The organism is Brevibacillus fluminis (assembly GCF_052072235.1).
Lineage (GTDB): Bacteria > Bacillota > Bacilli > Brevibacillales > Brevibacillaceae > Brevibacillus_D > Brevibacillus_D fluminis_A.
Genome location: NZ_CM125436.1, coordinates 365884 through 481226, shown reverse-complemented (window position 1 = coordinate 481226; position 115343 = coordinate 365884). Strand labels below are relative to the sequence as shown.

The following is a 115343-nucleotide window of genomic DNA, read 5'->3' as shown; positions in this document are numbered from 1 at the left end:
CTGAGAGCGCCTTTGCCGGAATGTACAGTTGACCATTCACTAAAATCCCTTTATCCGCAATGGGTTTATTGTCCACGGTAAGCGCCACATTCTCTAGATCGCCAGTTTGTCCGTACGGGCTTACCCCCGCCGCAAATGCCGTTCCGATTAATCCAAGAGAGATCGCTGCAGTGGCAATCATCGTTTTTGCTTTCATCCGTAAAACTCCTTTCTCTCTTATTCGTTACTCCCAACCGCCTAGAAAAATGCCTTCTTTGGAAAACGAAGTTCTCACAAAGAAGGCGATTCTTCTTTTTTATTTCACTTCATATACAGGAGGGATCGTTTTCAGATACGCCATGACGCGGGCCATCAAAATCGCAGCATCGCTGCGGATGATGGTCGCATTCGGCTCGAATACATACCCTTTTTTCGGATCGGTTACATCAACCGGTGAACCGCTGATCAGCTTAAGCTTGGCAATCGCGAGAATCGATGGTTTCGCGTACTCATCGGTGATCAAATTGTAATCTTTGAACAGCTTGGACAAGTCTTTCGTTACTTTTACTTGCGAAGTATCGAGCTTCAGCTTCAAAGCACGAGCCAAAATGACTGCAGCTTCAGCACGTGTGACTTTTCCTTGCGGGTTGAAGATGCGCGGGTCTGTTCCCCGGACGATCCCCAGCTTGGCGGCCGTCTCGATGTGGCGGTAATCATAGAGCGATGTCGCCGTATAATCCGTCAACACATCGTCAAACGAAGGCTTTGAGATGTTTTCCACGAGCGGCAATTGCAGTGCCCGAACCACCATCGCTGCGAACTCGCCGCGTGTGGTGTCGAGGTCAGGAGCAAACTCAACAGAGCTCTTCGAGAGGATAACCCCTTTGGAGAACATCGCCTCGATGTGGTTACGCGCATAGCTGTGATGTACAACATCAGCGAACGAGTCATTCAGCTTGGCTACGACATAGTAACCGAATTTGTCAAACGGCACTTTTATCGTTTTCTTGCCAGTGTTTACAACGCCGCCGAGGTTTTCCCAATAATAACGTTTCGGGTCGTAACGCATGACGGTCAAGTTATTGGCAGCGTCCGGCACGATGTTGGCGTCATAGGCCAGTTCCAGCGAACCGCGATTGTTCGGTACTACCATTCTGTTTTTCGGTACGCCATCAAAATTGTACAGCTTCGGCTCTACTTTGACTGCATCTGGCATGATTGGCAGCATGCCGTACGTGTAAGGGTCATATTCATCCGAACTCGGATCATCGGCCATACCTGCATCGATCCAGTACACCTGGCTCGCTTTGATGAAATGGCTGTCAAACGAGTTTTTGAACTGGCGTCCCAAATCTTTGATCGTATCGTCAAAGTTTTTCGGACGATCTACCAGATAGTCAAAACGGTCAACGACGCCATCCTCACTGTTGGCTACAGCATATAAGATGTTGTGTCCTTTGAACACTTGGCCTTTCAAGTTTTCCGGCACGTTAAAGTCATTGCGGATCAAGTACGTATTTTTCGGGAAGGTGAGCGTCAGCTTGCCGTCAAATACTTTGCCTGCCTTGTCCATCGGAGACATGTACTGCGCACCTGGTATATAAGATGGCGCATAGAACACGTCGATGGAGTCCGTTACCGTGTCTTTGCCACGTGTAATCGTGAACGTGATTTTATTGCTTTTGTTTGGTTTCAAATCCGTCACGATCGCGCGGAACGCATCGGTTGTGTCGGGACGGCCGTCAAGATCATCGTCAAATGTGCTGAGATGCTTCGCTTCCGTTTTGTTGACCACGACTTTTTCGGTGTTTTTCGACTCGATCACGACTTCCACATAGTTTTGGTTGACTGTAGTTTGCAGACCGGTCTTAACTGGGCGCAATACTTTGTAAGCTACGCCCGGCGCGCTTACTTCCAAACGGTACGTAGCTTTGGAACCACCGGTCAACCCGTTGTTGTAGACGGAAAAGGTGTAAACGACCTTGCTACCGTCGGTTGGGATTTGTTGCTTGGCGATCTCAAAAATAAAGTAATGCTTGTTGAAATCATAGTAGACATCAATGCCGCTTACATCGGTTTTCCCGCTGACCACAGGTGTCGATCCATTAAGCAGTGTATTTTTTTGCAGGTCCCACGTAATCGTATTAAACCCGTCCGGGCCTTCAACTGTCAAAATGTACTTTCCACTGCCGATTGAGCTGATGACACTTTGCGCATCGGAAACACTGTCACCGAGATCAATGAAGTTAAATGTACCAGCGATTTTCATCTCGGTTTCTTTCGTCGTAAACACGCCATCTTTACCCACGAATTTAGGGTCTGGCTTTCTTGTCGACGTATTGAACGGGTATACCCCATCCGTGTTCGCAACCGGAATCTCCGGATAGCTGTTGGAATAAAGGGTAACTGTGAATCTTTTTTCATAGACCAAATTGTTCTTGTCATACAGGAAAACTACCGTGTTTTGCCCGTCATGGAAATACTTTGAAACCGTCGCATTATAATCAGTAGCCCCTCCGTTATCAATGATAAAAGAGTTTGTACTTGAACCATTTTGCTTCAGATTGACATCCGAGTTATTAATGGTCAACGTAATGGCTTTCTTTTTCGTAACGGGGTCCTTTTTATAATCATTCAATGGATCAATTGTAATATTATCCAATTGTCCTGCGAGTGATTTTAAAATATCTTTGACCAGATAAGTTGTAACTGCAGATTGTTTGATTGCATACCCCTCAGTGTTGCTGGTCATGTTCGGGTTGTATTTAAACACCATCCCATCCGTTAACCCTGTGAATTTCAGCACAGGTCCAGCAGCAGCGTTAACCTTTACTTCTTGCCAAATGTTGTTGTTGTAGTACACTTTCAACGTTTGTGTACCATCAAAAGGCAAGGAGTTGATAGGAAGATCAATCGTGCCCGTACCATACACCGGAGTACCAAAGGTTACGTTTGCTTGATTCCCAAAAGAGTTGGTTGACACTACCTTTAAAGCACGTTTTCCAGCTACGTCGTTGGTCACATTCAATCTGAGCGTAAACGGTTTTTCATTAATAATCGTATTGTCGATCAAAGGAGTGTATGTTGTCGATACGCCCAGCGCATAGCTCAATGATGTGATAGCTGGTGCATTCGGATCAACGAACATGTAACCGAAATCTCTGACGGTCTGATCGTCATATTTGGCCGCTGCCCCCGTTTGATCGCTTTTGTAGGATTCAACCAGGTTCAACGCGCCAAGCTTTACATAGACTTGCTGATCTTGGGCAAAGAACTTGTCGGTATTTCCAGCAAAGCCTGCAACCGGAACGTTAAATTTAAAGATATAGTAGCTTGATGTTTCCGCTACTTTTGTATAGGTCGTTTTGGAATTGTCGATATCCTCTGTAACTGCAGGTGAAGCCGATTCGTTTCTCAGCGCGATCTTTACGATATTCGCAGGGTTATTGGGATCAAATGCTGGCCCTACTGGTAATCTTGCTTCAGGAGCGATGATAACGTACCCTTCAAGGGATGTTACCCCTTTTGCTGTACTACCTGAGCTATCGCTTCCTTTAATCGCAGGTTTCTGACTCAAGTCGAACTTTGTCGTCCCTGTCGTCGGATAGGTCATATTTACATCATAAAAGGTACCTGTGCCGTCAAAATAGACGATATCACGCTTAACTTCAATTGTTTGATTACTATTCTTCAACAAAAACGTTAACGTGTTCGCCCCTTTTTTCAAAGGCACTTTCCCTACGATAAAGTAAGCTTCGGAATCTTGGCTAACGGTACCGGAAGCAGACTCGGTACCGTTTTTAATAATGACGGATGTAACGTTCGGCGCGTTCCCCTCGATCGTAAAATACGAATCGCCAGAGGTAAAATCGCTAGTCACGATCGTTTTATCCGTCGGGTTGATCGTCATTTTTTTCCCGCCACCGGTAAACTGAAGATTGTACAGAAGCGGTGTGCTGATGTACGTGATCTCGTAAGTGTTGACGACTTCTGTCGTACCCTGTTTCCCCCGGAACGTGATAGTATTGTCGCCATCAAAAAGCTCGATATTCGCTACTGTGATCTTGGAGCCATCTTCTGAAACGGATACCCCCCTCGATGTCGGTGTCGTCTCCACATTGGCGGAAACATTTTTCACCGAGTAGGTTATACCAGATGAAGAAACCTGATTTAACGTCCCCGTCATGGTTATGTATTTGTAGTTCACCTTTGGCACAACATCTGGAAAAATGAAATTTTGCTGTTTGCTGTTGTTATCGCCAAAGGCGGCATTTGCTTGCAATGGAATTACTGGAACCATTGTCAGCATGAGCGCAAAAATCAAAAAAATCTGCGCAAGTTTTTTGTACACGCCATTCCCTCCTCTGAATCTTTCTGCGAATCTGCTAAAGCCATTTCTCTTTATTTTATATCGGCAGATTATGGGTTGATAATAATAGTTTCCACGTCGAAAAATGCAAGAAATGAGCAAATGGTCACGATTGACCTGAAATGCAACGAAAAAAGCAGCGCTATCGAAAACGCTGCTCCGGAAACCATTTTATATGGAATCAATCTTTCACTTAATAAAGCCTTACTCCGGCATAATCCCGGTATAATTCGACTGCGGCCGGATAATCCGGTTATTCGCCGCCTGCTCCAGCACATGCGCGCTCCAGCCTACCACGCGGCTGATTGCAAAGGTCGGGGTGAACAAGCTGTCCGGCAGCCCTACTGCACGCATGACGGCAGCAGCGAAAAATTCGACATTGGTGTTCAGCTTGCGGCCCGGTTTGTACTCTTCAAGCAGGCGCAGCGCCACTTGTTCGATATGTGTCGCCAGATCGAACCATGGGTCGTCTTTCGACAGCTCGGAGGCGACGACGCGCAGCGCAGCAGCACGCGGGTCGGTCGTTTTGTAGACGCGGTGGCCGAAGCCCATCAGCCGCTCGCCGTTTTCGAGCGCGCGGCGCAGCCATGGCTCGGCGTTTTCCTTGGTGCCGATCGCTTCCACCATTTCCGTCACTTCCGAAGGTGCTCCGCCGTGCAGCGGTCCTTTCAATGCCCCGATCGCGGCCGTGATCGCGGAAATGAGGTCGGAACGTGTCGACGATACGACGCGTGCCGCAAAGGTTGAAGCATTCATGCCGTGCTCCTGGGTCAAAATCAGGTATGCATCCAGCGCCCGCACATGCGCATGGCTCGGCTCCTTGCCCGTCAGCATATACAGGTAGTTGGCGGTGTGACGCAGCTCTTTATGCGGCGCAAGCGGTTCGCGGCCGGCGAGACGTGCAGCGCGGTACGCGACGATCGATGGCATCTTCGCTGTCAGCGAGATCACTTGCTCGATGGTCGGCGGCCAGTCGTTTCCGGTCAAACCGAGCAGGGAGACGCCGGAGCGAAGTACGCTCATCATATCGATATCGTGCGGAATACAGTCGATTGCTGTCTTGACGTACGCTGGCAGCTCGCGCGCGGCAATCAGCTTTTCCTCCAGCTCGCGGAGTTGTTCTTTATCCGGTAAGGCACCGTACCACAGCAGGTGCGCCACTTCTTCAAAGGTATGGTGAATAGCCAGGTCGCGGGCCCAATGATTTCGATATACCAAGTGGCCGTTGATGCCATCCACCAGGCTCAAGTCCGTCTCGGCCACAACAATTCCTTCCAGTCCGATTGCAATGATTTGTTCACTCATTGTCCTTCACCCCTTTATCTTTGAGTTTAGTATATCAAGTCGAAGGCTGATCGAAAAATAAAATAATATCCCACAATCGATTATAAATCGTAATCAATCATACAGGCGCCAGCGGCGGGTACAGCATCTGTAAAATTTCGACAAACCGTTCTGTCGCCACGGATACCGACTGCTTGGGCAAAACCAGATAAGACCCCGCTTTCGGCAGCTCGATCCCAGGCGTTTCCAACTCGATGAAGCGGTTTTCAAACAGCTCGCGAATGACTGCGGAACGCGGAAGGAAAGAGACGCCCAGCCCTTCTTCGATAAAGCGTTTGGTAATGTCGACATGCGAAACGACCATCGACCGCAGCGGTATCCCCCGCCTGCGCAAGAGCAAAAGCAGATCGTCCCAATACACGGGGTGATTGTGTGTAAGCAATCGTTTGGTGGAAAGCTCCTGCTCCCAATCCGGAAGCGGCGACTCCATATCTCCGCCATTATGCGGGACAGCGAACACGACCGGCTCATATTGGATCAAAAATGTGTCCAGCTGCAGCTCGCCCGGGATCATCCGGGACAAGCCGAGGTCGGCCTGGCCGGATTGCACCATCGGCCCGATTTCGATCGAATCGGCGATTTTGATGGAGATGTCCACGTCCGGAAATTGTCTCGTATACCGATGTACCAGATGCGGGAGCGAGGTGCGGGCGATGATCGGCGAGGCGACCAGCTGCAGCGTCTCGCGGTATCCCTGCCGCCAGGAGAGCAAATCGTCAAGCCCGTTGTGATACTGCTCCAGCATTCCTTTCGCATGGGGCAAAAAGCGCCTTCCGGCAGGCGTCAGCCGCACATACTTGCCGACGCGCATAAACAGCTGGATGCCGAGTTCACGCTCCAGCAGGCGAATGTGCTGGCTGACGGTCGGCTGGGCAATGAACAGCGCCTCCGCAGTCTGATGAAAATTCTCGTTCGCTGCCGCCACCACAAACGTTTGCAAGATCCGAAAATCGATCGCCCCTCACCTGTCCCTTCTCAGTTGAATCATCCGCTCCCACGCCGCATTGGCCTGATCCATGATGTCGCTTATAATCTCTGCGGCACCTTGCGTCTGGCGCAGCATCGCCACCCCTTGACCTGCCCAAAGCGACATGTATTCCGGCTTGTTCAGTCGTGCAGCGGCAGTACGAATTTCACGCGTCAGCGCATTTTGCACGGGATACGGCAGCGCTTGCAGCTTCTCCATTTGCGCCGATTCAATTAAACGGTTGTTTAACCCTCTTGCTGGTCGCCCGGAAAATGCCCGGGTCACGCGCGTATCGGTTTCCTTGGCATGCAACAGCATCTCCTGATAGGCGGGATGTGCGAGACTTTCCCGGCAAACGAGGAATCTTGTCCCGAGCTGGGCCGCATCTGCCCCGAGCGACAGTGCAGCGAGCAGACCGCGCCCGTCCATGATCCCGCCCGCTGCGATGATCGGCATGTCAGGCAGCGAATCAGCGACAAGCGAAACCAATGGCATCGTGCCGATGCACGCCCCATCGCCCTCGTTGCCAGGCTGGAACGTCCCTCTGTGCCCGCCCGCTTCTCCGCCCTGCGCCACGATCGCGTCCACCTTCTCCGCTTGCAGGATGCGCGCTTCTTCCAGTGTCGTCGCCATGCCAATCAGCTTCATTCCCGCTTGCTTCGCTGCCCTTCCGTATTTGCCAGGCGATTGGAATGCGCAGCTAAACACCGGTACCTGCTCTTCCACGATGACGGCAAAGCATTCGTCCAGATCCTCCTTGGATTGGGGAAGCTCTCCGTTCCAGGGCGAGAGCCCGACTTCATCGCGCATTTTGTTCAGCCAGTCTACCAAGTCACCGGATACTTCCGATGGAGCCGTTTCTTCAAAGAGGAGCAGATTGACGCCAAACGGCTTGTTTGTCAGCTGCTTGACCTCCCGGATGGATTGACGCAAGGCATCCGGCTTCACGTATGCCCCTGCCAACGTTCCGAGCCCGCCCGCTTCCGATACAGCCGCCACCAATTCGGGCGAAGTGATTCCCCCGGCCATCCCGGCCTGAACGATCGGCAGCTTGACCGAGAACACCTCACAAAACCGCGTTGCAAACATTCTGTCCACCTTCCCTTCCTAATTTTAACTATAGTGTTCCCGAACGGATGAAGCAATCGGTTGCAGACGTCTTTTTCGCTTTTTCGATCAAAAACGATTTTAGTAACAAAAAATTTTTTTGAAAAAAAGGATTTTGACTTCTTTTGTTAAAATTATCTAAAATTGCAGATCATTCGACGAATGGAATGAGTTGCAATCGACCAATTTTGTAAAAATCTTCAGGGGGGAAACGCGTTGAAAAAAACAATCAAAACCATTGCTGCAGCAGCACTCTCTTCAGGGTTACTTCTCAGCGGACTGCCGTACAACGTGTACGCATCTGAGCAAGCCGCGGCAAGCGATCTGGCGAAAGTGAATGAAATCACCAAAGCGCAAGCTGACATCAGTTCCAAGGTAAGCCGCTATTCCGAAAGCTTGGATACCGAGAGCGACGATACGGTCAGCGTCATCGTGCAATTGGAATCCGACCCGGTTGCCGTAGCGAAAAGCACCGCTGGCAAGAAAAGCTTCTCCGAGCGGGCTGTCGAATCGCAGCTCAAAAAAGAGCAATCATCCGTTATCAAGGCTGCCAAGAAGCTCGGGGTGAAACTCGATGTTGAGCAGCAATATTCCTATGTATTCAACGGCTTCGCGGTAAACATTGCTGCAAGCGACATTCCGGATCTGGCGAAAGTTCCAGGCGTAAAATATATTTTCTCCAACAATCATTACTACTCGATCCCTGAAGTCGAAAATGTCGATGAGCTGCCAGGCGGCAAATACGATGTCAACCCGCTTGCCCAAATCGGCGTACCTGAAATGTGGGCTGCCGGCTTGACGGGTAAAGGGCTGAAAGTCGGCGTCATCGATACCGGCGTTGACTATAACCACCCGGATTTGAAAGATGCTTTCAAAGGCGGATACGATTCGTTCGACAATGATAAAGATCCGTACGAGCAAGCACCGATTTCGCCTGAGGATGATCGCTTGCACCAAGGCTACGAAGGTTCTTCGCATGGTACGCACGTATCCGGCACCATCGTCGGTCGCGCCAAAAACCCAACGTCCGACGTGCAAGTTCGCGGTATTGCATATGAAGCTGACCTGTATGTATATCGCGTGCTCGGTCGAGGCGGAGGAAGCTCCGCGCAAGTGATCGACGGTATCGAAAAAGCGGTTCGCGATCATATGGACGTCATCAACTTGTCCCTCGGTTCCGATCTGGAGAAAAACTCCGATTCTGCCGACTCCATCGCGGTTAACAACGCGATGCTCGCAGGCACCATCACGGTTATCGCCAACGGTAACGCCGCTCGCGACAAAGAAGGACAGTTCTATTATACAGCTGGTTCGCCGGCAGGCGCTCTGCTGCCGATTACCGTAGGGGCTGTTTCCTCCCCTTCGACACAATTTGATTCAACCGCCACCTCTTCTTTCGGACAAACCTACTCGCTCCCGCTGATGAGCTGGAAAACCTTGCAGGAAGATTTCGCTTCCATTATCGGAACTGCGCCAGTACCTGTGGTATATGCAAACCTCGGTTCGGTAAGCGACTTCTCCACCGTAGACGTGAAAGGCAAGATCGCGCTCGTTTCCCGCGGCACGCTCGCTTTCGTCGATAAAATCAAAAATGCAAAAGATGCAGGCGCCATCGCCGTCATTATTTACAACGGTAACGACGTGAATGGCGACGGCCAAGCGGATGAGACCGTTCCAGGTCGGGAAGGCTATTGCACGTTCCTGGGCGACGCACTCGACGCGATCCCTACTTTCAATATGAAGGGAACCGATGGATGGGCACTGGCAAAAGAGCTGCGCGCCAATCCGGATAAAGCGAAATCGCTCACTTTCACGTTTGGCAAAGACTATCCGAAAACCCAGGACGAAGGCGACAAAATGGCTGACTTCAGCTCGCGCGGTCCGGCTTTTGACGGCAATTACAGCATCAAGCCAGACGTATCCGCACCTGGCGTTTCGATCCTTTCCAGCGTTCCTGCGTGGGGCAAGCTGATCGACGGCGCTTCGTACGACCAGGCTTATGGCCGCAAAAACGGTACAAGCATGGCTACGCCACACATCGCAGGTCTGTCCCTGCTGCTGAAGGAAGCACATCCGAACTGGACGCCATTTGATGTCAAAGCCGCTTTGGCCAACACATCCGTCCGCATCTCGGATGAAGAAAACACCGAGTACGACGTTTACTCCCAAGGCGCGGGCCGCGTAGACGGCGCTGCTGCAATGAAAACGCCGGCTGTTTTGCAAACGGTAGAAAAAATCAAGATCCTTGACAAAGACCTTACGCAAAAACCGGTTACCAACTACGGTGACAACTACAGCTTCGGTTTGATGAAAGCAGGCAGCAACGAAAAAACCGTAACGCTGCAGCTGAAAAACACATCCAAGCACGAGGTTTCCTACAAAGCGGAAGTCATTATGCATGACAGCGTGACGACCGATCCGTACGATCCGAAAGAAACGCCGGATACGGACAACATCAACGTAGACCTGTCCGAATCCACAATCTCCGCTGACGGCGGCGACGCAACACAATTTGAACTGTCCCTGGCGCCTTCCAAAGACGCAAAAGACGGCGTGTACGAAGGGGAAGTCCTGCTGAAGAGCGAGGACGGCAATCCAGACCTGCATCTGCCATTCGTCGTGCATGTTGGCGAGAAACGCGAGGATACCAAATTCGGCTTCGACCAGTTCAAACTGACCAACACGCTTATTTCGCCAAACAACGATGGCTACCACGACACGACAGAAGCAACCGCTCTCGTGCAGGCATCGGATATCAATGTGCTGAACCTGGAAGCTTGGTCGCTTGACGACACGTATATCGGTACGCTCGCTTCCTTGGTGAATACCGATGACAAAGGCAAGCCTACCTATGCACCGTTCGCTCCTGGTCTGGTTCGCTTCTCCAACCTCGATGGAACGTATGTAAACGGCAACATGGAAAGAAAAGCGCTTGATCCAGGCACGTACAAACTGCGCCTCGTCGGCCAAGTGGTTGATCCAAGCAAAGACGCGGGCGAAAACATCGTGAACGAATACGAAGTCTGGAACACATTCGGCATTTCCGAGGCGCCCGAGCGCGCTCTGCTGGAAAAAGTCGTGGACAAAGCAGCAGCCAGCTTCAAAGCCAAAGTCGTGAACACGACGGAAGTGGACAAGGCTGTCCTCGAACTGCCTGCCGATAACGATGATGTCACCTATGCGGTAACACGCAGCAGCAACACCCAGCTGATCGATAGAAACGGGGTACTGAAAGAAGTACCGAAAGAGAGCACAAGTGTAACGCTTACCGTTACGATCGCATCCGCTGTCGATGAATCCGTGACCAAATCCGTACGCGTGAAAGTAACGCTGGAACCGTAAAACCAAAACAGGGCTGCGCCAACTTTGGCGTAGCCCTGTTTCCTATGCACACAGCAAAAAGCAGACATCGGCCAGAGTAGGCGGCTCCCTCTCACCAGCGTCTGCTTTGTCGATTCCGTTTTGAAAATGCGCACGACTCCCCTTCTTTCTCTTTCCTTGCCTCATGGGCACACCGATTCTCCGTCTTTTCTCACGTTGAAAAAGACAATGCCGACAGCTGCATGTCTGTACGCGGAGAATCATGTGACCTTCCCGATGAGCGGATTCGTTTGATCAAGGCAGACGCACGTCTGTTTTTCAAAAAGCTTGCATTGCGGCGCAGCTCCAGCTTTGGCGATATTTCGTTTGGCTGCGGTGTACTGTGTGACGCGGCACGGGTCTGCGTATCAGCGATCTCCTCGCCAATAACCGGAACAGCGAGTGGAAGCAAGCTGTCGCTTTCTTCTCCTTTGGCGCGCTCATTCATCCCGGTTTCTTTCGCCTGGCACAGCGAATAGGCGAGCAGCATAACCAGGGCAACTGCCCCTGCGGCAATCGCATTCTTGATCTGTTCCCCTACAGAAATCAGTCCACGCGTTACGACCGCGACTTTACCCGCAACATCCGTATACACGAAGTCTTCCTTAGTACCAAAGCTGGCAAATACCCCTTCTGCGCCTTTGAGGCCGGTCACATGTGCAACATCTTCGTTGATGTTGGCGATCGCTTTTTTGGACTTCTGTGGCTTCAACGTATCCAATCCATTAGCGGATACAGCGTTGAAAGGCACTTTGCCAAAAACCAAAACAGAAGAAAAAGTGACGGAAACAGCTTTACGGAATGTTCTCATTGAAATCATCCTCCCATACGTTTTTGTTTTTTGATTCACACGCTTCCAAAATTTGTATGGGTAAAATTATTCTGGAACCCCCTGCTGTTTCCTCCTCTTTCCAGCCGAGAATCGTTAGACAAAAACCTGCTTCCTTCAACCCGCTGCTTCGGTTTTTGCCGATTTGGCGAGAATAGTGCGCAGCAACGCGTACTGTGCGACACCAGCTACCACTAACAGCGCGCTGAACACGGAAAATGCGGCATGGCCGCCATAATGCGTGAACAGAAGCCCGCCCATCGATGGCCCGATGGCTCGTGCGATTTGCCAGCTCATGCCATAGATCGAGAAATAGCGTCCCCTCATCTCTTGCGGCGCCATGCTGGAAACGACCTTTTGCATGTGGGGGCCAACGAGCATTTCGGCTAAGGTGAACAGTAGCTCGACCGCTACCAGCAAGCCAAAAAACGGAGCGAAGCCGTATCCTGCCGCGACGATCGCCAAGAGCATGTAAGAGATCAAAATGATTTTCATGGATGAGGCGTTTTGCGTCCAGCGAACAATCCACATCTGGAACAGAATCACGCTTGTGCCGTTAATCGACATCAGCGTGGCAAAAACCGTTTGATAATCCGCCGTCTGGTTGCGCAGATGCAACGGAAACACCGATTCCATTTGCGCGTAAAGCAGGCTGATCGGCACAGCCAGCACCGTAAACCAGAGGAGCGGGCGATGTTCGGACAACTCGAGCTTTGGCGGTTTTGCCTGAATGCCTGTCGCCTGATCCGTCACGACCGGCAGCGTCTCCGGCACATTGCGCCACAAAATGATGGCATAGGCGAGAAAAGCAGCCGAAGCGATGCCGAATACGAGCGTCGGATTTTGTTTGAAGACAAGCATGCCCAGCATCGGCCCGACAGCGGAGCCTACATTCAATGCCGTATGCAACAGCGCGAACACTTCCGCGCGCTTCTCTTCCGGCACCACATCGGTCACTTGCGCATTGGCCGCAGGGAAAAAGAGCGACATGCCCAATCCATTCATGATCGCCAATGCGGCGAACTGCCAGACCGATTCGGCAAAGCCCATTCCAGCCATCGAACAAGTCTGGATGATCAGCGCCGCCATCATCAGCGGCTTTCGCCCAAACCGGTCTGTCCAGCCACCTCCCCACAAACTGACCAGCATCCCGATGAATGGCTGCAGACCGATGACGATCATCGGCAGCAAAACCGATCCCCCGAGCTTGTCGTACAGATACAGGACCAGAAACGGGCGCAGCATGAAGCCTGTGACAGAAGTGAGCACGGTGCCGGTAAATCGCACCCAGATTGCCGTATCATAACGCTTGAATATTGCAGTAAGTTGATTCATGTTGGCTCACCCCCTCGGAAAAAAATTTTTGATTGCTTGCTTATTGTAGCAAAGGTCGCAATTTTGCGCCTCTTTCTTTTTGAAGTTGTCATCCTGAAAAAAATGGAGGAGATCCCGCGATCAGGCCCCTCCTCTTCTTGTCGACAGCTTTATGCTTTTCCGTTGGCGAGACGCTGCGTGAGCGTGACAAGCTCATCCACGATCAGCGACAGGCGCTCTTTCGCTTCGTAGCTCACCAGCTCGTTTTTGCCGTCAAAATGGTCAGGGTCCGCAACGAATTGCCCAGGCAGCGTCAAGCCATATACGCCGCGAACAACGGTGCGCAGGTTGTTGAGCGCATTGATTCCTCCTTTGCCGCCACCCGCTACCGCCGAGAGAGTTGCCGGTTTGTGCCGGAAATGCCGGGACCCGAGGAAGTCCAATGCGTTTTTCAATGCGCCGCTCATGCCTGAATGATACTCCGGCGTGCAGATGAAAAAGCCGTCCGCCTGTTCCGCTTGGACACGCAAGCGCTTCACCTCAGGCAACTCGTTTTGCTCATCATCGCCGTTGTAGATTGGCAAAAGATGCTGACCAGCATCGAATTTGAGAACCTCCACGCCTTTTTCCTGCAACGCTTTCTCGACCCATCTGATCAAGCCGCGTGTATTGGAATGCTTTGTCGCGCTGCCGCACATCACCATGATTTTCATCTGTAGTCCTCCTTAGCACTGCTTGATTCGTTTATATGGAAATTTTAACACAATTTATTATATATTACAAACAAAAATGTTTATTAAATGCATCATGAAAAAGCGGTCCGCCCTCACGGACCGTATGCTATCATGAAGAATACGATTTTTTAAGGAGGACATTGGTTTGGAGTTGTCTATGATTTTGTGGACCGGTTTTCTCCTCGGGATCAAGCACGCCATCGAGCCTGACCATGTGATCGCGGTCTCCACGATCGCAAGCCGCAGCAAAAACTTGTTCCGCTCATCGCTCGCCGGGGTTTTTTGGGGGATTGGACATACGGCCACCTTGTTTGTCGTCGGACTCATCCTTATTTTATTGAAGGGAAACATCCCGGAAAAATGGGCCCTATCGCTGGAATTCACCGTTGGCATCATGCTGGTTTACCTCGGGCTGACCAATATCGGAAAAGCTGCACGGGTGGTACAAAGCAAGCATGTCCAGCGAAAAAAAGAAATGCCCTATGTGAAATCCGTCTTGATCGGACTCGTTCATGGGCTGGCTGGCAGCGCTGCGATGGTTCTTCTCACCCTATCAACCGTGTCGACGGTGTGGGAAGGCGCGCTTTACATTTTGATTTTTGGTTTGGGAACCGTCTTGGGAATGCTCCTGTTTACGACCGTGATCGGCCTCCCTTTTGTGCTGACTCTGGCAAAGCTTCCGGTCAACCGGGCCTTACGTATGCTAACCGGCGCGATCAGCACTGCGTTCGGCTTTTTCTACATGTACAATCTCGGCATTACGGAAGGCTTGTTTCAGCTGTGGTGGAGCTAGAATCAGACTGATTTTTCCTGGGCGACGCGCCGGCGGACGGATGTTTTCCGGCCTTTGGCGACGGTCAGCACGATACATAAGGCGAGAATAACCGTTGTTATCGTGATCGTTTCTCCTAACAAGAGCCCGGACCAGATGATCGACAAAAATGGCTGTACGTATTGGATTTGACTGACTCTGGCTACGCCACCAAGCTCCATGCCGCGATACCACCACAGAAACCCGACAAATTGGCTGATGATGCTGACATAACCAAAGCTGAGCCAGCCCGCCAGCGGCACCTGCACCAAGTCGCTGGAACATACAAACGCCACAGGGATCAGCAGGAACGGCATGATCAAGACAAGCGCCCAGCTGATGACTTGCCAGCTGCCCATTTCAGCGGACAGCTTGCCTCCTTCGGCATAGCCGACAGCAGCCAAAAGCACAGCCCCGATCAAGGCGAGATCCGCCCAGTGCAACCCGTTGATCCCGTTGAGAAACGTAAAGCACAGGACGATCAGGCTCCCTGCGATGCTGGCGAGCCAGTAGCCAAGCGACGGCCTTTCCCCGACGCGAAAAACAGCGGCGCCCGCAGTAGCGAGGGGAAGCAGCGCGATGACGACCGCCCCGTGATTGGCTGGCAGTTGGTTCATTGCCCATGAGGTGAGCAGCGGAAAGCCGATGACGACACCGATCGCAACGATCGCCAAGCTTTTCAGCTGCGCTTTGGTCGGGAACCGCTCCCGCTTGATCAGCAGCACGATTCCTGCCAGAATGCCTGCGATTACCGCCCGCCCCAACCCCACAAATGTCGGATTCATGGTTTCTACCGCGATCCGCGTCATCGGCAATGTAAAGCTGAACGCCAAGACGCCGAAAAATCCATAAAGCAGTCCTGCCGATTCCCGCTTTGCTGCATCCATACACAAAACCCCTTTCACCACACACATTTGTTTCGGATGGAGGTTTTGTTTTTTAGAAAACCTGGCTACGCCATGCTTTCTGGCGGAGCCGTGGTTGCACTAGAAGCAAAAACCTCCCTTTCCATCCATTATAGAAAGGGAGGTTGATTTCACCTCAGCCAATTGGCGGTTAGTTTAGCCAGCCAATTCATTTTCTGTTTTGACCGGCATTCAACCTTTTGCCGTTGCCAATCCCCAGTCGAGCAACGCATTTCCTTCCAGGAAGCGTTCGCAATCAAGTGCAGCCATGCATCCTGACCCTGCCGCCGTGATGGCTTGCCGATAGTTGCGATCCTGCACATCGCCACACGCAAATACGCCTTCGACCGATGTCTTCGTCGAGCCTGGCGTGACTTTAATATAGCCTTGTTCGTCTGTCTCAACCTGTCCGTCGAGAAACGCTGTGTTGGGGCGGTGACCGATGGCGACGAAAATGCCGTCCGTCTCGATCACTTCTTCGGCGCCCGTTTCGTTATTCTTCACCTTGAGTGCCGTCACGCCTTTTTCGCCTGCAACCACTTCCACAGGCGCACGGTTTAAGCTCCAGCTGATTTTCGGATTTTCGCGGCAGCGTTCCTGCATGATTTTGGAGGCGCGCAGCTCGGAGCGGCGGTGGACCAGCTTGACCTCGGAGGCGAATTTGGTGAGGAAGTTGGCTTCCTCCATCGCCGAATCTCCGCCCCCTACCACAATGATCTTTTTGCCACGGAAAAAGAAGCCGTCACAGGTCGCGCAGGTGCTCACCCCGCGCCCAATGTTCTCCTTTTCGCCTGGTATTTCCAAAAGCTTGGCCGATGCGCCAGTGGAGAGAATCAGGGCTTCCGCCTGAATCTCTGCCGCTCCTTCCACCTTTATCGTAAAGGGGCGCTTGGATAAATCGACCTCAGTCACCCAGCCGGTCTGAAATTCGGCGCCAAACCGTTCGGCCTGCTTGCGCATGTTGGCCATCAGCTCCGGCCCCATGATCCCTTCGGGAAACCCGGGAAAATTCTCTACTTCTGTCGTCAGCGTCAATTGTCCCCCCGGTTCTGTGCCCTCGATGACCAGCGGCTTCATTTCAGCCCGGGCCAAATAAATGGCTGCCGTCAAACCGGCAGGCCCCGTCCCCAATACGACTACCTTGTGCATAGTATCCTCCTTTGCTATGTAGTAGCGGTGTGTTTTACATCATGCACTTCATCAAGCCAATGCTGATCAGCAAAAGCGGCGGCAACCACGTCAACCGCATCGCCCAGCCCAATCCCTGCACTCGTCTTCCGGCTGCAATGCCGATCGCCAGTATCGCCGCACTGGAAAATGCGACGCAAAACGCCACGATCAGCGGATGGTAGCCTAACAGCGACAAGCTGATCCCCGCTCCAAATGCATCAAGCGACAGCGCCATCCCCAGCATGACGGCTTCCCAGCCGCGAATATCGCCCGAACGGTCCGCGTCGGCCCGCTCCGGATCTCGCAAAATCTGGATGATCAGGCCAAACATGCGGATTTGGCGAATCGGCCCTTCCTGAATCTCCGGCTCTTTTTCTTCTTCTTCCTTGCCTCGCCAGATTTTCCACAGCGTCAACAATCCGATTATGATTAGCACCGCTGCCCCTATCAGTTTGCTCATCTCGGGACTCAACCATTGCGTCAGAGTACCGCCAAAAAGCATGACCGTGTAAACCACCGAGAATGAACAAAACGCGATCACCAACAGCGACGCGAAAGGAATCCGCATTTTGCGAAGCCCATAGGTTATTCCCACTCCCAGCCCATCCAAACTGATCGCGATGGAGACCAGGATCAGCGACAACAATCCACTCATGCCAAATCACCTCTAAGCTGACGTCGCTTTAGCGTATGCATCGGACAACAGAAGTGATTCCGCCTAGCACAAGCAATCAACGAAATTCGGCTTGGCCTTCTAGCGGACTGCCCGTCTGCATACACATGAAACATGAGATGAAATGTTGGAGGAGATCGCCCGTGTCCATGCACTCTACCCGCCAATGGCCCAAGCTGGCCGCGATGGAGACCGCTGCTCTTCTAGGCAGCGATCCCGCACAGGGTCTAACCCACAGGGAAGCGGAAAGCCGGATGAAAAAATACGGCCCCAATCAGTTGAAGGAAGCTAAGCAAGCCTCTCTGCTCTTAGTATTCCTCTCACAATTTAAAGATATGATGGTCGGAATCTTGATTGTCGCCACGATTATCTCCTTTTTCCTTGGAGAATATCTCGATGCGATCGCGATTCTCGCCATTATGTTTTTGAACGGGATTCTCGGCTTCATCCAGGAAGTCCGCGCTGAACGCTCCCTGCAAGCACTGAAAAGCCTCGCTTCCCCGATGTCGAAGGTCATTCGCGAAGGCAAGCAGCAAATTATCCCCGCTTCCCAGCTTGTTCCCGGTGACCTTGTTTTGATCGAAGCGGGCGACCGAGTGCCCGCAGATCTTCGCCTGATCCAGGCCAATCGGCTGGAAGTGGAGGAGTCGGCGCTGACGGGCGAGTCTGTCCCCGTGAGCAAAACCGACAAAAGCCTCGTGACCACAGCCTCTGCCGATCAAATCCCGCTCGGCGACCAACACAACATGGCCTTTATGGGGACACTCGTGTCAGGCGGTACCGGCAAAGGCGTGGTCGTGAAAACGGGGATGATTACGGAGATCGGCAAAATCGCCCACTTGATCAATGAAGCGGAGCAAAGCACAACACCGCTGCAGCATCGTCTGGAGCAAATGGGAAAAATCTTGATCGTCGTCGCTGTCTGCCTGACCGCCGTCGTGATTTGGGCAGGCGTAATGCACGGCCACGATCTCATGACAATGTTCCTCGCAGGTGTCAGTCTGGCAGTCGCTGCCATCCCTGAAGGTTTGCCCGCGATCGTGACCATCGCCTTGGCGCTCGGCGTTCAGCGGATGATCAAGCGAAATGCGCTCGTGCGCAAACTGCCGTCTGTCGAGACATTGGGCTGCGCCTCCGTGATCTGCTCCGATAAAACGGGGACGTTGACCCAAAACAAAATGACGGTCACCCAAGCAAACATCGGCGGGGTCCGCTATGATGTGACCGGCAACGGCTACGACCCAACCGGCCAGATCCTTATGGAAAACAAGCCGGTCGATCCAGGCAAAAATGAATCGCTCCGCCTGCTTTTGCATATCGCCGAGCGCTGCAACAACGCCCAGCTCGTGCGCGAAGAGCAAAAGCAGCGGAAATTGCTGGTGCTCGCCTCCTCCCAAGAGAGCTGGAGCATATTGGGCGACCCCACGGAAGGCGCGCTGCTTGTGCTGGCAGCGAAAGGTTTCGCCGGGATGAAGCGGCCTCAGGCCGGACAGGCAGCCCGCATCGATGAACTCCCCTTCGATTCGGACCGCAAAATGATGTCCGTGGTCGATTGCACGCCGGATAAAAAGCTGACACTTTACACGAAAGGCGCGACGGAAGCGCTGCTTGCGCGCTGCTCCAAAATTCATTGGAGAGGCGAGATACAGCCGCTGACGTCCCAGCTTCGCGAGCAAGTGCTGTTCCATGCCGAGCAAATGGCCAAGCAGGCGCTGCGGGTGCTCGGTTTCGCCTACAAACCGCTGCTTGGCTACAAACCGGGAATGGCCGCGCTTCAGTTGGAGAACGACCTGATTTTTGTCGGCATGGCCGGCATGATCGATCCTCCGCGAACAGAAGTGAAAGATGCCATTTACCAATGCCGTCAAGCCGGGATCAAAACCGTGATGATTACCGGCGACCACAAGATTACTGCCGAGGCGATCGGCAGGCAAATCGGGCTTTTGACACACGAAAGCGGGGTGCTGGAAGGCCGCGACTTGTCGCAAATGAGCGACGAAGAGCTTTGCCGTTCGGTGGAAAAAGCATCGGTATATGCGCGCGTCTCCCCCGAGCACAAGCTGCGCATCGTCCGGGCCTTGCAGCAAAACGGCCATGTCGTCGCCATGACCGGGGACGGCGTCAATGATGCGCCTGCCATCAAGCTGGCCGACATCGGAATCGCCATGGGCATTACCGGAACCGATGTTACCAAGGAAGCGTCCGACTTGGTTTTGCGCGACGACAACTTCTCGACGATCGTCTCCGCTGTGGAAGAAGGCCGCAACATTTACGACAACATCCGCAAATTCATCCGTTACCTGCTCGCGTCCAATGTTGGAGAAATTCTCGTGATGTTTTTCGCCATGCTGATGGGCTTGCCGCTGCCGCTCGTCCCTATCCAAATTCTTTGGGTGAACCTGGTGACGGACGGATTGCCCGCGATGGCCCTTGGTGTGGATACAGCCGAATCGAACATCATGGAGCAAAATCCGCGCAAGAAAACCGAGAACATTTTCGGCCGCGGGCTCGGTTGGAAAATCATCAGCCGGGGTTTTTTGATCGGTGCCATGACGCTCGCCGCCTTTTGGCTGACATTGCGTGAAAATCCCGACGATTTGGTGCACGCCCAAACCGTTTCCTTCGCCACGCTTGTTTTGGCACAGCTGATCCATGTGTTTGATTGCCGCAGCGAACGGTCCGTCTTCCACCGCAATCCCTTTGGCAACATGTATCTCATCTGGGCCGTGCTCTCCTCGCTCGTGCTTATGATCGGCGTGATTTACCTGAAACCGATGCAGGAGATTTTCACCACAACCGGCTTGTCGTTCCGCGATTGGGCCTTGGTCTTTGTCGCTGCCGGGGTTCCGACCTTTGTCGCCGGCATCGGCGGCGCGCTGAAAAAATAGGAAAAAAACCAAAAAACCCGCTGGTGCGTCGAACGCTACCCGCGGGTTTTTTGTACTCGCGCATTACAATACGCGAACTGCTGTGACGAAATGATCTTTCCACCATCCGCTCGCCATGTTGCTGTAGCGAACGCCGCCCGGCCCATACGTATGCAGCACTTTACCGTTTCCTGCATAAATACCGACATGACCGATGCGGTTGATTGAACCTTTTGCATATTTCATCGTCGCTTTGGTTGAAAAGAATACAATGTCACCTTTTTTCAGTTCACTGTATTTGACAACCTTGCCCTTTTGCTTACCGATTGTATATTGGGAACGTGCCCCACCTTTCCCCATGTTGATATGGGCGCCTTCTTTCATCGCCCACATGACGAACTCGGAGCAATCCATCGTTGATTTCGTTGAACGGCTAGATCCCCATACATAAGGAGTGCCCATATATTTGGATCCTGCTTTGATCACGTTGTTGGCTGTCGTGCTGGAATAGGCATATGCTTGTCCACCAGTCAAAAGAGAACTACACACAAGAACAGCCATAGCTGCGCTCATCATCCAGTTCCGCTTATTCATGTTTCTCATCCTCCTTAGATGTTGGTGTCTTGCGGTATAAATGACATGTTACAGCCGAAAACTAAGATTCTAACGAGAATTTCATGAGAATTTGATGAGAATTTACAGCTGATGGATGAGGTGTAAGGAGATGACATCCCTTGAAGGAAAAGGTCGCCTATTGCTTGTGGAAGACGAGCAAAACTTTGCTCGCTACCTGCAACTCGAATTAATAAACGAGGGGTATGAAATCGACCTGGAGCATAACGGCACCACTGGCTTGCAGCAGGCGCTCGATCAGCCGTACGATCTGATCCTGCTGGATGTGATGCTTCCCGGCCTATCCGGCACGGAGGTCTGCCGCCGCATCCGCGAGGTCAAGGATGTCCCGATCATCATGATTTCGGCGCGGAGCGAGGTGCCGGACAAAGTGGCGGGACTGGACAGCGGAGCGAATGATTATTTGACCAAGCCTTTTGCCATCGAGGAATTGTTTGCCCGCATTCGCGTCAATTTGCGCAAGCCCCAGTCTGAGGAAGTGGAATTGATCACGATGGATACGTTGACCATCGAGCCTCATTCCCGCCGAGTTTTCCGCGACGAAGAAGAGGTGTCCCTCACTCCCCGTGAGTTCGAGCTTTTGATCTATTTGGCGACGCACCCTGGACAAGCCTTATCCCGCGAGCAGCTGCTTTCGGCTGTATGGGGGTTTGATTTCATGGGAAACACCAACGTGGTCGACGTCTACATCCGCTATTTGCGCAACAAGATCGACTCCGACCATCCGGTCAAGCTCATCCATACCATCCGCGGTGTAGGCTATACGATGCGGGTGTAACGCAAACAAGAAAGGATGATGGCGATGACCTCCACGACCGGTGGTATCAGAAAGCTGCTCCGCCTTTCGCTTAAATGGCGTTTGACGCTACTCTTTGTTGCGGGCATGATGGTCCTTTTGATGATTCTCACTGCATTCATATACTGGAGCACTTCCAAGCTGGTCTACATACACGAGCAGCATTTGCTCGATCAAAAGGCTGAGGCCATCGCGGCTGACCTGAAAACACAGCTGACCGAGGACAAGTACCTGGACGCCAATTACGTGAAACAGCTGCTGACGAACTATGCAACCAAGCAGCAAGCGATCATTTTGCTCGATCACGAAGGAAAGCGCCTCGCCTCTGTCATCGGACCTGACTGGGTGACCGACCCGCTAAAAGGCCTCCCTGCCCAACTGATCGGAGAAGCGCCGATTTTACTGGACGGGGCTCACCCTCCACTGACGATCCGTGTCAAACAGGAAAACGAGCTGCTTGATCCGTACTTGCACATTTTGCTCTTGATGCTGGGCGTGGCCTCGATTGTGACGCTGGTCATCTCCAGCTTCGGGGGCTATTTTCTCGCACGGGTCGGGCTCTCTCCCCTCGATCGCCTGATTACCGATATCCGGAGAATCCGTCCCTCCCATCTCTCCACCCGCCTCCCCGCGCATGGCACGTCTGCCGAGATCAATGATTTGGTCCGCGCGTTCAACTCGCTGCTCGACCGCGTGGAGGAAGCCATGAAAAAGCAGCAGCAATTCATCGCGGACGCTTCCCATGAATTTCGCACGCCGCTCGCCATCATCGACGGCTATGTCAGGCTGCTGCATCGCTGGGGGAAAGAAAATCAGGCGATACGGGATGAAGCGCTCATCGCCATGGACCATGAATGTTCCCGTCTCTTTTCGTTGATCGACGACATGCTCTCGCTGGCCAAATTCCAGCACATGTCGCAGATCGGCGAAGACGACGGGAAAAAGATGCAGTCGATGGTCCCGCTGCTCAAGGAGATTCGCAATGTGTGGACGTCGACGTTTCCCAAGCATCTCCGCTTGTCCATCAATTGGACAGAGCCAATCGCCATGGCAATGGAACCGCCGAAGATCAGGCAGCTGTTGGATATTCTCCTGGACAATGCGCGCAAGTATACAGAAACGGGAGAAGTTACGTTGACGGCGACGACGGAACGAGGGTGGGTACATTTGCTTGTTGAGGATACGGGGATTGGCATCCCCGAGGAAGAAATGGAGAACGTATTCGAGCGGTTTTACCGTGTGGATAAATCACGCAATCGGCATCGCGGGGGCAGCGGACTCGGCTTGCCCATCGCCAAGTCGATTGTACAAGAATACGGAGGCCGAATTTCCATTCGACGCTCCGCATCAGGGGGGACGATTGTTCATGTCGAACTGCCTGTGTTGGCAAGGGATGCTGATTAATGGGCATCCCTCTTTTCGCTGCCCTGCAAATTGCCGCAGAGTACCAGATACTCGCGGACAGCCTCGCAGATCGTTGCGGCAATTTCTTTTTGCCCTTTTGGGGTGGTCAGGCGTTCCCGATCGGACTTATTGCTCAAAAAGCCCATTTCCACGATCACCGCAGGGCTTTCCGTACGATTGAGCAAGTAATAGGTCTTCCCTGTTCGCGGCGTCTCATTCGACTGATACAATCCATTCAATCGTTGCTGAAGAACATGGGCCAGCAAATAGCTTTGGCCCCGTTTTTGATACAAAATCACGGGACCTGACTCCCTCCGGTTATTGGCCCAATTGACATGAAGACTGATCAAAACTTGAGGGACGATTTCCACGGCCAATTCCTTGCGCTGGGCAAGATCGCGAATATGGCGGGAACGGCTGTGCAGCCATTCGTTGTCATCGCTGAGTGCATAATCGCCCGTCCGGTTGATCAATACGTTGTAGCCTCTCGCTTTCAGCATTTTATACACGTTCATGGCGATTTGCAGATTGATGTCTTTTTCTTCAATACTGCCGTAGGTCGTCCCGCTGTCGATGCCGCCATGCCCCACATCGATCATGATATCGATCGGCAAATGGAACCCGTCAGCATGTGCGTGCTGCATTGACCCGAGACAAACAACCATTGTTGCCAAGCCGGTAAGCATCATCTTGACACTGCGTTTCCATCGCTTCATCCGATTCCCTTCCTCTTGGCGGGGCATCTTCACGTTCCCCTTTGCATTCATTCACGTGATAGTGTGAATCGCTTTTAATCGGCTCATTCAATATCAGGCATCCAGTTTTTACTGTCCACCATCATGAAACGCGGACGGATGAGGTCGTTTTGTTTCCCTGCAGTTGCACATACTAAACGGCAGAGGTGATTCATCCAATGACCATGACTGCCAAAAAGCTGTGCGCGTCCCTGTTCTGCCTGACCTTGCTGCTGTTCGCCCCTGTCATGGTCGGCGCGAAGGAAGCGCCAAGCAGCATCATTACCGTAACCACATCGCCGGACTCCCCTTTTTGCACCACGTTGGAGATCAAGCAGCCTGCCTCGTTGGCAAAACGAATTTTGCGCAGCCGATCGGTTGCTGCAAAGGTGCAGCCCGAGCTTCCGCGTGCGCAACTTACAATCGGCGATCGGGAGTTTGTCTTCGACTCCTATTCCCAACTGTTTGAACCTGCACGTCAAACCCAACTCGTGCTGTCGAATGCCGTGCGCAAGCAGCTCGAGAAATGGGTCGATGTCGCAGAAAACGCGCATTACGGACAACCGCTCGATTGGGCAAAGGTCAAAGATGATTTTGCCCGGATGGATTTCGCGACTGTGACAGACCTTGAAACGGGCGAATCGTTTCATGTCCAGCGCCGGGCCGGAAGCAACCATGCTGACGTGCAGCCTCTGACAAGTGAGGATACCGCTACGATGAAGCGGGTTTACGATGGGAAATGGAGCTGGAAACGCCGGGCGATTCTGTTGACCATCGACGGTCATACATACGCCGCCTCCATGCACGGGATGCCTCATGGAGCAGGCGCAATTGCCGGAAATAACTTCCCTGGCCATTTTTGCATTCATTTTCAAGGAAGCTCCACCCATCGACGCAATGAGCCTGATCCTTCCCACAGCTTGATGATCCTGAAAGCGTCAGGAAAGCTGAAGCAGGAGCTGATGCAAGCGACGCCCATGCGCGTGGTCGATATATTCCTCACATCGCTGCATGAGCATGACCGCTCGACACAGCTGATGACCACGGCCAACGATTTTCAGATGCCGTTTCCACCCGATGAGCTGGAAACATTCAAACGGGAAAACGAAGAGTGGCAAAATCGCAACCCGGACCTTTTGGTCGCCACCATACCGGTAGAGCTTTCTTGCAAATGGGTCGGCAGACGCGAGCAAAAAACAACCTGGACGTTTCGGTTGGAACGCGTATCGCCAGGCAGCCGCTGGAAAATTACATGCATCAGCCTGGATGGAAAGTAATAGGGAGGTGTATGCGTTTGAAAAAGGGAATTTGCAGTCGACTGATCGTGAGCTGCGGACTTTTGGCGGTTGCCCTGCTTCCGTTTCACCAAGCCGCTCACGGCGAAACGCCTGTGCAAAAGCTGGCGATCGTGATCGATGATTTCGGCAACAATATGGATGGAACCAAGGAAATGCTTGACTTGCCCATCCCGCTTACGGTTGCGGTGATGCCGTTCATGCCTTCCACCAAGCAAGATGCCGAATTGGCACATACCAGACACCACGAGGTATTCGTCCATTTGCCAATGGAGCCTGTCAAAGGAAAGCGCAGCTGGTTAGGCCCGGGCGCGATTACGACGGATCTGTCCGATGCTGAAATCCGCAAGCGGGTACAGGCTGCGATCGACGATGTCCCCCATGCAATCGGCATCAACAACCACATGGGTTCAAAGGCGACTGCCGATGAACGGGTCATGCGCGTCGTCCTTACCGTCTGCAAGGAACGAGGGCTGATGTTTCTCGACAGCCGGACGACCCATAAAAGCGTAATTCCTGCCCTGGCAAAAGAAATGGGCGTCCCGTACATGATGAATCGGCTCTTTTTTGACGATGTTTATACCTATAACCATATTTCCAAGCAGATGGATCTGCTGTGCAACTATCTGAACAGCAATGACGAAAACTACATCGCAATCGGCCATGTGGGGCCGCCTGGCAAAAAGACAGCCGATGTGCTGCGCAAAAGCATTCCCCGCTTGAAACAACGTGCGGAGCTTGTGTTTGCCAGTCGACTCAGTGTGAAATAGCATGAAAAGACCGCACCTTTGTGTCGATTGGACACGTGGATGCGGTCTTTTTACATGAACTTGTTTTCCCGGTACCCTCCATTAATCAACCGTTTAAACGGGCGCTCGTATCGACTTCGTTGCCTTCTAAACGATTGCTTAACGTTTTGCGCCAGCTTGCGGACAGCTCCTCCACAGCCAACAGCTGTCTGATGCCCTCCTGATTTTTCTTGTCGTGATGCATGATCTGGTTGGCGAACGCCACGCTGAGTTTGGCCGGATGACGCTCGATGAGCACCGGGCGATCTTCTTTGGAAACATGACCTTCCTGGAGCACGCGGAAATAAAAGCCGGTGAACCCTACGTTTTGCACCTTCACCGGCATATCCGCGACGTCGTAACGCTTCGCGAGCTTATGACAAGGCTGGCGTGGCTGCGTCACCTGCACGACCGCCTCACCCAACTGGTACGTATCGCCGATGCATACGAGGTCTTCCGTCATCCCGGTCACCGTCAAATTTTCACCGAATGCCCCGTATGACATGGGCCTGTTCAGCTCCCGCTCCCAAAACGGATAATGCTCATGGGAATAGACACAGACGGCCTTGTCGACGCCCCCGTGAAATTTCAGGTCGGCTTGCCCGTCACCGGCGAAATTCAGCTTGGATAAAAAAACAGCTCCCTCGACAGGCTGCTTAAAAATGCCTGTCTCCAGCTCTTTCCCTTCATACGTCATCGTGGTGGGCTGCCCCACATTGATGGAAACGATCTCCATGGCGATCTTGACTCCCCTTCCTTACACCTTTGCATTCCAGTATATAGGAAATTATTGATCGAAAAAACCCCTCTACCTGGAGAAGGGGGTTCCAGCGCCAGCTCATAATTGGGAGTGCCCGCACCTTGGCAGATTACTCCGCAACTTTTTCCGCATTGTAGAATTATTTTCACAATACGGAATTATAGGTTATAATCTGGTTAAGAGAGATTTTTTCTTATCAATGACTTCACGTAACAATTTAATAGTTTACAATTTAGCTATATTTCTGTTACGCTCATTTCTAAAAGTTTGTTGCTTTTAGAAAGCCGTGAGTGCCTGACGTGTTAGGTCAAGCGAAGCGTTCATTCACGGTAAGTCGAAAACCCTATAGATTTTCTATACCCATTATAGAACGTACGTTTCTGTATTCGCAATAAAAACAACAATGTTTGCGAAAAGAGCCTTCTGTTAAATGAAAGTGGCGAGACCTCATTCATACTCATCCTCTGGGAAGGAGGCAGCACATGGTTCAATCGATAGACCGCGCCATGCAGATCGTGCAAGCCTTAATCTCGGATGAAACCAGGTTCCATTGGTCCATCTCTGATCTTGCCGAAAAAACAAAGCTGCCGATCAGCACCGTCCATCGCCTTATCAGCACATTGATTCAGCATGGGTTGGTCGAACAGGTGGCCGACACCAAACAATACAAAGCAGGGCATCTCTGGATGGAAATCGGGCTGCGGCTGCTGGAGAATGTCGATTACCGCGTTGTCGCTCGCCCCATTATGGAAGCGCTGGCAATGGAGGTAAAAGAGAGCACGTATCTCAATATTCCCCACGGCACAGACGCGATCATCATCGAGCGCGTCGATAGTCCGCTCAAGGTCAGGATCATCGACAATCTCGGCATACGGATTCCGCTCCACATTGGAGCCGGCAACAAAACGATTTTGGCCAACTTTGAAGAACGCGAAATGACCGCAACGATTGAAAAGCTGATTCCGGCTGAAGGGAAACGACTGGAGCTGTACAATCAGTTGCGTGATATTAAACAGCAAGGCTACGCCATCAGCTATGGTGAGCGAACGGAAGGCACTGCCTCCATCGCCGCTCCGATCATCGGCTATGGAAATAAAGTGGTCGGCGCTTTGAGCATCGGTGTACTCAGCTACCAGATCACGGACGAGCGGCTCGCCTACCTGATTGAAAAGGTGAAGGACGCAGCCCAGCTAATTTCACAAAAAATCGGCAAGACGCCGTAATTTTTTTATCCAACCAACGGAAACGTTTTTCACTATGTGGAAATATAAAAAAGAAGAGGTGCTCATCATGGCTTACAAATGGTCTACAAAAGAACAAATGACTGATCTGCTCTGCAATTTGGTTAGCATCCCAAGCATCACCGGTTCCGAAGCGGAAATCGCCTTCCCGCGCTATGTGGTCGAACAGCTGCAGTCGCTCCCCTATTTCCAGCAGCATCCTGAGCATCTCCACGCACATCCAACCGGAGATGGGCGTTATTTCGTCACCGCCTTGGTCAAAAACAAGCCGGAAACGAAAGACACGATCGTGCTGGTCAGCCATTTTGACGTGGTCGATGTGGAGGACTATGGAAATTGGAAGGAATTCGCTTTTGCACCGAAAAAATTGAGCGAGATGTTCCGCGCCAACAAAGCAGACATGCCGGCTGACGTCCAGGAAGATCTGGAAACAGGCGACTGGCTGTTTGGCCGCGGCACCATGGATATGAAATGCGGCCTCGCCCTGCATATGTCGCTGATCGAGGAAGCTTGTGACGGCGGCTTTGACGGCAACCTGCTGCTGCTCACCGTTCCTGATGAAGAAGTCAACTCCGTCGGGATGAAAGCGGCTGTGCCTTTGCTCCTGGAATGGGCGGAAAAATTCGACTTGAACTACAAAACCGTGCTTAACTCCGAGCCGATGTTCACCCGCTATCCGGGCGACCGCAATGCGTACATTTACAACGGCTCGATCGGCAAAGTCATGCCCGGTTTTCTCTGCTACGGAAAAGAAACCCACGTGGGCGAGCCGCTGGCAGGCTTGAACGGCAATTTCATGTCGTCCCACATCACGACGATGATGGAACTCAATACTGCGTTTTGCGAACGTGTCGAGAACGAGGTTACACCTCCGCCGACCAACCAAATTTTAAAAAGCTTGAAAAAAGACTACTCGGTGCAGATTCCACACCGGTCCGTCACGCTCTTTAACCTCTTTTTGTACGAATGGACGATGGAGGAAATCGTCACCGGGATGCGCCGCCTGGCTACGATGGCAGCCGAGCAAATCAAGGAATCGTATGCAGCCAATGCCGAGCGCTATGCCCAGCTCGATTCCTTTACGCCGACCGATATCAACGTGAATGTTTTTACGTACGATGAACTGCTGAAATACGCCTATGAAACATACGGCGAAGAGCATGTGGACCGCATCCGCCAAGACGTGCTGAACAATGCGGGTAAACAGGATGAGCGCGATGTCTCCATCAACCTGGTCGATGAACTCGCGATCCTTTGCAAAGAGCTGTCCCCGATGATCGTGCTGTTCTTTGCGCCGCCTTACTACCCTGCGGTCTGCTCGCGCCGCAATCCGCTGATTTCGTCCGTCGTGTCCGACATGATCGCGTATGCGAACGAGCAGCATGGCGTGGAGCTGAAAAAGCAAAACTATTTCGGCGGCATCTCCGACCTCAGCTATGTCGGCTTGCAGCATCCGGCTTCCACGTTGACGCCGCTCACCACCAACATGCCGCTGTGGAACCGCGGCTACAGCGTGCCGCTGGAAGCGCTCGAGCGCTTTGATGTGCCGGTCCTCAACCTGGGGCCAGTGGGCCGCGATGCGCACAAATGGACGGAGAGGCTGGATACCGACTTTGCTTTCGTGAAACTGCCGGATATGCTCCGGGTGTGCATCCGCAAATTGTTTACCGAGCAAGCTTCGGTTTCTTCCATTATATAAGCGAAAAACCCCTGCTTTCGGCGCGATGTCCGGAAAGCGGGGGTTTTTGTTACGTGGAGAGCGTATACGGGTGGGACTCTTACAGAAAACGGCTTTGCAGCAACGTTTGTGAGATGGCACATCATTACCATAGATACAAAACAACTCATTATCGTTAACCGTTACAGCGCTAAATCCAGATAATGATTGCGCAGCGCAAACTGGATCAATTCGCGCTTCGTCGTAATCTCCAGCTTTTGCATGATATTCGTCTTATGGTTTTCGACCGTCTTGACGCTGATCATCAGCTTGTCCGCCACTTCCTTGTTGGCATACCCGAGCGCGATCAAGCGGACGATCTCGGTCTCCCGATCGGTCAAGATGGAGCCCAGCACGCGGCTGCGCTGATTCGCGATGTTCGCCTGCTCTTGCTGTCCCATCCACTGCCTGATTTTTTCGTCGGCGATCGATGTCTTGTAAAAACGTTTGCCCTGGTGGACATTCCGGATCGCCTCAATCAGCAGCTCGCCGTGGCTGTTTTTCAAAATATAGCCGTATGCCCCGACCTGCACCGCCTGCTGAATATAAATCTCCTCGTCGAACATCGTCAAAATCACGATCCTGCTTTTCGGCTGCTGCTTATGGATTTCCCGGCTGGCGCGAAACCCGTCCAAACCGCCCGGCATCGACAAATCCATCAACACGACATCCGGCAATAGCTGCGCCGCCTTCAAGATCGCATCGTTGCCGTCATGGCTCTCGCCGATGATCTCCACATCGGGATAAGCCTGCAAAAGCATGCGAATTCCTTTACGTACCATCGTATGGTCATCAACCAATAGAACGCGGATCACTGTCAAATCCCTCCCGTTCCTGAACGGTCACGATAATTTCAGTTCCCTCCCCAGGTGCAGATCGGATGGTCAATTGGCCGTTCATTTGGCTCACCCGCTCCTCCATATGCTTCAAGCCCAAGCCTTCCTGAATCGCTTCGCGGGAAAAACCGACGCCTCGATCGCGAACGGCAAGCGTCAGCCCTTCGTCTTCCCAACGGAGGAAAACTTCGATTTCATCAGCCTTCGAATATTTCAGGGCATTGTGGAGCGCCTCCTGTGTCACCCGGTACAAATTGATTTCCAATAACGGCTTCAACCGCAGGCTGTCCATGTTTTGGACAAAGCGAATGTTGGACGCGTGCGTTTTGTTCAGATTGTGGATGAGATTGCTGATTGTCGGCACGAGGCCGAGTTGATCGAGACTGTGCGGCCGCAGTTGCAGCGAGTAAAGCTTCACGTCGTTGACGACCTTGTCGAGTTCGTGGACAATTTCGCCCATGTACGATTTGAATGCTTCATCGCGGTCGATCTGCGCCTGGATCGCCTGCAGCCCGACCGATATGGAATAAAGCGACTGTCCGACGCTGTCGTGCAGCTCTTGTGCCAGTCGCTTGTGCTCGTTTTCCTGCGCTTCCAGCGTCTTGTGCAGAAGCAGTTTGGAAATGCGCGCCTCTTCTTCTTTTTTCTTGACCGTCATGTCTTTTAGAACGAGCAGCACTTCCTGCTGATGCTGCTCCTCATTTTCGTACATGACCGCCGTGCTCATCTCGACATCGATGTAATGGCCCTCATACGTCGGCATGGACGATAAAAAATACGGGACTTCCCGCTTGGCCACCAGGTAACAGCGTTCCTCGCCCGGCGGGACCTCGCGCGTCTGGCAAAACGAGCAGTACGGTACCGCGCCGCCCAGCTGCCAACCCGTCAGCTTCTCTGCCGACGGGTTGATCGCCAAAATGGTGCGTTCCTTATCGAAGATGATAATGCCGTCCTGCAAATGGTCAAACACTTGCTTCAAATAATCTTTCTGCTGCATGTTCCGCACATCCTCAGTTGGCAAAGTGGTCCACCTCACAATAGCTTCTGGCTGAAGCCGCCGATCCCTGCCTTCTGTTTGCGCTTTTTTTACACCTGTGGCAGACCGGCTTTCGCCCACTGCAGGATGCCCCCGGTCAAATTCATGACCCGTTTGTGTCCATTCGCCTGCAGGATGCTGCAAGCCATTGCGGAGCGGGCGCCGGAGCGGCATTGTACCACGAGCGGTTTCTCCGCCGGGACCTCCGCGAGCCGTCTTGGCAGCGTCCCGAGCATAATATGGGTGGCACCGGGAATATGCCCTTCCTTCCATTCGCTCTGATTGCGCACGTCCAGCACGCAGACATCCCCGCTCTCCACTTGGGCGGCGATTTGGGCCGGGTCCACCTCTTCGTATGCCTCCAGCTGAACGTCTGCTTCCGCATAGCGGTCATACACCGTCAAATCGATGAAGCCGGGTACGTTGTCGATTCCTATCGCGCGCAAATCCCGCAGCATACCTGTCAGCTGCCCTGGCTCGCAGATCAGGTTCAGCGGCCGCTCGTAATCGACCAGCCAGCCGGCCCAGCTGGTAAACGATTTGTTATAGGGAATGTTGAACGTCCCTTCGATATGCCCTTTGGCATAGTGGCTACTCGCGCGCGTATCCAGAATGGCGGCACCGTTAGCAAGCAGCGTGGAAACCGTCTCGACTGTCGCCGCCAGCTGTTCTGTTTTCGGCAGATCGGCGAGCAACGCTGGTCCGTTTTTGTTGGCCAGTTTCATATATTTGAAATAGGCGGGCGGTTCAGGCTGACCGTCAAGCAGCGCAGCGACGAACGCTTCTTCCTCATCGATTGCAAGCGCCCAGTTGAACAGCTTCTCATAGCCGACCGTCGAGGAGGGAACTGCGCCCAGCGCCTTTCCGCACGCGCTGCCAGCGCCATGTGCCGGCCACACCTGCAAATAGTCGGGCAGCTCCTTGAAGCGTTTGAGCGACTGGAACATCTGGCGCGCCCCGCCGTCTGCCGAGCCTTTCACACCGACTGCTTTTTCCAGCAAATCCGGACGGCCCACATCGCCGACGAACACAAAGTCTCCGGTGAAAATCCCCATCGGTCGATCAGCGGCTCCGCCTTTATCCGTCAGCACGAGTGAAATGCTTTCCGGCGTATGCCCAGGCGTGTGCATCACCTCGAACCAGATGTTGCCGATCGCGAACCGGTCCCCATCCTTCAGCAACTGATGCGGCAGACCGGTCAGGTATTGATATTTCCATTCCTCGTCCCCTTCATCGGAGAGAAACAGCTTTGCTCCCTGACCGACAGCCAATTCCCGCGCCCCGGAGACGAAATCAGCATGAATGTGCGTTTCCGTCGCGGCGACAATCCGGACGCCCTCCGCTTTCGCAACCGCAAGATAAGGAGCGATGTCGCGGGATGGATCGATGACGATCGCCTCTCCCGTTTTTTGGCACCCGACCAAATAGGACGCATGCGCCAGTTTTTCATCGTAAAAATAACGCAACAGCATGGTAAAGCTTCCTCCTCTATGGTTTTTTCCTTTCAGCTACGACATCCAGAAGCGATTGCGTAAAACGCAGCCCGCTCTGGACCGTCGGGTCGCCCAGCATGCGCATGACGGCAAAGAGCGAAAACCGCTGTGTGCTCGTTTCTGCCCGCGCCTTTGCCTCTTTCAAGACGGAAATGCCTTCTTCCAGCGGCTGGGTGACGGGGGATGCTAGCTCCTTCACATCGCCGAGCAATTGATTCATCGATTGCTTATCCGATAGCACCGCTTCTGCCGTGTCGTACAGCTGCTCGAACACCGTGATCATCTTTACCAGCTTTGGCAGCTTTTCGATCAGCGTAATGAGGGCATCCAACGTTTCGTGATCGATATTCAATTTCGTCCACGCCTGATCGATCCGTTCTGCGACCGAGGAGAGCGTCGCCTTGTCGCCCGCTACGGCAGAAACAAGCTCGATCCCCCGCTCCGCCGTGCTCACCGCCGCTGCAATGCGCGGCAGCTTGCGAATCAGCTCGACCAGCGAATCCTGAACGGCCGGATCGGCAAGCTCCTGCAGCAATGCGGCATTCGTCCGTTCGGCCTCCGGCTTGGTTGCGTCGGGAAACGCTCCTTGTTGCTGTGCGATTTCCATATGCCTGCCTCCTTTCACTTGTGGCGGTTTTACATGAGCCCTTTCAGCATGCCGTCCCAATACATGATCGGAAGCGCTTCTTTTTTCAGCAGGTACATGCTCATCCGCTCTTGCGACTGATCGAACGGAAATGATTCCTGCGGCGTCAGGTTGTAATCGAATTCAGCCAATACAAGCTTGTTGTAGCCCGTAACCAGCGGGCATGACGTATACCCATCATATTCGGCTGCAAGCGGTTCGCCCTTCATCAGCGAAAGCAAATTCAGCGCGACGGTCGGTGCCTGCTTGCGGATCGCTGCACCTGTTTTGGAGGTAGGCAAATTGCTGCAATCGCCGATCCCGAACACATTGTCATAGCGTTTGTGCTGGAGCGTGAATTTGTCCACATCAACCCAGCCCCCCGCATCGGCCAATGCGCTTTTCGCGATGAAATCGGGCGCCTGCATCGGCGGCGTCACATGGATCATGTCGTATTTCAATGTTTCCAGCTCATTGGTATCCAGATGCTGAAACACCGCTTCTTTTGTCTCCGGCTTGATTTCGATCAGATTGCGCCGGTAGCGGGTATCGATCTGTTTGCGCACAATCACTTTCTCCAGCGTATCCGCGTATTTTTTCACCGCGAAAATGTTGGCGTTCGCCGAGCAGAACGTCACCTGCGATTTGCTGCGCACGCCTGACTTGCGGAAATAGTCGTCCGCCAAGTACATGATTTTTTGCGGCGCGCCGCCGCACTTCACCGGGGTATTCGGCTGGGTAAAAATCGCATGCCCCCCTGTAAACGAGCGAATGAATTCCCACGTGCTGTCGACGTATTGATAAGAGTAGTTGCTGCAAACGCCGTTTTTGCCGATGCTTTCCTTGAGTCCCTTGATCCGGTCCCAATCGATCTGGATGCCGGCGGCAACAACCAGATAGTCATAGCTGACCCTCGTCCCTTCGAGCGTTTGGAGCCACTTTTCTTCAGGCCAGAACAGCTCCACCGACTCCTGCAGCCAATCCACCCCGTCCGGGATCACGCTGGCTTGATCGCGTTCGGTAACTTCCTTCCTGGCTGCCCCTCCGCCCACTAGCGTCCAAAGCGGCTGATAATAATGCTTGGCGGCAGGATCAATAATGACGATCTGTCCGCGCAGCTTGCCCGCCCCGCGAATCAGCCGGGCCGCGACCGAGACCCCTGCGCTGCCTGCCCCCACGATGGCCACGGTGTAATGCATCTTATTTGCCATAAAAATCCCCTTTCGCTGGAGGTATGCCTGTGTTACTGATGTAGCCTTAGTGTACTGTAAGCGCTTTTTTGAAGCCCATAGGGGATTCCCCCTACTTTTGCAAAGAAAAAAAGGACCATCGGCACGATACCGACAGTCCATTATATTTCCTGTTTTTGATGCACATACTTCCGCACTTTGCGCACCGCAGTAGTCTGGCTGATGCCCAGATAGCGGGCCAGTTTGGGCGTGCTGTTGTATTGTGCAAACGCATTGCGGATGATGTGGGACTCGTACTCTTCCATCATCTGCTCCAGCGTCTTTCCTTCTTGGGCTCTCCATGATTTGATCCCGCTGCTTCGCATCGCTTCGGGCAGATCCTCCACGCCGATCTTTTTTCCCTCCGATGTGAGAATAAGCCGCTCGACCAAATTCTCCAGCTCGCGCACATTGCCTGGCCAGCGGTAGCGCAGCAGCTCTTCAATCGCCTGTTCGTCAAAGCTTTTATCCTTTTGATAGCGTGCATTGAACCGTATGGTAAAGGCGGTGATCATCGCATACACGTCCTGCGGCCGTTCGCGAAGGGGCGGGATGTGTATCGGGACCACGGACAGCCGGAAAAACAGGTCCTTGCGAAACGTCCCCGCATCCACCCGTTCCTTCAGGTCGACATTCGTTGCGGCGATCAGCCGAAAATCGACCTGAAGCGGCTTGGTGCCACCGATCCGATAAAAGCGTTTCTGTTGAATCAGCGTGAGGAGCTTCACCTGCAGGTTCAGCGGCAATTCCCCAATCTCATCGAGAAAGAGCGTGCCTCCCTCCGCTTCCTCCACCAAGCCTTTTTTCCCTTTCTGCTGAGCGCCGGAAAATGAACCTGGCTCGTATCCAAACAGCTCCGATTCCAATAGCGACTCCGGTATGCTGCCACAGTTGATTTCAACCAACGGCGCGTCTTTGCGGCTGCTATGCTCATGGGCGAACCGGGCGATTACGTTTTTTCCGACACCCGATTCTCCGGTCAGCAGGATCGTTACGTCAAAATCAGCGATTTTCTCAACCGCTTGCTTCACCTGCTTCATCGCCGAGCTGGAAGCGACCATGCCGTCCTCCAGATGTTTTTGCAGGCGCAGCTCATTCAGTTCATCTTGCACCTTTTTCATATCTTCTTCCATTTGGCTGACGTGTTCCTTCAGGTGGAGCAGCTCCGTCACGTCATAGGAATAGCTGACGACCCATTTGATTTCCCCGTTCTCGTCAAAAATCGGATTCGCCGTCACCAGCACTTTTGCGCCGGATTTCGTCTCCTGGATCAGCGTCTGCTTCTTCTTTTCCTTCAATACGATTTTGGTTATCGAAGGAGAGAAAATTTTGGCATCTTCCAGCTCATAAACGGACTTACCGATAATTTCTTCGCGCGGGATCAGATACAGCTTTTCTGACACCTTGTTGGCATAGACGACCACGCCGCGGCCATCCGTAATAATCATATCGTTATGAACGGCATCGAATACGTCTGCCCAGTCATGCATGAGCGATCCCATCACGGCCACCTCCACCTTACCGCCCTCATTCTTTTTATTATAGCATGCGCGCTGGAAGTCTTGGTTTCGCCTGCACACGATCAAAAAACGATAGAAGCCACTGGCATCTACCGTCGTATGGATGTTGGTTTATAATACTTTTTCAAAACAAATGAACGGATGCGGGCGCATTGGGAACCGTACCTCGCCGCGGCGCTGGTAGCCGTTGCGGTCGTATAACGATACGGCTGCCGCATTGTCCTTGTACGCATCAAGATGAATGCTGTCGTACTGATGCGCGCGGGCAAAACTCTCGCAAAAGGAGAGCATGTGCTTCCCAATCCCCCTGCCTTGCACATCCGGGCTGACGACCAGTCGATGGATGACAAGCGCTTGGTGATGCGTCCACGAGATTTGCTCGTACTCGCGCGGCGTCACCGTATTTAACGTGACTGCTGCGATAAACCGGCCAGCTTCAAGAATCCCGTATAGCTCCCCTTTTTTCACATCGTTTCGGATGAGGAACGAATTCGGGTAGAAAAAGTCCCATTGCTTGATGCCTTGGCTGCGCAGATGCTTTTTCGCCGCGGAAAACAGGGCGGGCAAGGACCCTGCGAGCGCCGGCGTCGCTTGAACGATTTCCATGGCAGATACCTCCTATTTGGCAATCCGTTTGAGGGAATAGCGGCGGAAATAGACGGTGAACAAAATCGCGGCCCCGATGAAGCCGTAGACGACGAAATTGGATACGGCCAAAAACTGCGTAACCGACAGATGATAGACCAAATACGAGCGCACAGCGGCTTCCCCGACGAGGGCCACTCCCCATACAAACGTCATGACGCGCAAAACAAAGCGGAAGTGGGCGTGCTGCCATTTCGCCGCGAATTCGGCAACGCGCTGCGGGTCGTTCCCTACGGTAAAACGGAGCGCGAAGTAATAAATGAGCGGGCGCGGAAATAAGAAGGAGCAGAAGAACAGCAAGCCAAGCGCGCCGGTGACAAACGACTCACGCAGCAAAATCAGCTGCTCGTTTCCCCCCATGAAAACTGCGGCCAGGCTCAAAATAAAGCCAAGCAGCATGAAGGAAGCAAAAACATCGATGCGGCGATAGCGAATCAGGCTGAACAAATTATCGACCAGCGGGATCGCAGCCGCGATTGATAAAGCGATGAAGCTGGATGTATAGCCCAGCAAAATTTGGTATACGGCAAGCGGAAGGGCGCCGTTGATCAGCAGCGTCATCACGATGCCACGGATGATTGTTTTCTTATTCATGGATTGAGGCACGTTCATTTGTGAACATCTCCTTTGATTGAACCGTTCTTTGATCTGGATTCAGCGTAACATACCGACGGTCGGTTTGTAAATAAGAAAAATGATTCCGTTGATCTAACAAGATTTTTCGACTGAGAATTCGGCGGACTTTGAAAAATAAAGAATAGACTGATCCATAAAAGAAAAAGCGGTGGTTTAAGACCCTGATAAAGTCTTAGACTACCGCTGTTGTTGTTCAACTAACGTCTCCCGTAAGCAACAATCAATCGGCTGCCTTGCTGTGTTCAAAACCGCAAACTGTGGCCGATTTTTTTGTTTGAAAGCTGGAAGAGGACATCACCGTTCAAAATTAAATTTGACCAAATAAAAGGATTGAATTCTATTGCGCGGTCAATATAATCGGGCCATCCGCAGTAATGGCGACCGTATGCTCGTACTGTGCGGAAAGCGAGCCGTCAACGGTTCTGGCGGTCCATCCGTCAGCATCAACCGTCATTAACGCTTTTCCGGCATTTAGCATCGGCTCGATCGTAAATACCATCCCTTCCTTCAAGCGGAACCCTTTGCCCGGTTTCCCGACGTGGGGATAACTAGGTTCCTCGTGCATCTCCCTTCCTACGCCATGACCAAGCAGATCGCGCACCACCGAGAATCCGTTTCGCTCGGCATGGGTTTGAACCGCGTGCATCACATCGCCGATCCGGTTTCCGACGACAGCTTTTTCGATACCAAGATATAAGCATTCCTTCGTTACCCGCATCAGATTACGAGCTTCTTCCGACACCTCGCCGACCGCGTAACACCAAGCTGAATCGCCGACCCAGCCATCCGCCTGTGCAACGATGTCGATTTTGACGATGTCGCCTTCCTTGAGCGGCTTCCGGCTCGGAAACCCATGCGCAATGACGTCGTTGACAGACGCACATGTCGCAAACGGATAGCCGTTGTAGCCGATCGTATAAGCCCTGGCGCCATTCTCCTTCAGGAACCTCACCGCGAACGACTCGATATCGAGCGTCGTGACACCCGGCCGGATCATACCTGCGATTGCTTGATGAAAAGCAGCGACAATTCGGCCGGCTTTTCTCATTTCTTCAATCTCTGCTCTCGATTTCAGGATGACCATTCCATTCATTTCTCCTTTGACTGTATGCCTGAAAAAATCATATCGACGATCCCTTCCACATCCATCTCGTTCCGGATATTGTGGTGGATATTCAATGCTATGCAGCCAACAAGCGAACCAAATATCAGATTAGCTGTTTTCTCCGGTGATTGGGAACCGATTCCTTCACGAATGATTTCCACAAACGGTGTATAGATCCGTTCCTGAAATTCGGCAGACAGCTTGATGAACCGGTTTCCCGGGAAGTGATGAAAATTATCGGCAACCGTTTTAAGCAAAATAAATACGGAAGGATCCTGGATGCACGCTTGCAGGAGCAGCCTGGAGAACGACTCAGCTTGCAGCAAACTGCTGCCGTCCCCCGTCAAAGCGGGCAGTACTGCCGTCTCCGTTCGATTCAGGGCATCCCACAGTAAATCTTCCAAAAGCATGTGCTTATTTTTGTAGTAATGATACACGGTTCCGTAGCCGAGCTCTGCCTTGACCGCAACATCGCGTATTTCCAATTGAATGCCCTTCTCCAAATATACTTCCGCAGCCGCTTGCATAATTTGGTTCATCCGCATCTCCCGGATCGCATCATTCTGTTCTTTGGTACGTGGTGACATGGCTCCTCCTTTTTTAGACCTGCAGTAATGTCAATGTAAAAATTAATATACATGATTTAGAAGTAAGGATCAAGTACTTCGATTCGATTTCCGCAGATCAAAAAGAGGCTTTCGACAGTGTACAGGCTGTCGGAAGTTGGGCGTGTTGCTGCTGGCTGAAAAAAACGAAAAAACTTGGCCACCAACAGCGCCAAGTTTTTCCCATCCTGCTTTTATGCTTCTTTTCGAATCGACACCCGATTGTCATGCAGCGTACTGCCCCAGCCCATATCGGTCAGCCGTTCGCTGGTCAAAAAGTTGATCGATTTCCCGTCAGGCGTATGCTTTGTCCACCATACCCCTTCGGCGACGGCGACGCCGGACGGCACGTCTTCGGTCAATTTGGCCCACAGCGTAAGTGAGCCGCGCTCGTTGTACGCCGTGATCCAGCCGTCCTCCTCGATGCCTTGCGCCAATGCGTCGATCGGGTTCACCTGCAGCGTCGGCCGCTGCTCCTGTTCGCGCAGCTTGTCGACCGCCCCAAACGATGTGTTCAGCGTGTAGTGCGCAGGTGGGGTCAGCAAATGAAGTGCCCCCTCCTCCTGCTCGACCTCGTGATAGGTCGGCACAGCGGGATACCCATCGCTGAGCATCTGCTCCGAATAAAATTCCAGCTTGCCTGACGGCGTCGCAAAACCATTGTCGAATACCGTGTCGAAATCGATCAGCTCCAGCGTCTCGCCTGCGAGGAATGCCGCACGCTTCGACGCGTCCGCTGCGATTGTCGGGAAGAGCGCGAGCGCCAGCTCCTCGTTGGATAATGTAAACACGTCCTCGGTAAAGCCCATGCGCTTCGCCAATTCGCTGTACAGCTCGCGGTTGCTGCGCGCCTCACCCAACGGCGCAATCACGGGCTCCACTTTTTGCATATAAGTGTGTCCATAGCTTTTGAACACGTCAAAATTTTCGAAAGATGTTGTAGCCGGCAAGACGATATCCGCGTATTTCGCCGTATCAGTCATGAACTGCTCATGCACGACCGTAAACAGATCTTCGCGGGTCAACCCTTTGCGGATCAGCTCAACGTCAGGCGCTGAGATCGCCGGATTGCCACCCGAGACGAAAAAGCAGTTGATCGGCGGATTTTGCACATGCAGCAGATTGGAGCCGACCCTCACGTTGTCGAGCACGCGCGTGCCTTCCGGAAGCAGATCAGGTCGAGCCAGTGCGTCCATATTGTTCGGGAACGCGTCCGACGTGAACATGATCGCGCCGCCGCCTTTCTTATGGTACGCGCCCACTAACCCAGGCAAGCATGCGATCGAACGAACGGACATGCCGCCGCGGCGGTTGCGGGAGAGGCCGATGCCGACGCGGATGAACGGAGCGCGCGCTTGTCCGTACATCCGGGCCAGCTTGCGCACATCGTCTGCACTCACGCCCGTAATCGCTTCCACTTTTTCAGGCGAATAGTCGGGAAGTGTCGCACACAGTTCCTCGAATCCATGCGTGAATTTTTCGATATAGGGGCGATCGATCAGCTCCTCGGCCACCAGCACATGCATGATGCCGAGTGCCAATGCGGCGTCCGTTCCCGGCTTGATCTGCACATACCAGTCTGCTTGCTTGGCCGTGCGGTTGCGGTACGGATCGATGACGATCATCTTGGCCCCGTTCTTCTTCGCTTGCTTGAAAAACGCGAGCATGTGCATGTTGCTCGACGCCATATTGCTGCCCCAGACAAGCATCAGATCCGTATGCGCTACCGACTCGGGACGGCTGCCCACCAGGCTTCCGACCGTATACAGCCATCCCTCGTTCGCAGCCGGCGAGCAGAGATCGCCACGCCCTTGGCTTGCGCCCAATTTATGAAAAAACGGAACATGCGCGTTCATCTGAATGACGCCCATATTGCCGCTTCCGTGAAAACAATAGACGGTTTCTCCCCCGTGACGCGCCGTTTCTTCGCGCAGGCGGCTTACGATCGTATCGAGCGCTTCCTCCCAGGTGATCCGCTCGAACTGACCGCTTCCTTTTGGGCCCGTACGCTTGAGCGGATACAGCAGGCGTTCGCTGGAATGGACACGTTCCGGATAGCGGAGGACTTTGGAGCATAGTGCGCCGCGCGTGAACGGATGGTCCGGGTCCCCTTTGGTCGTGACGACGCGCCCTGCTTCGTCTACGGTAGCAATGATCGAGCATGTATCGGGACAATCGTGCGGGCAAACGGTTTTCAACTGTTTCACATGACACTCTCCCTTCGAGCCATCAGTAGCTTATGGAAGAGATTATATCACGCCGGACTATCTTTTCGACCACAGTTCTTTGCGCGAAGTGGTTACGGAGGTAGCGCCCGCCTGAAGCGCGCGGTCGACGTCCTCCCGCGTCCGGATGAAACCGCCGGCGATGACCGGAATTTGCGTGCGGGCGATGATCTCCTCGATCAGGTGCGGAATGACGCCCGGCAGCACTTCCACGTAATCCGGCTTGGTTCTCTCCAATTGGGCCAGGCTGCTCTCCAGCGCCATCGTATCGATCAGAAACAACCGCTGGATGCAGACCAGTCCTTTTTTCTTCGCGGCCAGGATCACATTGTTGCGCGTGGTGATGATGCCTTCGGGCTTACCTTCCTGCGCGATGAATTCCATGGCATATTCATCCGATTTCAATCCGTCGATCAGATCGGCGTGAATCAGCAATTTTTTTCCGAACGCTCGGGCCCGGTTGCCCAGCGGTTTCACTTGGGCGACGTGAGCGTTAAGCAAAATGATCCGCTCATAGCAGCTTTCCAGCAGCTCATCGAATTCTTTCAGATTGCGTGCGGCCGGCAGGATGGTTTGTTCGATCTTATTTGTCAAAAGGGTCACTCCTACTGGAATGTTTTTGCCAAGTGGTACTCGCTTTCAAACGCAGTGATGTCACGCTCTTTTTTCGCCTGTGTCCAATGGAGCGCGCTCCCGAGTTCATCGGCCAGCTTCGGATAAAGGGGAGCCAGTGTATTCCGCTCAAAAAACAGTCTGCCCGAGCGGCGGATGAGAAAATCACTCAGCGACATGACCATCTCTTCGTTGATTCCATAGTGCAGCTCTGCGGACAACAAGGCTTCTTGCGGCGTTTTGCCCTGCGCCAGGAGTTCCAGGCAAGACGTTACTATTTGTTCGGTATTGGTCCCGTATTTTCCTACCAGTGCACGGACACTGTCCTCGCCGATGCCTGCGGCTTGCAGCCGCTGCGCCTGCGCTCTGATAAAGCCGGGGATCTGCGCCGCGTTCGAGAAGCCGCCGCCGGCCAGCACGATTTGATCGGTATGGCACGGACGGAAGGAACGGCCTTCCTCCTGCGCCAGCTGCCCTGCCACCACATCGACAATGCGCTCCGCCATTTTGCGGAAGCCCGTGAGCTTGCCCCCGGCGATCGTGATCAGCCCGCTTTTGGAATAAAAAATTTCATCCTTGCGCGACAGCTCAGACGGCGACTTGCCGTCCTCGTGAATCAGCGGGCGCAATCCTGCCCAGCTGGATGTAATGTCCTGCTCGGTCAGCTTGACGGAAGGGAACATGTCGTTGACAGCTTTGAGCAAATAATCGACGTCTTCCTGGCTGACTGTCGGACGCTCCAGCACGCCTTGGTAATTCGTATCGGTCGTTCCGATGTAGGTCGCGTTGTTGCGCGGAATCGCAAAGATCATCCGTCCGCCCGCAACGTCGAAATACACCGACTGCTTGAGCGGCAAGCGCTCATAAGGAACGACCAGATGCACGCCTTTTGTCAAATGCAGCCGCTTGCCAAACAGCGATTTGTCCTTGTCGCGCAGCCCGTCGACCCACGGGCCTGCTGCATTGACGATTTTTTTCGCATACAGCGCATGCTCGTTCCCCGTGACCAAATCGAGCACCTTGACGCCCACGACCTTGCCGTTTTCATAGAGAAAATCCGTCGCTTCCGCATAATTGACGCATTTGGCCCCGTGGGCGCGCGCCGTTTTCATCACCTCGATGGTCAAGCGCGCATCATCCGTGCGGTATTCATAGTAAAGGCCGCCGCCTTTGAGAATATCCCGGCGCAAGAGCGGTTCGCGTTCCTCCGTCTGCTTTTTGGACAGCATGATCCGGCGTTCTTTTCTCTCGACGCCCGCCAACAGGTCGTACACATAGAGCCCGATCGAGGTGGCAAGCTTGCCGTACGTGCCTTTTTCGACGATCGGCAGAATCATTTTTTCCGGAATGACGATGTGCGGCGCATTGCGGAACAAAATGGCCCGCTCCCTGCCGACCTCCTGCACCAGCTTGACATCGCCCTGCTTCAAATAGCGCAATCCTCCATGAATCAGCTTGGTCGAACGGCTGCTGGTACCTGCCCCGAAATCCTGTTTTTCCACCAATCCGACCGAAAGACCGCGCGAAGCCGCATCAAGGGCGATGCCCGCGCCCGTTACGCCTCCGCCGATGACCAGCAGATCGAGACGCTCGTTTTCCATCTCCTCCAAACAAACTTCGCGTTGAAATGATGACAATGTAGGTTGACTGTTCATGGTCCGATTCTTCCCTTCTTAGCCGGGAAAAACAAAAAACAGCCAATATTCAAAAGAAGCAACGCAATCGTGCATTTGCCCTTTTGATACTGGCTGTCTCCAACGTCTCCACAGCATAATTAACTTATCTATATTCTATTCCGGTTCCGTGCAAAAATCAATGCGCAGCCTTATATCCCATGGTGGCAATTACTGCTTGCTTCCAGCCTTCATACAGGCTTTGGCGTTTTTCCTCCGCCATCGCGGGCTCAAACGAGCGCTCCACCACTTTGTTGTGGATGATGTCTTCCTTGCCGCTCCAATATTCGACGGCGAGACCTGCGAGGTACGCTGCGCCCAGTGCGGTCGTTTCATTGACGCGCGGGCGCTCGACGACCGTCGCCAGGATGTCGGATTGGAACTGCATCAGGAAGTTGTTCGCGACCGCGCCGCCATCGACTGCCAGCTTCTGCAGCTTGATGCCGGAGTCGGCCTCCATCGCTTCCAGCACATCGCGCGTCTGATACGCCAGCGATTCCAGTGCGGCGCGAATCAAATGATCTTCCGTCGTGCCGCGTGTCAGGCCAAAAATCGCGCCGCGCGCTTCCATGTCCCAATACGGTGCGCCAAGACCGACGAAGGCCGGAACCATGTAAACGCCATCCGTTCCATCGACCGCTGTCGCATGCTTTTCCGAATCGGACGCCTTTGCCAGCAGCTTGAGGCCGTCGCGCAGCCATTGGATCGCCGCGCCCGCAACGAAAATGCTTCCCTCCAGCGCATACTCGACTTTGCCATCCACGCCCCATGCGATCGTAGTCAAGAGCCCGTTTTGCGATGCCACCGCTTGTTCACCTGTATTCATCAGCATGAAGCAGCCAGTGCCGTACGTGTTTTTCGCCGATCCTTCGGTAAAGCACGCCTGGCCGAACAGCGCCGCTTGCTGGTCGCCCGCGATACCCGCGATCGGGATGCCCACGCTGAACAATTTTTCATCGGTATACCCATAAATCTCGCTGGAAGGACGGACCGTCGGCAGCATGCTCGCAGGCACCTGCAGCATTTCCAGCAGCTCGCGGTCCCACTCCAGCGAATGAATGTTATACATCAAGGTGCGGGACGCATTGGAATAGTCGGTCACATGCACGCTGCCGCCCGTCAGCTTCCAGATCAGCCATGTGTCGATCGTTCCAAACAAGAGGTCGCCGTTCTCTGCTTTTTCCCGAGCGCCCTCCACATGATCGAGCATCCATTTGACTTTTGTTCCGGAGAAGTATGCGTCGATTAGCAATCCGGTTTTTGCACGAACCGTCTCTTCATAGCCCGCTTCCTTCAGCTGGTTGCAAATGTCGATCGACTGGCGGCTTTGCCACACGATGGCGTTGTGCACCGGCTTGCCTGTGTGCTTATCCCAAACGACTGTCGTTTCACGCTGGTTCGTAATCCCGATTCCGGCGATTTGCTCCGGCTTCACGTGATTGTCCAACAAAACCGCTTTCAAAACTTCCAACTGCGATTCCCAAATTTCCTCCGCATTGTGTTCGACCCAGCCTGGCTTCGGATAAATTTGCGTAAATTCTTTTTGGGCCACACCGATGATGGCGCCGGATTTATCGAACAGGATTGCACGGGAGCTTGTCGTTCCTTGGTCCAACGAAAGCATATATTTGTTTTCCATTTTCACAGTTCCTCCTTATAATAAGGAAATAGGTATCCTACACTTTTTCTCTGGCAGGGTTGTTATCCTGCTAATTTTTTTGTCTGTTCCACTTTCACGTTTTTGCTCATGTTTCCGACCACAATCCCAATCACCATGAACACGGCGAGGCCGATTACGCCTGCCAGCGAGTGGTCCACGAAGGACGCTTTGTAAAAGAACGCGCCGCTTACAGCGCCGATCACCGGTCCGACAACCGGAATCCACGCATAGCCCCAGTTGGAATCTCCTTTTCCGTGAATCGGCAGCAGTGCATGTGCCAAACGCGGCCCAAGGTCACGGGCCGGATTGATCGCATAGCCGGTTGTTCCGCCCAGCGACAAGCCGATCGCCACGATCAGGAAGCCGACGACGAACGGGTTCAGCCCTTCTGCAAATTTATTCGCGCCGATGGCAAGCAATCCCAAGACCAGAAAGAATGTACCAAGAATTTCACTAAACAGGTTGGCTACTGTATTTTTGATTGCAGGCCCGGTTGCGAATACCCCCAATTTCGCTCCAGCATCGCTCGTTTCTCTCCAATGCGGATAGTAAAACAGCCAGACAAACGTTGCGCCCATGAAAGCGCCGACAAATTGCGCCGCGATATAGCCCGGCACCTGTTCCCACGGAAACTGCCCGATGCACGCAAGCGCGATCGTGAGCGCCGGATTGAGATGCGCACCGCTGATGCTGCCTACCGCATATGCGCCGCATGCGACCGCGAGGCCCCAGCCAAGCGTAATGACGATCCATCCGCCATTTTGCGAGTACGCTTTTTTCAGGTTTTGCCCTGCGCAAACGCCCGCACCCAAAATAATCAGGATCATCGTACCAATCAATTCACCAACATAAGCAGACATGTCCCGTCCCCCTTTTTTTGCTGAAAAGCTGTTGTAACCGTTTTTTCTGAAGCGCTTACAATTTGTCTACTCCTTTCTGATTGTTTGGAGAGAAAACAAAAAAGCTAATACTCGCAAGGTGAACGGCATACGCATGCCCTCACTTGCAAATATTAGCTGATCTCCTAAATCTCCACAGCGCTATTAACTTATGTCCTACTATATAGTGACTGGTCAAAAGCTGTCAAGATGCAATGCTGAACTTTCAGGCAAATGAAAATAGCGAGTCGTTCGCCCCTGTGTGGAAGCTCGCCGCATCCGCTTTTTCCGATTAGCCGAGCGGTTGAAACGTCCGCTCCAGACGGCGCATTGCCTCTTCCAAGGTCGAACGCGGACAGGCGAAATTGATCCGTTGGAAGCCTGCTCCCTCTTCACCGAAGCCCGTACCGTCATTGAGGCCAAGCAGCGCCTCATGGATCATCAGCCGCTTGATCTCCGCAGGCGGGAGCCCCAGCCGGCGAAAATCCATCCAGCCGAGATAGGTCGCTTGCGGCACCCGCATCGTCACCTGTGGCAAGCGTTCTTGCAAAAATTGTCGAATATAGTCGGCGTTTCCTCGCAAATAAACGAGCAGCTGGTCCAGCCACTCATCTCCCCCCTGGTACGCTGCCGTCATCGCCTCGATACCGAACATGTTGATGAACTCCACGCCCGTTCGGGACATCGCCACCTGGAATTGGCGCAGCATGCGCGCATTGGGCGAAATGACAAACGACGAGAACAGTCCGGCCAGGTTGAACGTTTTGCTTGGCGCCACGAACGTTAGCGATTTGTCGGCAATCTCCGGGGACAGCGAATAAAACGGTGTATGACTGCCTTTTTCATAAACCAGGTCGGAATGAATCTCGTCGGAAACCACGATGATGTCGTGCTCCAGGCAGATTTCCGCCAATGTCAGCAGCTCGTCTTTTCGCCAGACACGCCCCACCGGATTGTGCGGGCTGCACAAGATCAACATGCGTGTCTTTTCGTCGATTTTTCGCTTGAGGTCATCAAAATCCATCTGATAGTCGCCATCGACTTCTATCAGCGGATTCTCTATCAATTGCCGCCCGCGGTTGCGCACCGCTTGGTAGAACGGTTGATAGACCGGTGTCTGCACAATCACTTTCTCATCGGGCTCCGTCAACGCATCGATGGCAAAATGCAGCCCCGGCACGATGCCCGGTACCGTCGCGAGCCATCCTTCCTTGACCTCCACGTCAAACCGTCGCTTCATCCAGCCGATCAACGCCTGGTTCAATTCCGCCGGCTTGCTCGGATAGCCGTAGATCGGATGCTGCGCGCGCTTTACCAGCGCCTCCGTCACACAGGGCGGACTGGCAAAATCCATATCGGCCACCCACAGCGGCAGCACGTCGCGATCCTCAAAAAAGCGGCGTCGGTCGTCCCACTTCAGGCTTCTGGTGCCATTGCGGTCAATCACATCATCAAACTGATACACGATTGCTCACTCCTTTTCGCCTGCTACATGCAATCAGAATAGCTGACCAAGTATGCAATTTCAATCAATTGGCTCTCGTTTTCGCATGTTTTTCTGTCATAATGAAAATTGCGATACAGCTTGGAAAGGGGTTGTTTGATCAATGGATGAAGAACGGCGGAGCGCAAAGCAAGGAATTGGCCTCTTAATCGCTTGCTACTCAGCATGGGGCTTGCTGCCGCTATACTGGAAGTTTCTCGCGAATATCCCTTCCGACCAAATTCTGGCCCATCGCATCTTTTGGTCGTTTTTGTTCGTGACGGTCCTGATTTTCGCGCAGGGTCGCTGGCCGGAGATTAAAGCGGTTTTTCGCAGCAAAAAAAATATATTGGCTCTTTTTCTTTGCTCCTTGTTTATCAGCAGCAACTGGTACATTTACATCTGGGCGGTCAACCACGGTCACATCGTGGAGACGAGTCTAGGCTACTACATCAATCCGCTGCTCAGCGTGGCACTAGGCATCATCGTCCTGCGCGAGCGGCTCACCTTCTGGCAAGTCGTCTCGTTCTCGCTGGCGGCGATCGGCGTGACCGTCCTGACAGTCGAGTACGGCAAGTTCCCGTGGATCGGCCTATCGCTGGCGACGACGTTTGCGGTATACGGTTTGGCGAAAAAACTGGTCAAAGTCGATTCGCTCACCGGGCTCACAATGGAAACGTTCATGGCGATGCCGTTTGCGCTCGCCTACATTTTGTACGTGGAAATCAACGGTACGGGGCTCGTCGGGAATATTTCCTGGCTCGAATTTTTCGTCCTGCTCTGTTCCGGAGTCGTCACGGCGCTGCCGCTGCTCTGGTTTGCCCGCGGCGCCAAAGCGGTCGCCATGTCGACGGTCGGCTTTTTTCAATATTTGTCCCCGACGATCCAGCTCTTTCTCGGCATCTTTGTCTATCATGAAACGTTCAGCTATGTGCATGCCATCAGCTTTTCGTTCATTTGGCTGGGCCTCTTGCTCTATACGCTGTCTTTTACCGGATTGCTCGGTTCGAAGCGAAAAACAGTCGCTGCGAAAGCACAAAAAACCCTGTAGGCATATCGCGATGCCACAGGGTTTTCTTTTATATCCTGCCTCTGCCCTGCTTTTGGGCAGGCCAAAGCCCTTCTTGCCCCATTTCCAGCTCCGCCATCTTCCGGTACAGGGTGCTGCGGGCGATCCCGAGCTCGCGCGCGAGCCGTTTTCCCTGACCTCCTCTGTGTCAGGGATTCGTTTTTTAGTTAAGATGAACTTCTCCAAGCTTTCGATGATGCATGTCTACTTTAAAATACTGGCGATAACATCGCTTTTCAACTCAATCCAATTGTCTTTTCCAGCAACATCAATCAGTGCAGGAATTTGTTTTTTATCAAACGTTTCAAGATTATACTTGTTATCCATCTCTACCTTTTTTGCGTACACAACACTTTTTTCTGTAGTGCGAACATACATAAATCGAGACTCCCACGGCTAAAGCCGCAAGCTGACACCTTTGGTATCAGTGGGATTCTTGGGTGGTAGTCGGAAGTGCATTTCTGCTATCCGTAGTTCCCCCAAGTTTAGGGCTGTCTCATCAGCCCGTCCTAAGACAGTGCATCTAGCATCTTAGGCTGACAGGCTGTTACCATCTGCCACAGGTTGACGCATGATAGTAATCAGCCCTAACAACAGACTTGTCTTTCAGTGCCTCAAATTTTAATAAATAAATGTCAGTTGCTAGATCTGGATTGATTCTTTTATCAGGATTTTCCTTTGTTAAAGTCGTAAATCGTTCTACTACTTCTTTTTCATTGTTTGAACTATTTATTAATTCAGGTTGGGCATTCTGAGTATCATCTCTATATTTCTGTATCCATACGTTTGACGGTTTGACTGCTGAGCTATCAGGTATCGTGCTGTTCGATTGAGTTGTGGTACCACATGCAGGTAGCATAAGAACAAGCAAAAAATAAAGCAAATTCTTCATCATGAACACCCTAAGTTTGGAATGTAACCTGCCCCACCTATCATGGTGCAGCCGGTTTTACTTGTGTGTCACAGCCCGCATTCCCTGCGCCGTACGCAAGCTGAACATCGCCAGCTTGACATGTTACTACCCAGTACGTATGATGACAGGTACATACTTCATGTGACTAACCAGTAACAAAATCATAAATGCACTGGCAAAGGAGACTTTTCACCATGTCTGAAAGCACGAAACTTCTTCGCGACATCAAGCGCTCCGTCCTCGATCTCTCCCCGATCGTCCAAGGCGGCACAGCAGCCGATTCATACCGCAACAGCCTCGATTTGGCCCAGCACGTCGAAAACTGGGGCTTTCACCGCTACTGGCTGGCGGAGCACCACAGCATGCCGAGCGTCGCCAGCTCCGCAACCTCGGTGCTTATCGGACATATCGCAGGCGGCACCAAGACGATGCGCGTCGGTTCAGGCGGCATCATGCTGCCGAACCATGCCCCGCTGGTCATCGCGGAGCAATTCGGCACGCTGGCCTCTCTCTATCCGGGACGCATCGATCTGGGGCTGGGCCGCGCGCCAGGCTCCGATCAGCGGACAATGCGTGCGCTGCGACGCGATTTGAGAAGCACGGGCGACGATTTCCCCGAGCTGTTGGAGGAGCTGCGCGACTATTTGCGTCCACGCTCGGAAGATGAGCCTGCAAAAGGCGTACGCGCGATCCCTGGCGAAGGGCTGGACATCCCGATCTGGCTGCTCGGCTCCAGCGATTTCAGCGCAAGGCTGGCCGGACAGCTCGGGCTGCCCTTCGCTTTCGCCGGCCATTTTTCGCCAAACTATATGCAAACCGCGATGCATACGTACCGTAATTCGTTCCGCCCATCCGAGGTGCTGAATGAGCCGTATGCCATGCTTGGGGTCAACGTGGTCGCCGCCGATACGGACGAGCGTGCCAACTATTTGGCCAGCTCCCTCTATTTGACGTTCCTTAACCTCATCCGGGGCGATTTGAAGCCGATTCAGCCGCCTGTCGACAACATCGAGGAGCTGTGGACCGATTTTGAAAAGCTGACGCTGAACGCGCAGCTGCGCTCGTCTGTTATCGGCAGCCCGGAAACGGTCAAAAAAGGGCTGCAATCATTGCTGGATGCAACACAAGCCGACGAATTTATGATAACCTCCAATATATATGACCACGCGGAACGCCTCCGCTCGTACGAAATCGTAGCGGACGTGTGGAATTCATAATCATCTGGAGTGAAGGCAATGACGACTAAAAAAAATCGTGTCCCCCGCGCCGAGGCACAGGAAATCATCCTGAATGCCGCCGACGAGCTTTTCTACCGGGAAGGCGTACACGCGGTGAGCGTCGATGCGATTGTGGAGCAGGCCGGACTCAACAAAATGAGCGTGTACCGCCAGTTTTCCTCGAAAACCGATCTGGTGCTGGCCTATCTGGAGCGAAAGCAGGCCGCCTTTCGCGACGAATGGGAAGCGAGCATGGCGAAGCATCCCGGTGAGCCCCGCCAGCAGCTCCTGCAGTTTTTTCGGGATCTGGCAGCGAAAGCGTCTGCGGAAGAGTTTCGCGGCTGCTGCTTTCTGAACGTCGCCGTCGAGTTCCCTGATAAAAATCATCCTGCACGCCAGCTGGTCTGCGCGCATCAAAAAGAGCTGTACGAGAAATTCGCCGAAATCGCCACCGCACTCGGGGCAACCAATCCGTGCGAGCTGGCGTACACGCTGATCTTGCTGATGGAAGGCACCTATGCCGACAGCCAAACGTACGGAACAGACAGCACCGCGATCACCCTGCTGCCTGCCATCGTGGAAAAGCTGATCGACTCCGCCAGCGTAGCCAATCAGTCTTGATGCATCAGCTATTCCCTCTGGCGTACGCAAAAAAAACAAGGAGCACCCGTCGGAAAAACACGCTTCCCGGGTGCTTTTTTCATTTATACGTTAAACCGGTACCCCGCACCCCAAATGGTTTCAATATACTGCGGGTTGGACGGATCGCTTTCGATTTTTTCGCGCAGCTTGCGGATGAAGACGGTCACGGTAGTCACATCGCCCATCGAGTCCATTCCCCAAATGCGTTCAAACAGATGCTCCTTGCTGAAAACGATGTTCGGATTGCTCGCCAGAAACACCAGCAAATCAAATTCCTTGGTCGTGAAGCTTCCTTCTTTCCCGTTCACGAACACCCTGCGTGACGCTTTGTCGATCGTGAGCCCGCGAATCGAGATTTCTTCCTTTTTCACCGTCTGTCCGCCGATCAGCCGCTCATAGCGAGCGAGATGCGCTTTCACCCGCGCCACCAGTTCACTTGGGCTAAACGGCTTGCTGATGTAATCATCCGCGCCCAAGCCAAGGCCGCGAATTTTGTCGATGTCTTCTTTTTTGGCCGATACCATCAGGATCGGGATGTCTTTTTTGCTGCGCACCTGCTTGCAGATCTCGAAGCCATCCACCTCTGGCAGCATGACGTCCAGAATCAACAGGTCGTAGTCATCGGCCAACGCCCTCTCCAAGCCGCTATTTCCCGTGTTTTCCAAATCGACGCGATAGCCGCTGATTTCCAGGTAATCGCGCTGCAGCTCCGCAATGCTTGCTTCATCTTCGACGATCAAAATTCTTTTCACGTATGGTCACCCCTCCGCTTTGCGCAATGTAAAGGAAATGCGAGTGCCGCGCTTCGGCCCGCTTTCGGCCCAGATGCGGCCGCCATGCTCTTCGATGATTTGCTTGGCGATTGCGAGACCCAACCCGCTTCCGCCGGTGCTCGTATTGCGCGACTGGTCGGCGCGGTAAAACCGTTCAAAAATGAAGGGAAGTGCCTCCGCGCTGATGCCTGGCCCGTCGTCGCCGATCTGCACCTGCACCATTTCTTGTTCATCCTGCACGGCAAGCGTGATCCTTCCATACTCGCGATCCATGTATTTCACGCTGTTCCCCACGATGTTGGTGATGACGCGCTTCAGCTTGTCGCGGTCCACCGTACACAACAGCGGGCTTTTTGCCGACGGCTGGAAAGTGACGGCGATGCCGCGCTTTTCAAGCTCCAGCTGCAGCTCCTCCGTGCAATCTTGCAAATACTCATTGAGATCAACCTGTTCAAAGGTAAACGGCAGCCGCTTCAAATCGAGCTTGGAGAACAAAAACAGCTCCTCGATCAGCTGGTCCATCGCCGTCGCCTTGCTTTCGATGATCGTCAAGTATTTGTCCAGCTTTTCCGGCGTGTTGGCGACGCCATCCTTGATGCCTTCGACATACCCTTTGATCGCGGTGATCGGCGTCTTCAGGTCATGCGAAATATTGGAGATCAGCTCCTTGCGATTCTCCTCGTACTGCAACTGCAGCTCGATCGATTCCTTCAGCTTTCCGCGCATCTCATCGAACGCCACGCTCAACGCTCCGATTTCATCCTTCGTTTGCGGCACCAGCTTGAAGCTGAGATTGCCTTCCTTGATCTGCTCGGTAGCCTGCTTCAGCGCGCCTAGCGGACGCAGGATGCTGCGCGATACCCAGTAGGTCAGCAAACCGTTGGTCAACGCCAGAGCGACCAGAAGCGAGATGAAAATCAGCGGGAAAAACCGGTGGGCCAGCTGCTGGAAGTGGCCGGAATTTTTCAGGACGAACACGCTCACCTGTTCCTTCCCGTTCACCAGCACATCTCGCTTCTGATACGTATACGAATCTTGGTTCAATGTCAGATCGTCATTTTTATGCATCATGGAGCTGCTTCCGTACCCGGGCAGCTGGGCGAGCAGTTCCGGGGAATTCAGCGTTGGCGACACATACGTAAATTCATTGCCGCTGCGAATGACAAGTCCGGATTTGATCGCATTCAGCTCCTGATCCCGATCGCGCAGAAACTGCTGATCCGCAAATGTTTGCGGCGCATACTTGGCGATCCCCACCAGCTCCGTCAAAATTTGTTCATCGCCGGCGACAACGCGCGAAAACGATTCATGATTGCCAAAATCGATCTGATAAAACTCTTTCGCGCTTTTGATATCGCCCAAAAAAGCGAGCACGATGAAAAAGACGGCCACGATGAAGAAAAAAATCGGCACCACCAGCATCGCGATATACGATAACAGCAATCTGACCCGGATTGACATGCGAATCCCTCGTTTACAGTTCTTTTTTCTCAAAGAGGTAATAGCCGCCCGAAACGAACAGCACCGCAGAAGAAAGCAAAATTACTGCGATCATCAGCAAGCGTCCAGCTGTAGCTGTTCCTCCCAGCCATAACGTGTACCAATCCGTATAGTTCGTGAACAACACCTTTCCGATGGCAGGCGACAGATAGGGGATGATTTTGGCTGTGCCATAAGCGAAAAGGCCAAAAACCAGCGCGCCGCCCACGCTGCGGAACAACTGTCCAACGCATGCTGCAGATGCGCCCAAGACGATCATCGGTACCGCTGCCAAGCTGTATGCGCCCAAAATCGGCAGCCACTCATCGATATTCCACTCATGCAGCAAAAACCCTCCAAAAAGAACGGAAGCAAGATACATCAGGGCAAGTCCTGCCATGATGAACAGGCTTTGCGCCGTCAATTTGGCCAAAAACACTTTCAGACGCGACACAGGGCGCAGCAAGGCCAGACGCAAGGAGCGGTCGCCCGCCTCGCCGACGAACAGATTGGCTGCGAACATCAATACGAATAAGGGCAGGCAAAACGATACATACAGCCAAAGCATCGTCATGGCAAAATTGGAACCGGCCATAATCTGAATCGCAGCGCTTGTTTTCACAAACGTGATGAGCAGCGCCGAACCCAGCGGCAGCAGGAGTGTCAGTGCCAAAAAAGCAACGGTCGTTTTTTGCGCCAGCATTTTCTGCGTTTCATTCACGACGCTTGCATACAGTTTTCCCATCGTCGTTACGCCCCCTTTGCCTGGTCGATCTGGGACAAATAAACATCCTCAAGAGTCTGCCCGTCGGCCAAAAGATCGCTGACGAGACCTTCTTTCACCATCACGCCGCCGTACATGATGCCGATCCGGTTGCACATGCGCTCCATCTCATAGATCGAATGGCTGGAAATGAGAAACGTGGTCTGCTCTTCTTGCGCCAACCGATTGACAATCAGGCGGAAATCGCGGATTCCTTCGATATCGAGACTCGTCGTCGGCTCATCAAGGATGACCAGGCGCGGTTTGGGCAACAGCGCCGCCGCCAATGCCGCCCGCTGCTTCATCCCGGAGGAAAAGCCTTTGACTTTTTCATGCTTGTGTATCGACAACCCGACCAACTCCAGAACTTCGTCGATCCGCTGCCGGGTGACTTCCGGATAATAGCGCGCCACGAGCTGCAGGTTTTGGTACGGTGTCAAATAATCGTGCGAGATGCCGGTTTCCACGATGCAGCCGACACGCTCCATCGCTTGCTCGAACTGCTCCGTGAGGCTATGGCCAAAAATCGCGATTTGACCCGCGTCTGCCCGGCACAAGCCGGTGATGCTCTTGATCAACGTCGTTTTGCCAGCCCCATTCGGGCCGAACAGGCCAAAAATATCCCCGCTGTAGACGGTAAACGACACGCGGTCAATGCCCCTGTCCGATCGGTACCGCTTGGTTACAGCTTTTACCTCCAAAACGGCTTCCATGCTGTTTTTCCCTCCCGTTCAACCGATGATGGAGGCGCAGATCGCCTTGCCGTGCGTACTGGCGATCTGCACTCCCCATTTTGTGGTCGTGCTTGTTAGCGTTTTTGGATCGTTTCGACTTTTTTCCCTGTCAAATCAATCGTATCTGCCTTTGTATCTCCAACGTTCGACAAATCCGTATGAACCGTCAGCACCATCTCATGGGAAGCACCGCTGTCGTCTTTACCCGAAACCGTGAGCGTTGCTTCTTGCTGGTCCACATAGTTGTCCTGCGTAATCTCCGCTTTCACGTCGACTTGCTTCACCACAATGTCTTGCGTCAGCTTGGGCAATTCCGGTTTCAAATCCTGTGCGAATTGCGGAGCATGGCGTTCCAGTTCGTCTTGGCCGCCATCGGTTGCCAGCTCATGATGGTTCGCTGCATGTTGCAAAACGACCGAGGCGAGCGCCTGAACGACCGGCGAAATTTGCTGTTGGGTCAGATGCAGGGAAACTTCTTGGCCGCCACCAGAAGCCTGTGTAACCTGGATGTCATTTTGCAGATTGGTCATCAGCGCATCGATGACTTTCTCCGCGCCCGGATGGGTTCCGTCATCATTGGCGTTATGATGCTGCTTCCACTGGTGCTGCTCGTTTGCATCCGGTTTGATCACTTTGTAGCTGTCGCTGTCATCCGTTTTCAGCACCACCTGATCGGCCTGGCGGTAAAATTGCACCGTGTGTGCAGCTCCGTTCGCCTTGATGTTCATGCTGCCGCTGCCGAGATTGGCAGCCTCCTCGTTTTTCACCTTTCCTTGCACGGCCAGCAGTTCTTTGCCGTTATCGGTCAGCGAGACGTTTACATCCGCTGTGATGCTTTTCGCAGCATGTGTTTGCTTGATTGCGGATTTATAGAGGTCGTAGCCTGAAGATGTATCTGCCATTACGGTGTAAGCGCTCGTGAGCAACACAATGCTGCTGATGCCAACTCCCAATCCTGCGGTCAACAATTTTCGATTTTTCATGGTGAAGCCTCCTTGTTTTTTGGTTGTTTTCTTGTTCTATGTCATCGTAACCGGCAGTCCTTATGAGTCTGTGAAGCAAATCTTACCGAAAGCTTAAGAGTGTCTAAAAGAAAAGTGTGTAAGGATTTTTGAAAGAAAGCGGAACGGAAGCCTTTACGATGCCTACCAGGCTCCACGACCCCCAGCAGGCATCGTAACAGCTTCCGTGGAGCTTTCTTTCAAAAATCCCTGCACTGTAGTCGGGGATAAATGAAAAAACCGCCCGGGAAATTCCCCTGACGGTTTCGTTTATTGCCTATTGCATTAAGAATAGCTTCCAATGATTTTACCAAGCTTGGCAGCGTCGACGTTGCTTCCGCTGACTATGGTGAGCACCTTTTTGCCTTTCAATTTCGGCAAGTGCCCGTGCAGCAGGGCAGCTATACCGACTGCGCCGGAGCCTTCGACCATGTAGTGGTGCTCTTTGGCCAGCCAGTACATCGCATGGGCGACCTGCTCCTCTTCGACGAGGATGAAGTCATCGACGATTTTCAGCGCCAAGTCCAGATTGCCTTGGGAGATGCCGCCGTGCAGGCCGTCGGCGAGCGAGTCGCTGTATTCGACATCGGCCAGCTTGCCTTCTTTGAACGAATAGTACCACGGCGGTGAGGCATGGGTCTGGATGCCGATCACCTCGATCGCCGGATTGAGCGCTTTCGCTGCGATTGCGACGCCGCAAATCAGGCCGCCGCCTCCCGCAGGAACAACAATCGCGTCGAAATCCGGTTCTTCCAGCAGCGCTTCTAATGCGACCGTTCCTTGTCCGGAAATGATCTCGTTATCCTCGAAGGCATGGACGAACGTTCTGCCTGTTTCCTCTGCCAGCTTGTACGCATGCGCCTCGGCTTCATCATAATTGTCGCCAAACACGACCAGCTCTGCCCCGTACCGCTGAATGCCGGCGCGCTTCGTCTCAGGGGCGGTTTTGGGCACGACGATCAGGGCGGACACGCCTTTTCGCTTCGCAGCATAGGCCACGCCTTGGGCATGGTTTCCCGCCGATGCGGTGATTACGCCGCGTGCAAGCTCCTCCTCCGTCAACGAAGCGATCTTGTTCGTCGCTCCCCGCAGCTTGAACGATCCGGTTTTCTGCAAATTCTCCAGCTTGAGCCACACATCTGCACCGACATGTTCGGACAAGACGGGAGACGGGAGCAGCGGTGTCTTCAGCACTTCGTGTTCAATTCGCTTTTTCGCTTGCAGTACGCTAAGCATGGAAACATTCAACATCTTTCGTACCTCCTGAAGCTATTTTTGGTCACAGCGGATCAGCCGAACCGCAGGACGAGCTGGATGAACAGCTCGATGGCGGACGGGATCACGTCTTCATCAATATCAAAGCGGGGATGATGATGCGGATAGGCACTCGCTTCTCCACCCATGCCGACGAAAATAAAGGCGCCGGGGCATTTCACCAAATAGTGGGCGAAATCTTCCGCAGCCAAAGTCGGCTCCATATCGGCTGCATAGACCGCATCGCCAAACGTTGCGCGGACCACCTCTTCCACATACCGGCTCTGTGTCCGATCATTGATCACTGCCGGCGTTCCCCAGTAATACTCCATCTGTCCGGTCGCGCCAAAGCTCACCGGAATTCCTTCCACGATCCGTTTCATCTGGTCATAAATGTGCTGGCGCGTCTCCACCGTCAGGCTGCGCGTCGTCCCGAGCATCACCGCTTCATTCGGGATGATGTTGAACGTGCTGCCCGCCTCGACCTTGCCGACCGTCACGACGGCCGACTGCAGCGGGCTCAGCGTGCGGCTGACGATCGATTGCAGCCCGCTTACGATCTGGCTGGCGATGAAAATCGGATCGACCGTCTCATGCGGCATCGCGCCATGCCCGCCTTTTCCTGCAATCGTAATCTTGAATTCGTCGCAAGCCCCCATCATCGGACCGTGGCATGTCCCGATCAACCCTTTTGCCAACGGTTGCCACAGATGGATGCCAAAGATCGCGTCGACGTTCTCCAGCACGCCCTGCTGAACCAGCGCTTCCGCCCCGCTCGGTTCCCGCTCTTCGGACGATTGGAAAAGGAAGACCACATTCGGCTTTACCTCGCTGCGATGCTCCGACAGCCACTTGGCTGTGGCGAGCAAAACGGCCGTATGTCCGTCATGTCCGCACGCATGGGCGATGCCGGGCACTTTGGAAAGATAGCTTTTGTCGCCCTCTTCCATCACAGGCAGCGCATCGATGTCCGCGCGCAGTGCGATGGTTTTGCTGCCGTCTGCCCCTTTGAGGTACCCGACGATGCTGGGTGCCTGATAATCCAAAATCTCGATGGACAGCTCTTCCAAATGCCGTTTGATATAAGCATGGGTCTGGTATTCCTCACCTGACAATTCAGGATGCTGGTGCAAGTAGCGGCGGTGGGCAATCGCCCACTCACCGAGTTCTGCGGAAATCATTTTTTGCATAGAGCAAGCCTCCCGTTAAAATGGCCCGTAACCGATCAGTTGAGCCACGATCACCGCAACCAATCCGATTGCGTACTGTGTCAAAATCAATGGCAAAATCCATTTGGCCCAGCGGCTCCACGGAATTCCCGCAATGGCGAGACCAGCCATGAAGTAACCCGATGTCGGGAAAATGATGTTGCCGATCCCGTCCGCCATGGAGAAACACAGCACGGCGGTCTGCCGCGTCACGCCTACCAGGTCGGCCAAAGGCGCCATGATCGGCATCGTCAATGCCGCTTGTCCGCTGCCGGAAGGAACGATCAAGTGAATCACGCTTTGCAGCACATACATGCCTACGACGGACAGCGATGGCGGCAAATGATGAATCGCCGAAGACGCATTATACAGAATCGTATCAATTACGTGACCATTCGTCAAAATCACGACAATCGCTCTCGCCACCCCGATGATCAACGCGCCGGAGATCAGCCCGGAAGCACCTTTCATGAAGGCGTTGACGGTTTCACCTGGCGAAAGCTTGCCAACGAACGCAATCACAACCGCAAGCAGCGTGAACAAACCGGCGATTTCGGTAATGAACCATTCAAATTTGACGACACCGTAAGCCAAAACAACGAAATTCAGCAAAAAACAGCCCAACACGATCTTGTGCCGCGTCTCCAGTTTCAAATCGGACGACTCGGCCTTGTCGTATTTGCCATCTGCAAAAAATCCGTACCCGCGATCGCGCTTCACCTTCATCGCATAACGGTAGACGAAAAATACCGAAACCAGATACATCACCACGAACAATACAATCCGGTAGCCCATTCCGGAAAAAGGAGGCAGCTGGGCAATCCCTTGCGCAATCCCCACTGTAAACGGATTCATGACGGCTGTTGTGAAACCGACGGAAGCCCCGATGAGCACGATCGCCGTGCCCGTTATCACGTCAAAGCCAAGTGCAATGGCGAGCGGAATCATGATGCCCAGATATGCCAGCGTTTCCTCCGCCATCCCCATCAAGGCTCCACCCATCGCAAAAAACAACATCATGATCGGGATCAGCCATTTTTCCTGGTTCGCCAGCTTGCGGGAAAGTGTTGAAATAAACGCCTCAATCGTGCCTGTTGCCGTGAGAATACCAAAAGTACCACCAATAATAAGGACGAAAAAGATAATGGACGATGCCTCTACCATTCCGGTATGAATGGAACCGATCAGTCCCATCAAGCTGACCGGGCTTGCTTCAATCGCTTTGTACGTGTCGGGCACGACGACGCTGCGTCCGTTCACATCTTGCCGCGTATACTCGCCCGCAGGAAGAACATACGTGGAAACCGCTGCGATCAAAAGCACAATCAAAAGCAGGACAAATACGTTGATCTCCCGGGCTTTCTTCTTTTGTGGTACGTTGACTGCGAGATTGGAATGACCCATATGCTGATGTAAGCCTCCTTTGTCGAAATCTTTGGTTTTTTTACATGGTAGCACACCCTCCTCTCCTCAACTAATTGAGATGTTCAATGGTAACTATTAAACATCTTAATTCCTTCACAGATAAAAAAGGACGACACTCTCCCAACGAGCATCGCCCTTCCCAATTGATATGTGTGTCAGCTGATTCCGCCTGCCTCTTGCCAGCCTTCGATGACCATTTCGGCGAATGAGCGGATCGTCGTCTCATCCGCCCGGTCTTTCAGATGGATCAAATACGTATCCAAACGCTGTTCGAGGCGGTACAGCGGCACCAATGCCCCCGATTCCAGCTCATTTTTGATCAAATTGGCGCTGATCAGCGCCACTCCCGTTTGGTTCAACACCGCGATCTTGATCGCTTCCTCGCTGCTGCTCTCAATCGCTGTAGCCGGATGATAATCGATTTCCGTGATCGATTGGTGGTTCAGGCCATCCAGATTGTAGCTCTCTTTATAAATAAACGGGTAATGCTCCATGATATAGGAGCGGTCGTGGCTTTCATAGATTTCCCGCGTCGTGACGACCACCAGCTCTTCTTTTTCCAAAAGTCGCGTTTCGATCTCCTGGCTGTCGCTATGCCCGGCGATGACGCCGATATCCGCTTCATTCGCCGTGATCATACGGACCACATCCGCGCTGTTGCAAGAGACGAGCTTCAGTTTGACCTGCGGATGATGGCTGACATAGGACCGGATCAACTGGGACAAATAGTGCGTCCAGTAATATTCCGGCGCAGCGACCACGAGCGTTCCGTAGGGGCCATCCAACAGCTTGATCGCCTTGTCCATCTCGGAAACGACCCCGAACAGCTTTTCGACGTGGTGTTTCATCATCTTCCCCGCAGGTGTCAGGAAAGTCTTCTTCCCCACCCGATTAAACAGAGCATGGCCGATCTCCCGCTCCAGCGTCTGTATTTGCAAGGTGATGGTAGGTTGTGTATATCCAAGCAGTTCGGCAGCTTTGGTCAAATTCAGCTGATCCGCAACGACCTGAAAGGTTTTTAACGTTCGAAGCTCCATCGGTCTCCCCCCAAACGCAGTTCGTCTCGTACGTTCTCAATGGTTACTATAAAATACGCTAATTTAATTATTAGTTTATTCTATGCTAAAGTCAAAGCCATAGAGTCACACCTATTCCGGCAAGGAGGAACCGCAATGTTTCCATTCAGAGTAATCGACCAAGCGAGCGTGCAACAACTGCTTGATATGAAAAATGTGATTGAACTGGTAGAACGCGCTTATACGTTAAAGGAACAAAACGAGGCTTCACTCTTCCCGATGGTGTTCCACGAATTCGCTCCCGGCAAAGCGGATATGGACATCAAATCGGGCCACCTGACCGGGGCCAACATTTTCGGCTTGAAGCTCGTTGGCTGGTATGGCGAGAACCCATCCAAAAACTTGCCTGCCCTGGTCGGCTTCGTCATGGTCCTCGACAGCAATACGGGCGTCCCGAAAGGCATGATGAGCGGCGAGCCTGTCACCCTGATGCGCACAGGCGCGGCCGGCGGAATCGGTGCCAAATATTTGGCCAGACCCGAATCGGAGCATTTGCTGCTGGTAGGCTCCGGCCATCTGGCTGCCTATGAAATCATGGCCACGCTGATGACGATGAAACATATCAAGAAAGTGACCGTCTACAATGCGAATTCGTATGAAAAAGCCGCCGCTTTCTGCGCAACGGTGAAACATCACTTGCAGGAAAAGTTCCTGGCTCCGTACAAGCACGACCAGGAGCTGTACAACACGCTGCTCGACCGCATCGATATTGAGTACGCGGCCACAGATGATATTCGCTCTACAACGGAGCAGGCAGACATCATCATCACGGCGACGCCGTCCCGCAAGCCGATCATCATGAAGGAATGGGTCAAGCCAGGCACACACTTCTCCTGCATCGGCGCCGACATGGAGGGCAAGCAGGAAATCGATGAGCATCTGTTTGCGTCTGCGCGTGTCTTCGTCGATGATGTAACCCAAGCGATCAACGTCGGAGAAACAAAAGTGGCGGTGAAAAAAGGGCTGCTGGCCAAAGAAGCGATCGTCGCCGAAATCGGCAGCGTCATTTTGGGCAAAACGCCGGGACGCCTGTCGGATCAGGACATCACGATTTACGACAGCACCGGCATTGCCTTGCAAGATTTGATCACGGCTGATTATGTTTTGGCAAAAGCCGAGGAAAAAGGGATCGGTACGGTCGCTACACTATAAACAAAACATTGTGACAAAGGGGGATTTTTGCAATGGATATCAAGTTGTTTGCAGTAGAAGATTGGATGAACAAGTATGAGATGAGCGCGGTTTACAATATCGCGGAAACATGCGTCGATTCGCTGACCGTCGAGGAATTGATTCGCATCGACGGCACCGATCCGGACGAGTTTTTCCGCTCGCTCGCCAAGAAAAAGCTGACGTATGGCCATATCGAAGGATCGCCGGAGTTCAAGTCGCTGGTCGCCAATCTGTATCAGTCCGTCGACCCGCATAACGTTCTGGTCATGAACGGCGGGATCGCTGCCAACTTTCTGGTGTTCTATTCCTTGGTGAAGCCGGGCGACCATGTCGTCGCTGTCCATCCGACCTACCAGCAAATTTATGAAGTGCCGCGCTCGTTTGGCGCAACGGTAGATTTGCTCCATTTGAAGCCGGAAAACGGCTATCTGCCTGATCCGGAAGAACTGCGCTCCCTGGTGAACGAAAACACCAAGCTGATCTGCATCAACAATCCGAACAACCCGTCCGGCGCCATCATCGAGCGTGAGCTGCTGGAACAGATCGTCGAGATTGCCCGCTCCTGCGGCGCCTACCTGCTGTGTGACGAGGTGTACCGCAATTTGCTTCAGGATGATGATCTGGTCGTTCCATCAGTGGCTGACCTGTACGAAAAAGGGATCAGCACGTCGAGCATGTCCAAAGCACTCTCCCTCGCCGGTCTGCGCCTGGGCTGGATCGCCGGCCCAAGCGATGTGATTGCCGAATGCATCAAGCACCGCGACTACAACACGATCAGCGTCGGCATGCTGGATGACATCCTTGCCGTTCATGCATTGAAAAACTATGACCGCATCATGAGCCGCAACCGCAAGATCATCAAGGACAACCTGTCGATTCTGGATGCATGGGTGGCGCAGGAGCCTTTGATCACGTATGTGAAGCCGCGCGCCGGAACGACGGCGATGCTCAAATACGATTTGCCTGTATCATCCGTCGCATTTTGCGAAGGCTTGCTGAACGAAACAGGCGCTTTCATGACGCCGGGGGCTTGCTTCGATCTGGAGGGCTGGGTACGGATCGGGTATGCGTGCGAGACCGAAATGCTGCGTCAAGGCTTGCAAAAAGTTTCTGCCTACATGCGCACGCTCGCCTGAATATGAGAGATTGTTGGCTGGGGAACCTTCCCCGGCCTTTTTTTCTTTAACGGGAAGTTGTATTCCCCAAGCTTCTATGCCATCATCGTAACTAGCAATTCTACCTGCATGAATGAGGAGAAATCGTTGTGAAGCCTCGCACGCTGCGCTCTCACCTGACCTGGATCATCGCGATCATCGCCCTGATCCCCATTGTGCTTTTGGGCAGCATCCAGGTCGTGCAAATTTATCAACTGTCACAAGAATATACCCGCAACCAGCTCGATTCCATGAAGCGGATGGCGGATGCCGTCGAAACCTACGTATTTTACCATCGCACAGCAGTCGAGACGATCGCCGCCGACATCGCTTCTACGCCCGATCGCGATCCCCGGCGCATCACCTCTCTGCTGCAGTCGGTGAATGGCCATTTCGCCGGGTTTACGACGCTGTATGCGACCGATCGCGAGGGCCGAACCATCGCCTACCATTCCAAGGCCCAGCAAGGCTTGATCCATGCTGACTTTCATGACCGCGACTATTTTCAACAGGTAGCTGCAACGCGCAGCCCAACCATTTCACCAGTCTTTTTGTCGCAAGAAAAGCCGGCGAAGCCGCTGATCACGATTGCGGTGCCGATCTTGTATACGAGCGGCCATTTCGCGGGTAGTGTCATCGGAACGCTCGATGTCAGCCAGGTTGTCAAGCTGGTCACCCAATACGATTACGGCCCGTCCGCCTATCCGGTGGTGCTGGACAACCGGGGCAAAGCGATCTACCACCCCGACGCCAGCATCCGCACCGTCATCCGTGACCTGTCCGACGAGGAAGTTGTCAAAGCCGCGCGTGAAAACGGACAAGGGCTGGGGACGTTCTATTCCGGCATCCGCAAGCAGGATGAATTGGTCGCCTATCACGTCATCCCCGATCTGGACTGGATCGTCTGGGTCAGCAAATCGACCTCGGCGGTGAACGCTGCCTTTTTCAAATCGCTTGAATCAAGCTCGCTGCTCATCGTGCTTACCCTTCTGGTCACGCTGGGCATCGGCGCTTTTCTCGCCAAACGCCACGCGGAGCTGGAGCAGCGCGTGGATCGGCTCAAAAACGACCTGATCTCACTGGCTTCCCACGAATTCAAAACGCCGATCACCAGCATCAAGGGAAGTGTGGAAACATTGCTGCGCCGCGATGCACAGTGGGACGAGGAGTTCAAACGGGAGCTTTTGGAAGGCGTCCATGAAGACATCGGCAGAATTCAGGAACTGATCGACGAATGGCTGGACATTTCCAAAATCGAGTCCGGCGTCCTGCATGTCTCCCTTGAACCGCTCAGGGTGCGACCGATCGTCGAGGAAGCGTGGCGACGCCTGCCAAAAGCACAGCAGGAGGCGGCCGTTTTTGAAGCGAACATCCCGCCGCACCTCCCCCTGATTCACGGGGACAAAAACCGGTTGGAGCAAGTGCTCGTCAATCTTTACACCAATGCGCTCCGCTATAATCAGCAGCAGCCGCACATTCGCGTGACCGCAACATGTGACGAACGGTTCGTACACATCCGTGTGGAGGACAACGGTATCGGCATTGCGGACGATCATCTCGACAAAATTTTTGACCGGTTTTACCGGGTGGATGTGACCGCAAGCCGTCTTACCGGCGGCACCGGCCTCGGTCTGGCGATCAGCAAAGGGATCATGGAAGCGCACCGCGGCCGGATTGCCGTGGAAAGCAAAGAGGGTACCGGCAGCGCCTTTACTTTATCCGTTCCTCTATACTCTTTACATGACGGTGATAATGATGAAGAAACCCAAAATTTTGATCGTGGATGATGAGCCTAAAATCATCCGCTTCATCTCGGCCAATCTCAAATCAATCGGCTTCGAGACCGCGTCCTGCACCAGCGGCTCGGAGGCGCTCGACCAGATCGACCTGTTTGACCCTGATCTCATCCTGCTCGACATCATGATGCCGGGCATGGACGGTTTCGAGGTATTGAAGCGGCTCCGCAGCTTTTCCAACGTGCCGGTCATCATCCTGACCGCCCGCAGCAATTCTACCGACAAAGTGCAAGGGCTTAACGAAGGGGCCGACGATTATTTGACGAAGCCGTTCGCGCTCGACGAGCTGTTCGCCCGCGTCCATGCCGTTCTGCGCCGCGCCGACAGCAGGCCGGTGAACCCGATCGGCATAAGCGAGCTGCAGAACGGCCCGCTGACGGTCAATCTCGGCCAGCGCCGGATTTGGCTGCATGATACGGAAATCAAATTCACGGATACGGAGTACAAGCTGTTCGTGCTTCTGCTGCAAAACGCCGGCAAGGTGATGACACATGAGCAATTGCTCAGCGACATTTGGGGCAGCGAGTATCGCGATGATGTCGAATATTTACGCGTCGCAATCGCCCGCGTCCGGCAAAAAATCAAACAGGTGGATCAGGAGAGCAATCTGATCGTGACCTATCCCGGCGTCGGGTATATGGTGCGGGAGTTGTGAAAACGACAAAAAGAACTGCCGGGGCAATGTCCCAGCAGTTCTTTTTTTACTGTCATCGCGTTTTATTTAAAAGCTAAATTCGGGTTTAAAAGCACCTTTATATGGTTCATGTTCAACAAATACCGTGATGTCCTTGCCGTCTCTGTCTTTACCTGTCCTTTTATACGTGAAGCGATTTTCATTAAGCTCGGTTAGTTCAAGAGCAGCGCCGTACTTCCGCTCGCCGATGGAAACATGGGCTCTGATTTTATTGCCGTGCACAATGTCGAAATAGCCATAGTCGCCACGGCTTTCGCCTGTTTGAAGATTGAAGAACTCATATTGATTCGTCATTTCATCAAATTTTGCCAGACTGATGAAATTCGTATTGTATGCTGTGACATCGTTGCCGTTTTCATCCACGACCTTCGTACCGTTCCAAAGGGTGCTGCCTAAAATTTTGTCTCCATCCACCTTGGTAACGATATCGCCTGTCGTCGCGTCGAGCTTCTTGTCCGGGTCCGTAAACGAAAGCTTTTCTCCTGTAAACGGTACATGTTCGACAAATACCTCTACGTTGTTGCCATTCGCATCTTTTCCCATTCTCTTATAGGTAAAAATGTCTTGATTGATTTCAATCATGTCAACGACAGCTTGATAGTTCATCGATTCCGAAATCAGGATTCTCTTCTTCCCGTCATTCGTGATAAAGAACGTTCCTTTATCGCCGCGGCTTTTTCCTGTTTTCGCATCAAAAAATTCATAGCGAGCCGTTTGTGCGTCATATTTCGCCAGTCCGATGAAGTTGGCATTTTCTTTTGTCAGGTCATGATGATCTTTGTCGTATACGCTTGTACCTTGCCAATCCGTGCTGCTGAGAATTTGGGCCATTTCCTGACCGGTTTGAGGCGCTTTTTGCGTACTTTTTGCGAGTTGCTGCGCCTGATAAACCAGTTGTGCAGCCTGGCCGCGTGTAGCCTGTTGTGATTTTTTTACGTTTCCGAGCACGTTTTGCAAGTCGGCTGGTGCCAGTTTGGCCGCTTTCGCCACGGCTGTGATCAATTCGTCGACGGTCACGTGCGCGTTCGGGTGAAAGCTGCCGTTCTGCGCTGCCAGCAGCCCGTTTTGCACCGCTGTCTGCGCATAGCTGTAATACCAATCGTTCTGCTTGACATCATGCAGACTTGCGGCTGGTTGCTTGGATTCGCTGCCAAGCGCAAGCACGATCATTTTCGCCAGCTCTGCCCGCTTGACCGGCTGATCCGGTTTGAATGCGCGATCGCTGTAGCCTGCCAATACGCTTTGCCGGGTGAGCGCCTGAACGGCCGTCTGGTAGCCTCCCGCCTGACCGAGATCCGCAAACGCCGCGTGGGCTTTTTCTGCCTGGACAGGTGCAACAGGGGCCAAGCTTATTGCCGCCATGATCGCGGCTACGCCGAGTACCGTATATCGTTTCGTCATGATCGATCCACTCGCTTTCGGGTTGGTTTATGCTGCTATCGTACCTTCCCGCGCATTGCAATCGAATAAAAAGCGAGTCGTCGGTATTACAAAAACATAACAATCAGGCTTTTCCCTGAAACAAGCCCGGCACTTCCGCGAACGGAACCGGCCTGCCCAGCAAATAGCCTTGCACGCAATCGCATTTCCATTTTTTCAGGCAGCGAAGCTGCTCGTCATTCTCAATCCCTTCTGCGATGACGGCCATTCCAAGCTGATGGACGAGCGTGATCAGCGCCTCCGTGATGGCGCTTCCCCCCGTTTCCTTGGCGATGTCCTGGATAAACATCTTGTCGATTTTCAGCGTGTGAAAGGGCAAGCGCTTCAAGTAGCTGAGCGAGGAATAGCCGGTGCCAAAATCGTCGAGCGACAGCTTGATGCCCCAGCCGCTCAATGTTTCCAGCAGCGGGATCGCGGAGTCGAACGATGTGATCGGCATGCTCTCCGTCAGCTCGATCTCTAATGAAGCAGGGGAGAGACCGGTCTCATGCAGCACCCCGGCTACCATTTCGGTAAAGCCGCCTGAGAGCAGCTGTACGGCTGAAATGTTGACGGACATGACGGATTTCGGAAAATAGAGGGCCTGAATTTGCTTGTTTTTCAAACACGCTTCCCGCAGCACCCATCTGCCGATCGGCACGATCAAGCCGGAATCCTCGGCAATCGGAATGAACTCGGCGGGCGAAATCGCCCCCATGACCGGATGTTTCCAGCGAACCAGCGCCTCGAATCCCCTGATGCGTCCCGTCGCCGTCTCAAACTGGGGCTGGTAATGCAGCTGCAGCTCATTGCGGTCAAGCGCATGGCGAAGTTCATTTTCAAGCATGTACTTCCGCTCGATCTCATGCTGCATGCTCTCCTGATACGGAAGATAGCGGTTTTTCCCTGCTTCCTTGGCTTGATGCATCGCCATGTTGGCTTTTTTCAGCAGCTCCTGGGCATTGCGGCCATCTTCCGGAAACCGGACGATTCCCATGCTCGCGGTCAAATAGATCGGAATGCTCCGGATGAAAAAGGGAGCGTCAAACAAGCTTTCCACTTTGCTCATGCGGTACGGGATGTCGAGCCGGTCCCCGATGTCGGCCAGAACCAGCAAAAATTCGTCACCGCTGAAACGCCCGATCGAGTCGTTCTCCCCCATGCTTTGCAAGAGCCGACTCCTTACCGCATCAAGCAGCTCGTCGCCGAACCGGTGCCCTCGCGTATCATTGATCCGTTGGAAATTGTCGATGCCCAGAAAAATAACCGCCAGTTGGGCATTGGACTGGGCGGCCTGTTCGATCAAATCATGCAGTTGGTCTTCCAGCCGTGCCCGATCGGGCAGACTGGTCAGCGGATTGTATGGATGAAGAGAGGTGCGCTCTCCTTTTGCTTCTCGTGGTGTCTTGGAAAAAAACAATCGGTATATCTCGTTGCCTACCAGAAACAATGCCGTCGCCAAGAATAAAAACTCGCCGATGAGCAAAACGATCTGAACTGCATTCACTCTCTTGTCGCCTCCAAAGATGGGCATTTCGTGCTTCTCTATTATGGAGCGAAGGAATTAGGAAAGTTATGGAACAAATTTTAGGAGTTTATGAAGTTTCCTAACATGAAACACATAGATTCGCTTGAGACTCCCACGGCTAAAGCCGCAAGCTGACACCTTTGGTATCAGTGGGATTCTTGGGTGGTAGTCGGACGTGCATTTCTGCTATCCGTAGTTCCCCCAAGTTTAGGGCTGTCTCATCAGCCCGTCCTAAGACAGTGCATCTAGCATCTTAGGCTGACAGACTGTTACCATCTGCCACAGGTTGACGCATGATATTGATAGCTCCAACCCGATCACGATGAGTTTTGAATCCGCATGAACATTCGTACCTTCTGTCTTTCGCTTTGTTCTTCTCTCTACAGGCTGGACAAGATTGAGAAGTGTAGGCAGGATTGACCTTCACAACCTGTATATCAGAAAGATTTGCTTTGTAGGAGATGAACTGCTGAAGCTGATAGAATGTCCAACTATGCAGATTCCTTGCGTTTTTACGGCTTGTTCTTGCCGTTTTGCGAATATTCTTTAGTCGCTCAAGCTTGATTATGGACACACCTTCCTGAATGGCTGTATTGACAATTTGACGACTTATCTTATGGTTTTGATCTTTCATCCAACGTTGTTCTTTGTTGCCAAGTTTGCGAATGGCAGACAACTTTTTGAGTTTCCCTAATTTACGTCTACGTTGTTGGTACTTTCTTCGTATGTACTTGTTCTGTCTGCCGTTTCCGAAGAATCGGGTTTTACCTGTAGAAGTGACAGCAACAGCAGGAACTTTCAAACCAAGATCAATACCCATGATGGTTTCGTTGGTTGTTACGCTTGTAGGCACTTCTACCGAAATTTGAGCGTACCATTTCCCTGCCTTTTCAATGATACGCATCAATCCAGATTTTCCTTTGCGTAACCATTCCCTATCTCGGCTCGTCATCGTCGCACAAAACGTTGTTTTCTTCGCCTTTCCATCTGCAACGATCGGGAAGGCAACTGTATTTTCGGATACCGTGTAGTTTTGATTGTTGACGAAATAGACAGGTTTTTTCAGAATAGGGCGAGTCCCCAACTTCTTGATTTTTCGGTATACACTCTTGGCATCACGAATGGCTTGATTACAGACGGCAGAGGGGAGTTGGGATTCTACATCTTTGGTTGTCACTTTCGGAAACACTCCAAGTTGTTCCGCCTGTTCACTCAGTTGGTTAACTACCCGAATATACTCTTTTCCTAATTGGCGTAGAACATCTGGATGATCAGGGAAAATTCGGATTTTTACAGTTAATGATTGCATGAGCTCACCCCCTTTTCTTTTGTTCTTCGACATAGCGTTGTACTGTTTCGCTTGATACGTTTCCTGCTGTACTTACGAAAAAAGAGCGTGTCCACAGACTCGGCAAATGAGCAAGATGCTTACATTCTTGCCTCAATATTCGAGATGACACTCCTTTCACTTTTGCCATTATGTCTGATGGAGAGTCAGTGGGAAGACAGTTCAGGAACAGATAGACATGATCCGGCATGACTTCCATTGCTACAATACGCCAGTCGTTCTCTTGGCATATCATCTCAAGTAGTTCCTTGAATCGAATTTCCACCTGTGTCACTAACACTTTTCTTCGATAACGAGGGCAAAAAACAAAATGATAGTTGATGAGAGATACTGTGGTAGCTGTACGTCTATATTCTTCCCATATGACGATTGTATTCGTACTGGAGTCAAACTGAAACAATAAATATAAAAAGAAAAAGAATCGCACTCGCACATGTGCTATGTGTTTGCCCTGCCCATCCCATGGAGGGATGTTCGGGCAAAGCCGTCTTTCATCCCACGATTGAAACCGTGGGCTTTCAGTCGGCAATTACTGTAAAAAAACCGCCTCCCTTTATAAAGGAAGCGGTTCTTGCTCTTACCCCATCACGAACTTGTAGCCTACACCCCAGACGGTGCGAATGTGCTTCGGCTCTTTCGGATTCTCTTCGATTTTTTTGCGCAAATTGGCGATATGCACATCAATCGCACGCTCCGTCACGAATGAGTCGAAGCCGCGCAGCTCATTGATCAGCTCTTCCCGGCTGAATACTTTGCCCGGATTCGTCAAAAACAGCCGCATCATTTCAAACTCGGAGAAGGTCGTCTCGACATAATAGCCGTCGACATAGATCGCGCGCCGTTCCATGTCCAGCACGATCGGTTCCTGCTTCTCGACAATGCTTGTCGCTGCAATGCCTTGCCTCGCGTTCTCCGCTGCCTGATTCAAATGCGTTCTGCGGATCATCGCCCCGATTTTGGCCGTCAGTTCCCGCATGCTGAACGGCTTGCACAAGAAGTCATCCGCCCCGGCCAGCAGCGCATCGACTCGTTCCGACACATCGGTCTTCATGGAAACCACCAGGATCGGCACGGGCGAAATCCGCCGCAGCTCGCTGCACAGCTCCATGCCCGACACATCGGGCAGCACCAGGTCGAGCAGCACCACATCCGGATTGAACTCCGGCAACAGCGCGAGCCCTTTTTTGCCGAGTTCCGCCCGCTTTGCCAAAAAACCCTCTTCGGTGAGATACATGGCGATCATGTCACCCATGATGGGATCGTCTTCTATGATTAGTACCCTATCCATCTATGACCACACCTTCCCACACGTTAAAAAAGTGTTAGGAGTATTTAATAGTTTCCACATACTTTTCCTCTATTATAGGCTACTATCCACAATTTGTTAAGAAAGTGTTAGACATTTCCCAACATTTTTATTGATTCGAACACCTTTTGCAGCTGCTGCTCCACCTGTTCGAGCTTGTCTGGCCATGTCGGGTCCGGTTGGTCGGGCAAGACGGCCAGCTCCAACTCACTGACCGCCGTGAATACGCCGTCTGCGGAAATGTTGCCTGACACCCCTTTGAGCGTGTGAGCCATCCTTCTCGCGGTTTTCCAATCCTGCTCGTCCATCTTCCGGCGGAATTCTTCGGCAAATCCTTGGTACTCGCGCTGAAACGTCTGCAGCGTATGGGCCAGTATCTGCACCTTGCCATCCAGCCTCTGCAGCGCCTGCCCCATGTTGATCGCCGGTCCTTTCTTCTTGTTTTTGATCCACTTTCCGATCGTCTCAAACATTTCATTCACATCGATCGGCTTGGTGATGATGTCGTTCATGCCCACGAGGTAGCAATTGTCGTGCTCTTTTTTGATCACGCTCGCTGTCATCGCGACGATCGGCAAATCGGCATAGCGCGGGTCTTTCCTGATTCGGGTCGTCGCTTCATAGCCGTCCATCTCCGGCATATGAATGTCCATCAAAATCAAATCAAAATCCATCAGCTCCAGCTGGTGAAGCGCTTCCTTGCCGCTCGCGGCCAACGTCACCGTATAGCCGAGGTAGCGCAGCAGCTCTTCCGCCACTTGCTGGTTGACGATATTGTCCTCGGCGAGCAAAATGTGCCCGCGTGTTTCTTTCGCAGCGTGCAGCGGATGCTCCACCACGGCGGCCGCAGCTGCAACCTCCCTCTCGGAGCTGCGGCGGTCGAGAACAGCCGTGATCGTCTGGATGACGCCATAGCGACTGATCGGCTTGACGATGACCGCATCCGGCCTGGCAGCGGCATCCATGCGCAGCAGCTCATCACGTCCGTAAGCCGTCGTCATCGCAATAGCGGCGCAGCCTGTGCCCTGAATCGTCTCCCGCAGCCGTGCCAGCGTGTCCGGCCCATACATGTCGGGAGCCTCCATGTCCAACAGGAGCAAGTCGTAGCCCGCAGGTTCCCGCTCCAGCAGCTGGAAGGCGGCCTGCCAGGAATTGACGCACGTTACTTTTTTAAAGGAGTACGTTTGCAGCATCTCATGCAGAGCCACGCGAACACGCCGGTTGTCCTCCACCACCATCACCCGCACATCCCGATAGGCGGCATTCGCCGCAACGGGTTTTTCGATGACCGGAGCTGCGATCGGGAACGCAAGCGTAAACTGAAATTTGCTCCCTTTCCCGCGTTCGCTCACAACCTCCAATTGGCCGCCCATCATCTCGATCAGATTGCGTGAGATGACCAAGCCTAGTCCGGTTCCGCCGTACTTGCGGCTGGTCGATCCATCTGCCTGGGTGAACGGCTCGAACAGCTTATCGAGCTGTTCCTGCGAGATGCCGATGCCGGTATCCTCGACGCTGAAACGGATCGTCACCGTCTCTTCTGTGGCGGCAATCCGCTCGATTTTGGCATCGATGCAGCCGTCTTCGGTAAATTTGATGGCATTGCTGCACAAGTTCATCAACACTTGCTCAAGCCGCAGCTGATCGCCAATCAGCCGATCAGGGATGTCCTCTTCCATATCGATGATGAACTCGATCTGTTTTTTGCCCAGAAAGACGCTCAATGTATCGGCCAATCGGCGGATAACTTCCTGAGGCCGGAACGGACTCTGCTCCAACTCCAGCTTGCCCGCCTCAATCTTGGAAAAATCGAGTATTTCGTTGATCGTGGAAAGCAGAGCCCGCGACGAAGCCATGATTTTTCCGTGGTAATCCATCTGGATATCGGTCAGCTTTGTTTTTTGCATGAGCTGGGTCAATCCGATGATGCCGTTGAGCGGGGTGCGAATCTCGTGGCTCATGCGGGCGAGGAAATGCGTTTTCGCCAAGTTGGCTTCTTCCGCCTCCTGCCTGGCTATGATCATCTCGCCCTGCACCCGTTTTTGCTCTTCAAACAGATGGCGCAAATTATCCGCCATCCGGTTCACCGAGACGGCCAAGGCGCTGATCTCGTCCTGATCCACAATCGGGATCGGTTTGACGTTGAGATCACCGCTCGCCACGCGTTCCGTCACTCTCAATATTTGCTGGATTCGCTTCAGAACGCTCTCAAAAAGGAGGTAAATCATTGTAGCCAGGAAGATGTCGCTTGCGAGAATCGAAAGCAGCGTAGTCAACAGCACATGTTGTAGCGGCTCTTCAAAATCGGCCAACGGCACAAGCAGCATCATGAACCAGTCGGTGTCCGGCACCTGTGCATACACTGCGATCTGCTGCAAGCCATGCAGCGTCACCTCGCGGAAGCCATTGCTCTTCTCCGCCATATCGGTCAGCACCGTTTGCAGCGCTCCATTTTCCTCCGACGAAAAATAGGTGAGGCTCCGGCTCGAATCGGCATGATGGATGATCCGGCCGTCGCGCTGCACCAGCATCACTTGATCGGAGCTGCCGATCTTGATATCCGTATACTCCATGAACACACTTCTGCCGTATAAGGTTTCGCTCAAAAATCCGATCATCCGGTTCTGGTCATCGTAAACCGGAGCGATGAGCGGAATAATCAGGCTGTACGGTTGAATCTGGCTGCGCGTCGGGTCCATCACCACGCTTTTGCCGCTTTGCGCAAGCCGCAAATAGGGATTTTGTCTCGACTCGAACGGAATCGTCTCGCCCGTCGTCAGCTTCACCAACCCGTTCATATCTGCAAAGCCGAATGAGCGGATGAGCGCGTTACCCGGGCGGTTTTTTTCCCGGATCAAATAAGCCAGCTTCTCCTGATCGGTTCCCGATCGGATCAAGTTCGTGTGGCTCATGACCGTCAGCTCAGCCAGCCTTGTCTTCAGCATGGAGGACAGGTCGTAGGCGCGGGAGGCGATTTTGGTCATGGCGTTGTACTCCAAGGATTCGACGATGCCCTTTTTCGCTTCGCGGTAATTGTACCAGCCGACGAATGATAGCGTGATGCTCGTAATGACCAATAAATTGACAATGGTCCGTAGACGAAGCGACTTTTTCATTTCGTTCCCCTTGGTCTTCGACATGTTTTCTTCCTTTATTGTAAAAGATTTCAGCAAAAGCAAAAAGACCGGTGCTTGGGCGATTTGCGCCTGCACCGATCTCTCTCGTACCGCTACTTATGTTAGTTTGCCGCTGCTTTGCCCAGAATGCTTCGCGCGATCCAGACGCCGGCCGCTCCCGCTTGCGCCAGGCCGCGGGTGATGCCCGCTCCGTCGCCGCCGCAGTACAAGCCGGCAATCTCCGTCTCGAACTCTTCGGTCAGCTTTGGGCGCGCCGAGTAAAATTTGGCCTCCACCCCGTAGAACAAGGTGTGCTCCGAGGCGATGCCCGGCGTGACTTTATCCAATGCTTCCATCATTTCAATCAGGCTTTTCATCGTGTTGTATGGCAGAACCAGTCCCAAATCGCCCGGCACAGCCTCTTTCAGCGTCGGCTCCAGGAAGCCTTCCCGAATCCGCCCCTCGGTCGAGCGTCTGCCACGAATGATATCGCCGTACTTCTGCACGATCACGCCGCCGCTCGACAAATCGTTCGCCCGCTTGCAAATCTCGCGCGCATACTCATTCGGCTTGTCGAACGGCTCGGTGAACTTGTGCGATACAAGCAGCGCGAAGTTGGTGTTGTTCGAGCCGAGCGCCGGGTCTTTGTACGAATGGCCGTTGGCCGCCATAATGCCGCTGTGGTTCTCTACCACGACGTGGCCGGACGGGTTGCTGCAAAACGTCCGCACGCGCGTCCCGACAGAGGTGTTGAAAATAAATTTGCCTTCATACAGATGCTCGTTGATCTCTTGCATCACCACGTCGGATGTTTCCACGCGGACGCCGACGTCGACCTGGTTGTTGTACATTTTCAAGCGGCGCTTCTTCAAAATGTCGGTCAGCCATGCGGAACCGTCACGGCCCGGCACGATCGCCACATAATCGCTATGATATTCCTCCCCGTTTTTCAGGACGACGCCTTTGACGACATGGCGACCGTCTTCCTTCACGGTGATCAAGTCTTCCACTTCCGTCTTGAACATCATGTCAATTCTGTTTTTCAAATATTCAAATATCGATTTCAAAATCTCCAAATTTTGCTCGGTGCCCAAGTGTCTGACCTGTGCCCGCAACAGCTTGAGCCCCGCCGCGAAACCGCGCTGCTCGATGCTCTTGATCGTGTCGGTCGTCGGATCGGTGATGGATGTCGTAGCCCCGTGCTGCAAATTGATGCTGTCCACATACTGAATCAGCTCCAGCACTTTTGAAGGCGACAAGTAATCGGTCATCCAGCCGCCGAACTCCGTCGTAATATTGAATTTTCCGTCGCTGTACGCGCCCGCCCCGCCAAATCCGCTCGTGATGGAACAGGCCGGCAAACAGCCTGCGAAATCTTTTTTGCCTGCCGGCGGCGGGCAAAGCTTGATCTTCTCCTCCAAAATCGGACAGCGGCGCGCATAGATGTCATGCCCTTTATCGATCAGCAATACTTTCAGTTCAGGTGAACGCAAAGTCAATTCATAGCTCAAAAAGATGCCTGCTGGTCCTGCTCCTACTACAATCACATCGTATTGGTTGCTCATTCTTTTTCCTCCCGATGACAAAAGTAACTAGTTGTTGAAAAATAAGGTAACGAACACAACAAAAAAACTCCTACCTACGGAATGATATACGTCAGGCATATCATTCGTAGTTAGGAATTTACGGTTCCTTGTAGAGACCCTCAGACCATATCTTGAGGATATACGAATCAGACAATGCTATTAACTTTTTCGACAATCGTATTCTATAGCATCCGATTATCGTCTGTCAACATCACATTTGCCATTTCATTCGTGTTTATCGTTTTCGGTATTGTGTTTCTTTGCTAATAGCTGCCATCAAATAAATAAAAACCGAATGTTTCACGCACAAAATGCGATCCGCACACGGTTTTATTTTTCAGTATCCTGCCAGAATTTTCATCGTTTTCAAGGCGGGCCGCTGTCCGCGAGTTTGCTGTCATCAAACATTTTGCTTCCCTGCACACTTGTTGACAACAGGATGTCCGCCATGAAATTCCCGAACAAAACATTCCCCATGGTGACAGTCGTTCGTTTTATTGGACGGTTACGTCATTCACCATCAGGTAGCCGATCGGGTTGAGCCAGAAGCCTTGGACATTTTTGCCCGCTGCCGCGATATGGTCGATGGTGCGGATCGGGATGACCGGCGCTTCTTTCAGCTCGATCTCCTGCAGCTTGGCGTAGATCGCATTGCGTTTTTCCGGATCTTGCTCTTTGCGTCCTTCCACGATCAGCTTGTCCACTTCCGGATTGTTGTAGAAGGCGATGTTGCCCGCGCTGCCTTTGGAGCTGGAATGGAACACGTTGTACTGGTTGTAGTCCGCATCCCCCGTCGCATTGCCCCATCCGCCGATGAACATCGCATGCTGGCCTTTGTCTGTCATATCGAGGTAAGCGCCGTACTCCATCACTTTGATTTCCAGATCGATGCCGATTCCTTTCAGCTGGGACTGAATGACCTCTGCCACATTGATGCGCTCTTTGCGGTCATCGGTCACGATGGAGGTTTTGAAGCCGTTCGGATAGCCCGCTTCCGCCAGCAGCTCCTTGGCTTTGTTCACATCGTAATTGTAGTCTTCCAGCTTGGTGTTGAAGCCGGCCATTTTTGGCGAAAGCGCTGTGACCGCGCGATTGCCCACGTTGTTGTAGACTCCTTTGATGATGGCGTCTTTTTCGATCGCATGCGCGACTGCCTGACGAACGCGCTCATCGTCGAACGGCTTCTGCTGCGTATTGAAACCGATGTACTCGACACCCAGTCCCTCTGCGCGAACCAGGTTCATCGATTGCGAGGTTTGCACCCGCTCCAGCTCGGTTACCGGCAATTGGTCGGCGACATGCACCTCGCCCGCTTCCACCATCGCGATGCGTGTCGTATCTTCCGGAACGACCTTGTAATCGATCTTGTCGACTTTTGGCTTTTGGCCCCAGTAGCTGTCGTTTTTGACCAAAATCATCTCTTGCCCCGGCGTCCACGATTCAAATTTGAACGGGCCGGTTCCGATCGGATTTTTGGACAAGGTGTCGGCATGCTCTGCGATCGCTTTCGGGCTCAGCATGCTGCCCTCGTTGCTCGCCAAAATCGACAGGAGCGGCGTATACGGCGAGGAGAGGATGAATTGCACGGTATGCTCGTCCACCGCTTTCACTTCCTTCACCATGGAAAAAACGCTCGCGCGCGGCGATTTCACCTTCGGATCGAGGATGCGCTCAATCGTCTTTTTCACTGCCTCCGCGTTAAACGGCGCGCCGTCGTGGAATGTCACGCCCTCGCGCAGCCTGAACTCCCATGTCAGGTCATCCACCTGCTTCCACTCGGTGGCAAGCGATGGCTGATATTGCATGTCTTTATCGGTTTTGACCAAGCCTTCATACACCTTGCCAAAAATGTAGTTGGCCGAAGGAATATTGGAGATGAACTGCGGATCGAGATTGTTCGCATCGGCTTTGCGCGCAACGATCAGCGTCCCGCCGGCTTTCGGCGCTTCTGCCGCTGACCCTGATGTCGCCGACTGCTCCGGCTGCGATCCGCAGCCAGCGAGAACGCCTGTGCAGACGAGGGACAGCGCGAGAAGCGATCCGAGCACATGTTGTTTCTTCATCATTACGTAACCCCCTGTTTCATTTTCCTGTCGAGCCATGCCGATTGTTGGCGGCACGCTTCTTAGTAAGGATTATAGAAAATATTCAGTAAAGTGAGTTACATGATCTTTACATTATTTTATACTATCTTTACTATTTTTATTTTTGTTGAAAACGCAAAATCCCCCCGAAACGTGCCGAGGGGATTTTTGTGACGACTGCGATTCTTACACCTGAAACCTGGAAACCATCTCCTGCAGCTCCTCAGCCATCGTAGACAAAGCAAATGCCGACGAGGAGATTTCCTCCATCGCTGCCAGCTGCTGCTGACTTGCGGCTGAAATGCCATCCGCACCGGTGGCGGTTTCCACTGCCAGCTCCCGGATAACCCGGGATGCGCCGAGAAGCTGGTCTGTACTTGCCGACATTTGCTGGGAAGCTGCCGACACTTCCTGGATTTGGCCGGTGACTTCCTGCACGGAGCGCTTGATTTTGCCAAATGACTCCTCTGCTTCGGCCACTACTTTCATGCCGGTCTCGACTTCTTGCGAGCCTGCCGCGATCGATTGGATCGCCTGCGCCGTTTCGCTCTGAATGGTCGCGATCAGCCCCGTAATTTTGGCTGCAGAACGGGACGATTGCTCCGCCAGCTTGCGCACCTCATCTGCGACGACCGCGAAGCCGCGTCCTTGCTCACCTGCCCGCGCCGCTTCAATCGCCGCATTGAGCGCGAGCAGATTGGTCTGCGACGCAATCCCGGTAATATCTTCGACGATTTGCCCGATCTCCTGCGAGCAATTGCCCAGCCCCTGAATCACGCTGGACACATTCGCGATCGTTTCGTGGATTTTCCCCATCTGCCGGACGGCGGTTTCCAGCGATGTGCTGCCGGTTTCGGCCAGATCGGAAGAGTTCGATGCCGCCTGGGAAACATGCACGGCGCTTGTCGAAATTTGCTGAACCCCGATGGAGAAATGCCCGATGGACTCCTCGCTCTGGCGCACGCTTTGCACCTGTGTCTCCGCGCTCGCCGCTACCTGCTGAATCGAGGCCGATATGTGCTCCGATGCCTCGGCTGTCTGCTGTGAGCTGGCCGTCAGCTCTTCTGAGGAAGCAGCCAACTGGTCCACGGTTTGGCGCACGCCGGTAATCAGCGCCGCAAGCGAGTCGACCATTTGATTGAACCGGGCCGCCAGATGCCCCAGCTCATCGTCTGCATCAATGGCAACGCGTTCACGCAAGTCGCCCTGGCTGATTTTGAAGGTCGCCTCCATCAAGCGGCGCAGCGGTTTGGTAATCGACCGCACGATCAGCACGATGACCGCCGCTCCCAAAATGATGGCGATTGCGATGACCACTGACGAAGACTTGAAAATCGGCGCGACCGCCTGCTCCAGCTCGGATGCCGGCAGAACGCCCGCCAGCTTCCAGCCCGTCAGCTTGTTGGTGGCAAAAATCGTCTGCGTCGCTCTACCGCCCTCCTGATTGCTGAACGTGCCGCTCTCCTGGGCAAAAACCGGGGCAAACTGGCTGCCTTTGGCCTCGGTTCCGCTTTCCAGAGTCGGGTGGACAAGCACCTTTCCCGTTTGATCCAAAATATAAGCGTACCCTTCGCTGCCGATCTTGAAATTTTTGGCCAGCTCGCTCAGTTTTTCCAGGCTCAGGTCAAATCCGACTACGCCCGCTCCATCCTGGGTCGTCATCACAACAGAGACGACGATTTTCCCAGTGCCAAGATCTTGGTACGGTTCAGTAATGTATGGCTCTCCTTTTTTCTCCATTGCCTGCTTGTACCAGCCGCGCTTTCGTGGGTCATAATCGGCTGGCAACTCGCTTGGCGTGATAAACATCTTTCCGGTCTCGGTGCCCAAATAGGCGTTTAAGATTTCCGGCTGTGTGCGGATGTATTGCTCCAGCCGCAATTTGGCTTCTTCCCTGTCTTGCGGCTGATCGCCCTTGGCTTTCAAGGTTTGGGCGAAATACTGGATCTGATGAACTTTCGGGCTCACCAGCATATCGATGGTGTTGTTTAAAAAGTACACCGTATCCTTCCCGCCTGCTACCATCTGGTCCTCAACTTTTGTTTTCGCGTTTTGGTAGGACAGAATGCCGATCAACAGACTGGGAACCAGCAGTAAAATGGCGAATGATGTGATGAGTCTCGTCTTTAATGATCCCTTCAGTCTAATACGCATAAAGCCTCTCTCCCATTTCCACGGTACCGTGGGTAAAATACATTGATCATCGTCCTCTTGGCGTGCTCATTTCAGTCGGACAATGTTCGTTATTCCGACATGTACCCGAATGAACAAAAGTTGAAACGCTCCAATGTGCCGGAAAGGAATAAAAACACAGGGAAAAAAAGCGAGGCCTGCCGTTGGGAAAGGCAGACCTCGCTAGGACGTCACACATTTTTTTATTGCAATGTCACATCATTGATCTCCAGATAGCCGGATGGGCTGATCCACGCACCCTTGACGTTTTTGGCGATCGCCGCCAGGTTTTCGGAGCTGCGGTACGGGATGTACGGCACTTCCTGGGATTCGATCTCCTGTGCTTTTTCATAGATTTGCTTGCGTTTTTCCGGATCTTTTTCTTTGCGGCCGTCTTCAATCAGCTTGTCGACTTCCTTGTTGTTGTAGAAGGCATGATTGCCTGGCAAGCCTGCAGAGCTGCTGTGGAACAGGTTGTACTGGTTGTAGTCGGCGTCGCCTGTCGCATTGCCCCATCCGCTGATGAACATGTCGGTGTTGCCTTTGGATGCAGCGTCGATGTACGCGCCGAATTCCATCACATTGACTTGCAGATCGATGCCGATGCCTTTGAGCTGAGACTGTAGCACTTCAGCGACGTTGATCCGCGCCTTGTTGTCATTTAACGAAACAGTTGCTTTGAAGCCGTTCGGATAGCCTGCTTCAGCGAGCAGCTGCTTCGCTTTGTTGAGATCATAATCGAACCCTTTCACATTCGGGCTGTAACCGATGACCTTTGGCCCCAGCGTCGAGTTGGCCACTTTCCCGACATTGTTGTAAACCCCTTTGATGATCGCTTCCTTGTCGATTGCATGTGCGATCGCCTGACGGACACGGACATCGTCAAACGGCTTTTTCTTCGTGTTGAAGCCGATATGGTCGTCGGCGAACGATTCAAAGCGGCCCAGCGTGACTGTGTCCGACGATTGCACGCGCTCGATTTCGGTCACAGGCAACTGCTCGGCGATTTGCGCTTCGCCCGCCTCGACCATTGCGACGCGGGTCGCATCTTCCGGAACGGTTTTGAAGACGACCTTGTCCAGCTTCGGCTTGGTGCCCCAATATTTTTCGTTTTTCACCAAAACGATCTCCTGGCCTGGAGTCCACGATTCAAAGGTGAACGGACCGGTGCCAACCGGGTGCTTCGTCAAGTCTTTGCCATATTTGTCGATTGCGGCCGGGCTGATCATGACCCCTTCCGCACTGGCCAGAATGGAGAGCAATCCGGCAAACGGGTAGCTCAGCACGATTTGCACCGTGCTGTCATCCACGGCTTTCACTTCTTTGATCATTCCGAACATGTTCGCTTTTGGAGTCGGATTGTTTTTATCCAAAATGCGTTCGAGCGTTTTCTTCACTGCTGCCGCGTTGAACGGCGTGCCGTCCTGGAATTCCACGCCTTGGCGCAACTTGAATTCCCATGTCAAATCGTCGAGCTGCTTCCATTCGGTCGCAAGCAGAGGCTTGTACTCGCTGTTGGCATCCAGAAGGACCAAGCCCTCGTATACCTTGTGCTGAATCGTGGCCATCGAGTTGATCTGCGTGCTGAAATGCGGGTCCAGGTTATTGGCATCGCTGAGTCGCGCGATCACCAGCGTGCCCCCTTCTTTTGGTGCTGCGGCGGTCGGCTCTGTTTTACCGCCTGCTGCCTCTTGGCTCTGCGGTGATGATGCGCATCCTGTCAATGCAACTGACAAGGCAAGCACGGCGCCAACGATCTGTTTCTTCATGTAAGTACCCCCTCTTGCAGAAAAAAGATATGAATTGCTGTGCAAAAACGAGCGCGTCCCGTTTTTTGCTTATTTTGATAGTAAGAAATTTTCTGTAATTTTGATTGCACTATCTTTACTTCTATTTGCAGATTTTTTACCATTTTTCATTTTTTCAGGCAAAAGATTTTGATTGGCTTCTTGACAACTCATCAGGCGCCCCTCATACTATCGATAATTTTGCCATCAGCGAAAATGAATAAACCAATCGGTTAATTGAAAGGGGTGATGAGATGCAGGACTTAGCTCTCTGGCTGCAAAAACATGTGACGCTCTCCTATTTGCCCGTCTACGAATTTTTCCTCAGTCTGCATGTGGCGGGCAATCCGACTCATCATACGACCCGGCTGAAATGGGCGGAAGCGTTGACCGAGCAGCTGCCGACAACGCTTGCTGAAGAGCTTTTGGCATTCCATACCCTCTCCCACGGCTTTCTCCATGTCCTTGATTTTTTTGAGCCATGGCGGGAGTCGGCTTATCCAAGCGTGGAAGCCGGGCTGGAACGGGTCGAGTCGCTTACTCCCGTAGAATTCATCGAGGCGATGCTCGGCCCTGCCTTTCACCCCAAGCAGCTGCAGAGCTGGATGGAGGGGCGTACGTCCGATGGTTGGGAGCAGCTTGCCCCGGAGGAACGCGACTTGATTCGTCGGCCGCTCGCTGCCAAGCGCGCGTTTTTGGAGTTTTGCTACGCCTATCTTCCCTACTACGCGGTCGAACAACGGCGGATCGAACCTTGGATCATCCAGTCGGTACACGAGTCGCAGGAGCGATTGCAAAAAGAGCCGCTCGCGTTTATGGACAGAATCCACCCGCGTTTGCAGCTGCACGACGATTTTTTGCAATTTCACAAGGCGCACACGTATCAGTTCCGCTATACCGATTTGCAGCAGATCGTGGTCCACCCGTCCACCTTCGTCTCCCCCCATTTGCTGCTCGGCATCTATGGGGAACGGATCAGCGTCGGCTTGGCGCTCCATATCCCCGGCTCGACGGAGAAACCTGGCATCCCGGCTGATTTCATCTTGAAAATGAAAGTGTTCAGCGATTTGACGCGCGTGACTATCTTAAAAAACCTGCTGCTCCATTCCTACTGCACCCAGCAGTTGGCCGACATGCACGGCATCAGCGAGCCTGCGGTCGTCAAGCATATCAAAATCTTGCTTGAGGCCGGTTACATCTGGGGGGAACGCAAAGGGCGTTACGTTTTTTACCGGGGAATCCCCGACAAAATCGAGCGGCTGGCTGTCGATATTCATGAATTCATCGATTTGCCGGACCCCGAACTTTCGTAAAAGGAGGAAATCGAAGTGTTACTGATCGCCCGGGCGACTTTTACCCGCAATATGCTCGTCATGCTTCGCGCCTATCCGCTCTCGTTTGTCATCGGCCACATTTTGGCGGGCATCTATACGGTGCTCTTTGCCTACTTCACGTACACCTATGTGTTCGGCGGGAGCTTGGACAGCCGATTTGCCCAGTTTGCCGGTACCTCGGATTATTTGACCTATGTGATTCTCGGCGGAATTTTCCAACCGTTTGCCGTCTCGACGCTGATGAATGTGAGCCGCTCGCTGATTACCGAGCTGCGGGAAGGGACGCTGGAATCGCTCTTGCTCACGCCATCGTCGCGCAAAGGGTATTTTATCGGCAATGTGCTGCAGCAAATGACGCGGACGCTGTTTGAATTTGGCGTGATTTTGCTGTTCGGTCTTCCGTTCGGACTGACTTTGGCGCACACCAACATCACAGGAGCAATCGTGATCTGGCTTTGCGCGACGGCCGCCTTCTTCTGTCAGGCATTGGTGCTGGGGAGCCTGATGCTGCGGTTCCGCGATACGTACATCACCCAAAACACGCTGTTTGTCATCATGACATTTGTCTCCGGCGTTACTTTTCCCATCGCCTTCTTGCCGGAATGGCTGCAGCCGCTCAGCATGATCATGCCGCTTACCCCGGCCCTGGACGCCTTCCGCCAGATGGTGATCGGAGGGCATGGCCTGGCGGATGTCACACCGCAGCTGATCCACATGGGATTTTTGTCGCTTGCCTATCTGACCATCGGCTGGGGAACGATGCGTCGTATGGAAAAACGCGTGCTGGAAACTATTTTTGGCTAAAGGAGAGTGCCTAAGATGCTGATTGTCGACCATGTATCGAAAACGTATCGAGTAAAGAAGCGGAAAAACTGGCTGCGAAACGAATGGATGGAGCATACCGCCGTATCCGACCTGTCCTTCCAACTGGAACCGGGCAAAATTGTCGGGCTGCTCGGCATCAATGGCGCCGGCAAAACCACGACGATCAAAATGTGCACGACGCTCCTGGAACCGACCAGCGGCTCGATCACGATCAACGGGCTGGATGCCGTCAAAGACGACCGCCAAGTCAAGCGGCTCGTCAACATGATCGCAGGCGGCGAACGCATGCTGTATTGGCGGTTGACCGCACGGGAGAATCTGGCGTACTTTGGCAGCCTCTACGGCCTTTCGGGGATACGCTTGAAAAATCGCATCGATGATCTGCTCGCGCAGGTCGGGCTCGCCGACGCTGCGGATAAACCGGTGGAGCAGTATTCCAAAGGCATGAAGCAGCGCCTGCAAATCGCCCGCGGGCTGATCAACGACCCCGCCTATCTGTTCCTCGACGAGCCGACACTCGGCCTCGATGCGCCGATTGCGCGCCATCTCCGCCAACATGTCAAAGAGCTTGCGACCCAGCACGGAAAAGCCATTTTGCTGACCAGCCACTACATGCACGAAATCGAAGAGCTGTGCGATGAAGTGCTGATCATCGACAAAGGCAAGCTGATCGCCCGGGATACGCCGGAACGACTCACCAAATCGCTGTTCAAGGAAGTGACGCTCCGCGTGACCGTGCCGATGCTGCCACCGCTTTTGGCAGACGAACTGGAACGGGTGATCAGTCAGTACAAGGGAAGCTGCCAACTGCATGCCGGAGCGGATGGCGGCACCGAGATCATCGTGCGCGCGGATACCGACCTGACGCCAGTCGTTCTCTCCAGCCTGGCCACCCATCGCTCCCCTGTGCTGCGGTTGACTACACAGCAGGCTTCCTTGGAGGACGTCATCCTCCATCTGGCGGAGGTGCGGAGTGCATGAGAGAATGGCTTGCGCTCGTCTGGGCGGAAATCAAAAAGGAGCACCGCAACTCGTTTCACAGCAATCTGATCTACTTCAGCCTGCTCTTGTGGCCGATCGTCATGTTCGTTACCTCGTACTATTCGTTTTTTCCGTTCGCACGTGGGGCTGATTCGCCGCTGGCTCGCTTCGTCGATCCCGACCAGCTGGTGCTGTACTTGCTGACCGGCTATCTCGGCTATATTTTTTTCTGGTGCCTGGTGCAGTCCGCGTGGCGGATGAGTTTTGAGCGGCAGGCTGGCACGATGGAAATGATCTTCATCGCGCCGGTGAACCGGTTGGCCTTTGTTTTCGGCCGCACGATCTCCTCGCTGGCAGAGGGGGTCTGGCTGTTCCTCTCGTTCGTGCTGATTGCGATCGTGCTGGTGGGCGGCCTTCACATCAGCGGCTGGTGGAGCATTCCGCTCGCCTTTCTGATCCTGGTCGTCTCCGCCGTCGTTTGGGGCGGATTGCTGACCGTGCTGTTCCTGTTTTCACGCGATTCCAGCTTTTTGTACACGATCCTGGATGAACCGATGCTGATTTTTGCCGGGGTGCGCATCCCGCCGCTCGCTTTTCCGTTTTGGGCAAAGCTGATTTCGCTTTGCTTTCCACTGACCTATGCGCTCGCGATCATCCGCAAGCTGCTGCTGGACGGTGCGGGGATGCAGGACATACTGCCGGATTTGACTGTGCTCGCCGGGGTGCTGCTGGGGCTTGTCGGGGTGACCGCCGGTATGCTGCGGCTGGCGGAGCGGAGGATGAAGCGGACGGGGAGTATGGTGTTGTATTGAAAAAAGGCGAGACGGCGGCTGCCCCTTTTGGGACACCGTACGTCTCACCTTTTATCTCCAGATGCACGATCCTCTGTCGCTTCCACCACCAGATTAGGTTCAATTTGCAAAATGACTATTGCGCCCTTTACCATTCAATTCGTCAATGTAACCTTGGATCATTTTCAACTGTCCATTCGTATACCCCATCGCCAATCTATAATCTTTTGTAGATAGGCCTGGTTTATTCAACCTGAATTTCTCAAGACGAATCATTTCTTTAATATCAAATTGTGTTTTATCTGCCATAAATTCTGATATATATTCACTAAAACTAACCTTTGTAATTTGCTCTTCCTTTCCTTCCCACCTATAAAGATTAACCTTTTTCTGAATTCTGCTGATATTATCGTCCTGAATAAGAAAGCGGTAGATCAAATCACTTTTTACTTTAAGAGTGACATCTGCCTCTTTATAGCCCACGTTTTTATAGTGTTTTTCCATTAAAAAGACGGCCATCCCCATAAAAACATCGATGATCTGTAACGGAATGGAATCATGTGATGTTTTCGAGGTTACAGAGTGGACCTTATACCCTTTGTTCCGATATGCGGAGTGTGCATTCATTTGCTTCTCCAACTTATTGTATACATCCAGGCTATCGTATTCTTCATTCTCATCTACAACAATTTTGATTTTTTCACCATTACTTAAATTTCGTGTCATCCCGTAAAAGAGTCGTTCAGGGATTTTTACGTAAAATAGCTCACGTAGTTCCGGAATTGTCACAGGCATTTGACTCCCAATATGTATGGCATCCTCATTATTAACAACGAAAATGTTCATGTGTATATCGTGTTTAACAACGCTGTTCATTGATTTAAAATACTTCCCGAAATGCCGATCACTTGTATACTCTGCAAAATGCATTTCGCTGTGTGTACTCATCTGATTGTTTATCTGCTCAATTTGCTGAATAATGTTACCCATGGTATCTTCGTCGGTCCCCAGTGCTCCATAATAAGAATATCCGCCATTCGGTTGATCCAGCTTATTCGATTCATCAAAATAAATTGCATAACCCATTCTCGTTCCCCCGTTTTACCTGTTTATCTATATCAAGTGCACCTAATTACACTTGACGGTTGACTTTTGCGTATATTATACTTGATTTCAAGAAAAAATATCGGATGAGTGTCAACTTTCTCCGCTACCATCTTGCAGGGCTGGTTGCACTCATAAGAAAAGCCTTTCCCCGCTACCATCTTGCAGGGCTGGGCTTTTTTTATTTTCATGGATTTTTCCATTAACTTTGCGGTAGTGAGCATCACTTCCGTGTGGTTGTGTTGCATTGTACCAAATGCAGCCATAGTCGTGCCGAGCAGCAGGATCGTCACCAGGATCGTGATTACCAGCATACGAAAAGGAGTGATCCGGACAATGTGGCATTTTTTGCACAAGCTGTTTGCCCGAACGAAATGGGTTGTCGTGTTTTCGACGCAACATGTGGAGACGTACATGAAATGCAAGGGACGGCTCAGCGAAGCGAATGTGGCGGCTAAGACAGAAGCTGTCTGCACGGGCGGCGGGGAAGGCAGCGGGGACGCGTTCGGCACAACATACCACATCTTGGTGAAAGCGGAAGACGTGCATCGTGCAAATCGCATCATTCATCATGGATCATAAGCCGATCGATTGGACGCAGGTGATAAAAAAACAGGTTGCCGAGTTCGCATTGCCTCGACAACCTGTTTTCCTTTTACACAGAACCGGACACGACCTTTCCGTGGAACAGCACCGCCTGGCGCTGCACGCGGCGGGCGACCGCTTCTGCCGAGCAGCTCGCATGCACCAGCACCCCGCTCATCGTGTCGCCGACAGCCGGCCAGACGCGCTGGCCCTCGCTATTGAGCGGCGTGACGCCATTGGTGATGAAGCCCAGCGTTTCGGCCAGCGCGCGCTCGTTGCTCCAGCGGAAGCGTTCGGCCAAGCGGCCTGCGCGCTCCAGACTGTCGCCGCGTCCAAAGGGCGACCAGTGGTCGGTGATGCTGTCATCGCCCAATGAAACCGAAACGCCTTTTTCTTTCAAGATCGGGAAAGGAATCGTCGCGCGGTTGATCGGCACGGTCGAGGTGATGGAGATGCCCACCGATGTGAACAGCTCGGCAAGCTCTGCCTGCTCTTGCGGTGACACGTCGGCCAAGCCGATGCAGTGGCTGATCGTGACGCGGTTTTGCCAGCCTGCTTCCTCGGTCATCGCCGCCAGTCTGCGGAACGTGAAGGTGCCCAAATGGCCCGGATCATGGATATGGATGTCGACACCAGCGTTTGCCTCGACCGCCAGCTCCATGATCGTGGCGAGCGATTTTTCGATGTTGAGGTCGACCGTAGCCGGGTCTACACCGCCCACATGCGTCGCGCCCATGCGCATCGCCTCACGGACGAGCGCAACCGAATCGCTGCGCAAGAGCCCGTGCTGCGGAAAAGCGACGATTTCGTGCGACTGCTTCGCTGCGTATGTCTCTGTCGCCTGCAGCGTCGCCTCCAGATTTTTCAGCCCGATGACCTGATCGACGTTGCAATGGGTACGCACTTGTGTCGAACCGTGCGACAGCAGCAGACCGAGCATGTTTTCGGCGCGTTGGCGCGCGGTTGGAAGCAGCTTGGGCAAAAGCTCCTGCTCTTCCTTGATCCGGGTGAAAATGCTGACCGGCGGCGTGCACGCCTTCCACGGTCCGCTGTAATACGTTTTGTCGATATGGATATGCATGTCGGCGAACGCTGGCAAAAGCAAGAGTTCCTTCGCATCCTGCTGCGGCAGGCCGTCCGTCAGTGCTGTATCGGCGGAGACGATCTGCGCGATTTTGCCGTCCTCGATCTTCAGGTGGCAAAGCTCTGTCGTCGTGCCTGCGATTCTCTCCTCTTCATAGCGGAAGCCGCTTTCCAAGCGTACATTTGTTAACCAGTAGGCAGATGCCATCTATCGCTCACCCTTTCTTCACCGTTCGAAATGATGGTGCAAACAATTCATCCGCTGGCAGCTGTTGATAATCCCTCTCCAGATAGCCCGCGCGCATTTTCTCGAAATAGGCTTGGCCTTTGCGCTTGATGTCGGCCAGATCGACGCCGGGGATCAGTCGATCTTTCATCACGGTCCGCCCGTTGATGATCGACAGCTTTACATCGCGGCCGGAGCCGGACATGAACATCGTGCGGATCGGATCGTCGACCGCGCCCATATGAAAGCCGTCCAGGTCGATCGCGATGATGTCGGCTTTCGCCCCCGGCGCCAGCCGTCCCAGGTCGTCGCGTCCGAGGAAGCGGGCTCCGCCCAGCGTCGCTGCCCGATACAGATCGGCATAAGTCGAGTCCGCCAGCTCTCCTTCCACCATCCGCGACACCATGCTCGCGGTGCGGACATTTTGGAAAATGTCCGGCGGGAAGGTATCGGTGCCGAGCGCCATGTTGATGCCGCGCCGCTTGTAGCGGGCAAACGACTCCAGCGCCTGTCCGTGTCGCCCGATAACAAGCGGGCAATGGATGACGGTCGTCTTCGTTTCGGCGAGCAGCGCGAGGTCACAGCCTTCGCCAATCGCGACCTTGCTGAAGCCTGCGACATAGTCGGCGTGCGGAATCGCGGTCCTTTCGCCGAGAAAACCAAGGTCATAGAGAAAGCGGATCGGCGTCTTGTTGTGGCGTCGATGAATTTCGTGATATTCATAATCGCCCTGTGCCGCATGCAGGCGGATCGGGCAGCCCAGCTCATCGGCGAAGCGCTTGGTTTCGAGCAAGTTTTCCGGCGTCTGCGTTTCGATTCGCTCGGGCGCCAGCATCCCGCGAATCAGGCCGTCGTATGCGCCGTCGAACTTTTTCACGAATTCCACGGCGCGGCGCAGCCCCGCACGCCCCTCTTCCTCATTCCACAGCACCTCGATCTCGCCGTTCGGTTTGACCACGCGCATGCCGGACTGGTAGCTCGGCCCCATGTACATGCGCAAGCCGAGCTTGCCGGCATGATGCACGGCAGCCTCCAGCTCCTCGTACGTTTCCGCCCACCGCTTGTAAAAAACCGAGGTGATCGGCATCGCAGTCGTCACACCGTTCAAGATCAGCTGCGTATAGGCAAACTGCGATTTGAACGCTTCTTCCTCCGGCGTCATGACCTCACGATAGCCGTTTTGATAATACGCTTCCGACCAAAGCAGGTTTTTCTGGCGGCTGCCCGCTTCCACATGTACGATGTCATGGTCAATGTCGCCGAGCGCGTTCAAATCGATGAAACCCGGGCTGATGACCGCATTCCCGGCGTCAATGACTTCATCGACCTGATCGGGATAGTCGTGACCGACGAACAGAATGGTCCCGCTCTGTGTTTCATACACGACCTCGCCGTGCTCCACAATCACATGATCCACGCCATCGTATCCGACGACATAGCGTCCGGTCAGCTTACTTTTCATCCGTGTCACGCTCCTCTACCGCAGCGTTTCTGGGTCAAAGCGCTTTTCGTCCACGTAATTGCGGGCGTGTCCCCAGAAATATTTTGTCGGCTGCATATATTTTTTCAAATCGGCGCGCTCAAGCGTACGCAGCGCCTCCTCATTCGCCTCGGCCAAAGCCATCTTTTCGTCGACGTGCAACACCTGCCTGTTTTCCAGCACGAGCCGGCCATCGACGATGACGTTGTCAACATCGCTCGCCACCGCCTGGTAGACGAGCCGGTGTACATACATGAAAGCCGGAGCCAAGTGCGGCTGGTTCATGTCGACCGTGATCACGTCCGCTTTTTTGCCGACCTCAAGCGATCCCAGTTCGTCATCCCAGCCGACGCAGCGCGCCGCATCGATCGTGACCATCTCCAAGAGCTTGCCCGGCGGCAAATAGTACGTGTCCCGCAGCGCTGCCTGATGGATCATCTGCGTCTTGCGCATCGCCTGGAACATGTCAAACGTCGCGGATGGCGACGTACCGTCCGTGGTGATCGCAACGGTCGCGCCCAGTTCGATCAGCTCGGTGATCGGCGTGCGCTCGAACATCTGGCTGACGCCCGGGGCCGAGCTGACATTCGTTCCGGTCTCGGCCAAAATCCGCGCTTCGTCAAACGAAATGCCACGGCAGTGCTGCAGATGGACATCCGGGCCCAGCAGCGCGTTTTCCTTGTCCTGCATTGCCAAATGGATCATCCCGCCAAACGCGTCGGAGTGAATCCGTGTCTTGTATTTGCGGGCGATCTCGCGGATTCGCTTCGCCTGGTAACGGTCATGAGCGGTCAATCCGTACAGCTGATCGGCCGGCGTCGCTCCCGACGGATTCACCGAGGTGACGATCACGAACGGCGTGATGAAGGCGCGAATCCGGTCTTCGTGGGCGTGATTCAGCGCCTCGATGACTGCCTCCGCCCCGTGCAGCACCTCGTCATACGTGACGTCCCGCGTGATTTTCTTTCCGTCCACCCATCTGCTGAACGGATGCGGCCACGGCGGGTTGCACGGGCCTGTGCAGACGATTTCGCGCACGCCGACCTCCGCATATGCTTTCGCATGGTTCAAGGCAAAAACCGGATCGTCCGAACGCGGCATCGAGCCAAGCACGCACACGCCTGTCGTCACACCGGCGCGCAGGCGCTCCAGCGCATTGAGCTTGCCCTCGTAATACCAGAACTCATCGGTCACATTGTGCTTGTAGGTGTGGGTCATGATCGGCATCCAGAAGCTGAGGTTTTCCATCGCGATCGTCTTGAACATCGAATGCCCGCCATGACCGTGCGCATCGATGAATCCGGGCAGCACGCAATGATGCTTGCAGTCGATCACCTTTTTCGCCTCATACTTGCCGATAAGCGCCGCCGTGTCATCCACAGCCAAAATCCGTCCGTTGTGAATCGCGACTGCGCCGTCTTCCAAAATCCGGCGCTGGGCATCCATCGTGATGATGACGCCGTGTACCAGCAGCAAATCGATCATCGGTCGTGCCCGCCCGCAACCATCTGACCTTCAAAAAAGACCGCTTTACGTTCGGCTCGACGGGCCACCGCTTCCGCCGCGCAGCTCGCATCGACAAGCACCATGCTCGCGGTGTCGCCCACTTTCGGCCAAGCCCGGTTGCCTTCCGAATCGAGCGTTGTTTTTCCTCCGGTAATAAAGCCGATAGCCTGTCCCAGCGAGCGCTCATCGATCCAGCGGAATCGCTCGGACAAGCGCCCCGCCCTCTCCAGCACATCGCCGTTGCCAAACGGCTGCCATGTATCATAAATATTGTCGCAGCCTGCCGCGACGCTCACGCCTTTTTCATGCAGCAGCGGCACCGGCGGCAGCTGGGCACTGTGCGGCGCGCTCGTGATGATCGTGATGCCCGCTTCTGCCAGCTGTGCGGCCAGATCGGCTGCCTCTCCGACCGGAATTTCGCCAAGCCCGAACGCATGGCTGATCGCCACGCGGCCCTGCCAGCCAGCATCCACCGTCATTGCCGCGAGCCTTCTCATCGTGAACGCACCCAAGTAATCGGAATCGTGCAGATGCAGATCGACGCCCGCATTGGCTTCCACCGCCAGCTCCATCATCTGTGCAAGCGATCCTTCGATGTCGTTGTCTACAGTCGCCGGATCGACGCCGCCGACTAGCCCTGCTCCCTGGCGCAGCGCTTCGCGAACCAGCTCCTTGGACTGCGTGCGCAAGAGGCCATGCTGTGGAAAGGCGACGATCTCGTGTGACAGCATGCCGGAATAGCTTTCAAGCGCGCGCTGCACCGATTCCAGATTGGACAGGCCCGCCTCGGGATAGATGTCGACATGCGTGCGGACATGCGTCGAACCGTTTCCAAGCAAAATGCCCAGCATCGTCTCGGCCCGCTCCTGTGTCGTCGTCGGCAAAGACGGCAGCACACGCTTTTCAATCTCGCAGCGGCCCACGACATTTTTAGCCGGAATGACGGCGCGCCATGGCTCGCCCAAAATCGTTTTATCCAAATGAACGTGTTTTTCGATGAAAGACGGCAGGAGCAAATAACCTCCCGCATCTTGTGTCGCAAGGTTCGTATCCAGCGGGCGATCGGCCGGCACAATCTCGGCGATGGCGCCCCCCTCAATCCGAATATGACAAGCTTCCGTCTCGGTACCGGCAATCGCCCCGTTTTCATAACGGTACCCGCTTTCCAGTCGAACATTGGTTAACCAATAAGCAGCAGCACTCACGATTTGCTCACCCTTTCCTCGTTTTCCAATCGGTGTGACCCAGGTGTTCAGTCTACATTATAGGGAATATTCAGTTTTTTATTTGCAACATCTTTACCTCTATTTTCAGTATCTTTACAAGTTGTCCGAACCTTATTTACTTTGCGAAGTTTTCTGATAACTTTTTATCTACAAAGGGGGGTTCGCACCATGAACGTTGAGTATGCTCAACCGAAACAAGCGGTCACACAAAAAGCCCCGGCCAGGCCGGGTAAATGGAAAGTGTTTTACAACAAATTAAAGAAAAACAAGCTGGCGATGGCGGGCGGCTATGTCATCATCTTTTACATTCTCGTTGCCCTGCTCGCGCCGCTTCTCGCTCCGCATGATCCGTACCAGATCGACTTGCCCAACAAATTGAAGCTGCCGTCCGCCGAGCATTGGATGGGAACGGACGACAAAGGCCGGGATGTGCTCAGCCGGATCATTTTCGGCACGCGCCTCTCGCTCTCGGTCGGGTTCGTCGCGGTGTTCATCGGCGCTTTTTTCGGCGTCATTCTCGGCCTCTTGTCCGGTTACTACGGCAAATGGGTCGATACCGTCATCATGCGTATCATCGATGTCTTGCTCGCCTTCCCCGGCATTTTGCTCGCGCTCGCGATTGTTAGCGCTTTGGGGCCGAGTCTGATCAATGTCATGATTGCGGTCGGCGTGTTTTCGATCCCGATGTTCGCCCGAATCGTCCGGGGCTCAACGTTGGCGGTGAAAAAGCTGGAGTATATCGACGCGATCCGTTCGCTCGGCGCCAGCGACTTGCGCATCATCTTCGTTCATATTTTCCCAAATATTCTTTCTCCGATCATCGTACAGGCATCGCTCCGCTTGGCGACCGCGATCCTGTCCGCCGCCGGTTTGTCCTTCCTTGGACTGGGCGCACAGCCGCCGCTGCCGGAATGGGGCGCCATGCTTTCCAATGGACGCGATTTTCTGTTCACCGCACCGTATCTGGCGATGTTCCCGGGAATCGCGATCTCCACGCTGGTGCTCGGCTTCAACGTATTCGGAGACGGTCTGCGGGACGCGCTCGATCCAAGGATGAAACAATAGGGGGGAAAGCAACATGTTCGTATACATCATTCGCCGGCTGCTCCAGATGATCCCGGTCCTTTTGGGCGTCATCCTGGTCGTGTTCCTGATCATGCAGATGGTGCCGGGCGATCCGGCACTGCTATTGGCAGGGGAAGGCGCTTCGGTTGAAAACGTCGCAAAAATCCGTCATCAGCTCGGTCTCGACCAGCCGGTGATGCTGCAGTATGTCCACTATGTCGGCAACGTCGTACAAGGCGACCTGGGTACGTCCCTGCGCTCCAATCTGCCGGTGCTAGATGAGATCATGACCCGCCTGCCGATCACCATCGAACTCGCGCTCGCGAGTATTTTCATCACGATCGTGCTGGGCATGCTGGCCGGAATCATCTCTGCAACCAGACAATATTCGTTCGCTGACATCACGATCATGATCATCGCCCTGCTCGGCGTCTCGCTGCCAAGCTTCTGGCTCGGCTTGACGATGATTTACTACTTCTCGGTGAAGCTGCACCTCTTCCCTGTCGCAGGGTGGGGTACATGGAAGCATCTGGTGCTGCCGGCGATCACCTTGGGCGCATCCGGGGCCGCAATCGTCGCGCGGATGACACGCTCCAGCATGCTCGACGTGATCCGTCAGGACTACATCCGCACCGCCAAGGCCAAAGGCTTGAAGCAGCGCGTGATCGTCTACAAGCATGCGCTGAAAAACGCGCTCATCCCGGTCATCACCGTCGTCGGTCTGCAGTTCGGGATTTTGCTGGGCGGCGCCGTTCTGGTGGAATCCGTTTTTGCGATCAATGGCCTCGGCCGTCTGATCGTCGACGCGATCCGCATGCGCGATCTGCCTGTCGTCCAAGGCGGCGTGCTGGTCGCCTCGGTTATTTTCGTATTCGTAAACCTGGCTGTCGATGTGCTGTACCGATACTTCAACAAACGGATTGAACTGGACTAAGGAGGGGTCACCATGGCGAAAACAGCAGAAAAAATCTTGGACGTCCGCAACCTGCAGACCCACTTCTTTACCGATGAAGGTGTGAGCCGCGCGGTTGACGGCATCAGCTTTACGCTGCACAAAGGCGAGACGCTCGGCCTGGTCGGGGAATCCGGCTGCGGCAAGAGCATCACCTCGCTCTCGATCTTGCGTCTGATCGCAAGCCCGCCCGGAAAAATCGTCGGGGGCGAAATTTTGTTTAAAGGAACCGATTTAGTGAAAAAATCGGAAGAGGAAATGCGCGCCATTCGCGGCAACCAGATTTCGATGATTTTCCAGGAGCCGATGACCTCGCTCAATCCGGTCTACTCGGTCGGTGAGCAAATCGCCGAAGTGTTTCGCCTGCACCAAAAGCTGGGTAAGAAAGAAGCATGGGAAAAAGCTGTCGACATGCTGCGGCTGGTCGGCATCCCTTCCCCGGAAAAACGGGCCAGGCAGGAGCCGCATGAGCTGAGCGGCGGGATGCGCCAACGCGTCATGATCGCGATGGCGATGGCGTGCACGCCGGAAATCCTGATTGCCGACGAACCGACCACCGCGCTCGACGTGACCATCCAGGCGCAAATTTTGGAACTGATGAAAAAGCTGCAAAAAGAGCTTGGCATGGGCGTCATCATGATCACGCATGACCTCGGCGTCGTCTCGGAAACATGCGACCGCGTCGCCGTCATGTACGCCGGCAAAGTCGTGGAGTACACAACCGCCGAGGAGCTGTTCGACAACCCGAAACACCCGTACACGGTCGGCTTGCTGAATTCCTTGCCGCGCCTCGATGAAGACCAGGATGAGCTGGTTGCGATCAAAGGCAGCGTGCCGAGCCCGTACAACATGCCGCAGGGCTGCCGCTTCGCGCCGCGCTGCCCGCATGCCCGCTCCATCTGCCAAACGACGCTGCCCGAACTGGTGCATGTCAATGACGACAGCCAGATTCGCTGCTGGATCTACACGGCAGAATGGGACAAACAGCCGGAAGCAAACGTGAAAAGCGGGGGTGCCACCTATGTCTAAGCAAAAAGCGCTGGTCGAGGTCAAACAGCTGAAGCAATACTTTCCGATCAAAGGCGGACTTTTGGGCCGCACGGTCAATCATGTCAAAGCCGTGGACGATATCAGCTTCTCCATCTATGAAGGCGAGACGCTCAGCATCGTCGGCGAATCCGGTTGCGGCAAATCGACGACCGGACGCGCAATCCTGCGGCTCGACGAACCGAGCGGCGGCGAAATTTTATACGATCAAAAAAAACATTCTGTCGTTCAATAAAACGGATATGCGCAAGCTGCGCAAAGACATGCAGGTGATTTTCCAGGACCCGTTCGCCTCGCTCAACCCGCGCCAAACCGTTGGGCAGATTCTCGGCGAAGCGCTGACGATCCAGAATGTCGTCCCGGCGGAAAAGCGCCATGACCGCATCACCGAACTGCTTGCCCACGTCGGGTTGCGCCCCGACCATATCGACCGTTATCCGCATGAATTTTCCGGCGGCCAGCGCCAGCGGATCGGCATTGCCCGCGCGCTTGCGGTCGAGCCCAAGCTGATCATCTGCGATGAGGCCGTTTCCGCGCTGGACGTCTCGATCCAGGCGCAAGTTTTGAATCTATTGAAAGAATTGCAGCGGCAGTATAAACTAACGTATCTGTTCATTTCGCACGACCTCGGCGTCGTCCGTCATATTTCCGACCGCGTGATGGTCATGTACTTGGGAAAAGTGGTGGAGATCGCCGACAAGAAATCGCTGTTTGAAAATCCGCAGCATCCTTACACCAAAGCGCTGCTCTCCGCCATCCCGGTGCCGAACCGCAAGGAAAAGCGCGAGCGCGTGATGCTGTCCGGCGATGTGCCATCCCCGATCAATCCGCCGCAAGGGTGCCGTTTCCATACGCGCTGCCCGTTTGCCGTCGATCGGTGCAAAACGGAAGTTCCGCAGTTGACCGGCGTGAGCCATACGCATCAGGTCGCCTGCCACCTGGTGTAACCAGAGTAAAAACACAACACTCCAAAGGTAGATGGATCGCATGATAAGCTTCGAAGGCTTCACGATGCTCATTCTGCTCTTTATTTTGGCTCCTATCATAGGAGCTATTGCTTTATTGTTTCTGTTTATTTTCGAGAAGCGGATCGACCTTCTGGAAAACCGGAACAAGAAGATGGAACTGGAGAAAGAGCTGCAGCAGTCTTTGTACAACCAATTGAACCAACAGATTCAGCCGCACTTTTTGTTCAATACGCTGAATGTCATCCTGAGCCTCGCCCGCCTGAAGCGCAATGAGGAGCTGGTGCGGGCGCTGGAGGTGCTGTCGCAATTTCTCAAGTTCAAATACAAGACGAATGAGCCGATGATCTTGCTATCGGAAGAAATTCGTTATACCGAGCATTACATCGAGATCCAGAAGCTGCGATTCGGCTCCCGGCTGAGCATCAGCCTCACCATCCATGATCAGAGCATCGGTCTTGCGCGCATTCCGCCGTTTGTCCTGCAGACGCTGGTGGAAAATTCGTTCAAGCACGGTCTGGAGCGCAAAATCGGCCGGGCGGTGCTCTGCATTGACTTTTACCGCCAGCAGGACCTGGTCATCCTCAAGGTGCTGGACAACGGCTCGCTGGACCCCGCCACCGACCTTGCCATGGAGAAGAGCGGGCACGGCCTGGATAACATCCGGCGTCGCCTCCATCTTTACTTTGGCGAGCGGGCCAAGCTGCACATTCAAACGATCGAAGGAACCGGCACGCAGGTCCTTGTGGAATGGCCCTATTTGGCCAGCCCGGATGAATCCGGCTTACCCACAGTGCCCTGAGCATAAGGCATTCCATTCATTTTCGTTGGAAAAGAGGTACGCAACATGAACGTTTTATTGGTGGATGACGAACCGCTTGAGCTTGACCAGCTGGAGTATCTCATCTCCCCGCTGTTCCCTTTCTGGAATCTGTACAAAGCGTACGACGGAAGCCAGGCACTGGCAATTTGCCAAAAGGTGAAGATCCACCTCGCCTTCCTGGACATCAACCTGCCTGGCAAATCCGGACTGGAGCTGGGCGACGAGCTGCGCCAGCTGAATCCCGATGTCGACCTGATCATCGTCACGGCTTATCAAAATTTTCACTATGCCAAACAGTCGATCCGGCTCGGCGTCGTCGATTACATGACCAAGCCGGTCATCGAGAGCGAGCTGGTCGAGATCCTCAGCAAATACCGCAACAGCACGGCGCATACCGAGTATTCCCGCGTCATCCACGATGCGCTCTCGATCATTCATGAAAAATACGCGGACAAGCTGAACCTGGCCGACCTCGCCGCAGAGGTCCACATCAATGCCACCTACCTGAGCCGCCGCTTCACGGAAGAGGTCGGCGTATCGTTCTCGGAATACTTGATGCAGTACCGCATTCAAATGGCCAAAAAACTGCTCCTCTCCCACCCCGACTGGAGCATTTCGACAGTCGCGGAGAAAACCGGCTTCAACAGCCAGCATTATTTCAGCACGATCTTCCGCAAGCAGATGGGCAGCACGCCAAAGGAATACCGTGAAAAGGAGAAATGAGGTTGTTCTACCATTCATTTCGTGAGTACGTTCTGGGAACAGCAAAAGTCGGCATCGGCCTGGGGGTCGTCTCCATTTTGGCGCGCTGGATTACCGGCAATACGATTTTCGCCTCCCCGGAGGCATTGGTGCGGTATGGGATTTTTGGCGGGATCGGCTATGCGCTCATGGTCGCATTCGGTCTGATCGCTTTCGGCTGGCTGGGCAAACGGGTGCGGCAGGAGTTTTCCGAGGGGCTGACGATCGGGGACTACCTTCGCTTCAAGCTGAATCGCTCTGGCTACTGGATGCTGATTGGGGTTTTGTTTGTCATCAGCTTTGAAACGATGTTTATGCAGGGGCTTGCAGCCGGGGTTTTGGTCAATATTTTGTTCGGGATTCCGATTCCGATCGGCCTTCTCTGCTTTTTTCTGCTTTGTGTGCTGTATGCAGGGTTTGGCGGCATCGTGCTGATCCACCGGTTCGCTTTTATCCAGGTGATCTTCACGTTTGCGGCCGCGATCCTCATCCCGGTCTATTTTTTCATCGAAAAAGGCGTGGAGCATGTGTATGCGGGCATCCGTCTGTATCATCCGTATCTGCTCGTCGCCAACAATCACGAGGGGCTGCTGTTCATCGTCTGCGGCCTGTTGATCGGGTTCGGCCAGGTGTTCGTCGACCAGGCGTCCTGGCAGCGCCTCTACATGATCGAGGAGAAAAAAATCGTCCCGGCCTTCCTTTTGTCCGGGCTCATCGGGGCGACGGTGCCGCTTGCCTTTTCCGCCTTGATCATGATCGTCATCTTCACCGGCGGCTTTCATGACATTTACTCGCTCTTGTTCGGACTGATTCGCAAGATCGACAATCCGTTTTTGCTCGTCTTGTTTGTGCTCTGCTCCTTCAGTGCGATCACATCCGCTTTCGGCGCAGGCATTCACTCGATGATCAGCCTGATGGTGAGCAATGTGTACCAGCTGTTCAAGCCGCAAGCCGACGAACGGCAAAAGCTGCGCATGAGCTACCTGCTCGCGATCGTTCTCGGAGTGTTGTCGTTTCTGGTGACCGTCTATTTCACCCCCTCGTTACTGGAACTGCTTTTTTTCTTCGGGATTATTTATGCGGCACTTCTGATCCCTGTCGTCGTCATGGTTCTCGCCAAAGGGAAGGTGAGCACTTTCATCCCGTTTTCCGCTCTCGTCGGGATGGCCTTCGGTTACGTAAGCCGCTCCTTCGTGGGCAACCTGGAAGCGATCTGGATCAGTACGGCCGCCTCGACAACGCTGGTGCTGCTTTATTTGTGCAGCAAAGCGGTCGGCAAGCATTTTGCACATGAATGAAAGGAACGGGACCTTACGCTATGCTGCGTTCTTATTTGTTATTGATCTTTTGCGTCACCGTCTGGGGGAGCAATTTCGTCTTTGGCACCATCCTCGTCCGCGAGTTTTCTCCCTTTTTTCTGGCAGCTGCACGGTTGCTGTTTATCGCGCTTTTCTTGCTCGGCTACGCGTTGCTCACGCGGCGGTTGGGTCGCGTTTCCCGCAAAGACTGGGGGCTGTTGTTTGCACTCGGCATCAGCGGCGTGTTCCTGAACCATTGGACGTTTTACCAAGGTCTGGTCACCGCCGATTCAACGACCTCGGCGCTCATTCTCGCGTTGACACCGGTCACCACCGCGCTTTTGGCTGCGGTATTTTTGCGGGAAAGGCTCACGCCCAAAATGATCGCCGGCTCCATCATCGCCACGTTCGGCGTCATGCTTGTCATCTACAACGGCGCCGCCTTGCAGCTTAGCGTCGGACTTTTGTGGATCGCGCTGACGATGGTCACCTTTGCGATCTCGATCATCCTGGTGCGCATGCTGGCCCAGCGCATCCCGCCGCTCGTGACGACGCTGTACTCCACCTTGATCGGCTTCGGCGCCATGGTGCCGGTCACAGCGATCAACGCAACCGGCTGGCACATCAGCGGACAGCTGTGGGCATGGGGCCTGCTCATCCTCACCGCCGTGCTCATGCACGGAATCGTCACCCTGATCTGGAACAGCCAGCTCCAGCAAGTAGGGGCAGCCAAGGCCGCCATGTTCTCCAACCTGGAGCCATTCGTAGCCATGATTTTCGGCTATTTCATTCTCGATAAACTCGTAACCTCCCAGCAATTACTCGGCGCGCTCTTCATCATCGGAGGCGTAACCCTCACCACTTTATCCAAAGAAACGGGCGCCACGAAGAGACAGTCCCTTGAGCCGGAGTGTTAACCCACAGCAGAACCGACGGGGAGAATGCCGTTTCCTCCAGCATCGACTTTCGCCGGGCCTACCCAGCGAGCAAGCGAGCAGCGGGGAATCTTTCGGGCGCAACCTCTGCCCAATCATCCTGGAAAGGCACCCTTTTGCGGCCGCTGCGGCTGGCCACCCGCCGCTGACGAGCCACACACATTTCCCGGCAACTCCACATTCAAACGCTCGTTTAAGAGAAAACGCCCCACGCCAACCCGCATCGAGCAGGTGGCGTTTTTCTTTTTTTGGTAGATCGCTGGAATCCGTTCCCCGCCCCATTTACATCGCGAACATCCATTCGTAGAATAGAGGAAGAAGAAGGGGATGAGTATATGATCGGAAAAAAGAGCCTGACGGACATCCTTGAACAGTTTTTGCAAGATGAGCGCTTCAAAGACCATATCGTCCACTGGCACACGATTCCGCCGCGCGAAGCGAAAACGGTGCCGTTTCCCGAGGAGTTGGACGACCGGATTCGCCATACGTTGACCAAGCGGGGCATTTCCTCGCTGTATACGCATCAAGCGACCGCCTTCCGCCATGCGCGTGAGGGACGCCATCTGGTCGCCGTCACGCCGACCGCTTCCGGCAAAAGCATGTGCTACCATCTCCCCGTGCTCCAGTCCATTGCGGAAGACACGCAGTCGCGCGCCCTCTATCTGTTCCCGACGAAGGCGCTCGCGCAGGACCAAAAATCAGAGCTGCACGAATTGATCACCGAGACGGGACTGCCGATCAAATCGGAAACGTATGACGGCGATACCCCGGCCAACATCAGACAGATGGTGCGCAAGGCGGGCAATATCGTCATCACCAACCCCGACATGCTGCACTCCGCCATTTTGCCGCACCATACGAAATGGGTATCGTTTTTTGAGCATCTCCAGTACATCGTGATCGATGAGCTGCATACATACCGCGGGGTTTTTGGCAGTCATGTCGCCAACGTGATTCGCCGTCTCAAGCGAATCTGCGCTTACTACGGCAGCACGCCGCAATTCATCTGCACCTCCGCCACGATCGCCAATCCGCGCGAGCTGGCGAGCCAGCTGACCGAGGAGCCGATGGAGCTGGTCGACAACAACGGCGCGCCGACTGGCAAAAAGCACTTTTTGTTCTACAACCCGCCGATCGTCAACCGCCAGCTGAACATTCGCCGCAGCGCCACACTGGAAGCGCGGGACATCGCCTCCGCCTTTCTGACCAACGGCATCCAGACGATTTTGTTTGCGCGCAGCCGCGTCCGCGTGGAAATCCTCCTCACCTATTTGCAGGAGCTGATCAAGCGCAAGCTCGGCCCGAAAAGCATTCAAGGCTATCGCGGCGGCTACCTCCCCAGCCAGCGGCGGGAAATCGAGCGCGGCTTGCGCCAGGGCGACATCATGGGCGTTGTGAGCACGAATGCGCTGGAGCTTGGTGTCGACATCGGACAGCTGCAGGCGTGCGTCATCACCGGTTATCCCGGCTCGGTCGCCAGCACCTGGCAGCAGGCGGGACGGGCAGGGCGTCGGCAAGGCGAATCCGCTGTCGTCATGGTCGGCAGCTCTTCCCCGCTCGATCAGTATGTGATCCAGCATCCCGAATATTTCTTTGACCGCAGCCCGGAATCGGCGCGAATCAATCCCGACAACCTGATCATTCTGGTCGACCACATCAAGTGCGCTGCCTATGAGCTGCCGTTTCAAGAAGGCGACCGGTTCGGTCAGGCAGAAATTTTGGAGATTCTCGAGTTTTTGACCGAGGAGCAAATTTTGCATCATTCCAAAGGCAAATGGTTTTGGATGAACGATTCGTTCCCGGCGCACAACATCAGCCTGCGCTCGGCCTCGCAGGAAAACGTCGTGATCGTCGACATTACCGAACGAGGCAACGAGCGCGTCATCGGAGAAATGGACCGGTTCAGTTCGCTTACCCTTTTGCATGATGAAGCGATCTATTTGCACCAAGGGGTTCAATACCAGGTGGAAAAATTGGATTACGAGGAGAAAAAAGCGTTCGTGCGCGAGGTCCAGGTCGACTACTATACCGATGCCAACCTCGCCGTGTCGCTGAAGGTGCTTGAAGAAGACAACGCCCGCCAGCAAGGGACTGCGCAGCTGGCCTATGGCGAGGTTTCCGTCCACGCGATGGCCACGATCTTCAAGAAAATCAAATTCGAGACGCACGAAAATATCGGCTCAGGCCCGATCCACCTGCCGGAAGAAGAGCTGCATACCAATGCGGCGTGGATCAGCTTTCCCGAGACGCTTCTCGACGAGCTGGGACAAGAGGACGTGGAGCGCGGCCTGATCGGTCTGGCGCACGTTCTTCAACACACGGCACCGCTTTTGGTCATGTGCGACCCTGCCGACCTGCACGTCATCGCCCAGCGCAAAGCCGTTCATTCCGGCCAGCCGTCCATTTTCCTGTACGACCGCTATCCTGGCGGCATCGGGCTTTCCGAACAGGTATACAAAGAAATGGACACGATCCTCGGCCAAGCCGAAGGGCTGATCTCGTCATGCGCGTGCGCTTCCGGCTGCCCTTCCTGCATCGGCGGGATGGAGCACGGCGTGAAAGAGCTTGCCCTCTCCTTGGTGCGCACCGCGCGAGGAGGCCATCATTATGTCTCTTAAAAGCAAGCTGAACCGGCTCAAGCCGCATTTGACACGGGAAGCCGGACAAAAACCGGTAGCGGGGGGCGCGGCGTTGCATGGAGTCGGGGATGCTGGCGAGCAGCTGGCTGAACCGTCGAAAACGTCTGAACAGCCAGACGCGCCGTCCATCTCTGCCGCTTCTCCCATCACCGTCCCTTTTGCCGACAAATGGGACGCCCTGCAATCCACGCCCTACGGCGACCAAGAGGATTACGTGATGGTCCGCGAAGTGCGTTATCCGCAGGCGAAATGGCACGGTCGCTACAGCTTTGACCAGCTGCATGAAGTGCTTGACGCCTGGAGCGACTCCGGTCTGTCCCACCCTTTGTCCGGCGCCGCTACCGGGGCCGAACAGCTGCTGTTTTTCGATACCGAGACAACGGGCTTAAACGGCGGGACGGGCAACACGATCTTTTTGCTCGGGTACAGCCGCATTGAACAGGATGAGGTCGTAGTGAAGCAGCATTTTTTGGCGAGCCCCCATTCGGAAGCAACGCTGTACCAATCTTTTTTGGATGATGTGCGCGGTGCCACCCATCTCGTCACGTACAACGGCAAATCGTTTGACTGGCCGCAGGTAAAGACGCGCCATACGCTGGTGCGCGACGAAGTTCCCGCGCTGCCGGCATTCGGCCACTTTGACCTGCTGCACGGCTCGCGCAGGCTGTGGCGGCGCGATCTGGAGTCGTGCCGTCTGGCGATCATCGAGCAGGAGAAGCTCGGGGTCAAGCGGACCAACGACTTGCCCGGCTATCTCGCGCCGATCGCCTATTTTGACTATCTTCACGTGTATGATCCCGGGCCGATCGAAGGCGTCCTGCATCACAACGAGTGGGACGTGCTCTCGCTGATCACGCTCTATATCCACATTTCCAAGCTTTTGCTGGAATACAAGCGCGAGACGCCTTCCCTGGATGAGCTGTTCGAAATCGCCCGCTGGTACGACACGCTCGGCTGCGACCGCGAAGCCATGCACGGGTACGCGCAGATCGCCAAAAGCGACCATCCGCTGCAAGGCAGAGCGCGGCTGGCACTGGGGCTCCTGTACAAAAAGCACCGCGATTACGGGCGGGCGCTCGCCATATGGGAATCGTGTTTGAAAAGCCCGGGCCATATCGCCGAGGAGCTGTATATCGAACTCGCCAAGCTTTGCGAGCATCAGTTCAAGGATTATGAAAAAGCGCTGCATTACACCCGACACGCATTTGCCCACTGGCAAAGGAAAACCGCCCTGCTGCGCAGCAAGCCTCGGGCAGAGCTTGCCGCCTATCGAAAGCGGCTGGAGCGGCTCGAGAAAAAGGCAGGCGATTCGGCTGCCCCGGGATTTTTCGCCGAACCTTAGCCGCACCAAATGAAAACAGCCGATCGAGACACATAATCCGATCGGCTGTTTCTTTTATTCCGCAAACGAGAGCAGCAGCGAATGCTGGCATGCCGTATTCAAATCGCGCCACGCCTGATTGAGCGGCGTCTCCTCCAACATCGCCTGCAGCCCCAGAGAAGGCAGCAGCCCGTTCGCGCACGTCAGAGCCGCCCGGGCGGTCTCCTTGCACTGGCGCGACACTTCCTGCTCCACTCCCTCCGGCAGGGTCCCCTCTTTCACCTGCACATCCCACGAATGATCGACTTGCGTGAAGAACGCCTGCGCTGACTGTTCAAACAGCATTTCCGCTTCCCTGATCCTGTCCATCACAACCGATGCGCGCTGCGGATTGGTCGTTTGCCATCCGGCACTGCTCCGCTCGACCAACTGTTTGGCCTCCTCCAAGAAGCGGCGGCAAATCCCGACGCCTACAGCCGCAAAAGATGCCTGGGCAAACGGAATGAACGGATAACGATAAAGCGGCTCATCCGTATACGCGAGCGGTTCAACCAGGGTAAACGTCCGCTCATGCGGCACAAAAGCGTCCTTCACTACCATCGTGTTGCTCTCTGTCGCCTTGAGCCCCACCGCGTTCCAATCGTGCACGATCGTCACCTGATCCGGCCGCAGCGCCACGGCGCGAATGTGCGGCTCTTGCCCCGGTTCGTCCGCTTCGATCATACAGTTGGCGGTGAAGACGGTCGCGTAGCTCGAACCGCTGCAATATTTCCACGTACCGTTTACGATATATCCGCCTTCCACCGGCTTCGCTGTCCCCGACGGATGACCGCTTCCCGCTACCACCGCCTCTTTCGCCGCAAACAGCGACTCCCGCGCTTCCTTTGGCAAAAACGGCACGAAAAAACCGCCGCCCGAACCGATCGTGACGACCCAACCCAAGCTGCCGTCCATCCATGACGTGCGTGCAAAAATGCGCACCGCCTCAGGCAGCGAGACCATCCGCCCGCCCAGCTCCTCCGGCACGAACAGCTTGAACCATTTTTGCTCATAAATCAGTTCCAACACTTGCGGCTGCAGCCGTTTTGTTTTTTCAGTCCGCAGCGCTTCGTCTCGTATCGCCTGTATCATCTGTTCTGTCAAACGTTCCATGTCCGCTACCCTCAATTTTTCGCCCGATTGCCCGCACGTCGCTTTGCCACACGGACACCCGTCGTTTTCTTCTTATGATAGTCCTGCTCTTCTCCCCTGTCCAGAAAGCCACGTATCGCTTTCGCGAGCGCAAAAAAAGAACTGCTCCACCGATGCAAGGCAGTTCTTTTCACCGCTCGATCCCGCCTCATTTACTCGATGAGCGGAGTCGTTTGCAGCGTTTCGATAAATTTACGAATCGAGCTGGTCATATGCGAATCTTTGCGCCGGATGAAAACGGTCGAGATCATCCGGTGCTCCTCAGGGATTGCATGGCAAAACAGCAGCCCGTTTTGCTCCATGTAGCGAACGGTCGACCGTGGAACGATGGAAATGCCCAATCCTGCTGCCACACTGCCGATGATCGTCTCGAAGCTGGCGAATTCCATCACCTGCTTGGGCAAAATCCCTTCCCGGCGAAACCAGCTGCCCAGTTTGGCACGATAGCCGCATCCTTTGTTGAACAGCAAAAGCGGCGTATGTGTCAGCTCTTCCATCGTAAGCGTCTCGCGTTTGGACACGACCACCAGCTCCTCGCTGCACTCCATGTATTGCTCGATCAGCGGATGCCTGATCGGTCCCGAAATGAAGGCGCCGTCCAGCTTGTAGTCCAACACATCCTTGATCAGCTGCTCGGTCACGCCCGCTTTCAGCGACAGATCGACGCCCGGGTATTGCTGATGGTAGGCCGACAGGATGCGCGGCAGCCAATTGACGATCTCGACCGTGCCGATCTCCAGCACGCCCGTCGGCGTCTCCGCGTCTTGGAAGGCACGCTTCAATTCCTCCACGCTGGCCATGACCTTGGCCGCATATTCGATCAGCTTTTTCCCCTCAGCGGTCAGCGTCATCCCGCGTCGATGGCGGTAAAACAGCGAGGTGCCGAGTTCCGTTTCCAGATGCTTGATTCTTGCGGTCACATTGGACTGCACGTAGTTCAATTCCTCTGCCGCCTTGCTTACGCTGCCGTGAAACGCCACTCGCTGAAAAACGGTCAAATCGTTCAATTCCATCCACGTTTCCTCCAGGTGTTATGTGCTATCATTTTAAATGATCGATAAGTTTCTTTTCAATCATTTTACTAACAACTTCCTATCCTTTACGATGTGTAAGGGCATGGAGACGCCGGGTTTTACCGGTTCCGAATGCCGGAACAAAATATTTCGCAACAAGATGCTGCCAAAGGATGCAAGGAGGAAGTTTTTCGTGGGTAAGAATGGTGTAGTGGTTGGAGGGCTTTTTTGTTTGATTGCAAGCATGTCGTGGGGAGCGATGTTTCCTGTGGCAGAAGGAGCTTTCCAACGGATTGATCCGATTTATTTTTCATTCTTTCGCTATTTCATCGGCAGCCTGCTGCTTGCCGTGATTTTATTGATGAAAGAAGGCAAAAGCGCCTTTCGGCTGGAAGGAAAGGGCAAAAGCCTTGTTTTTTTCGGAAGCATGGCGTTTACCGTCTACAACCTGCTCGTCTTTTTGGGCCAAAGCTCGCTGCCGGGGACAGGCACAATCATCGCCTCGCTTATGGAAGCCATGATGCCGATGATTTCCGTGCTCGTCTTCTGGATGTATAAACGCAAAACGCCAAACCGTTTCACCATGATCAGCATGCTGGTCTCGTTTGCAGGCGCGCTGCTCGTCATCACCAAAGGCGACCTTCATTTTCTCTTGATGGCAAAATCCAGCTTGCTTCCGGTCGGCGTGATTTTTGCCGGCGTCGTCGGCTGGGTGATCTACACGATGGGCGGGAATCATTTTCCCACCTGGTCCGCATTGCGTTATTCCACACTCAGCTGCCTTTTTGGTACGGTCGTCTCACTGATCGTCGTGTCGGCGGCAACCGCGCTCGGCTTCCTGTCGTTTCCGGCGCTTTCAACGATTTTTTCGGTCAAATATGAGCTTGCCTTCATGGTGCTTCTGCCAGGGATCGCCGCGCTGCTCTGCTGGAACGCGGGAATCAGGCTGCTCACACCGCCCAACGGCATTTTGTTCATCAATTTCGTGCCGTTGACGACGTTGGCGATTCTCGTTTTTCAGGGCTACCATATTACGATGGTAGAGGTCATGGGCACCTTCTTGGTCATTGCGGCCCTGCTGTTCAACAACCTGTCCCAGCGCAGAAGCCAGCAAAAAAAATCGGTCAAATTGGTCAAGGCTCTATCGTAAAACAACTTGATTCACAGCCAAAACGCCTCGTGGTGCTTACTCAACTGCGAGGCGATTTTCTGCTGTTCACGAATCACGGCCCGCTCATCTTGACGGAGCAATCCTGACACAGTAAAATCCCCTGTCCATCTCGCGAACAGGGGATTCGTCTGCTTGCTTATTTTTTCTTGGCCGGAATCATGACCGCCGCTTCCGCAAATTTCGCATCTTTTTTCAGATAGTCGATGGCTTCTTCGGTTGTCATGTTTTTGGATTTGGCGATTTCGGCAAGGGAGCCGTCCTTCTCCATTTTGGCAAGCAGCTCATCCGCCGTCAGCCCCTGGCTCTTCGCCGCGTCTTCCAGACTCAGGCTTACGGTGACAGCGGCCATCTTTGCCAAATCCTCGTTACCTTTCAAGACAATCGCAGCCATTTGACCCTTCCCTTCTGCCGCATCGACCGTGTTTACAGCCGGGATCGAACGGGTGATTTTGACCATGGCTGTTTTATCGTCGGCATGATTGCCGGCAGCGATATCGCTTGTTTTGATCGTCACCGTTTTGGTGAAAGGAACGGCGGTTCCCGTTTCATCCTTGTCCCCGTTGCCGCCATCTTTATCTGCTTCTGCAAGCTTCGCGATCGTCATTTTCATCGCCGCAGTTTTGCCGTCTGGCGAAATTTCCTTCGCGTCGCCTTCCTTGCCGTCAACGATTTGAGCGGGGAGTATGGCAAACGCTTCAACCACTTTCCCTTCTTCTTTCAAATAATTCTTCATCTCTTCAAGGGACAGAGCTTTCATTTTTGCAAGCTGTGCGAGCAACCCGTCTTTTTCCATCTGCTCCAGCAGCTCGTCTACGGTTACGCCTTGTTCTTTTGCGAACTCCTCGAAGCTTATCGCTTGCGGTGCCTTTATCACTTGTGCCGCAACCAGCGTTTTTGCCGGAATTGTTTCTTTTTGCGCGACAGGCTCTGCGGCGAATGCTGAGGTTGCCATTGCGGATACTGCCAAAACTGCTGCTGCCATTGTTATTTTCTTTTTCATCGAACGTTCCTCCTTCGTATTGATCGCTGTGCGATGTTTGCAATTCCAAGATGTTCGCCGTTTCCACTGCTTGTCGGATCGGCTACACGTATACTGTACGAAACGGATGTGACGGCAAAATGACGATGGGCAAAAATTAGAAAACCTGGCTACGCGAAGCTTTTTGGCGTAGCCGCGGTTGCACTTATACTGGATAAGAATTTTATAAATTCTTATCTGTATAAAAAAATGCCAAGCAGCTCATGTGCTTGGCAATCTCAGGCGGAACACCGTTCCTTGTTCCGATGTGCGCAGCAGGAACAGTTCCCCGCCGTTGGCATGGGCGAGCAGACGACAGAGCGGCAGCCCCAATCCAAGGCCGTGCTTTTTCTTCCGTTTGCTGTCCCCCCGGTAATAGCGTTCAAAAATATAGGGCACTTCCGACTCTTTGATGCCATTCCCGTTGTCGGTTACATCAATGACGACACCACCCTCCGCCCTGCTCGCGGCAAGTGTAATCTCAGTCGCCCCTGCCGCTGTGCTGTTCGTCAGCAAATTGATCAAAATCTGCTTGAGCTGCCCGCTATCCCCGATCACGACAAGGGCGTCATCAGTCAACTCGGCTTTGATTTGTGCGGACGCGAATGCCGGCAAGGAACGAAGCGGCGAAATGGCGCTCTCGATCAGCTCGCTTGCCAAAAGCTCTTTCCGGTCTCCCTGGATCACGCCTGCTTCCAGCGACGAGAAATCGAGCAAATCCTCGACCATTTTCTGCATCCGCTTGGCTTCCTCAAGCGTTGTCTGCAAAAATTCATCCGCCCTCGCGCCGGTCACAACCCCGCCTTGCACGGCTTGCACCATGCCGCGAATCGAGGTAACCGGCGTCCGCAGCTCATGGGACACGCCCGCCAGCAAATCGGTGCGCATTTGCTCCAGCTGCTTCAGCCGCTTGGTCATGACATCGAAGGAGGCGACCAGCTGCCTCAGCTCGGCTTCTTTCACATCGTTAATCATCGGCAGAGTCGGCGAATAATCGCCTTCCGCAATCTGGATCGCAGCGCCCGCCAGCTGCCGCAGCGGGCTTGTCAGCTTCCGTGACAGCAGGTAGATCACAATCCAGCCGCCAAATGTGATCCCGACGATGATCAGTGCCAGCATGACATAGGTCTGGTTCATTTTCACGGTATTTTCCTCAGGCGGCGCGCTCAAATACAGCGCTCCGGTGATCACATCATTCTCGCTGAGCGGTACACCGACGCGCAGCCATGTCTCGTCGTTCACCTTGATTTTTTCCCGGACCGACTGCCCTTGCGCCAGCACAGCGGGATCGGCGGACGTCTTGATTACTTCCATCGGCACGGCCATGCTGCTGCGGCTGTTAATCGTTGCGATTTCCTTGTCATGCATGTCAAAAATTTGCATGAAATCATCGTATTTCTCGATCGGGCGGGCGATTTCCAGCGGAACCATCGTAGCTGTTGCCATCGCGGCTTTCGCAGGCACCGTCGTGGCTGCCGTGCTGACGGCGATCGCCTTTTGCAGCTGGAACTGACGGACGATTTTGACCTGAACATTTGTCGCGCGCATATAGGAATCCCCCAATTGCTCGGCTCGTGCCTGCAGCACCGAGAACCGCTGCTGGTCATCGTTTATCTGAATCCACATGCCTGCCAACAGCCCGAGGCTCACCAGCGTGACCAGCAAAATCAAGGCATAGCGCCATGTCCAAAACTGCAGCAACGGAATGGTTTTTTCATGGCTGCGCGGTCTAAACATGGAGCTTGTACCCTGTGCCCCGCACCGTGAGGATTTCGCCTTCGCTGGCCGGCCATTTTTGCAGGCTTTGACGAAGGCGCTTGATCGCTGCATCCACCGCGCGGTCACCGCCTTCATAATCCATTCCCCATACTTGATCGAGCAGCTGCTCCCGCGTGAAGCATTGGTTCGGATGCTTCGCCATAAAGGCGAGGACGGCCCAGTCCCGCGGTGCCAATACCAGCTGCTGGTCATACAGCGACGCGGTGCGCGCCGTCAAATCAATAACCAAATGCCCCATGCGGATCACCGCGTTATCCTCCAAATAGGCGGAGCGCCGCAGGACAGCGTGTACCCGCGCCACCACCTCGTCCGGGTCAAACGGCTTCGAAATGTAGTCGTCAGCCCCCTGCCCAAGCCCCTGCAGGCGGTCGGGAACGCTCCCCCTCGCCGTCAAAATGATCACCGGGCAGCTCCCGTACTGCCGCACTTGCTGGAGAATCTCCAACCCGTCGTGATCCGGCAGCATCAAGTCAAGCAGCACCAAATCGGGCCGACAGTTCAAATACACATCCAACACGTTTCCTTCTCCTATATCCCATGTCACCTCGTACTGCGCGCGCTCCAAATAAGCGGTCAGCAGCTGGGCGATCGGCATTTCGTCTTCGATCAAAAGCACACGTTTCACCGTTACCTTCCTTTCCTCTCCGTACTCCCGCAAGCTACCAGAGACCAGGGGATGGCAGTCTATCATCTCACTATAGATTGGCGATGTGACTAGAAGATGACGAAAAAAAGAGAGCGCTCTGCTCTCTTTTCATCATAGCAAAATGATAGCTTCCACTTCCGCTGTTATTTTTACCAAATGCGCGTGTACGGCGAGACCCTTTCGCTCGGAAAAAACATGCCGTCAGCCTATCAATCTGTTGCATCGCTTGGCGCTCCATTCTGGTCGGGCTCCTGCAAGATTCGTTAAAGCCCGATGCCAAACAGCCGAAGCTCTTCCTGATCATCGGCCAGCCGAATCCGTCCTTCTTCCTGCATCCCAAGCTTTTGCAGCAGTCCGGCTGAGGCGTGGTTGTCGATGGATGTGATCGCGACGATCCGCCGCAAGCCAAACGCCTCTTTTCCGTAAGCCAAAACAGCAGCGGCGGACTCGTAGGCATATCCTTTTGCCCGATAGGCAGGGAGAAAAGCGAAGCCGATGTCCACGTCCGGAAGCGAATCCCGCTTGATCAAGCCGCACATGCCAATCGGCGCACCGTTTTCCCCAAGCTCCACCGCATACAGCCCGAAGCCGGTTTGCTCATACATCTTCATTGGCCCATCCAAAATATAGTTCCGCGCATCCTCAAGCGTCCGGACTCCCTTGTCACCGATGAATCGAATCCAGGCAGGATCGTTCACCAGCTCCAGAATAAATGCCGCGTCATCAAGCGTTAGCCTGCGCAGCCGCAGTCGCTCTGTCTCCAGCAAAGCCATCAGCAAGCACCTCTTTTACAAGAATCACATAACGTCCAATCAAAATCGCCACGATATGCTATGATCGTTAGAAAAGAATGAAAAGATTGGAAAGGAGCGAAGCCATGTCTGCATTCACGCCGGAAGCCGAACTTCTACTCATCATTCTATCGCTACGGCTCTTCGCCGCGAGCACCATGCGGCATCACCGGTCGACGAGCACCCAGACGATCTCGCAGTCTTCTTCCCATCGTTGTACGCCCAGTGCTGCTCCCCGGCCGGGATCAGTGTCGCCTCGCCTGCCGAAACCGTATATTCCTTGCCCCCGCTGCCTGTTTGGATGGAACCGCGGATGATATAGAAATACTCATCCTGTTCAAGCACCCCTTCCCCGGTCAACGGGACGCGTGCTTTGGGCGAGATCACCTTTGTCATAGATGCGATCCAGGCCCTGTACCCCCTGTCAGAATTAAAACCATTTTCTGATTTTTGTATCATGAAATAATATTATTCATATACTGTATTTTTGTAAAGAATTATTTTCTTTTACTGCAATAAGTTTTATATAACAACATTTTTTCGTGCTCATTTGTAAAATAAAACAAGAGAGCTGCTCAGCTCTCCTGCCTTGGCTTCTCCCTCACTCACATTGTTGCTTTTGCCGCCTGATACCGTTTGAAATCCCGCGTCATGTAAGCGAGCTTTTTCTCTACCATCTGCGTTACCATCTCTTCGTCAAAATCAAGGATTTCATCGATATGCTGGTCCAGCGTTTCCTTGAACTCGACCAACCAGTACGGCTTGCTGTCATCTTTGTGCGCCAGCAAATCGTCCGCAAACGCCTCTGCGACCACCCGGATGCTCGGCGTTTTCAGCCATTGCTCCACATGAAAACGGGATGGGGTGTAATCAAAGCGGAAGTCGCGTCCCGGAACCTGCTCCCAGAAAGCTGCCCACTCCCGGATCAAGCCCAGCTCGTAAAAAAGGAATTTGAAAAACCCGCACAGCCATCCTGTGCAGCTCGTATTCCGCAGCTGGCAGCCGACCCCGTTGCGCAAAAACTCGCAGCCTTCACAGCACGAGCCGCCATGGGCGATGCACACCCGACAAATCGCATCCGTGCCGACCCCGGCGAGATATTTCAAGCCCAGCTCGATCACTTCCTGCTTTGATGTGCGATACGGATACGTTTTGTTGTCTTCAGAGTCGGCTTCTCCGACTACGGAGGGAACGAAACGTTCAATTCCTGTCTGCATGCACTCCATCCTCCCCCTGCACATTTATTTATGAATATTTGATTATTTGAATATAATAATAGAATAACAGTCTCAGACTATTTTACAACTTACCTCCCCCATGTGGTATCCTACTTGTATAGTCAAATCTTCATATTTTGAGGGGATTAGATAAATGAATCGTGAAATCCAACAGTTTAAGGCTGAATTTTTCAAAGCATTGGCACATCCCATGCGGATTCGGATTCTTGAAGTATTGTCCGAAGGCGATCGGAATGTGAATGAGCTGCAGGCGATCTTGGGTACCGAAGGCTCAGCCGTCTCCCAACAGCTTGCCGTCCTCCGCAACAAAAACGTGGTAAATGGAACAAAGGAAGGCACTTCCGTCATCTACTCCCTCCGCGATCCCCTGATCAAAGACCTGCTCGTCGTGGCCAAACAGATTTTTGACAATCATCTGGTTGATGCCATCTCCCTATTGGAAAATATCCGCAACGAACGCGATTGAATCATACGAGCCAACACAGATACCGGATAGGAATTCAAGGCAATTCCTATCTGCACACCACAGGACCTTTCATACTGAAAACGTCCTCTTTTTTTGTTTGCAGGATGCTGTCGTAGTCCAGGCACCGATAATTGTTCATTGACAGACAGAAATAGCGGTTGTATATTCCCTATATATTCAAATAATCAAATATACAAAGAAAAAGAAGGGTTAGAAATGAAGCTGTGGGAACGATTCGCTGGATACAACGCTGCTTTTTTTCGCCGTGATCTCACATCTGGATTGATTGTCGGAGTTATCGCCATTCCTTTGGGGATGGCTTTTGCCA

General features: G+C 53.6%; 98 protein-coding genes, 4 pseudogenes and 1 riboswitch (2 of these 103 only partly in view). Of the genes and pseudogenes, 34 read left to right on the top strand and 68 right to left on the bottom strand.

Annotation, left to right across the window (positions count from 1 at the left end; translation table 11 throughout):
* The 5 genes from ACTID9_RS02725 to ACTID9_RS02705 form a co-directional block, all read right to left on the bottom strand.
* Positions 1-196, bottom strand: the beginning of a protein-coding gene (locus ACTID9_RS02725; protein ID WP_441069729.1) for a hypothetical protein. It extends 680 nt beyond the left edge of the window; the window shows 196 of its 876 coding nt (coding positions 1-196); its start codon is at positions 194-196; the stop codon falls past the left edge of the window.
* 99 nt (positions 197-295) lie between these two features.
* Positions 296-4330, bottom strand: a complete 4035-nt coding sequence (locus ACTID9_RS02720; RefSeq protein ID WP_441069728.1) for an S-layer homology domain-containing protein — start codon at positions 4328-4330, stop codon at positions 296-298.
* A gap of 222 nt (positions 4331-4552) precedes the next feature.
* Positions 4553-5653, bottom strand: a complete 1101-nt coding sequence (locus ACTID9_RS02715) for a citrate synthase (RefSeq protein WP_441069727.1) — start codon at positions 5651-5653, stop codon at positions 4553-4555.
* Positions 5654-5750: 97 nt separating this feature from the next.
* Complete coding sequence (locus tag ACTID9_RS02710) at positions 5751-6647, bottom strand: LysR family transcriptional regulator (RefSeq protein WP_441072374.1); 897 nt, start codon at positions 6645-6647, stop codon at positions 5751-5753.
* Between the two features lie 6 nt (positions 6648-6653).
* On the bottom strand, positions 6654-7748 hold the full coding sequence (locus tag ACTID9_RS02705; RefSeq protein ID WP_441069726.1) for an NAD(P)H-dependent flavin oxidoreductase: 1095 nt from the start codon (positions 7746-7748) through the stop codon (positions 6654-6656).
* A gap of 234 nt (positions 7749-7982) precedes the next feature.
* Between ACTID9_RS02705 and ACTID9_RS02700 the strand changes: the two genes are divergently transcribed.
* A complete protein-coding gene (locus ACTID9_RS02700) occupies positions 7983-11108 on the top strand; it encodes a S8 family serine peptidase (RefSeq protein WP_441069725.1) in 3126 nt (1041 codons plus the stop codon).
* 190 nt (positions 11109-11298) lie between these two features.
* On the opposite strand, the gene ACTID9_RS02695 is transcribed toward ACTID9_RS02700, so the two are convergent.
* The 3 genes from ACTID9_RS02695 to ACTID9_RS02685 form a co-directional block, all read right to left on the bottom strand.
* A complete protein-coding gene (locus ACTID9_RS02695) occupies positions 11299-11937 on the bottom strand; it encodes a PA domain-containing protein (protein WP_441069724.1) in 639 nt (212 codons plus the stop codon).
* Positions 11938-12072: 135 nt separating this feature from the next.
* Entirely contained in the window at positions 12073-13290 is a 1218-nt protein-coding gene (locus tag ACTID9_RS02690; RefSeq protein WP_441069723.1) for an MDR family MFS transporter, read from the bottom strand.
* Between the two features lie 149 nt (positions 13291-13439).
* Positions 13440-13982 carry an NADPH-dependent FMN reductase gene (locus ACTID9_RS02685; RefSeq protein WP_441069722.1) on the bottom strand — a complete coding sequence of 181 codons (543 nt, stop codon included), beginning with the start codon at positions 13980-13982 and terminating at the stop codon, positions 13440-13442.
* A gap of 178 nt (positions 13983-14160) precedes the next feature.
* On the opposite strand from ACTID9_RS02685, the gene ACTID9_RS02680 reads away from it, so the two are divergent.
* The gene (locus tag ACTID9_RS02680; protein ID WP_441072372.1) at positions 14161-14796 is read left to right on the top strand and encodes an urease accessory protein UreH domain-containing protein; all 636 of its coding nucleotides are present in this window, start codon (positions 14161-14163) and stop codon (positions 14794-14796) included.
* Between the two features lie 2 nt (positions 14797-14798).
* On the opposite strand, the gene ACTID9_RS02675 is transcribed toward ACTID9_RS02680, so the two are convergent.
* The 3 genes from ACTID9_RS02675 to ytaF form a co-directional block, all read right to left on the bottom strand.
* Positions 14799-15701: a DMT family transporter gene (locus tag ACTID9_RS02675; protein WP_441069721.1), complete on the bottom strand. Its 903-nt coding sequence runs from the start codon at positions 15699-15701 to the stop codon at positions 14799-14801.
* Positions 15702-15911: 210 nt separating this feature from the next.
* Positions 15912-16868 carry a thioredoxin-disulfide reductase gene (trxB, locus tag ACTID9_RS02670; protein WP_441069720.1) on the bottom strand — a complete coding sequence of 319 codons (957 nt, stop codon included), beginning with the start codon at positions 16866-16868 and terminating at the stop codon, positions 15912-15914.
* 34 nt (positions 16869-16902) lie between these two features.
* Positions 16903-17544, bottom strand: coding sequence for a sporulation membrane protein YtaF (ytaF, locus tag ACTID9_RS02665; RefSeq protein WP_441069719.1), 642 nt, complete (start codon positions 17542-17544; stop codon positions 16903-16905).
* Between the two features lie 167 nt (positions 17545-17711).
* Here ytaF and ACTID9_RS02660 point away from each other — a divergent pair, with 167 nt between their 5' ends.
* On the top strand, positions 17712-20450 hold the full coding sequence (locus ACTID9_RS02660; RefSeq protein WP_441072370.1) for a calcium-translocating P-type ATPase, SERCA-type: 2739 nt from the start codon (positions 17712-17714) through the stop codon (positions 20448-20450).
* Between the two features lie 63 nt (positions 20451-20513).
* Here the strand turns inward: ACTID9_RS02660 and ACTID9_RS02655 are convergent, their stop codons facing one another.
* Complete coding sequence (locus ACTID9_RS02655) at positions 20514-21023, bottom strand: C40 family peptidase (RefSeq protein WP_441069718.1); 510 nt, start codon at positions 21021-21023, stop codon at positions 20514-20516.
* Positions 21024-21153: 130 nt separating this feature from the next.
* Between ACTID9_RS02655 and ACTID9_RS02650 the strand changes: the two genes are divergently transcribed.
* Together ACTID9_RS02650 and ACTID9_RS02645 are read left to right on the top strand one after the other, a co-directional pair.
* Positions 21154-21840 (top strand): response regulator transcription factor, encoded by a 687-nt coding sequence (locus ACTID9_RS02650; RefSeq protein WP_441069717.1) that lies wholly within the window; start codon positions 21154-21156, stop codon positions 21838-21840.
* Positions 21841-21864: 24 nt separating this feature from the next.
* A complete protein-coding gene (locus ACTID9_RS02645) occupies positions 21865-23262 on the top strand; it encodes an ATP-binding protein (RefSeq protein WP_441069716.1) in 1398 nt (465 codons plus the stop codon).
* Here ACTID9_RS02645 and ACTID9_RS02640 read toward each other — a convergent pair.
* The gene (locus tag ACTID9_RS02640) at positions 23259-23978 is read right to left on the bottom strand and encodes an N-acetylmuramoyl-L-alanine amidase family protein (RefSeq protein WP_441069715.1); all 720 of its coding nucleotides are present in this window, start codon (positions 23976-23978) and stop codon (positions 23259-23261) included. The genes ACTID9_RS02645 and ACTID9_RS02640 overlap by 4 nt on opposite strands.
* A 197-nt stretch (positions 23979-24175) precedes the next feature.
* Between ACTID9_RS02640 and ACTID9_RS02635 the strand changes: the two genes are divergently transcribed.
* Both ACTID9_RS02635 and ACTID9_RS02630 read left to right on the top strand, forming a co-directional pair.
* Positions 24176-25273, top strand: a complete 1098-nt coding sequence (locus tag ACTID9_RS02635; RefSeq protein WP_441069714.1) for a hypothetical protein — start codon at positions 24176-24178, stop codon at positions 25271-25273.
* Between the two features lie 11 nt (positions 25274-25284).
* Positions 25285-26061: a divergent polysaccharide deacetylase family protein gene (locus tag ACTID9_RS02630; protein WP_441069713.1), complete on the top strand. Its 777-nt coding sequence runs from the start codon at positions 25285-25287 to the stop codon at positions 26059-26061.
* An 85-nt stretch (positions 26062-26146) separates the two neighbouring features.
* Here ACTID9_RS02630 and ACTID9_RS02625 read toward each other — a convergent pair whose 3' ends face one another.
* Complete coding sequence (locus ACTID9_RS02625; protein ID WP_441069712.1) at positions 26147-26815, bottom strand: MOSC domain-containing protein; 669 nt, start codon at positions 26813-26815, stop codon at positions 26147-26149.
* 506 nt (positions 26816-27321) lie between these two features.
* On the opposite strand from ACTID9_RS02625, the gene ACTID9_RS02620 reads away from it, so the two are divergent.
* Together ACTID9_RS02620 and ACTID9_RS02615 are read left to right on the top strand one after the other, a co-directional pair.
* Positions 27322-28062 (top strand): IclR family transcriptional regulator, encoded by a 741-nt coding sequence (locus ACTID9_RS02620; protein ID WP_441069711.1) that lies wholly within the window; start codon positions 27322-27324, stop codon positions 28060-28062.
* Positions 28063-28129: 67 nt separating this feature from the next.
* Positions 28130-29779 carry a M20/M25/M40 family metallo-hydrolase gene (locus tag ACTID9_RS02615; RefSeq protein WP_441069710.1) on the top strand — a complete coding sequence of 550 codons (1650 nt, stop codon included), beginning with the start codon at positions 28130-28132 and terminating at the stop codon, positions 29777-29779.
* Between the two features lie 161 nt (positions 29780-29940).
* On the opposite strand, the gene ACTID9_RS02610 is transcribed toward ACTID9_RS02615, so the two are convergent.
* From ACTID9_RS02610 to ACTID9_RS02530, 17 genes are all read right to left on the bottom strand, one after another.
* On the bottom strand, positions 29941-30612 hold the full coding sequence (locus ACTID9_RS02610) for a response regulator (protein WP_441069709.1): 672 nt from the start codon (positions 30610-30612) through the stop codon (positions 29941-29943).
* Positions 30590-31630, bottom strand: a complete 1041-nt coding sequence (locus ACTID9_RS02605) for an ATP-binding protein (RefSeq protein WP_441069708.1) — start codon at positions 31628-31630, stop codon at positions 30590-30592. Before ACTID9_RS02605 ends, ACTID9_RS02610 begins: the two co-directional genes overlap by 23 nt.
* 89 nt (positions 31631-31719) lie before the next feature.
* Entirely contained in the window at positions 31720-33141 is a 1422-nt protein-coding gene (locus tag ACTID9_RS02600) for a rhodanese-like domain-containing protein (RefSeq protein ID WP_441069707.1), read from the bottom strand.
* Positions 33142-33157: 16 nt separating this feature from the next.
* On the bottom strand, positions 33158-33769 hold the full coding sequence (locus ACTID9_RS02595) for a hypothetical protein (protein WP_441069706.1): 612 nt from the start codon (positions 33767-33769) through the stop codon (positions 33158-33160).
* A gap of 29 nt (positions 33770-33798) precedes the next feature.
* Positions 33799-34998 carry an FAD-dependent oxidoreductase gene (locus ACTID9_RS02590; protein WP_441069705.1) on the bottom strand — a complete coding sequence of 400 codons (1200 nt, stop codon included), beginning with the start codon at positions 34996-34998 and terminating at the stop codon, positions 33799-33801.
* A 140-nt stretch (positions 34999-35138) separates the two neighbouring features.
* Positions 35139-36518, bottom strand: coding sequence for a sigma-54 interaction domain-containing protein (locus tag ACTID9_RS02585; RefSeq protein ID WP_441069704.1), 1380 nt, complete (start codon positions 36516-36518; stop codon positions 35139-35141).
* 129 nt (positions 36519-36647) lie between these two features.
* Entirely contained in the window at positions 36648-37142 is a 495-nt protein-coding gene (locus tag ACTID9_RS02580; RefSeq protein ID WP_441069703.1) for a GNAT family N-acetyltransferase, read from the bottom strand.
* A gap of 12 nt (positions 37143-37154) precedes the next feature.
* Positions 37155-37793, bottom strand: coding sequence for a VC0807 family protein (locus ACTID9_RS02575; RefSeq protein ID WP_441069702.1), 639 nt, complete (start codon positions 37791-37793; stop codon positions 37155-37157).
* Between the two features lie 361 nt (positions 37794-38154).
* The gene (gene map, locus ACTID9_RS02570) at positions 38155-38901 is read right to left on the bottom strand and encodes a type I methionyl aminopeptidase (protein ID WP_441069701.1); all 747 of its coding nucleotides are present in this window, start codon (positions 38899-38901) and stop codon (positions 38155-38157) included.
* A gap of 5 nt (positions 38902-38906) precedes the next feature.
* Positions 38907-39509: a TetR/AcrR family transcriptional regulator gene (locus tag ACTID9_RS02565; protein ID WP_441069700.1), complete on the bottom strand. Its 603-nt coding sequence runs from the start codon at positions 39507-39509 to the stop codon at positions 38907-38909.
* Positions 39510-39565: 56 nt separating this feature from the next.
* Entirely contained in the window at positions 39566-39703 is a 138-nt protein-coding gene (locus tag ACTID9_RS02560; RefSeq protein WP_441069699.1) for a hypothetical protein, read from the bottom strand.
* An 18-nt stretch (positions 39704-39721) separates the two neighbouring features.
* Entirely contained in the window at positions 39722-41734 is a 2013-nt protein-coding gene (locus tag ACTID9_RS02555; RefSeq protein WP_441069698.1) for a molybdopterin-containing oxidoreductase family protein, read from the bottom strand.
* 57 nt (positions 41735-41791) lie between these two features.
* The gene (locus ACTID9_RS02550; protein WP_441069697.1) at positions 41792-42346 is read right to left on the bottom strand and encodes a glycerol-3-phosphate responsive antiterminator; all 555 of its coding nucleotides are present in this window, start codon (positions 42344-42346) and stop codon (positions 41792-41794) included.
* Positions 42347-42357: 11 nt separating this feature from the next.
* On the bottom strand, positions 42358-44019 hold the full coding sequence (locus ACTID9_RS02545; RefSeq protein ID WP_441069696.1) for an FAD-dependent oxidoreductase: 1662 nt from the start codon (positions 44017-44019) through the stop codon (positions 42358-42360).
* Between the two features lie 157 nt (positions 44020-44176).
* Positions 44177-45676 carry a glycerol kinase GlpK gene (gene glpK, locus ACTID9_RS02540; protein ID WP_441069695.1) on the bottom strand — a complete coding sequence of 500 codons (1500 nt, stop codon included), beginning with the start codon at positions 45674-45676 and terminating at the stop codon, positions 44177-44179.
* A 62-nt stretch (positions 45677-45738) separates the two neighbouring features.
* Positions 45739-46557, bottom strand: coding sequence for an MIP/aquaporin family protein (locus ACTID9_RS02535; protein WP_441069694.1), 819 nt, complete (start codon positions 46555-46557; stop codon positions 45739-45741).
* A 310-nt stretch (positions 46558-46867) separates the two neighbouring features.
* Complete coding sequence (locus tag ACTID9_RS02530; RefSeq protein WP_441069693.1) at positions 46868-48040, bottom strand: MalY/PatB family protein; 1173 nt, start codon at positions 48038-48040, stop codon at positions 46868-46870.
* Between the two features lie 142 nt (positions 48041-48182).
* On the opposite strand from ACTID9_RS02530, the gene rarD reads away from it, so the two are divergent.
* Positions 48183-49109 (top strand): EamA family transporter RarD, encoded by a 927-nt coding sequence (rarD, locus tag ACTID9_RS02525; RefSeq protein ID WP_441069692.1) that lies wholly within the window; start codon positions 48183-48185, stop codon positions 49107-49109.
* A 28-nt stretch (positions 49110-49137) separates the two neighbouring features.
* Here rarD and ACTID9_RS02520 read toward each other — a convergent pair.
* The 3 genes and pseudogenes from ACTID9_RS02520 to ACTID9_RS02510 all read right to left on the bottom strand — a co-directional run.
* Positions 49138-49260, bottom strand: a pseudogene (locus ACTID9_RS02520) (helix-turn-helix domain-containing protein); the annotation flags it as partial.
* A gap of 71 nt (positions 49261-49331) precedes the next feature.
* Complete coding sequence (locus ACTID9_RS02515; protein ID WP_441069691.1) at positions 49332-49505, bottom strand: hypothetical protein; 174 nt, start codon at positions 49503-49505, stop codon at positions 49332-49334.
* Between the two features lie 169 nt (positions 49506-49674).
* Positions 49675-50022, bottom strand: coding sequence for a hypothetical protein (locus ACTID9_RS02510; protein WP_441069690.1), 348 nt, complete (start codon positions 50020-50022; stop codon positions 49675-49677).
* A 212-nt stretch (positions 50023-50234) separates the two neighbouring features.
* Between ACTID9_RS02510 and ACTID9_RS02505 the strand changes: the two genes are divergently transcribed.
* On the top strand, positions 50235-51257 hold the full coding sequence (locus ACTID9_RS02505; protein ID WP_441069689.1) for an LLM class flavin-dependent oxidoreductase: 1023 nt from the start codon (positions 50235-50237) through the stop codon (positions 51255-51257).
* Between the two features lie 18 nt (positions 51258-51275).
* Positions 51276-51878 carry a TetR/AcrR family transcriptional regulator gene (locus tag ACTID9_RS02500; RefSeq protein ID WP_441069688.1) on the top strand — a complete coding sequence of 201 codons (603 nt, stop codon included), beginning with the start codon at positions 51276-51278 and terminating at the stop codon, positions 51876-51878.
* 83 nt (positions 51879-51961) lie between these two features.
* On the opposite strand, the gene ACTID9_RS02495 is transcribed toward ACTID9_RS02500, so the two are convergent.
* From ACTID9_RS02495 to ACTID9_RS02455, 9 genes are all read right to left on the bottom strand, one after another.
* The gene (locus tag ACTID9_RS02495; RefSeq protein ID WP_441069687.1) at positions 51962-52651 is read right to left on the bottom strand and encodes a response regulator transcription factor; all 690 of its coding nucleotides are present in this window, start codon (positions 52649-52651) and stop codon (positions 51962-51964) included.
* A 6-nt stretch (positions 52652-52657) separates the two neighbouring features.
* Entirely contained in the window at positions 52658-54133 is a 1476-nt protein-coding gene (locus ACTID9_RS02490; RefSeq protein WP_441069686.1) for an ATP-binding protein, read from the bottom strand.
* Between the two features lie 13 nt (positions 54134-54146).
* Positions 54147-54896, bottom strand: coding sequence for an ABC transporter permease (locus tag ACTID9_RS02485; RefSeq protein WP_441069685.1), 750 nt, complete (start codon positions 54894-54896; stop codon positions 54147-54149).
* A gap of 5 nt (positions 54897-54901) precedes the next feature.
* A complete protein-coding gene (locus ACTID9_RS02480) occupies positions 54902-55627 on the bottom strand; it encodes an ABC transporter ATP-binding protein (RefSeq protein ID WP_441069684.1) in 726 nt (241 codons plus the stop codon).
* A 95-nt stretch (positions 55628-55722) separates the two neighbouring features.
* Complete coding sequence (locus tag ACTID9_RS02475) at positions 55723-56631, bottom strand: hypothetical protein (protein ID WP_441069683.1); 909 nt, start codon at positions 56629-56631, stop codon at positions 55723-55725.
* Between the two features lie 303 nt (positions 56632-56934).
* Positions 56935-57900 (bottom strand): threonine ammonia-lyase, encoded by a 966-nt coding sequence (locus ACTID9_RS02470; protein WP_441069682.1) that lies wholly within the window; start codon positions 57898-57900, stop codon positions 56935-56937.
* Positions 57901-57938: 38 nt separating this feature from the next.
* Positions 57939-59093 carry a M20 metallopeptidase family protein gene (locus tag ACTID9_RS02465; protein ID WP_441069681.1) on the bottom strand — a complete coding sequence of 385 codons (1155 nt, stop codon included), beginning with the start codon at positions 59091-59093 and terminating at the stop codon, positions 57939-57941.
* 15 nt (positions 59094-59108) lie between these two features.
* Positions 59109-60515 carry a YfcC family protein gene (locus tag ACTID9_RS02460; RefSeq protein ID WP_441069680.1) on the bottom strand — a complete coding sequence of 469 codons (1407 nt, stop codon included), beginning with the start codon at positions 60513-60515 and terminating at the stop codon, positions 59109-59111.
* A gap of 176 nt (positions 60516-60691) precedes the next feature.
* Positions 60692-61573 carry a LysR family transcriptional regulator gene (locus ACTID9_RS02455; protein ID WP_441069679.1) on the bottom strand — a complete coding sequence of 294 codons (882 nt, stop codon included), beginning with the start codon at positions 61571-61573 and terminating at the stop codon, positions 60692-60694.
* Between the two features lie 135 nt (positions 61574-61708).
* Here ACTID9_RS02455 and ACTID9_RS02450 point away from each other — a divergent pair, with 135 nt between their 5' ends.
* The 4 genes from ACTID9_RS02450 to ACTID9_RS02435 all read left to right on the top strand — a co-directional run bounded on the left by ACTID9_RS02450 (position 61709) and on the right by ACTID9_RS02435 (position 66390).
* Positions 61709-62764, top strand: a complete 1056-nt coding sequence (locus tag ACTID9_RS02450) for an ornithine cyclodeaminase family protein (RefSeq protein ID WP_441069678.1) — start codon at positions 61709-61711, stop codon at positions 62762-62764.
* 32 nt (positions 62765-62796) lie between these two features.
* A complete protein-coding gene (locus ACTID9_RS02445) occupies positions 62797-63921 on the top strand; it encodes an aminotransferase (protein WP_441069677.1) in 1125 nt (374 codons plus the stop codon).
* Between the two features lie 128 nt (positions 63922-64049).
* The gene (locus ACTID9_RS02440) at positions 64050-65726 is read left to right on the top strand and encodes a sensor histidine kinase (protein ID WP_441069676.1); all 1677 of its coding nucleotides are present in this window, start codon (positions 64050-64052) and stop codon (positions 65724-65726) included.
* Entirely contained in the window at positions 65692-66390 is a 699-nt protein-coding gene (locus ACTID9_RS02435) for a response regulator transcription factor (RefSeq protein ID WP_441069675.1), read from the top strand. The genes ACTID9_RS02440 and ACTID9_RS02435 overlap by 35 nt, the downstream gene beginning before the upstream one ends.
* Positions 66391-66456: 66 nt before the next feature.
* Here the strand turns inward: ACTID9_RS02435 and ACTID9_RS02430 are convergent.
* The 12 genes and pseudogenes from ACTID9_RS02430 to ACTID9_RS02375 form a co-directional block, all read right to left on the bottom strand.
* Positions 66457-67305: pseudogene (locus ACTID9_RS02430) on the bottom strand (DUF4822 domain-containing protein); the annotation flags it as partial.
* A 147-nt stretch (positions 67306-67452) separates the two neighbouring features.
* Positions 67453-67791, bottom strand: a pseudogene (locus ACTID9_RS02425) (S-layer homology domain-containing protein); the annotation flags it as partial.
* Between the two features lie 142 nt (positions 67792-67933).
* Positions 67934-69355: a putative bifunctional diguanylate cyclase/phosphodiesterase gene (locus tag ACTID9_RS02420; protein ID WP_441069674.1), complete on the bottom strand. Its 1422-nt coding sequence runs from the start codon at positions 69353-69355 to the stop codon at positions 67934-67936.
* 274 nt (positions 69356-69629) lie between these two features.
* Complete coding sequence (locus ACTID9_RS02415) at positions 69630-70685, bottom strand: RNA-guided endonuclease InsQ/TnpB family protein (RefSeq protein WP_441069673.1); 1056 nt, start codon at positions 70683-70685, stop codon at positions 69630-69632.
* Positions 70686-70689: 4 nt separating this feature from the next.
* A complete protein-coding gene (gene tnpA / locus ACTID9_RS02410; protein WP_441072368.1) occupies positions 70690-71088 on the bottom strand; it encodes an IS200/IS605 family transposase in 399 nt (132 codons plus the stop codon).
* Positions 71089-71301: 213 nt separating this feature from the next.
* The gene (locus ACTID9_RS02405) at positions 71302-72012 is read right to left on the bottom strand and encodes a response regulator transcription factor (RefSeq protein ID WP_441069672.1); all 711 of its coding nucleotides are present in this window, start codon (positions 72010-72012) and stop codon (positions 71302-71304) included.
* A gap of 107 nt (positions 72013-72119) precedes the next feature.
* The gene (locus ACTID9_RS02400; protein WP_441069671.1) at positions 72120-75170 is read right to left on the bottom strand and encodes a response regulator; all 3051 of its coding nucleotides are present in this window, start codon (positions 75168-75170) and stop codon (positions 72120-72122) included.
* Positions 75171-75268: 98 nt separating this feature from the next.
* Positions 75269-76711: an NAD(P)/FAD-dependent oxidoreductase gene (locus tag ACTID9_RS02395; RefSeq protein WP_441069670.1), complete on the bottom strand. Its 1443-nt coding sequence runs from the start codon at positions 76709-76711 to the stop codon at positions 75269-75271.
* An 87-nt stretch (positions 76712-76798) separates the two neighbouring features.
* A riboswitch (purine riboswitch) is annotated at positions 76799-76897 on the bottom strand.
* A gap of 329 nt (positions 76898-77226) precedes the next feature.
* Positions 77227-78795, bottom strand: a complete 1569-nt coding sequence (locus ACTID9_RS02390) for a glutathione ABC transporter substrate-binding protein (RefSeq protein ID WP_441072366.1) — start codon at positions 78793-78795, stop codon at positions 77227-77229.
* 207 nt (positions 78796-79002) lie between these two features.
* Positions 79003-80970, bottom strand: a complete 1968-nt coding sequence (locus ACTID9_RS02385) for a methyl-accepting chemotaxis protein (protein WP_441069669.1) — start codon at positions 80968-80970, stop codon at positions 79003-79005.
* Between the two features lie 221 nt (positions 80971-81191).
* The gene (locus ACTID9_RS02380) at positions 81192-82757 is read right to left on the bottom strand and encodes an ABC transporter substrate-binding protein (protein WP_441069668.1); all 1566 of its coding nucleotides are present in this window, start codon (positions 82755-82757) and stop codon (positions 81192-81194) included.
* Between the two features lie 69 nt (positions 82758-82826).
* Positions 82827-82949 carry a hypothetical protein gene (locus ACTID9_RS02375; protein WP_441069667.1) on the bottom strand — a complete coding sequence of 41 codons (123 nt, stop codon included), beginning with the start codon at positions 82947-82949 and terminating at the stop codon, positions 82827-82829.
* Positions 82950-83029: 80 nt separating this feature from the next.
* Between ACTID9_RS02375 and ACTID9_RS02370 the strand changes: the two genes are divergently transcribed.
* The 4 genes from ACTID9_RS02370 to ACTID9_RS02355 are packed head-to-tail and all read left to right on the top strand — an operon-like array spanning position 83030 to position 86727.
* Positions 83030-84088 carry an ArsR/SmtB family transcription factor gene (locus tag ACTID9_RS02370; protein ID WP_441069666.1) on the top strand — a complete coding sequence of 353 codons (1059 nt, stop codon included), beginning with the start codon at positions 83030-83032 and terminating at the stop codon, positions 84086-84088.
* A 51-nt stretch (positions 84089-84139) separates the two neighbouring features.
* Positions 84140-84913: an ABC transporter permease gene (locus tag ACTID9_RS02365; RefSeq protein WP_441072364.1), complete on the top strand. Its 774-nt coding sequence runs from the start codon at positions 84140-84142 to the stop codon at positions 84911-84913.
* 15 nt (positions 84914-84928) lie between these two features.
* Positions 84929-85915 (top strand): ABC transporter ATP-binding protein, encoded by a 987-nt coding sequence (locus ACTID9_RS02360; protein WP_441069665.1) that lies wholly within the window; start codon positions 84929-84931, stop codon positions 85913-85915.
* On the top strand, positions 85912-86727 hold the full coding sequence (locus tag ACTID9_RS02355; protein WP_441069664.1) for an ABC transporter permease: 816 nt from the start codon (positions 85912-85914) through the stop codon (positions 86725-86727). Before ACTID9_RS02360 ends, ACTID9_RS02355 begins: the two co-directional genes overlap by 4 nt.
* 99 nt (positions 86728-86826) lie before the next feature.
* On the opposite strand, the gene ACTID9_RS02350 is transcribed toward ACTID9_RS02355, so the two are convergent.
* Positions 86827-87792 carry a DUF3800 domain-containing protein gene (locus tag ACTID9_RS02350; protein ID WP_441069663.1) on the bottom strand — a complete coding sequence of 322 codons (966 nt, stop codon included), beginning with the start codon at positions 87790-87792 and terminating at the stop codon, positions 86827-86829.
* 354 nt (positions 87793-88146) lie between these two features.
* Here ACTID9_RS02350 and ACTID9_RS02345 point away from each other — a divergent pair, with 354 nt between their 5' ends.
* On the top strand, positions 88147-88392 hold the full coding sequence (locus ACTID9_RS02345) for a hypothetical protein (RefSeq protein WP_441069662.1): 246 nt from the start codon (positions 88147-88149) through the stop codon (positions 88390-88392).
* A 73-nt stretch (positions 88393-88465) separates the two neighbouring features.
* On the opposite strand, the gene ACTID9_RS02340 is transcribed toward ACTID9_RS02345, so the two are convergent.
* Genes ACTID9_RS02340 through ACTID9_RS02325 form a run of 4 tightly spaced genes read right to left on the bottom strand, consistent with a single transcriptional unit; the run spans position 88466 to position 93895 of the window.
* Positions 88466-89686 carry an amidohydrolase family protein gene (locus ACTID9_RS02340; protein ID WP_441069661.1) on the bottom strand — a complete coding sequence of 407 codons (1221 nt, stop codon included), beginning with the start codon at positions 89684-89686 and terminating at the stop codon, positions 88466-88468.
* Positions 89687-89693: 7 nt separating this feature from the next.
* Positions 89694-91166, bottom strand: coding sequence for an amidohydrolase family protein (locus tag ACTID9_RS02335; RefSeq protein ID WP_441069660.1), 1473 nt, complete (start codon positions 91164-91166; stop codon positions 89694-89696).
* A 15-nt stretch (positions 91167-91181) separates the two neighbouring features.
* Positions 91182-92669: an amidohydrolase family protein gene (locus ACTID9_RS02330; RefSeq protein ID WP_441069659.1), complete on the bottom strand. Its 1488-nt coding sequence runs from the start codon at positions 92667-92669 to the stop codon at positions 91182-91184.
* On the bottom strand, positions 92666-93895 hold the full coding sequence (locus ACTID9_RS02325; RefSeq protein ID WP_441069658.1) for an amidohydrolase: 1230 nt from the start codon (positions 93893-93895) through the stop codon (positions 92666-92668). Before ACTID9_RS02325 ends, ACTID9_RS02330 begins: the two co-directional genes overlap by 4 nt.
* A 189-nt stretch (positions 93896-94084) precedes the next feature.
* Here ACTID9_RS02325 and nikC point away from each other — a divergent pair, with 189 nt between their 5' ends.
* The 10 genes and pseudogenes from nikC (at position 94085) to ACTID9_RS02275 (ending at position 105723) form a co-directional block, all read left to right on the top strand.
* On the top strand, positions 94085-94981 hold the full coding sequence (nikC, locus tag ACTID9_RS02320) for a nickel transporter permease (RefSeq protein WP_441069657.1): 897 nt from the start codon (positions 94085-94087) through the stop codon (positions 94979-94981).
* Positions 94982-94994: 13 nt separating this feature from the next.
* On the top strand, positions 94995-95915 hold the full coding sequence (nikB, locus tag ACTID9_RS02315; protein ID WP_441069656.1) for a nickel ABC transporter permease: 921 nt from the start codon (positions 94995-94997) through the stop codon (positions 95913-95915).
* A gap of 12 nt (positions 95916-95927) precedes the next feature.
* The gene (locus ACTID9_RS02310) at positions 95928-96962 is read left to right on the top strand and encodes an ABC transporter ATP-binding protein (protein ID WP_441069655.1); all 1035 of its coding nucleotides are present in this window, start codon (positions 95928-95930) and stop codon (positions 96960-96962) included.
* Positions 96955-97927 (top strand): annotated as a pseudogene (locus tag ACTID9_RS02305) (ABC transporter ATP-binding protein). The gene ACTID9_RS02310 and the pseudogene ACTID9_RS02305 overlap by 8 nt, the downstream one beginning before the upstream one ends.
* Before the next feature lie 115 nt (positions 97928-98042).
* The gene (locus tag ACTID9_RS02300; RefSeq protein WP_441069654.1) at positions 98043-98747 is read left to right on the top strand and encodes a sensor histidine kinase; all 705 of its coding nucleotides are present in this window, start codon (positions 98043-98045) and stop codon (positions 98745-98747) included.
* 45 nt (positions 98748-98792) lie between these two features.
* Positions 98793-99491 carry a response regulator transcription factor gene (locus tag ACTID9_RS02295; RefSeq protein WP_441069653.1) on the top strand — a complete coding sequence of 233 codons (699 nt, stop codon included), beginning with the start codon at positions 98793-98795 and terminating at the stop codon, positions 99489-99491.
* 2 nt (positions 99492-99493) lie between these two features.
* Positions 99494-100807: a sodium:solute symporter family transporter gene (locus tag ACTID9_RS02290; RefSeq protein WP_441069652.1), complete on the top strand. Its 1314-nt coding sequence runs from the start codon at positions 99494-99496 to the stop codon at positions 100805-100807.
* Between the two features lie 20 nt (positions 100808-100827).
* The gene (locus tag ACTID9_RS02285; RefSeq protein ID WP_441069651.1) at positions 100828-101724 is read left to right on the top strand and encodes a DMT family transporter; all 897 of its coding nucleotides are present in this window, start codon (positions 100828-100830) and stop codon (positions 101722-101724) included.
* Between the two features lie 353 nt (positions 101725-102077).
* Entirely contained in the window at positions 102078-104360 is a 2283-nt protein-coding gene (locus tag ACTID9_RS02280; RefSeq protein ID WP_441069650.1) for a DEAD/DEAH box helicase, read from the top strand.
* Complete coding sequence (locus tag ACTID9_RS02275) at positions 104350-105723, top strand: ribonuclease H-like domain-containing protein (RefSeq protein ID WP_441069649.1); 1374 nt, start codon at positions 104350-104352, stop codon at positions 105721-105723. The genes ACTID9_RS02280 and ACTID9_RS02275 overlap by 11 nt, the downstream gene beginning before the upstream one ends.
* Positions 105724-105777: 54 nt before the next feature.
* On the opposite strand, the gene ACTID9_RS02270 is transcribed toward ACTID9_RS02275, so the two are convergent.
* Positions 105778-106854 (bottom strand): acyl-CoA dehydrogenase, encoded by a 1077-nt coding sequence (locus ACTID9_RS02270; protein WP_441069648.1) that lies wholly within the window; start codon positions 106852-106854, stop codon positions 105778-105780.
* A 191-nt stretch (positions 106855-107045) separates the two neighbouring features.
* Positions 107046-107906, bottom strand: coding sequence for a LysR family transcriptional regulator (locus tag ACTID9_RS02265; protein WP_441069647.1), 861 nt, complete (start codon positions 107904-107906; stop codon positions 107046-107048).
* A gap of 160 nt (positions 107907-108066) precedes the next feature.
* Here ACTID9_RS02265 and ACTID9_RS02260 point away from each other — a divergent pair, with 160 nt between their 5' ends.
* Positions 108067-109056 carry a DMT family transporter gene (locus tag ACTID9_RS02260; RefSeq protein WP_441072362.1) on the top strand — a complete coding sequence of 330 codons (990 nt, stop codon included), beginning with the start codon at positions 108067-108069 and terminating at the stop codon, positions 109054-109056.
* A 157-nt stretch (positions 109057-109213) separates the two neighbouring features.
* Here ACTID9_RS02260 and ACTID9_RS02255 read toward each other — a convergent pair whose 3' ends face one another.
* From ACTID9_RS02255 to ACTID9_RS02230, 6 genes are all read right to left on the bottom strand, one after another.
* Positions 109214-110077 carry a hypothetical protein gene (locus ACTID9_RS02255; protein ID WP_441069646.1) on the bottom strand — a complete coding sequence of 288 codons (864 nt, stop codon included), beginning with the start codon at positions 110075-110077 and terminating at the stop codon, positions 109214-109216.
* Between the two features lie 240 nt (positions 110078-110317).
* Positions 110318-111832: a HAMP domain-containing sensor histidine kinase gene (locus tag ACTID9_RS02250; RefSeq protein ID WP_441069645.1), complete on the bottom strand. Its 1515-nt coding sequence runs from the start codon at positions 111830-111832 to the stop codon at positions 110318-110320.
* Positions 111825-112499: a response regulator transcription factor gene (locus ACTID9_RS02245; protein WP_441069644.1), complete on the bottom strand. Its 675-nt coding sequence runs from the start codon at positions 112497-112499 to the stop codon at positions 111825-111827. The genes ACTID9_RS02250 and ACTID9_RS02245 overlap by 8 nt, the downstream gene beginning before the upstream one ends.
* Positions 112500-112783: 284 nt before the next feature.
* Positions 112784-113293, bottom strand: coding sequence for a GNAT family N-acetyltransferase (locus ACTID9_RS02240; protein WP_441069643.1), 510 nt, complete (start codon positions 113291-113293; stop codon positions 112784-112786).
* A 141-nt stretch (positions 113294-113434) separates the two neighbouring features.
* Positions 113435-113707, bottom strand: a complete 273-nt coding sequence (locus tag ACTID9_RS02235) for a cupin domain-containing protein (protein ID WP_441069642.1) — start codon at positions 113705-113707, stop codon at positions 113435-113437.
* A 209-nt stretch (positions 113708-113916) separates the two neighbouring features.
* The gene (locus tag ACTID9_RS02230; protein ID WP_441069641.1) at positions 113917-114528 is read right to left on the bottom strand and encodes a hypothetical protein; all 612 of its coding nucleotides are present in this window, start codon (positions 114526-114528) and stop codon (positions 113917-113919) included.
* A gap of 154 nt (positions 114529-114682) precedes the next feature.
* Here ACTID9_RS02230 and ACTID9_RS02225 point away from each other — a divergent pair, with 154 nt between their 5' ends.
* Together ACTID9_RS02225 and ACTID9_RS02220 are read left to right on the top strand one after the other, a co-directional pair.
* The gene (locus ACTID9_RS02225) at positions 114683-115015 is read left to right on the top strand and encodes an ArsR/SmtB family transcription factor (RefSeq protein WP_441069640.1); all 333 of its coding nucleotides are present in this window, start codon (positions 114683-114685) and stop codon (positions 115013-115015) included.
* A gap of 216 nt (positions 115016-115231) precedes the next feature.
* A protein-coding gene (locus ACTID9_RS02220; protein ID WP_441069639.1) for a SulP family inorganic anion transporter crosses the window boundary here: on the top strand, positions 115232-115343 show its start. 1631 nt of this gene lie beyond the right edge of the window; only the first 112 of its 1743 coding nucleotides appear in the window; it begins with the start codon at positions 115232-115234; its stop codon lies off the right edge, out of view.

Coding starts and splice junctions, on each gene's coding strand:
- ACTID9_RS02715 (WP_441069727.1), bottom strand. CDS start 5,653: ATGAGTGAACAAATCATTGCAATCGGACTGGAAGGAATTGTTGTGGCC.
- ACTID9_RS02705 (WP_441069726.1), bottom strand. CDS start 7,748: ATGTTTGCAACGCGGTTTTGTGAGGTGTTCTCGGTCAAGCTGCCGATC.
- ACTID9_RS02695 (WP_441069724.1), bottom strand. CDS start 11,937: ATGAGAACATTCCGTAAAGCTGTTTCCGTCACTTTTTCTTCTGTTTTG.
- ACTID9_RS02690 (WP_441069723.1), bottom strand. CDS start 13,290: ATGAATCAACTTACTGCAATATTCAAGCGTTATGATACGGCAATCTGG.
- ACTID9_RS02685 (WP_441069722.1), bottom strand. CDS start 13,982: ATGAAAATCATGGTGATGTGCGGCAGCGCGACAAAGCATTCCAATACA.
- ACTID9_RS02680 (WP_441072372.1), top strand. CDS start 14,161: ATGATTTTGTGGACCGGTTTTCTCCTCGGGATCAAGCACGCCATCGAG.
- ACTID9_RS02675 (WP_441069721.1), bottom strand. CDS start 15,701: ATGGATGCAGCAAAGCGGGAATCGGCAGGACTGCTTTATGGATTTTTC.
- trxB (WP_441069720.1), bottom strand. CDS start 16,868: ATGCACAAGGTAGTCGTATTGGGGACGGGGCCTGCCGGTTTGACGGCA.
- ytaF (WP_441069719.1), bottom strand. CDS start 17,544: ATGAGTGGATTGTTGTCGCTGATCCTGGTCTCCATCGCGATCAGTTTG.
- ACTID9_RS02660 (WP_441072370.1), top strand. CDS start 17,712: ATGCACTCTACCCGCCAATGGCCCAAGCTGGCCGCGATGGAGACCGCT.
- ACTID9_RS02655 (WP_441069718.1), bottom strand. CDS start 21,023: ATGAATAAGCGGAACTGGATGATGAGCGCAGCTATGGCTGTTCTTGTG.
- ACTID9_RS02650 (WP_441069717.1), top strand. CDS start 21,154: ATGACATCCCTTGAAGGAAAAGGTCGCCTATTGCTTGTGGAAGACGAG.
- ACTID9_RS02645 (WP_441069716.1), top strand. CDS start 21,865: ATGACCTCCACGACCGGTGGTATCAGAAAGCTGCTCCGCCTTTCGCTT.
- ACTID9_RS02640 (WP_441069715.1), bottom strand. CDS start 23,978: ATGAAGCGATGGAAACGCAGTGTCAAGATGATGCTTACCGGCTTGGCA.
- ACTID9_RS02635 (WP_441069714.1), top strand. CDS start 24,176: ATGACCATGACTGCCAAAAAGCTGTGCGCGTCCCTGTTCTGCCTGACC.
- ACTID9_RS02630 (WP_441069713.1), top strand. CDS start 25,285: ATGCGTTTGAAAAAGGGAATTTGCAGTCGACTGATCGTGAGCTGCGGA.
- ACTID9_RS02625 (WP_441069712.1), bottom strand. CDS start 26,815: ATGGAGATCGTTTCCATCAATGTGGGGCAGCCCACCACGATGACGTAT.
- ACTID9_RS02620 (WP_441069711.1), top strand. CDS start 27,322: ATGGTTCAATCGATAGACCGCGCCATGCAGATCGTGCAAGCCTTAATC.
- ACTID9_RS02615 (WP_441069710.1), top strand. CDS start 28,130: ATGGCTTACAAATGGTCTACAAAAGAACAAATGACTGATCTGCTCTGC.
- ACTID9_RS02605 (WP_441069708.1), bottom strand. CDS start 31,630: ATGCAGCAGAAAGATTATTTGAAGCAAGTGTTTGACCATTTGCAGGAC.
- ACTID9_RS02600 (WP_441069707.1), bottom strand. CDS start 33,141: ATGCTGTTGCGTTATTTTTACGATGAAAAACTGGCGCATGCGTCCTAT.
- ACTID9_RS02595 (WP_441069706.1), bottom strand. CDS start 33,769: ATGGAAATCGCACAGCAACAAGGAGCGTTTCCCGACGCAACCAAGCCG.
- ACTID9_RS02590 (WP_441069705.1), bottom strand. CDS start 34,998: ATGGCAAATAAGATGCATTACACCGTGGCCATCGTGGGGGCAGGCAGC.
- ACTID9_RS02585 (WP_441069704.1), bottom strand. CDS start 36,518: ATGGGATCGCTCATGCATGACTGGGCAGACGTATTCGATGCCGTTCAT.
- ACTID9_RS02580 (WP_441069703.1), bottom strand. CDS start 37,142: ATGGAAATCGTTCAAGCGACGCCGGCGCTCGCAGGGTCCTTGCCCGCC.
- ACTID9_RS02575 (WP_441069702.1), bottom strand. CDS start 37,793: ATGAACGTGCCTCAATCCATGAATAAGAAAACAATCATCCGTGGCATC.
- map (WP_441069701.1), bottom strand. CDS start 38,901: ATGGTCATCCTGAAATCGAGAGCAGAGATTGAAGAAATGAGAAAAGCC.
- ACTID9_RS02565 (WP_441069700.1), bottom strand. CDS start 39,509: ATGTCACCACGTACCAAAGAACAGAATGATGCGATCCGGGAGATGCGG.
- ACTID9_RS02545 (WP_441069696.1), bottom strand. CDS start 44,019: ATGAACAGTCAACCTACATTGTCATCATTTCAACGCGAAGTTTGTTTG.
- glpK (WP_441069695.1), bottom strand. CDS start 45,676: ATGGAAAACAAATATATGCTTTCGTTGGACCAAGGAACGACAAGCTCC.
- ACTID9_RS02535 (WP_441069694.1), bottom strand. CDS start 46,557: ATGTCTGCTTATGTTGGTGAATTGATTGGTACGATGATCCTGATTATT.
- rarD (WP_441069692.1), top strand. CDS start 48,183: ATGGATGAAGAACGGCGGAGCGCAAAGCAAGGAATTGGCCTCTTAATC.
- ACTID9_RS02515 (WP_441069691.1), bottom strand. CDS start 49,505: ATGTATGTTCGCACTACAGAAAAAAGTGTTGTGTACGCAAAAAAGGTA.
- ACTID9_RS02510 (WP_441069690.1), bottom strand. CDS start 50,022: ATGATGAAGAATTTGCTTTATTTTTTGCTTGTTCTTATGCTACCTGCA.
- ACTID9_RS02505 (WP_441069689.1), top strand. CDS start 50,235: ATGTCTGAAAGCACGAAACTTCTTCGCGACATCAAGCGCTCCGTCCTC.
- ACTID9_RS02500 (WP_441069688.1), top strand. CDS start 51,276: ATGACGACTAAAAAAAATCGTGTCCCCCGCGCCGAGGCACAGGAAATC.
- ACTID9_RS02490 (WP_441069686.1), bottom strand. CDS start 54,133: ATGTCAATCCGGGTCAGATTGCTGTTATCGTATATCGCGATGCTGGTG.
- ACTID9_RS02485 (WP_441069685.1), bottom strand. CDS start 54,896: ATGGGAAAACTGTATGCAAGCGTCGTGAATGAAACGCAGAAAATGCTG.
- ACTID9_RS02480 (WP_441069684.1), bottom strand. CDS start 55,627: ATGGAAGCCGTTTTGGAGGTAAAAGCTGTAACCAAGCGGTACCGATCG.
- ACTID9_RS02475 (WP_441069683.1), bottom strand. CDS start 56,631: ATGAAAAATCGAAAATTGTTGACCGCAGGATTGGGAGTTGGCATCAGC.
- ACTID9_RS02470 (WP_441069682.1), bottom strand. CDS start 57,900: ATGTTGAATGTTTCCATGCTTAGCGTACTGCAAGCGAAAAAGCGAATT.
- ACTID9_RS02465 (WP_441069681.1), bottom strand. CDS start 59,093: ATGCAAAAAATGATTTCCGCAGAACTCGGTGAGTGGGCGATTGCCCAC.
- ACTID9_RS02460 (WP_441069680.1), bottom strand. CDS start 60,515: ATGGGTCATTCCAATCTCGCAGTCAACGTACCACAAAAGAAGAAAGCC.
- ACTID9_RS02455 (WP_441069679.1), bottom strand. CDS start 61,573: ATGGAGCTTCGAACGTTAAAAACCTTTCAGGTCGTTGCGGATCAGCTG.
- ACTID9_RS02450 (WP_441069678.1), top strand. CDS start 61,709: ATGTTTCCATTCAGAGTAATCGACCAAGCGAGCGTGCAACAACTGCTT.
- ACTID9_RS02445 (WP_441069677.1), top strand. CDS start 62,797: ATGGATATCAAGTTGTTTGCAGTAGAAGATTGGATGAACAAGTATGAG.
- ACTID9_RS02435 (WP_441069675.1), top strand. CDS start 65,692: ATGATGAAGAAACCCAAAATTTTGATCGTGGATGATGAGCCTAAAATC.
- ACTID9_RS02415 (WP_441069673.1), bottom strand. CDS start 70,685: ATGCAATCATTAACTGTAAAAATCCGAATTTTCCCTGATCATCCAGAT.
- ACTID9_RS02405 (WP_441069672.1), bottom strand. CDS start 72,012: ATGGATAGGGTACTAATCATAGAAGACGATCCCATCATGGGTGACATG.
- ACTID9_RS02400 (WP_441069671.1), bottom strand. CDS start 75,170: ATGTCGAAGACCAAGGGGAACGAAATGAAAAAGTCGCTTCGTCTACGG.
- ACTID9_RS02395 (WP_441069670.1), bottom strand. CDS start 76,711: ATGAGCAACCAATACGATGTGATTGTAGTAGGAGCAGGACCAGCAGGC.
- ACTID9_RS02390 (WP_441072366.1), bottom strand. CDS start 78,795: ATGAAGAAACAACATGTGCTCGGATCGCTTCTCGCGCTGTCCCTCGTC.
- ACTID9_RS02385 (WP_441069669.1), bottom strand. CDS start 80,970: ATGCGTATTAGACTGAAGGGATCATTAAAGACGAGACTCATCACATCA.
- ACTID9_RS02380 (WP_441069668.1), bottom strand. CDS start 82,757: ATGAAGAAACAGATCGTTGGCGCCGTGCTTGCCTTGTCAGTTGCATTG.
- ACTID9_RS02375 (WP_441069667.1), bottom strand. CDS start 82,949: ATGAGTTGTCAAGAAGCCAATCAAAATCTTTTGCCTGAAAAAATGAAA.
- ACTID9_RS02370 (WP_441069666.1), top strand. CDS start 83,030: ATGCAGGACTTAGCTCTCTGGCTGCAAAAACATGTGACGCTCTCCTAT.
- ACTID9_RS02365 (WP_441072364.1), top strand. CDS start 84,140: ATGCTCGTCATGCTTCGCGCCTATCCGCTCTCGTTTGTCATCGGCCAC.
- ACTID9_RS02360 (WP_441069665.1), top strand. CDS start 84,929: ATGCTGATTGTCGACCATGTATCGAAAACGTATCGAGTAAAGAAGCGG.
- ACTID9_RS02355 (WP_441069664.1), top strand. CDS start 85,912: ATGAGAGAATGGCTTGCGCTCGTCTGGGCGGAAATCAAAAAGGAGCAC.
- ACTID9_RS02350 (WP_441069663.1), bottom strand. CDS start 87,792: ATGGGTTATGCAATTTATTTTGATGAATCGAATAAGCTGGATCAACCG.
- ACTID9_RS02345 (WP_441069662.1), top strand. CDS start 88,147: ATGTGGCATTTTTTGCACAAGCTGTTTGCCCGAACGAAATGGGTTGTC.
- ACTID9_RS02340 (WP_441069661.1), bottom strand. CDS start 89,686: ATGGCATCTGCCTACTGGTTAACAAATGTACGCTTGGAAAGCGGCTTC.
- ACTID9_RS02335 (WP_441069660.1), bottom strand. CDS start 91,166: ATGAAAAGTAAGCTGACCGGACGCTATGTCGTCGGATACGATGGCGTG.
- ACTID9_RS02330 (WP_441069659.1), bottom strand. CDS start 92,669: ATGATCGATTTGCTGCTGGTACACGGCGTCATCATCACGATGGATGCC.
- nikC (WP_441069657.1), top strand. CDS start 94,085: ATGAACGTTGAGTATGCTCAACCGAAACAAGCGGTCACACAAAAAGCC.
- nikB (WP_441069656.1), top strand. CDS start 94,995: ATGTTCGTATACATCATTCGCCGGCTGCTCCAGATGATCCCGGTCCTT.
- ACTID9_RS02310 (WP_441069655.1), top strand. CDS start 95,928: ATGGCGAAAACAGCAGAAAAAATCTTGGACGTCCGCAACCTGCAGACC.
- ACTID9_RS02295 (WP_441069653.1), top strand. CDS start 98,793: ATGAACGTTTTATTGGTGGATGACGAACCGCTTGAGCTTGACCAGCTG.
- ACTID9_RS02285 (WP_441069651.1), top strand. CDS start 100,828: ATGCTGCGTTCTTATTTGTTATTGATCTTTTGCGTCACCGTCTGGGGG.
- ACTID9_RS02280 (WP_441069650.1), top strand. CDS start 102,078: ATGATCGGAAAAAAGAGCCTGACGGACATCCTTGAACAGTTTTTGCAA.
- ACTID9_RS02275 (WP_441069649.1), top strand. CDS start 104,350: ATGTCTCTTAAAAGCAAGCTGAACCGGCTCAAGCCGCATTTGACACGG.
- ACTID9_RS02270 (WP_441069648.1), bottom strand. CDS start 106,854: ATGGAACGTTTGACAGAACAGATGATACAGGCGATACGAGACGAAGCG.
- ACTID9_RS02265 (WP_441069647.1), bottom strand. CDS start 107,906: ATGGAATTGAACGATTTGACCGTTTTTCAGCGAGTGGCGTTTCACGGC.
- ACTID9_RS02260 (WP_441072362.1), top strand. CDS start 108,067: ATGCTGCCAAAGGATGCAAGGAGGAAGTTTTTCGTGGGTAAGAATGGT.
- ACTID9_RS02255 (WP_441069646.1), bottom strand. CDS start 110,077: ATGAAAAAGAAAATAACAATGGCAGCAGCAGTTTTGGCAGTATCCGCA.
- ACTID9_RS02250 (WP_441069645.1), bottom strand. CDS start 111,832: ATGTTTAGACCGCGCAGCCATGAAAAAACCATTCCGTTGCTGCAGTTT.
- ACTID9_RS02240 (WP_441069643.1), bottom strand. CDS start 113,293: ATGGCTTTGCTGGAGACAGAGCGACTGCGGCTGCGCAGGCTAACGCTT.
- ACTID9_RS02235 (WP_441069642.1), bottom strand. CDS start 113,707: ATGACAAAGGTGATCTCGCCCAAAGCACGCGTCCCGTTGACCGGGGAA.
- ACTID9_RS02230 (WP_441069641.1), bottom strand. CDS start 114,528: ATGCAGACAGGAATTGAACGTTTCGTTCCCTCCGTAGTCGGAGAAGCC.
- ACTID9_RS02225 (WP_441069640.1), top strand. CDS start 114,683: ATGAATCGTGAAATCCAACAGTTTAAGGCTGAATTTTTCAAAGCATTG.